This is a genomic window from Paenibacillus rigui (genome assembly GCF_002234615.1).
Lineage (GTDB): Bacteria > Bacillota > Bacilli > Paenibacillales > NBRC-103111 > Paenibacillus_S > Paenibacillus_S rigui.
Genome location: NZ_NMQW01000050.1, coordinates 1 through 80,792, shown reverse-complemented (window position 1 = coordinate 80,792; position 80,792 = coordinate 1). Strand labels below are relative to the sequence as shown.

The following is an 80,792-nucleotide window of genomic DNA, read 5'->3' as shown; positions in this document are numbered from 1 at the left end:
CGGGGAGGACCCGCCCCCAGCGGACCCGCCGTTTGCCCACCACTGCTTCGCCCACCCCACTCGTGCCGCTCGCCCCGCCAGCCCCACGCAGGCCGCTCTCGCTGTTCGTGCCGCTCGCCCCGCCCGTCCCACGCCGGACGTGCTCCTGTCTTTCGCCGCCCGATCCGATCCGCCCCCGCTGGCCGAGCCTGTCGCTCTTGCCCGATCGGAGATCGTCTAGCGGCCTCCCCGCGCTCTGCTGCGGTGTATCCATACCCTTTACCAGCCAGCGGGCAATTCGCTTCCTTATTTTTTTAATCCATGCCGATAACCCCACGATGATTCCCCCATGCTGTATTCTGTTACGAGGGAGCAGGCCTCCTCCTCTGTTAGGAGGTACTGCTCCCGACGGCATCTTTTATGACGCTTATATTACAACTATTCGTACCTCATTCCCGGTTTCGGACAGGCTCGATAGTTCCGCTTCATGCAAAAAGCCCCGCCGGGTGTATCCGAGGCTGCTGAATTGAAAAAGTTACGGGTGCATGTGCGGATCATTCTTGCGACGCTTACGCTTCTACAGAACGATTCCTTCCACTCCGCTAATTTTTCAGCGACCTCGCTGCATCCTGGCAGGGCATGTATGACCTATGAGCTTTTATTGAATCGGATCGGGAACCTGTCCATTTTCAATCAGCTGCGAGTTGGTGGGCATGCGGGCCATTTCCTTCCCAAGCCGCTTCAGTTCTTCCTCCGTCGTCGCCATCCGTCCGTTCATCGTTTTTTGGATCGGCCTGCTGGCTAGCTTGGGCTCATGGCTGGACAAATACTGCTCCACCTCCGCCATGACTTGAGCGGCGGCTTCCATGGCGCCATGAGGAATTTCCTCTTTATTCGTAAAGCAGGCGCTATGAATATGGACGACGGTCAATCCGTTTTTGGCGGTTTGGGTGGGCAGACGGTAGGTGTACTGTTTTAATGTCATCGGATCCCTAAAGCTCAGCTCGTAGCTGCTTCCGTCTTTACGGGGTATTTCGGTAAAGCCTAATGCAGTCAGTGTATAATGGACATGGGCGAACGGCCTTGTAATCAAGTGAATCTGTTTTTTGCGCGTCATACCTATCACACTCCATGACAGATTTAGAGTGGGAACGGCGGGATCAAGCAGGCCGTTCCCGTCGATTTGTGTATCGGGTATATGTATCCATTACCCCGTCTATTTGAAAATGAAACACCCCCTCAACAGCCGCATATAAGGCCATAAGGGGGTGGGGGTAAGGTGGTATATTACTGCTTGACGGAGGCGGAGGTGGATTCCGCGGGTATTGCTCCCTTGCCGCGGTTCGTTTTTTTCAAAGCATGCAGAGTCCAGATGGCCCCGCACAGATCGATCAGGCTCAGCGGAATGAAAATCGGCTTGAGCATCCCCAGCAGGACGAAGGTGCACATGAAGACGATAATGGGTGCTCGGGTATATACGGTTAAATAGAAAAAGCGGGTAATCCCCTCTAACGCGGACACGCAATAATCAAAGGCGAGAAACAACAGAAACATGCCGATCAAGCGGATCCAGATTTCGCTCTCTGCCGTATATCCCAGCAAGGGAGCCAGCAGCTGCGGCGCTATAAGAAGGGTCAAGCTGAGCGCAAACATATACAGGCTGAAATAAAAGACGGTTTTTGCTGCATAAGTCATGGAAACAAAGCACCTCATTTTCACCAATTTTTATCAAAAAATGCCAATTTTCACATAGGTCTATCGTACCTAAATCGGGATTTTGTGTAAATAGGTGAGGCATATCCATGTCCCTTTTTTTGATGCCAAAAATAGATACCGTACCGTAACGGTCTTTGGCTTCGCAGCCATGACAAACGCATCCAGCTTCATCATGTAAGTGGTGCTGCTCGTTATCCTTGTGGGACGATCCGGAAGTGTTATAATGTAAGCAGTTAAATGATAAGTGGAGTGACGAACATGCGAATTAATAAATTTATTAGTGAGACGGGCTTTTGCTCGCGTCGGGAAGCGGATAAATTGGTGGAGGCCGGACGGGTCCGAATAAATGGCAAGGTTGCGGAGTTAGGCAGCCAAGCGGAGGCGGGCGATGACGTTCGGGTGGACGGCAGGCCGATTCAGGCCAAAAAGCCGGGGGTGTATATCGCTCTGAATAAACCTGTCGGCATTACCAGTACGACGGAGAGGCACGTGCAGGGCAACATTATCGATTTTGTCGGACATCCGGAGCGGATCTTTCCGATCGGACGGCTGGATAAGGATTCAGAGGGCTTGATTCTGCTGACGAATGACGGGGATATCGTGAATAAAATATTGCGTGCCGAGAACGACCACGAGAAGGAGTATATCGTGACGGTGGATAAGCCGTTGACCCGGATGTTTCTGCAGGGTATGGCAAGCGGGGTGCGGATTCTCGGTACGATGACCAAGCCGTGTGAAATTCACCAGGTGGAGGATCACGTGTTCCGCATTATTTTGACGCAGGGGCTGAACAGGCAAATTCGAAGAATGTGTGCGGCCTTCGGCTATGAAGTGCGCCGGCTGAAGCGGGTCCGCATTATGAATATTCAACTCGGAAAGCTGGGCAAAGGCCAGTGGCGCGATTTGACGGAGCAGGAAATGGACGAGCTGCTATTCCGCATCGCTCATGACCGCAAATAATTAAAAAAACGGAACACAGGGCGCTCCAACCGTCGGAGGACGGCCTTTGCGGACCTTGGGTGTCCCGCTTGTTCTCACGCCTCAGCGGCGTTAAATTTATAGCCGACGCCACGGACGGTCTGCACGAATACCGGCTCCGTCGGGTTGGCTTCTATTTTTTTGCGCAAATTGCTTATATGTACTAATAACGTTCGGGTATCGCCGTTGCTGTCAACGCCCCAGGCCATTTTGTACAGCTGTTCGATCGGTACGACTTTATTCGGCTTCCGGGCGAGTAGAGCCAACAAATCAAACTCCTTCGACGATAAATTCGCGAGCTCCCCGTTGACCCACACGTTGCGGCTGAGCAGATCGATCTCAAGCCCCGGAAAGCTGATCTGCTGCGCATCTTCCTTTTGCTGATCCAGCAGCTGCTTGCGGCGCAAATGGGCTTTGACGCGGGCAACGAGCTGGCTCGGACTGAACGGCTTCGTCATATAATCGTCCCCGCCGATGCTTAAGCCCAGTATGATATCCATATCCTCGCTGCGGCAGCTGATAAACAGGATCGGCACGTGATAGGAGCGTCGCAGCTGCCTGCAAATTTCGATGCCGTCCATCTCCGGCAGTTGGATGTCGAGAATGACCATATCCGGCGAATGCTGCTCCATATACTGAAAGGCGCTGGCACCATTGTCCGTAGTGAGCACCTCATAACCTTCCTTCATTAAATACAATCGGATGAGTTCGACAATTTCAGGCTCATCATCAACAATTAAGATTTTTTCCCCCGCCATGTGCTCCTCCTTATTTCCTATCCCGATGTGGCTTAAACGCTTTACTTGTAGTTCCCAAAACCCAAAATTTGCGATACGATGAAGGAAACTATCAAATAAGAAAGAAAGTGGTATCGATTTCCAGAAACTATCTCTATTATATATGGATTCCAGCCCTGATTGCCATCCTTTTATTGGGATCACTTGTGGGCTGCGGCATACGGCAGCTTCCTGCATCGGAGCCGTCTATTCAAGCGGAGCAAGGCAAGCTGGACTTGACCGGATGGCACTTCAAGAACGACGGGAATAAGGCCTTGGATGGAGAATGGGATTTTTTCTGGGGTCAGCTGCTGGAGCCCGGTCAGGTGAAGGCGGCTTTGAAGGAAGGGCCAGCCCCTGAACGGATACAGCTTCCACATACTTGGAACGGCTACGAGCAGGAAGGAACGAAGCTGCCGGGCTCGGGCTTTGCCACCTTCCATCTTCAGGTGACCCTACCCGCCTCCTCGGGAGTGATGGCTTTGGAGCTTCCTACGATACGCACGGCTTATACGCTATGGATCAATGGACAGCCTATGGGAGGCAGCGGTGTTGTCGGAACGGATCGTGCGACCTCAGAGCCTTCCTACATGCCCCGTCTGGTTTATTTCAATGCAGTGGACCCGGCTCTGGATATTGTGATCCAGGTATCGAACTTCGATCACCGGACCGGAGGGATATGGAACAAAATATGGCTCGGCGACGCCGATAAACTAACCTCCAATCACAATCGGAGTTTAATCATTGATGCGATGCTTATCGGAAGCCTGCTCCTGATGGGCTTGTATCACCTGGGTTTATTCGTCATGCGCTTCAAGGAGCGCGGCTCGCTCTATTTCGCTATATTCTGCATCCTGGCCGGGGTTCGCGCGATGTTTGTCGGGGAAGGGACGATGTTTTTGCTGTTTCCCGACTTGCCCTGGCTGACAGGACTCCGCCTCGAATATATAAGCTACTATTTGTCGGTACCGCTCATCGTGATGTTTTGCCGCGGGCTGTACCCGCAGGTATTTAGGCTCGGATACATAAGGGCGATCCAAGGGACGGGTCTGGCCGCCTCCATCCTGGTCATTTTACTGCCTTCCAATATTTTCACTTATGTGACGCCGGCTTATCAAATATTTACCATCGCAGTGTGCGTCTACTGCATCGTGTGCTTTACGGAAGGGGTTCGGAACAAAAGAGACGGAGCCTTGTTCGTTCTCACAGGCGTCATCGTCTATACCGTGACCATTCTGATTGATCTGCTGTATATCAATGAATATATAGACAAGGGCAATGTGTCTGCGATCGGCCTGTTTTACTGCATTTTCATGACTTCCTTTATTATCAGTCTAAAATCGTTCCGTGCCTTCGCCGCGGTGGAAACGCTATCGCGCCAGCTGCGCGAGCTCAACATGGGTCTGGAGCATCGGATCAAGGAGAGGACGGCAGAGCTGGAGAAATCCAACCGGACCTTGGAAAAAATGAATGAGGATCTGGGCCGACTTGAGAAATCGCGCCGCCATCTGCTAAGCAATATATCGCATGATCTGGGGACGCCGATGACATTGATTCAAGGCTATGTGGAGGCGCTTATCGATAAGGTGGTCGTCGATCCGGAGCAGCAGGAGAAATATTTGCGGCTCATTCTGACCCGGATTAACGGGCTGAACCGGCTGATTACCGACTTATTTCAGCTGTCGAAGCTGGAGGCGAGGCAGATTGATTTCAATATGCAGGAAATGACGATCGACGATTTCGTCCAATATTACCGCGACCGCTACGAGCTGGAGGTGCGCAATGCGGGGCTGTCGTTCAGCCTGCAAGCCTATCTCCACGCCGTTCCCGAGCTGCGGCAGAGCGGTCATGTCATCTATATCGACATCGACCGGATCGATCAGGTGCTGACCAACATTATCTATAATGCCATCAAGCATACGCCGGCCGGCGGGGCGATCGTGCTGCAAATTTTGACCGACAGCTCCTCGCTCGTCATGAAGGTGCAGGACAACGGAAGCGGGATTGATCCGGACGATTTGCCTTACATTTTCGATCGCTTCTACAAAAAAGACAAGTCCCGCAATTCCGCCGAAGGCGGCAGCGGGCTTGGCCTGGCTATCGCCAAGGAAATTGTCGAGTTTCACGGCGGGCGCATCTGGGCGGAGAGCCGGCTTCATCAAGGCGCCTGCATCTCCTTTGCTCTTCCGCTGAGAGAGTCGCAGCGGCGTCTGCGGGCTTAAGCGCCTTGGAGCGCGGCTCAGCCGGCGCCAACACTCAAGCGGCCTAAAGCCGCTTCATCGCGCTGCGGTAGTCGGTCGGCGACATGCCGTACAGCCGCTTGAACTGCTTGGAGAAATAGAGCGGGTCCTGGAAGCCGACCGAGGAAGCGATTTGCTCCACGGTCAGCTCCGTCCGCTCCCGCAGCAGCAGCCGCGCCTTGTCGATGCGCAAGCGCAGCAGGAACGTGACCGGGGTCAGCCCGGTATGCTTTTTGAACAGCGTAGATAAATACGCGCGGTTGTAGCCGAGCGCCTCGGCCATCAGCTCGATCGTGATCGGCTCCGCGTACTGGGTGGTCAAATAATGCAGCGCCTGCTGCACGATATGCTCGCCGCTGCCGGCCGGATGCGGGGCGTCCGCGTGCTGGGGCTTCAAGGCCTCCGCATACTCTGCCAGCAGCAGATGCAGGTATCCGTTCGCCTTCAGGCTCGCCTGCAAGGGACGGGTCTGGAAAATCGTCTGTACATGATGATACAGCACAGGGATCGTCCGTTTGCGTCCGGTCCGGACAATCGGCTGCTGCGAGGAGAGGCCGATCTGGTTCAGCAGCCGGGCGGCCCGGTCTCCTTCGAACGCAATCCAGCGGTAAAACCAGGGGTCCTGTTCATCTGACTGGTAGTTAATGAGCTTCCCCGGCTCAATCAGGAAGCTATCGCCGGGGCCGAGCTTGTACGTGGTGCCCTGGCATGTAAAGGTACCGCAGCCGGATTGGATGTGGTGCAGTAAATAGTAATCGACGACTTTAGGTCCGGGCTTGTGCCCGGGCTTCGTTTGGCTGCTTCCGGTGAAGAGGACGATCAGATCGTCCTCGGATTCAGGCTGCGGATTCGATACAACATAGTAGCTATCGGCTCGTTTTGTTGGGGTGGACACGGCTGAGCGCCCCTTTATTGGTGTAATGAATGAAGATGACAAGGAAAATCCTGCAGCCTTTTGAATTCAGATAAAAAAAGTATATCATAATAGAAGCAAGATCATGAATGGAATCTAACATTTTTCCATGTCATACTGACATCGTTCCATAGTGAAACCGGAAGCGCGGCAGTATACTGAAATGGATAAAACCTCTACCCAGGACTTTCAGGCTGAGCGGCCGCGCTCTGTGGTTGGTTTTATCGCAAAATATAATTTTCACCTTCGATGACTTCGGAAGCTTATAAATTTATTGTGGTAAGAAAAACAGCTGCGGTCCCTTCAGGCATCGGCAGCTCAATACGAGAACAGGCGGTGTAGTTAATGGCAGACTTACAAGCATTGCAGCAGCAGTTCAAGGAACGGTACGGAAGTGAAGGAGCAGGTCCGATCCGCGTCTTTCACGCTCCCGGACGCGTCAATCTGATCGGTGAGCATACCGACTACAACGGTGGCTACGTGTTTCCTGCGGCACTGACGTTCGGAACGACGATGCTGATCCGCAAGCGCGGCGACGGACAGGTGGGCCTGGCTTCGACAAACTTTTCGCTTCACAAACAAATTTCCATTAACAACTTAGTCTTTGACCCGGCGGATGACTGGATGAACTACCCGAAAGGGATTATTAACGAGCTGCAGCAGCGCGGCTTGTCCGTCGGCGGCTATGATATTTTGTACAGCGGTGCGATTCCGAACGGCTCCGGCCTTTCCTCCTCCGCCTCGATTGAAGTGGTGACTGCTTTCGGCTTGCTGACGATGGAAGGGCACCCGACGGATAAGGTGGATATCGCTCTTTTATCCCAGAAGGTAGAGAACGAGTTCGTAGGCGTGCAATGCGGTATTATGGACCAGTTCGCCGTAGCTATGGGCAAGAAGGATCACGCGATTCTATTGATGTGCGATACGCTGGAGTATGAGCATGTGCCTTTCCAGAGCGGCGCTTACAAGCTGGTCATCGGCAACACGAACAAGAAACGCGGCTTGGTAGACTCGGCCTACAACGAAAGAAGAGCGCAGTGTGAGCAGGCGGTTTTGGATCTGCAGGCGCAATTCCCGCAAGTAACCCTGCTGGGCCAGCTTACGCTGGAGCAGTTCAATGAATACCAGCATTTGATTAAGGACGATATCGTACGCAAGCGCGCGAAGCATGTCGTTGAAGAAATCGACCGTGTGCTGCAATCGATGAAGGTGCTGGACAATAATGATCTGGCGGCTTTCGGCCAGCTGATGATCGCTTCGCATAACTCGCTGCGGGATTTGTACGAGGTTTCCTGCATGGAGCTGGATGTGATGGTGGAGGAAGTGCTGAACATTCCAGGCGTGCTAGGCTCCCGGATGACGGGTGCAGGCTTTGGCGGCTGTACGGTTTCTCTGGTGCATGAGGATTCCGTTGCACAGCTGATCGATCAGGTAGGACAGGCGTACAAGGAGAAAACCGGCTTGACGGCGGACTTCTATGTTTGTGATATCGGGGACGGCGTGAAGGAAATCGAAGCTTAACCGGCCGCAGTCGCGGGTAACGGATGATTGGATGTTTGAGACAAGTATGGAATCAGCAATCCTTGGGAGGGAAAACAGAAATGGCGATATTAGTAACGGGAGGCGCGGGCTACATCGGCTCGCATACAGTAGCGGAGCTGCTGGCGAGAAACGAAGAGGTTGTCGTGGTCGATAATTTGCAGCAGGGACATCGGGAAGCGGTGCTGGGCGGCAAGCTGTACGTAGGGGATCTGCGCGATGCGGATTTTATGGATACGGTTTTCAAAGAAAATGACATTGATGCGGTCATTCATTTTGCGGCGAATTCCTTGGTTGGCGAGAGCATGCAAAACCCGGGGAAATATTATCATAACAACGTATACGGCACTTTGTGCCTGCTGGAGAAAATGAATGAGTATGGCGTGAAAAAAATCGTCTTCTCCTCGACGGCAGCCACGTATGGTGAACCGGAAAATGTACCGATCGTCGAAAGCGACCGTACGCTGCCAACGAACGCCTACGGCGAGACGAAGCTGGCGATGGAAAAAATGATGCGCTGGTTCGATACCGCCCACGGCATCAAATATGTATCGCTGCGCTACTTCAACGCGGCCGGCGCCCATGAGAGCGGGCGTATCGGCGAAGACCATTCACCGGAAACGCACCTCATTCCGATCATTTTGCAGGTGGCGCTTGGCAAGCGTGCGCACATCTCCATCTTCGGCGACGATTACGCAACGCCGGACGGTACGTGCATCCGCGATTACATTCATGTGACGGATTTGTCCGACGCTCACATTCTTGCCGTACAAAAGCTTCGCAGCGGCGGCGAGAGCAGCATTTACAACCTGGGCAACGGCAAAGGCTTCTCGGTTAAAGAAGTGATCGAGATCGCGCGCAAGGTGACAGGTCACGAAATTCCGGTGGTGGTCGAGGCAAGACGCGCCGGCGACCCGGCGGTGCTGATCGCTTCCTCCGATCGTACCCGGGAGGAGCTTGGCTGGAAGCCGAAGCGCGACAGCTTGGAGAAAATTATCGAGACGGCCTGGGCATGGCACCAGGCGCACCCGAACGGCTACGCGGAGTAATGGCTTTGCAAGCCGACTTACCGTTTTTTTCGGGGGCAGCCGTAAAGTAAAGAGAGGGGGACGCCTCGCCTTTACGGCCTGCTTTCGATTCATTTGAACGTGCTCTTCAACGGTTGGTTGAAGATGGGTTATATAAGAGGTATTTATGAAGGAGGAATGGCATGATGAACGAACCTATCGCCCAAGCGGCGGGCGTATCGCCGGAACGGCAGGAAGCGGCGGCCCGTACGGTGGAGGAGCTGGTGCAGTTCGGTGTCCGGCATAAGCTGCTGGAGCCGATCGACAGCTATGCGGCCCGCAACGGCCTGCTGGATATATTGCAGCTCTCCGAGCCGTACGCAGGAGAGGTCGGCGCGGTGAATGCCGACAGTCCGGTGCCCTTGCTGGAATCGCTGCTGGATTATGCCGCCGAGGCAGGCCTATTGCAGGACAACAACACCACACTGCGCGATCTGCTGGACGCGAAGCTGATGGGCTGCCTGATGCCGCGGCAGTCGGAGGTGGCGGAGCGCTTCTGGAGAACGGCCGCGCAGGGAAGTGTCGAGCAGGCGACGAACGATTTTTACCGGCTGTGTATCGATTCGAACTATATCCGGATGGATCGCATCGCCAAGAATCAATATTGGTTGGCCAAGACAGCCTACGGTGATCTGGAAATCACCATCAATCTGTCCAAGCCGGAGAAGGATCCTAAAGAAATCGCGCTGCTCAAGAACGCGCCGCCGAGCAACTATCCGAAATGTTTGCTCTGCATTGAGAATGTAGGCTATGCCGGCCGTCTGAATCATCCGGCCCGCCAAAACCTGAGGGTCATCCCGCTGCAGCTGGATGGCGACCCTTGGTTTTTCCAATACTCGCCGTATGTCTATTACAACGAGCACAGCATCATTTTCGATAAACAGCATCGCCCGATGAAGACGTCGACGGCAACCTTTTACCGGCTGCTGGACTTCATCGATCAATTTCCGCATTATTTCATAGGCTCGAATGCCGATCTTCCGATCGTCGGGGGCTCGATTCTGAATCATGACCATTTCCAAGGCGGAAAGCATCAATTCCCGATGGAAAAAGCGCCGGTGGAGCGCAGCTTCTCGCATCCCGACTACCCGAACGTGCGGGTCGGCATCGTGAAATGGCCGATGTCCGTCATCCGGATTTCGAGCCACAACAAGCAGCTGCTGCTGAAGCTGGCCGACACGGTGCTGAACACATGGAAGGGCTACAGTGACGAAGGACAGGACATCCTCGCCTTTACCGGGGAGGGTGAGAGCCGCATTCCTCATAATACGATCACGCCAATCGCCCGCAATAACGCCGCAGGCGAATATGAGCTGGATCTGGTGCTGCGCAACAATCGGACGAGTGTGGAGCATCCCGACGGGATTTTCCACCCGCACCAAGTACTGCATCACATCAAGAAAGAAAACATCGGCTTGATCGAGGTCATGGGCTTGGCGGTGCTGCCGGGCCGGCTCAAGGACGAGCTGGAAGGGATTGTTCCCATTCTCACCGGGGCGCTGCCTCTGGATACGAGCATCACAGCGCAGCCCGATCATCCATTGCATAAGCACAGCGGCTGGATACAGGAGCTGATCCTGCAGCATGGAACGAAGCTGACGGAAGCCGAGGCGGCTGATGCACTGCAAGCGGCGGTCGGTGGGAAATTTGCTGACGTGCTTCATGATGCCGGAGTGTATAAACGGACGGAGCATGGCGCGGCCGGCTTTGATGCTTTCCTGCAATCGTTCGGATTTAGGACGCTAAACGTCTGATTTTGTCAAGACCTGTCGACTTTCGGCAGGTTTTTTTGTGTTTTTTCACAAAAAAAATCCCGTTTTCTTACGCGAAATAGGAAAATTGTCTCACATCAACTGGAAGTATGTGTTATAATTGTTAACATCGTATACTGTTGGTTATAGGCATGGGGGGAGAGGCAGATGTTTGATTGGTTAGGTTTTAGAAAAGGATTGCCGTTATGGTGGTCTTACCGGTTGAATCGCAATACGAAAGACGATGTGGAGGACATATTCGAGGGGATTGCGAACACCCGCATGGAGCTCCTGAAGAGCTGGACGAACGAATATTGGGCTCATCTGGATCGTTTGCTGGAGCAAATCCTATCGGTGGAAGAGGGGCAAGGCAGCGAAGCCGAGCAGCGCTCCGCTTCATTGGACAAGCTTTTTGCAGGGGCGAGAAACCGGGCTTCCGACTTCTCGGAAATCTTTTTGCTGAATGAGCAGCACGAGGTTGTATTCTCCTCCTACGCGAAGCATATCGGGACGACATATGCAGGCAAAGGCATTCTATCCAAGGGATTGGCGTATACGGCCCAAGGCGGCAAATGCTTGTTCGGTCCGTATGCGGATCCGCTAACCCTGGAGATCGGGCCGAGCACCTCGGCTTTTCATGATAAAATGACGCTGCTGTACATCGTGCCTCTTATGGCACAGGGGGTGTGGAAAGGGGCTTTGTGCGGCAGGGTGCCCAATGATGTGATCGGGGATCTTATCCAGCGCGAGTCCGGCCATGTATATCCCGATTCAGGCGACAACTACATATTTATGGCACGTCCCGAAATTAATACGCATATTGCTCCCGGCACAGCGCTGTCACGAAGCCGGTTCGAGGATCGTACTTTTACGCACGGGGAGAACCTGAAGGACGGGGTAACGACCGATTGGGGCGTCGTTTCGGTGAAGGAGCATACCGAGCTGGAGATTATGTTTACGGATCCGGCTACAGGCCAGCTGCATCCGGGTGTTGCCAATACGATTGCCAATGGAAGCAATCTGTTCGTAGAGTTCCCCGGCTATTCGGATTACCGGCACATTCCGGTGATCGGCAAAGGGGTGACCTTCCAGCTGCCTCATTGTCCGGATGTGTGGGGGATGATGTGTGAAGGGGACTTGGAGGAAGTGTACCGGGTTCGCAGTATCGGCTGGAAGCTGACGAAGCTGCAATTGCCGCTGATTGCCTTATTCGGCGTATTGTCGGCCGTGCTCGTCTATTTCTTGATGGGACAGGTTTCGACGCTGCTGGGAGCCGGGATCGTTCTTTTATTCAACTTGCTGTATGGGCTTCTTATCGCTTGGACAATTCATAAGCAGGGCTCGCAGCCGGTGGTGAAGAGCTTGCATAGGATCAACCAGTTCATCCGGATCAATGCCGAGGGGAACGGCGATTTGACGCAGCGGCTGGAATACGCCCAGTTCGATAAGGACGAGACCCGCGAGCTGGCCAAATGGATCAATAACATGATCGATTCGCTGGAAGGGATTATGCTCCAGGTGAAGCAAGCGGCCGAGGATGTGATGACGAGCCAATATTTATTGAACCGTTCGGCTGTCAGTACGGAAGGGTCTACGGAGCGGATGAGCGGCAAAATCCATGACATGATCCGGAGTATCCGCAGTCAGCTGAAGGATATCGATATCGCGAAGGATGTCGTCGGCGATATGCAGGGGACGCTGCGCGTACTCGAGGATAAAGCATCGGAGCAAATTGCGGTAGCCCAGGCGGAAGTGGGGCGCATCGGCGAGAAGATGAATCAGATTTCGACCAAGGTAGCGGAAACAAATCATACGATCCTCACCTTTATGGAAACGACACAGCAAATCAAAAGCGTCCTGCAGGTCATTGAGGAAATTTCCAACCGGACGAATTTGTTGGCGTTGAATGCTTCGATCGAGGCTGCCCGGGTTGGTGAGCACGGCAAAGGCTTTGCCGTCGTAGCAGGTGAAATTCGTAAGCTTGCCGAGCTGACACGTAAATCGACCGAAGAAATCAGCGACACGGTGCATTTGATCTACAGCAATGCGCAGGAAGCCTTTGCTTCGATGGAAGAAGGGACGCAGGTTGTGACCGAGGGGAACCAGCTGGTCGCTGCGGCTTCGGAGATTTTGAGCGGAGCCAGCACGGATTCGCAAAAAACGCAGGTCGTCGATGAAGTCGTCGGCTTGATGGAGAAAATCGCCGCAGTCAGCATGGAGAACCGCAAAATCTCCACCGAGGTGGAGGGTAAGGTGCAAGAGCTGCTGACGGATATCGTCAACGTGCGCCATACCTCGAACCATGTGGAGGCGATCACGGAGTTTCTCCAGCAGCTGGTGAACCAATTCCGCCTGACGGAAACCAGAAGAAGATAATCGCTGCAAGCTTAACCACACTTATACAGTGCAAAAGAGACAGCCGTCTATCCCGAACTGCTTCGGGTAGGCGGCTGTCGTTGTTGTTGTCATTGTGCAGGCAGTCTTCTGTTCGCAGGCTCGGAGTACGTATAGGAACGTGTGCTTCTTTCCAACCATGACCATGATGATAGAGCGGCGATCGGGGTGATGCTGGGACAACGGAACAGGCAGGCAGCGTCTTTTCTGTTGGGGAGAGGATCGGACGAGTGTTGTTAAATATTTGTCATGATTATTGACATTATATGCCTTAAGACATATGATAAATAGTATAAGTAGCTTGAATATTCGGATTTTTCAATTATTTTATAGGCTTTGTGTCATGTTTTATAACATAAATAGCAAAAAAGTGGGGAGGGACTGGTTCAGAGGGCTTAATTTAGGAAGCAGCCTGGACCGGGACAGCAGATGGCGATGATCCGACGTTCGAACAATGCTCCATATCCGTTAGAGACATTTTACGATGAAATGTTTGCACAGGAAGCCAGCGTTCGCCCGCATTATCAGCAGGTGCATAACGCCTTCTCCCGTATGAAGAAGGAAGAGCTGGAGGCTAAGCAGAAAGCCATGAACCGCCGTATGCTTGAAGAAGGCATTACGTTTACACTCTACCACCCGGAGCAGTCCCAGCCGCTCGAGAGGACGATTCCGTTCGATATGATTCCGCGAATCATTCCGAGCGAGGAGTGGGCGATGGTGGAGCGTGGGCTTGTGCAGCGGGTGCAGGCATTGAATCGGTTTCTTCATGATATGTACCATGAGCAGCGGATGGTGCAGGACGGCCTGATTCCTCGCAAAATGATCGTCGGCAACCGGTATTTTCGTCCTGAAATGATGCATGTGGATGTACCGGGGGGTGTATATATCACGACGTCGGGAATCGACCTGATCCGCAATTCGGACGGCCGTTACTTCGTACTGGAAGACAACCTGCGCTCCCCGTCGGGCTTCTCCTACCTGTTCAAAAGCCGTGCTATTATGAATCAGCTGTTCCCTGAGCTTGCTTTCTCCTGTTCGATTCGGGATGTGGAGCACAGCCTGAATCATTTTCTCTCGGCGCTGCGCAGCTTATCCCCTGAGCGCAAGTCTGAACCGGTTATCGCTTTGCTCACGCCGGGGGAATTCAACTCCGCTTACTTCGAGCATGCGTTCCTGGCCCAGCAGATGGGCATTCATCTGGTTGAAGGACGGGATTTGGTTGCTCAGGATCATAAAATATATATCCGCGGAATGAAGGGGCTCATTCAAGTGGATGTGCTGTACCGCCGGATTGACGATGATTATCTTGATCCGCTGGCCTTCCAGCCGGATTCTATGCTGGGAGTCGCCGGTATTATGAATGCATACCGGGCAGGGAATGTAGCTATCGCCAATGCCCCGGGCACTGGCATAGCCGACGATAAGGCCATTTATGCTTATGTGCCGGCTATGATCCGTTATTATCTGGAGGAAGAGCCGATTCTGGAGAATGTACCCACCTATCTGTTATCGCGCAAGGAGGAACGGGAATATGTATTAGAGAGGCTGGGAGAGATGGTTGTGAAGGAAACGTCCTTGTCCGGAGGATACGGAATGCTGATCGGACCTTCTGCAACCGCAGAGGAGATCGCCGCCTTTGCGGAGCAAATTCGTCTGGATCCCGGACGTTACATTGCTCAGCCGACCATCCAATTGTCCCGTGCTCCGGTGCTGTTAGGCGGCCAGCTGGCGCCGCGGCATATTGATTTGCGGGCTTTTGTATTGATGGGGCAGGGCGGGACTCATGTGATACCGGGGGGCTTGACGCGTGTAGCGTTGAAGGAAGGCTCGCTTGTCGTCAATTCGTCGCAGGGCGGAGGCTGCAAGGACACCTGGGTGCTAGCTTGAGGAAGGACGGCGTTTTTGTATATAGGAATTGGATAGCTGCTAGCTGTTGTCACGGGGCACATGTTCACGCGGGACATGAGCCGTTATTCTAGATCTTAGGAGTGATGTCCATGCTCAATCGAAATGCAGAGGCTTTATTTTGGGTAGGTCGGTACGCGGAGAGGGCCGAGAATCATGCCAGGCTGATTGATGTTCACTATCATATTCAGCAGGATGCCGATTTCAAGCATGAGGAGCATAAGTGGGCCCGCCTGATCGATGCCCTCGGCGCGCGCGATGCCTATGAGCAGCAGTTTGAGGCGTTTACCGAGAAGGATGTGCTTTCGTTTATTACATTGGACCGGGGCTATGCCAATTCCTTGTTCTCCTGCGTCAGTCAGGCCAGAAACAATCTCCGTACCCTGAGAGAGAAGCTGCCGAGCGAGATGTGGGATATGATGAATTCGTTCTACCTATGGCTCGGGGAGAAGCAGGTGGACGATATTTTGCGGGAGTCGCCGCATGGCTTTTACAGACAGATCAAAGAACGGATGTCGATGTTCCAAGGCGTAGAGCATTCGGTCATGGTGAGGCATAACGAATGGCATTTCATTGAAGGCGGGCGCTTTCTGGAGCGGGCGGAGAACACGGTGCGCATCTTGCAATCCGTCTCCCGAACGCTGATCGAGGCTCAAGCGACGCCTTATCCGAATATGCTCGCTGTGCTGAAGTCGGTCAGCGGCTATCAGGCGTTCCGGCGGTTTTATGCGGACGGGATGTCGGTGGAGCATATTATGGAATTTATGATAGGCAGCGAGAGTTTCCCGCGCTCGGTCCATTTCTCTTTCAGGGCACTGGAGGAGCATCTCCGGGGAATTGAGCTGCAGTCGACCGAATATCATCTTCCCCATGAGAAAGCGATCCGTCAGGCGGGCAAGGTGAAGGCGGAGTTGGCCTGCATGGAGAGAGAAGACTTCAGCCCGGCGCAGGTAGGGTCGATGCTTGAGCATTTGAACGCTTCGTGCCAAAGGCTGGGGAGGACGATGGCTGCTGCCTTTTTTCAAATCGAGGAGGTCAGCGCATGAAGATCGAGATCAGCCATGTGACCCGCTATACTTACGAGGAGCCGGCTACGGACAGTGTCAATGAGCTGCGCTTGACGCCGCGAACGAACTACCGCCAATCCTGCTACCATCATGAGGTGTGGATTGAGCCCGTAGCCTCCTTGTTCACTTATGAAGATTACTTCGGCAACCGGGTTCATTCCTTTTCTGTCAGCAAGCCGCACCGGGAGCTGGTGATCAAGACGAAGGCAACGGTCGTGACGCAGGACCAGAGCTCCGCCGCTCAGCGCGGGCTCCCGTTGAAGGAGCAGCTGGAGCTGCTGCAGAGCGAGAAGCTGCAAAACCGCTACATCGAATTTTTGCTCCCCACCCAATATACGGAGCTGACGGAAGGGCTGCTTGCTTACGCGGCCCGCTATCCATTAGCCGAGGAGGGACTGTACGTCTGGGCAAAGCAGCTGTCGGAGGGGATTCATCAGGATTTCACCTATGACCCCGATGCGACGCATGTACATACGACGGTGAGCGACACGTTGAAGCTGCGCAGGGGCGTATGTCAGGATTATGCACATCTGATGATCGCGGTTTGCCGCAGCATCGGCATGCCGGCGCGGTACGTGAGCGGTTATCACTTTGTAGGCGACCTGCAGGGAGGCAGCGCCGACTTCGAGCAGGCTTCGCATGCGTGGGTGGAGGTCCACATTCCGGGGACCGGCTGGCTTGGCTTTGATCCGACGAACCATACGGAGGTCGGCTGGAGATACGTGAAGCTCGGTCACGGACGCGATTACAAAGACATTGTCCCCGTGAAGGGCGTGTACCGCGGTTCAGGCGGACAGAAGCTCACGGTGACGGTGGATGTGCGCAAGCTGGATGCGTAGCCAATCCTCGATCGAAGCCTTGCGAAGATGAACGACCGCGTTTAGGAGGCCGCTGAAACTGGCGAAGTGGACGGAATGAAGCGTAAGAATTCGCCTTTGTCCCCGGATTTTGGCCTCAGGAGCTTATGATTTCTGGCGTAGTCAAAAACCGCTGTACGGCCAACGATTGGAATAATCGAGGCCGGCAGCGGTTATTTTTGCAGGCAGCACAGACGCGGCATATTATTTGGCTTTGGCTTTGGTGTGGCGGTACGATAATCCGTCAAACCGGAGAAACACCCCATTGCTCCTTGTAAATCAACGGCTCCAAGGCACGTCTTTTTTCCCAGTTCGCGGTTTCCAGGATCGGCTGGCTCGGATAATGGTCCGTATAGCCGATCGACAGCAAGGCGACAGGGTCAATGTGAGGCGGGATATGCAAAATATCGCGGATATCGTTCTTTTTATAAAAGCTGACCCAGCCCAGAGCGAGACCTTCGGCATAAGCGGCAAGCCACATGTTTTGAATCGCACAGGCTGTGGACATGATGTCGGTTTCCGGGATCGAATTGCGTCCGAGCACGTGCGAGCCGCCGCGCGTAGGATCACAGGTGACACAGATGGTAATCGGCGCCTGCTTAATCCCTTCGATTTTCAGGCCAAGGAAGTGCTGTTCCTTCTCTCCCTCATAGTGAATGGCGAGAGCCCGGCGCTCCTTATCCGCAGCCCAGGCCAGTCGTTCCTTCGTGGGAGCGGTTTCGACCAGAATGAAGCTCCATGGCTGCATGAAGCCGACGGAAGGGGCGTGATGCGCCGCATCAAGCAATCTGCGTATCACCTCGGGCGAGATGGGGTCCGGCAGAAACGTTCGGATATCTCTCCGGTTATAAATCGCTTTGTATACCGCTTCTTTCTCTTCGTTGTGCAGCATCTCTGCATCGCCTGCCTTTCTTCTACTTCTGCTTAGTTTAGCTTATTCCACTGCGGGAAGAAAAGCCCCGGAATGTACCGGGGCGCATACCCGAAAGAAGGCTGTATTCCGCGTTCTTCGAGCTTACTAATCTTCTTCTTCGCTCTCATTGTGCTGCAGAGGCTTCAACTCCACCTGAATCATATCCTCATCACAGGTCATTTCAGTGACTTCCATCCCGTTCTTCCGCAAAGTGGTCGAAAGAACGTTCTCGTCCTGCGCCGGAAAAATATACGACGGATTGTGCTCGGTATGGTACAGCAGCTGCTCGGCAACCTGCAGGAGCTTTTCCATGGAGAACGGCTTGCGCAGAAATTTCTCAATATCTTTCTCGTGGTAGTTCAGCGGCGGCTCCAATGCGGTAGAGACGATGACCGGGGTGCGGTAAAAGTCTGGATGGCGATACAGCTCGGTCATGAAATCCCAGCCGTTTTGCGAGCCCTCAAGATGAATATCGACGATGCACAGCCGCGGCGGCTGGCTGCGGATGCGGTGCAGCGCAATAATTCCTTCCTCGGCGGACCTTAGATGCACGGATGGCAGGTTCAGCTTGCTCAGGGTGATCTGGACCAGCTTGGCCAAGTTATCGTCATCCTCTAGAACAAGGATGCTGCCTTCGGCATCAGGAACCTGATAGGTGCTGAGCTCGACCGTAAAGGTCGTACCTTGGCCCATGGAAGAATCGAACGTGATGGAGCCTTGATGCGCATCGACAATTTCTTTGACAATGGCCAAGCCTAAACCGGTACCGCCGATCTGTCGACGGTCGGAATTATCGACGCGGTAAAACTTGGTGAACAGCTTATCCTTCGCATCATCCGGAATGCCAAGGCCATAATCGGTTACCTTCAGCAGCACCCGGTCTCCGGAGGCCTCAAGGGCCACCTCGACCAGATTGGCTTGAGGGGAATATTTGATAGCGTTGCTCAATAGATTGTGGACAACCTGCTTCAGCCGATCCGCATCGGACCGAACCCAGATATCCTTATGGGAAGCGGACAGCCGGATCTCATGGCTTTGTTTCCCTTTCCATTGCTCGGCGACCTCTTGGACAATTCCGACAAGCTCGATAGGAGCAAAATGGTAAGCTTGCTTTCCGGATTCCATCCGCTGCAAATCCAGAAAATCGTTAATGAGCGTTGAAAGGCGATTCGCTTCTTTATAAATAGTTTGCAGGTAACGCTGCTGCTTCTCCGCGGTAAGCTCGCGATGAAGCAATATCTCAATAAATCCAAGCACGCTGGCAAGCGGTGTCCGAAGCTCGTGGGAAACGATGCTGATAAATTCATTTTTCATCTCATCGACCTTCTCTTCTTCCGTCCGGTCGCGGAATACGAACAAATACCCTTGCTCCTCGTTGCTGCTGCCCCCGACTTTGGTTGCATACAGCTCAATGAAATGAGGCTGCTGCTCCTCATCGAAGAGAGTAAAGCGCTCGGACAGCTTGTCGAGGGACCCTTCCAGCAGGCCTTTAATGGCTTGGTGCGCTTGCGAGAAGGAGGGGTTCGCTTGTTCAAGCGTTCGGCACAAATCCGGCCAATAGTCGCCGACGTGCTTGCTGAGCGGGAACCTTTCAATCATGCGATGGTTGGTGAACTGGATGATCCCGTTCAAATCACAGAACATCATGCCTTCATTCGTCGCTTCCAGAATATTGCCGACGAGCAGCCTTTCCTTGGTCAGCTGCGCATTCAGCTTCTTCAGATGGAGGGCTTGCCGGCGCCGCTCTTCATTGATGAACTGCGCAAGGAAGGCGAGCCCGAATTGGCGGGCCAAGCCCTTGGCCACTCTCATTTTTTGCTCGCTCGCCGCGGTGATGTAGCCTGTCAGCAAAAGAAAGCCGATCACCTGCTGCTGGTCATCGAATAAAGGAAAATATTGATCCAGTACAGCCGTATCATTGTGATGCAGGCTCTGCTCGGCCGGGGACAAATCACGCTTGCATTCCACGGGCTTGCCTTCAGTGAAGACGCGAAGCGCGGGGCCGTATAAAGTTTTTTCCAGCTGCTTCGGAATTGTCTGGGGGTACCCTGTCGCATACAGCACATCAAATGCTGTCGAGCCCGGCTCTGCAGCCTGCCGTTCTGTGGATCGAACGGCGAGCAGCGCGGCATCCAACTGCAAAGATTCCAGCAGGGCGGGAATAGATGAGCCCAAGAAGGCATCCATATCCAAAGCGCCGGCAAGCTTCGCTTGATAACTGCTGATAGACTCGAGCTCATGCTCGCGGAGAGACAGCTTCTCAAGCGTCTGCTCCTGTTCCTCCTGCTGGGCGATAATTTCCTCGTTCTGGGCTTCCAGACTTTCAGCCATGAAGCGGTAGGTCTCCTCGCTTTTGCGCAGTGCGGATTCCGCCTCGTTGGCACGCCGAAAGATGAAGAAGGAAAGTCCGCCGATGATGACGGCCAGGGCACCGCCGGAAGCAATGATGGTACGTGTTGTCTGCCCTGCACGAACAGCGTTCGTATAGGATTCTGCGGTAATGACCTCGATTTCCGTACGGATTTTGATGTGGAGCTGGCGGAAGTTATCCATCAGCGTTTTGCCCATTGGGCCGCGTCTGCGCGCTTCCTCCAATTGCCCGGAGCGAACCATCGAAATTTGCGTCGTGTAAAATTCCTCCAGCCGCCGAATCTGGGGAAGAATATCGCCTTCCATTAAGCTTTTCAAATTCGGGTACAATTTCTGATAGCCGGCCATTTGCTGGAGATCGCTTCCCAGATGGCTTTTACCTTGCTCATAGGGCTCCAGAAATTTGGGATCACCCGTAAGCTCCATGCCTCGAACGCCGGTCTCCATACTGATAAGATCGGACAATATATTTCCAGAGACCTCAGATAAAGGGAGCGCTTCTTTCGCGACGCTGTTCAGCTCCGCTTCAACATGTGTGGAAGCGATGAAGCTGGAGACGCTGACGGCGGCAAGAAGACTAATGATCAGAACGACATAAATAAGGGAAATGTGGGAACGAGTTAAATTCATAGACAACCACCTTGCTGCAAAATGGGATGCCGTCCTGAAAGACGACGAAGCCGGTTAGCTTTGTATGAACACCATTCGACAAAATCCGGATAAACCCTCTTGTCCGGGTGAAATTTGCAAGCAAGGAATTGCCGGTGCGATCCACGGCCGCCGACTCCTGCAATTTTGTTCGAAAGCATCCCCTGTTTCCTGAATCTGGCTTACAAAAGACGCAACTTATGTTAGAATAGATTACACTAACATTACGTGGTTGTCAGCGGGGGGCGGTAGTATTGAAGACAGAAGCGCGGCAGCAGCTGCAGGGACAGGAATTGGCACCTTATTTTCAACCCATTTTGTCATTGCAAACGCAGCAAATTGTAGGCTATGAGGCATTAGGTCGGAGAATTGACGGGGGGCGGGTTTATAGCTTAGGGCCTTTTTTTCACGATCGAACGGTAAGCGAGGAGGAGCATCTGGATGTGGATCGGCTGCTTCGAGAGAAAGCGATCGTCGCGATGGCGAGGCAGCATACGGATGTCCTTTTGTTTCTCAATTTAAAGCCGTCCTGGATTTACAGGATGTACAAAGCGACGAAGCAGCTGCCTACGCTGCAGTTTATACAAAAGCACGGTTTGGATCCTTCCCGTGTCGTTATCGAAATTACCGAAGAGGAGTTTCAGGGGCGGCTGGATGAGTTGACGGAGATCATTCAGGTGTATCGGGAGCAGGGCTGCAGGATCGCCATTGATGACATCGGGAGCGGATACAGCAACTATGACCGGATCGCTTCGATCATGCCCAATATTTTGAAGATTGATTTGAAGCTGCTCAAAAAAAGCGCGCTCCACGACGGCTACAAGGCGCTGCTGAATTCCTTCTCGATTCTTTCCTCCCAGATGGGCTCGTCGCTCTTGATCGAAGGCGTCGAGACGAAGCAGGATTTGTACTACGCGATGAAGGCGGGAGCCCGGTACGTCCAGGGGTTTCTGTTCTCGGGAGCGGAGGCTGAATTGCAGGCTCCACAGTCATACGAGCTGCTGTTAAAGGAAGAAATCCGCAGCTATACAGAGCAGGAAGTGCTGCGCTACCGGTCACTGTATGCGATTCAAGATAGCCTGAATGCATTAGTGACATCTGATGTCAGGATCTCCTCTGCACAGGAGGCGGATGCCCTGATTGAAAGTCTGCTACTGAGTGTGTCGGGCAATGTGGAGCGGATGTATATTTGCCGGGAGGACGGCTGCCAAATCTCATCGAACTATGTTCGCTCGGAGGGCGGGGGCTGGCAAAAAGATATGAAGTATCAGGGCTCGAACTGGATTTGGCGTCCCTATTTCATCCCGACGGTACTGCGCATGAGCAACCAGCAGCAAGGCATGCTCTCCCAAGAGTATACCGATCTGGATACATCCCGATTGATGCAGACCTATTCTTGTCCTGTAGGGGGCTCGAACTATTTATTCCTCGACCTGAGTGTTTAGCGTTCCTCCTCTTCCTCCAGCTGCGTCCATGCACGTCCCCGATTCCAATAGACCGAGACCGGCTGCTGGAAAAAGTCGCTCAGCTTCTCCGTGCTCAATATTTCCTTCGTCGGCCCTGCTTCAAAGACGAGCCCATTGCGCAGAAGCAGCGTATGGCTGAACATGGGCACGATCTCCTCCGTATGATGCGTGACATAGATTAATGTAGGGCTGTCCTCCCGCCGGGCAAGCTCTTGTATGCTTTGAAGCAGCTTCTCCCGTGAAAATAGATCGAGCCCGTTGCACGGCTCGTCCAGAATCAGTAAGGCCGGCTGGCTCATAAGCGCTCTGGCGATGAGCAGCTTTTGCTTCTCTCCCTGCGAGCAGGTGCGGTATTCGCGGTCCCATAGATGCAGGCAATTCAGCGCCTCCATATGGCGCCGGGCCTGATCAAAGTCTTCCTCCGTCGGCTTGTCGTAAAGACCGATGGTGGCGAATTTACCGCTGATGACGACCGATTGCGCGGAGTCCCCGGCATACAGCTTTTCCTGCAGGGAGGAGCTGACCCAGCCGATGGATTGCCGCAGCTCACGCAGATCGATCTCTCCGAAGGGATGCCCCAGTACCGCAATTTTACCGGAGGTGGGCCATTGGTAGCCTGTAATGATGTTGAGCAGGGTTGTTTTGCCGGAGCCGTTCAGTCCAAGCAGCGCCCAATGCTCCCCTTTTCGGATGGTCCAATTCACTTGATGCAGCAGCTCGAGCGCGCCGCGCCGAAAGGACACTTGTTCAATGGCAATGACAGGATTCATCTGTAACAACCTCGTTTTCCTCACCATAATTTGCAGCCGGCGGCTGCAGGAGAAGCGGGGGAGAGGGGGCGCGCCCCTTAAGCCTCCACCCATTCACTTCGCAATGCGAACAATTCCTTCAAGTCCTCCGTCGACATTTCCGTAATCCACTGTTCCCCGTTGCCGACAATTTGCTGGCTTAAGCCTTGCTTCTTATCGATCATCTCGTCAATCCGTTCTTCCAGCGTGCCAAGCGTAACGAATTTATGCACCTGCACGTGGCGGGTTTGCCCGATCCGAAAAGCCCGGTCTGTAGCCTGATTCTCTACTGCGGGATTCCACCAGCGGTCGAAATGGAACACATGGTTCGCGGCAGTCAAGTTGAGTCCCGTACCTCCGGCCTTCAGCGATAAAATGAAGATACCGTTCTGTTCCTCCGGCGGCAGCGTTTCGTCTTGAAACTGCGTGATCATCTGATCGCGCGTAGCCTTCGGCGTGCCGCCGTGCAGAAACGGGACAGGTGCCCCCAACTCCTGCTCCAATATGCGCTGCAGCAGATGCCCGGTTTCCACGAATTGGGTGAAAATGAGGCATTTGTCGCCTTCCTGACGCAGCTCCTGCACCATTTCGAGCAGACGCTCCACCTTGTTGGAGCGCTGCTGCCAAGGGGCGGTGGCCGGCTCCTTCAGCATCAGCGACGGATGATTGCATATTTGCTTCAGCTTGGTCAGCGCTGCGAGAATCAAGCCGCGGCGCTCCATCACGCTGAGGCGGTCCAGCCGCTCGAACATATCCTTAATATAGTTTTCGTACAAGATACCCTGCTCGGCGGTAAGCGAAACGAACGTTTTGTATTCGTGCTTTTCGGGCAGATCAAGCTGAATAGCCGGATCCTTCTTCACCCGCCGCAGCAGGAACGGCCGGATCAGGCGCTGTACCTTCGCGATCAGCTCCGGATCGTTCGATTTCTCAATGGCACTCACATACCGGTGCGTGAAATCCCGCAGTGTCCCGAGATAGCCCGGGTTGAGGAAATCGAAGATCGACCACAGCTCGGTCAGCCGGTTTTCAATCGGTGTTCCCGTCATGGCGATCCGATGGCGGCTATGAAAGCTGCGGATCGAGGTAGCCTGCTTGGTGTACGCATTTTTAATATTTTGTGCTTCGTCCAGGCAGATGGAGTTCCATTCGACGGAAGTGAGCTCCGACTCATCCAAATGCGACAAGGTATAAGTCGTTAACACCAGGTCGTAGCCGCGGATAGCCTCCTGAAAAGCATTACCCTTGGCGCGGTTCGGGCCGTAGTGCAAATAAATGTTCAGCAGCGGTGCAAAACGGTCCAGCTCCTTTTGCCAGTTCCCAAGCACTGAGGTGGGGCAAATGAGCAGGGAGGGAGCCGCAGATGAGGTGTCGCCTGCGCCGCCAGCCGTTCCTCGCAGGGCAAGGCGAGGTCCCCTCAGACCCGGTGTGGCGCCGGAGCTTGGTTCAAAATCAGCAATATCGTTCGAATTCGACCGCATGTGCTGCGGGCGGGCTGCGCTGCCGCCTGCTCCTTGGGCGTCCTGCTCGCTGCGAATGTGCAGCAGGTAGGTGATCATCTGGATGGTTTTGCCGAGACCCATGTCATCGGCAAGACAACCTCCGAGCCCTACGCTGCGCAGGAAGAGCAACCAGGAGATGCCCTCCACCTGATAAGGCCTCAGAGTCCCCCGGAATGAGGCAGGAGGCTCAAGCAGCGGAGGTCGTTTGGTATGGTTGAGCAGGTCGACCATATCCTGAAGCTGTTCGTTCAGCTCAACCTCCATCTGGAGCGATCGCTCGAAGCCGTATTCCTCCTCGCCTTCCGTGGAGCCAAGCAGATGAAGCTCAAGCACGTCCCGCAGGGAGAGACCCTGCTTCTTCTGAACCTGGGCGATAACCTGCTGCAGCTGAAGCAGCTGGTCCGGATCGAGCTGGACCCACTGCCCTTGAATCTGTACGAGTCTGCGGTTCTCCTCCAGCAGCGCGCGGAATTGCTCCTCCGTCAGCTCAATGTCGCCAAGAGCGACCTTCCAGTCAAACTGCATGAGCTGCTGCAGGCCGAACATAGACTGCGGGGCGGAGCCGACAGACGATTTAATCTTTGCCTTGAGCCGCGGCTTCGTACGGCGGATCCGTTCCCACCAGGCGGGCAGGAATACCGAGTAGCCTGCCTCCATCAAGCGCAGGCTGCCGTTGCTCATCAGCTGCCACGCCTCGTCGGCCGTCAGCTCGCTGCGGAGCTCGCCGGGCGCACCGCTGGTGCGTGTCAGCCATGGCAGGATGCGCTGCCATTTGGCGAGGTCGTGCGCCGCGCGCACGAGCTGCGGCTGCCACGCCGCCGGCAGGTCTGCCAACGGCTCGGGCACGGCGGCGCCAGGCGCGGGCGAGGCGTCGAGCGCGTGTGCAGCGGCGTCAGGCGCGTGCGAAGCGTCGAGCGCGTGTGCAGCAGCGTCGGGTGCAGGCGAAGCGTCGAGCGTGCGTGCGGCAGCGTCGGCGCTGTGCACGGACAGCGCGGCAAGCGCGGCGACCGCGTGCGGGTCGAGCTCGCGCAGCTGCGCCTTGTCGGCGCGATCCTGCAGCACGACGCGCAGCGGCCAGCTGCCGCGGCCCTGCGGCGGCTCGCTCAGCTGCAGGCACGTGCGGAACGGCGTGCCGTCGGTTTGCCAGCCGATCGAGACGAGCCAATCCTCTTCGTCCATCCATAGATCGGCCGGCAGTTTGCCGCGCTGCAGCAGCGGGTATGTCAGCTCCAGCTGGCGAATGCTCTGGCGCAGCGTTCCGTCCTCTTCGGCCCATTCGGGAATGAGCCGGTCCATCCACTGCTGCGCCAATGGCGAGAGCCCTTCAGCCGCCACTTGCTCCGGCAGCTGAAGCTTCCAGCCGAGCTCGCCCGCCTTCCACTTCGTGAAATCGGGCATGCAGCGGCCTTGTACGAGCGCCTCCTTCATGTGAGGCGCCAGGCGCATGAGCTCCTGCAGCTCAGGGGTCCACTCCAGCGAGACATGCTGGACAGCGCCCGGGCTGCAGAAATAGTCCAGCGCCTCCAAGGCCGGCAGCTGAAGGCCCTCCACATTCATCGATTCGGAGACCTCGATGAACGTGCCGTAAAAGGACGGCTGGTGCCAGGCGAACAGCACGTTCTTTAAATCATAGGCATCGCAAATGCCCCCCTTGTAGCGCGTGCCCCACACAAAGAAGCAGCCGGGAGCCGTCCAACGGGCGTGAACGGTTATCGCAGACGATTCGATCATGGTATCCACTTCCCTTTCTTCAGCTCTTCCTGCAGTGCACGCAGTCGGGAATACCTTGCGGAGAGGCGGTAAATATAATCCTCCCAAATAGAGGTTTGGCCGAGCTTTTTATAGTAGGCTTGCAGCTTTTTCAGCAGCCGGACCGCCATCTGATAGGCGCTGCGGTTTTTCTCCGCGATGCTTCGCTCTACGGCCTGATGGTACAGCGGCAGCAGCAGCGACGGATCATGCTCCTCGACTGTTTTCAGGTCGAGCGTATACAGATCAAGCGGTGAGACGCGGTTGGCCAGCTGCAGATCGATCCAAGCCTTGAACCGGTGCGCCTTCAACAAATAGGCGGTGTAGAAATAATAGGTGCGCGGCAGCAGGGCGATCATCACATCAACCCATTCCGTATCCTCCGGTTGACGGTTTACCGCTTCCATCCAATACGTACAGAACGTGCGCAGCTCCTCCTGCTGGGCCCGCTGCATGGAAGGCAGCATCCATCGCAGCCAGGTCAGCATCCGGTCCCACTGCTGGTCTTCATAGCAGCGGTGCAAGTAGAGGAAATAATCCCGGGCTTCCCGCTTGCTGAGATGCTCGAGTCGTACACGCGCCTCGTCATCATTTCCGTCCATCACGTCAAAGTGAGCAAGGGCCACAAGCAGCGCATCCCGTTTGCGGGGCAGCAGCGACGTCTTTTCCAGCAGCAGCTGAAGCCGTTTGCGTTCACGCTGGACCCGCTGCGGCGAATCGCTCAGGCGCCACCAGATGCTGCGGTAAGCAACCAGCCAATCGAGAGGGGAGTCTTTTCCGTTCAGTGCAGCCTCCCCCAGCATGCCGAGCGTATCGTCGAGCGCATTGCTGCAGCTTTTGGCAAGCGCAGGCACATCAAGCTCCGGCAGCAGCACGTTCAACTGCTCCATGCACTGCTTGGCAACCGTTTTGCAGCCGGTTTCGATATAAAAGGAAAGATAGGATGTTTTTGTCTCGCTGTAGAATTGCTCCATTTTGCGCATAACGAACAGCAGCACGTGTAGCCCGTATAGAGAGCGCAGCGGCTCGTTCCACCCGGCGGCCAGTGAGCCGAGCGACTCCTTGGCCGTATTGTAAAACTGCTCGATGGAATGCTGCTGCGATAACGAATACCCATAAAACTGCTGGTCAAAGTAGCGATGCCATACGGAAGGCAGCTGCTCCGGCCGAGGGGGCTCCAGACGCTCGGTCTTTTTCTCGGTCTTTGGTCCTGCCGAGGAACGGGTTTGGGCCTGGCGGCTTTTGACCCGAATCGCTTGACGCAGCTGCTGCAGCAGAAGCTCCGGTCGGGCGAAAGCCGCATACAAGGTGAAAATGACAGCAGCCATGTGCATGCAGTACTCCTCTTCCGGACAGCTGCATTCACTCTTCTCGAACTGATCCATATCCAAATGGACCTCGCATGGTTTCGTATCGCTCACCAGAGCATGAATTTCGACGCCGTGGATCAGCTCCAGACCGGTCACACGGCCTTTATGATGATACTCCCAGCCTTGTTCCACCATCGGGAGTGCGAATTGGTGCTGCATCCGGTCGATCAGGTAATTCATTCGGTTTTTGGGAATGTGCAGCTTCAGCATGGAAAACGCTCCGCCTCCGAACTCTAAGTGTATCCTTATAGTGTAACAGATTTTGGGTTTAAATGCTTGAATCGATCGGCCATAATTGATCGATTCCGTTCGCTTCCTCCGGCTGCTTTCGGATCCGCCGAAGTATGGACTCCAGCCCGGTTTGCGCTATTACGGCCCAGTTTCGCCGGGAATGCCGATGGAGGTTACAGCGGACCCGCCCGGGAAACTTGGAGCGGAATGCTTTGGTATATCCATATGAGACCGGTTGCATGGATAGGTTTTTTCAGGTTACAATGCTTAGTAAGCATTTTCCATTCCATATCCATCCGGAAGGACTGACTGTTGATGGGAATTAAGTTCGGTCGAGAATATAATGACATTATTGACGATTTCACCCAAGCTTTACACAGTATTGATGAATGCTACACCTTTTTGGAGATGACGAACGACGAATGGAATGAGCTGGAACGCGAGGAACAGCAGGAATGCATGAAAACCTTGGCAGATGATTTGTTTTATGGACTCGGTACCTCACCCAAGATGAAGGTAGGCGGATGTACCCTTAGCCACGACAAAGAAAAGCATGTCATTGTTATTCATCATGACGGCAAGCTGATCAGCGTCATTTACTTAGTGTGAGGCGGTCGGATGAGTCGAGTGAAGCTGTCGGAGGATGAACTAGCCTCAAGGCTGGAGCGGGTTCCAGGCTGGGGCCGGGAGGAAGGGAAGTGGCTGGTTAGATCGTACCGGTTTCCATCATTTCCCGAGGCGGTTGCTTTCGTGGACAGGGTGGCCTCCGTGGCGGAGGCGTTCAATCATCATCCGTTCATTGTGATTGACTATACGCTGGTTAAGCTGCGTCTCACCACCTGGCGCGCTGAAGGGCTGACGGAGCTGGATTTTGAGACGGCGCGACGCTTTGATGAAGTCGCAGAAGGCTAAGGATTCCATACCATACAATGGAATTCAGCCATGCCGCGAGGCGTCATCCGTTCATAGGTGTCGGTCAGGCCGAAGCCGGCCTTTTCATACACGCGATAGGCGCGTTCATTCCAGGTCAGCACCTCCAAGTCGATCTCGTTGGCAGGTGCTTTTTGTTTGGCTGCCTCGACAATGGCACGAACAAAAGAAACGCCATAGCCCTGTCCGCACAGATCTGGCCTCATGCCGAGCCCAAGGCGTGTTACGCCTACGATGGGGAATAGCTGCGCAAAGCCCCATAACGTGCCCTCTTGATCCAGCACCGCACGGTATTGGGCGTCGCGTATGGCGGGGTCGGTAAACTCCTGCCGGGCTTCAGCCATGGCTTCCCAAGCCGGCCAGTTATAAATATCGTACGGAGCCGGGTAGACCCAGCTGCATAAGGCTTTGCCGTCGTGTTCGGTTAAAGGTACCAGCTGAAATATCGGTACAAGGTCCATGAGGCTTCGCTCCTTTTTTCCTTATTGTACCGGGCAGGGGTTCGGTTGTCGAATACAGGCGAACCACAAAACATTTTCGCAAATGACGCTTTTCGCATTTTGCTCCGCCTGGCATCCGTTGTATACTAATAGAAATACCACTACTCACAGCAAAGGAAGTGAACCTAGGTGCTAAAGCATGTTGTAAGCCAAAACTGGCTGTTTGAGCACGGAAACGCTGAAAATATTGTTATAGCCGACTGCAGGTTTGCCTTGGGGAATCCGGCTTCAGGCCGTGATGCATATGCCGCTGATCATATTCCAGGTGCGGTCTATTTTGATCTCGAAGAAGATTTGTCCGCACCTAAAAGCGAGCACGGCGGACGCCACCCGCTGCCGGATTGGAATGCATTGGCCCGCAAGTTGGGCAGTGCAGGAATCGGCAGCGATACGACGGTCATTGCCTATGACGATCAGGGGGGAGCGATGGCTTCGCGTTTTTGGTGGCTGCTTCAGTTCCTGGGACACAAGCAGGTTTATGTGCTTGATGGAACTTATGCCCATTGGAAGGAAGCGGGATATCCCGTAACGGACGAACCTCCTATCGTACATGAAGCGGTGTTCGTTCCGGAGCCTCAGGAGTCTATGCTGGTGAGTATGGAGGACGTGAAAAACCGTTTGGGACAACCGGGAACAGTGATTCTCGATTCGCGGGAATCGCGCCGGTACTTGGGGCTGGAGGAAGCCATTGATCCCGTGGCCGGGCACATTCCGGGAGCACGCAACGACTTCTGGAAAAACAGCCTGAACGAGTGGGGGAACTGGCGCAGCGGGGACGACCAAAAGCGCCGTTTCGCTGATTTGCAGACAGCCGACGAGATTATCGTTTACTGCGGATCCGGTGTTACCGCCTGCCCGAACGTCATGGCGCTGCAGGAAGCGGGCTTCTCGAACGTGAAGCTTTATGCAGGCAGCTGGAGCGACTGGGTCAGCTACAAGGACAATCCGGTGGCGACAGGGGAAGAATAAGAACGGAAAGACCGCGTCCGACGGGCGTTTGGCGTACAGACCACTAGAGTCTGTACGCTTTTTTGTTGCTTTCAAGTGACTCCAAGTCAACACAAAGTTAACAAGGACGTACCGAGGACAAATAGGTCCAATAAACTGCGCGACAATATAGTCCTCATGATCATACTATCTCTTGTATTAACAAATTTGTCCGAATCGGTTGTTCGACCGGATTCGACAGCTCCGGAAATTTGGCCCTCGGGTACATCCGCCACCGTGTAGAATTAAAAATGCGTATCTGTCAATGATTGATCTATTATATATAAATGGTATACAATATACCGTGTGCCATATAGTGCCAAAAATTACACCAAGGAGGTATGTAAACGACAAAAAACGACACACATGTGTGGATTTTATTCTTTCAGCCCGGTACGGGCAACCTGCTCTTTCTCTTTATTTAGCCACACAGCAAAGTGCACCTCATACAACAGGAATCGGCACACAGCGTTTCAAACCTATCAAATTGAATGACATATTCAGTAGGGGAGTTATTATGACATCAATAAAATGGAAGATCATGCTGTTTGTAGCTGCTGTGATTATTGTCATTCTTGGCAGCAATGTGTATTTTGTTAAAAATATGCTCGACAAAACGACGGATTACTCCAGTGAGCTGCTGCAAAAGCAGTTGGAGGACAAAGTAGCGATGGTTGAGAAGGGGGTCAATGGTTATGTGGCAGACGTTACTCAAACTGCTGCCTTTTTAGCGGATCAGATGGCCCAGGACAAGCAGGTGGTGAGGGCTGTCAAAGAAAATAATAAGGAGCTGCTGCACAGCGCTCTCGACAGCAGTTCTAGAATAGCTAAAGAAAAGATCGGCATTGACCTTATTTGGGTCACGAGTCTAAAGGAACGAACGTCCGATGGAAAAACCCCAATCCTTGCCTGCCCCACCAATCCCTCATTCGACGGCTTCGGCCAGCTTCAATATGCTTCTACCAATGCGTCGCTGGATAGCGGGCAGACCGTCATTTCCTGGGAAGTAAATGAAGAAGACGGCAAGCTGCAAATTAGCGCCCCTATTAAAGATACCGACGGCAAAGTCATCGGCGCGATCGTTGTAGGCCAGCAGGCATACCAGGCGATGTTTAGCAAAATTGCAGAGTCTACTCAAGCCGGCTCTACTCTCTTTCTCGTCAGCGACCAAACGGACTATTACGTTATGACAGACGTTCAAAAAGATGCAATCGGTCAACAAATGTTCGCCGATTCCCATGAGAAGCTGAAGGATCAAGCCCGGAACGTATCCAAGCTTGCGGCTCACAATGCGGATTACGCCGCTCTTGTCCCTCTCCTCAACCAAGTCAAATCGTCAAAAAAGCCACTGATCCAGGTCGTACAGCTTGGGGGACAATCCTACGCTTCGTACCTGCTGCCTTTGCTCAGTCATGATGGTGCGATCCAGGGGGTACTCATGAATCGGATTCCTGGATTTGTCGCCTCACAGCAGGAAATGCTGAAGCAATCGGCTTCATTGCAAGGGACAGCCATCCTGGTATTTCTCCTTCTGTTTCTACTTAGCTTGATGGCCGCTTACTGGATCTCCCACAGAATTGCCTCGCCCATCCGGGACATGGTAGGCTTTGTCAGCGATATTGCAGCGGGGGACTTGACCAGACAACTGCAGCTGCAGTCCAAGGATGAGATAGGCGAATTATCCCGACATATCATTCTGATGAAGGAGAACCTGCACGGAATTATTACGGAGATCAGCCATTCTTCCAATCAGGTCGCCGCTTTATCTGAGGAGCTGACGGCAAGCGCCGAGGAATCCGGTAAAGCCTCCAGCTTTATCAGCGCTTCGATTAGTGAGGTTGCCGAAGGCGCAGAGAGCCAGTTTACCAGCGTGCAGGATTCCCAGGACGCATTACATAAGATTGCAACTGACTCCGATCGCATAACCGGATTCGTTCAGGAAGTAAATCGTACGACTCAAGCGGCATCCTATCTGTCCCAGACGGGAAAGGAGGTCATTTCCAGCACGGTCAACCAAATGCATCTTATTCGGGGGAAAACGGATATTTTGGAGCAAGTGCTGCTTGCTCTTGAAGCAAAGTCGAAGGAAATCGGACATATCGTCGCATTGATTACGAATATATCGAATCAAACGAATATTCTTTCATTGAATGCCTCCATCGAGGCAGCCAGAGCGGGCGAATATGGAAAAGGCTTCTCGGTCATTGCCAATGAAATCCGTATGCTGGCTGAGCAAACCAGAAATTCGGCCGATCAGATCCAGCAGCTGATCTCGGACATACAAAATGAATCGTTCCAATCCATCCACTCCCTTAATGAATCGCAAGCCGCAATTAAAGAGGGAGCGGCTTTAGTTGCAGAAGCGGGGAACACTTTTACTGGCATTTACGGCTCTGTCGATCAGGTGGCGGGTCAAATGAAGGATATTTCAAGCTCTATTGAACAAATCAACACCAAGATCGGTCATTTGCTTTCCAGTACACTGTCTATCTCTGAGATATCTCATACATCCGTATCGCATACGCAGAACGTAGCTGCTTCCGCAGAGGAGCAAACGGCATCAATGATGGAAATTTCCTCCTCCGCTGCTTCCCTTTCAGAGATGGCAGCTGATCTGCAAAGCTTAGCCCATCGATTTAAAATCTGATCTGCTGACTTGCTGCTCCTGCACGCCTAGAAAATGAAGGACCGCAACTAGTTTGCCAAGAGGCGGGCTGTTGCAGTCCTTTTTTTAATTTAGGCGATTAGCCGGCTTGGTTATCAGCCGCAGGTGTTTAGCTTAAATAACGCAGGGATACATGTATTCCGGCAGCGAATGATCTCCGAAGGGTTCTCAGAGATGATGGCTGTCAACTATTGGGCCCTTTGGCTGCGTATCGGAGATCCGCATCAAGGAGCGGAGATTATAAACCGGCTGGCGGTTGGACCGCAATATCAGGGGGTGACTGGCGGGTATTTTGACGTAGGTACGGGTCAACCGATCACTCCGGTATTTCCCGCGAATGATGCCGTTGCACAGAAGGAGCTGTGGAACGCGACAGGGGGAGCTGCTGCTGCAGAAAGGCTGCATCTAGTCACAACAAAAGCCTAACCGGCCTGCCCCAAGGTAAAGGAGGCAGACTGGTTTACTTTCTCACATATCTGCATGTAGCATCCGATTCTGTACGATTCCTTATTTAAAATGCTGGATCATGCGCTGCAATTCCCCAGACATGGTCCCCAGTCGGTGGGCCATCTCGGAGAAGGTTTCCGTCTGGGCCAGCTGTTCCTCCGTGGCGGCTGCGACGCCTTGAGCCTGATCCGCCGCGTGGGAGGAAATACGTGCGAGCTCCTCAGTAAAGGCCAAAATTTCCTCCGTTCCTGCGGACATTTGCTCCGACACGGTCGCGGCTTCTTCTACTTGTCCGGAAACATCCTTCGTTCCCTCAAGAATCGCCTCGAACAATTCAACCGTCTGTCGTACGGACTCAACACCGCGTGCCACTTCGACCATTCCTTTGCTCGTGACGTCGTTGGCGGTTGCTGAATGGCTTTGAATCGCATGAACGAGCTCCGCAATTTGTTGAACGGATTGCTGCGTTTGCTCAGCCAGCTTGCGCACCTCCCCGGCAACAACCGCGAAGCCTTTGCCTTGTTCGCCTGCCCGGGCTGCTTCAATGGAAGCGTTAAGCGCCAGCAGATTGGTTTGTGAAGAGATGCTGGCAATAAGGTCGACGACGCTGCTAATCTGCTCGGAATGCCCGATCAGGACGTGAATGGCCTCATCCGTCTCACGGGAAGCGTTAGAGGCGCTGTTGATTTGGTCGATCGTTTGCTTCACCAAGGCAAGCCCGCGCTGGGCCAGATGGCTGGTGTCCTGCGACGTCTCGGCTACCAGTGACGACGTTTCCGCAATCCGCTGCACACCGGCAGCCATTTCTGCCATCGCTTTGCGGCTTTCGTCTATGCTGGCCATCTGTTCCTCGGCTCCGGCGGCAACCTCCTGTATGAGGGCGGCGGTTTGCTGGGAAGCGTCGGCCTGCTGGTTCGCTCCGGCAGCCAGCTCGCCGGATAGCTGCGCCACTTCCTCCGAGCTCGTGCGTATATGCGAGATCACGTTTTGCAGGTTCGCTGCCATCGCATCAAAAGCTACGGATACCTCGTGCATTTCATCTCGCGTGCGAAGGTCGGCACGGACGTTCAGGTTTCCGTCGGCAACAGCCTGCGCAGCTGTCTTCAGACGGTTCACCGCATCGGACACGGCGAAATAAAACGCTACGAAGCCGTAGAGCGCAGCCAGCAGCAGAATGGCGATGATGGCCAGAAATATAGTCCTGGTGTCCTTCATTTCCCGAATATGAGCCTGCAGCTTACTCGAAAGCAGCTCCAGCTCTTTTTTATGTAACTGGTATGTGCGGTCAATCGCATCGGTCGCTGTATTAAAATAAGCCTGGGATTCTATCGTAATGACGGGTGCACCCAGAACATCCTTATCCAGCATGCTAAAGAAGGTATCGGTGCTTCCCAGGGCCTGATCGAAGAAAGGCTTCGCAGCTGCGGAAGCCGCGGGGTCCTTGGTGAGAGCGTTGCTCAGTTCAAGATTCATTCGTTCGAAATATACCTCGATCTGCGCCTTTAGAGATGTGAGCGACCTCTGCTGCTCCGGGGTGATTTTCTTGGCCGCTACGGCGCCGGAGCCCATGCCGCGGGACTGGCCCATTTTTTCAATGAGATAGGGAGCCGTAGAGTACACGTTGTTGCTCATATAGTCTACCATCAAATCATCGCTTAAATAGGATCCCGATTGGCTGCCAATTTCATTGAGCATCGTGAGCAGGCTTTCGATGAGCTTCGAATGAGAGTCAAAGGACTCTGAGCTCGTTCCGTTTGCATATTTGGATAGCAGGCCGCTCCAATCCTTCTTCCACTGGCTCCATCGTTCGCTCATGATGTAGGTGCTGCCCGACTTCTTATCGATCTCGTCCACCTCGAGGATCACTTGGCCGATTTGATTTTCTAATTGCTTCAGCTTGTCCTGTACGGACTTGTCTCCATTTAGGTAAATCGTGCCCGTACCGCGGTGCTGCTGTACCAGATTAATCAATCCGGTCACGCTCTGATTGGCGGCAATGGCTTCCACTCTTTTCTGATCGTCCTCGATTTGCTGATTCAGCTGGCTAACAATCCAGAAGGTCGCGGCAGTTAAGATGAGTCCCAGCAGGCCGCCGATCAGCACAAATTTAACCGCATAATTAAAACGATTCAGCACAGCAATTCCCGGAACAAATAAACGTTTCATCATGGTGTCTTCCTCCAACTAGTAATCTTGCTTTTGAATGATACATAAAAAGAACCTCGCCTTGATCTGGAGAAGCCTTCACGGGGCAGGCATAGATTGCGCTACATACAATTTGCATCATGAAGTAGTTCAAACTGCCTGGTTAAGTGATGTCATTTCATTGTATGAATCCGGAATTTCTGGTGATGTGATTTATATCACATATGAAGCTGCAGGATGGAACGTTCTGTGACGATAACCGGTTCCGCTGTGTTTGGACCAGGTTTACCTTGCTGCTGATGTACGATTTGGAACAGGGGGATGCGGGTGAAAGCACGTGTTTTTTTGAAGGAATGGGGGTCTTTAGACCCATAGAATATATCGACAAAGATACACTAATTATGGTATTTGGTAAAGCCTCTTTCTCGTGAATGCGGGCAAGGGATTGATTTGTGAAAGCTTCATGGAGGCGCTAGCTTGGTTTTGTGCTGTTTTCGGGACTTTATGCAGCGGATTGTTTTACGTTTTCGTAAAAAATCGGTATTATAGTCAGTAGACCTGCAATCCTAGCAGAGGATGCGATGGATTACATATAACGAGCTTAGAAGGGAATTAACGCACATGATTATCAAACCAAGAACACGCGGCTTTATTTGCACAACGGCACATCCGCAAGGCTGTGCGCAGCAGGTTCAGCAGCAAATCAATTATGTCAAAGAACATGCGCCCATTGCCAAAGGACCGCGCAAAACGCTGGTTATCGGAGCTTCGGCTGGATATGGCCTGGCTTCGCGGATCGTTGCCGCTTTTGGCGCGGGCTCCAGCACCGTCGGCGTGTACCGCCAGGGAGAGCGTGCCGGAGGGCGGCCGGCCTCGGCCGGATGGTACAATTCCGCTGCATTTGAGAAAGCTGCGCAGGCTGCGGGGCTTCAATCTTACAGTGTAACCGGCGATGCGTTCTCCGATGAGACGAAGCAGAAAACGATTGAACTGATCCGCAAGGAGCTGGGTCAGGTCGATCTGGTCATTTATAGCGTAGCCTCTGCCCGCCGGACGAATCCGCGCACAGGGGAAACGGCGAATTCCGTGCTGAAGCCGATCGGTAAGCCCTACACGAACAAGACGGTCAATTTTCATGACGGTGTCGTTAGTCCGATCACAATCGAACCGGCAACGGAGGATGAAATCCGCGAGACCGTAGAAGTCATGGGCGGAGACGACTGGCAGCTGTGGATCGATGCGTTGAGAGCGGGTGGAGTGCTTGCCGACGATGCGACTACGATATCTTATTCGTATATCGGCTCGCAAATTACGCAGGCTATTTACCGCGAGGGCTCGATCGGTCGGGCCAAGGATCATCTGGAAGCTACGGCAAGACAGCTCAATGAACAGCTTGGCGCAACCGGCGGACGGGCATATGTTACAGTCAGCAAGGCTTTGGTAACGCAATCCAGCTCGGCGATCCCGGTCGTGCCGTTGTACATTTCTGCCTTGTATAAGGTGATGAAAGAGAAGGGCATTCACGAAGGATGCATCGAGCAAACGTACCGTTTATTTGCAGAGCGTCTCTATGCGGAGCAGGGGACCCCTGTGGACGCTGAAGGCCGCATTCGCATCGACGATTGGGAGCTTCGGGACGATGTACAGACGGAAGTAGCTCACATTTGGAACGAGCTGACAACCGATAACATTTATCAGCTGACGGATCTTGAAGGCTATCGCCGGGAATTTTTCCAGCTGTTCGGTTTTGAGACGGATGGCGTAGATTATGAAGCGGATGTCGATCCTAACGTAGACATTCCGAATGTATTGTAGTTCATATAACTGAAACCCGAGGAGCTTCTGGAAACCATTCCAGGGCTCTTTTTTGCGTAGAGTAGGAAGATTAGGTCCTCAATATAGGTCTTCCGAAATGTTACAATTCGACAAATTCCTAAATATTTACTCGTTATTTGTCGATGAATGAATAAGAGAGGGTAAAAATGTAAATGTAAGGAAGCCATTTGCATTTGATTACCCAAAAAACATAAAAAGCTGAGTATTCGGAGGCATGGAAGATGGAGTTGAAATCAAGGATCAATTTGAAGTTGAATTTCAAGCTTACCCTGTTCAAAAAGCTGTTAGCGAGCTTTGTTGTCGTCTTGCTGCTGTTATCTATTATCAGTGTAACGGCGATTACAAGGATGAGCACGATGGGGGAAAAGTCGAAGCAAACGACGGATAGCGGTCTGCCTAACGTCATTATGCTGGGGAATTTGAATTATGATTTGAAGGAACTGGACGATTTGATGCTGCGCATTCAATTGAATTTGCAGGAAAAGCCGGTGCAGGAGGATATGGGCTCGATAGCAGGTTCCAACGGGGAAGTCGTTTCCCAGCCGGACAAGGCCCAGGCTTTGTTCACCAGTATTCAAGGCCGGTCGCAAAACCTTGCGAAAATAGCCGTTACGGATGCGGACAGGAATCTGGTCAAGCTGTTTAATGAGAAGTGGGAGGCTTACGCCAAGCAATTCCCTCTTATATTGACCACTGCTCAAAAGCATAGCCCGGAAGGGATGCAGATGATCCAAAGGGCGGACGAATCGTTGAGCGGCTGCAGTTATGTTATTGACGTACTTACCCGCAACATCCAGACGAATGCGAACGGATGGGGTGAGGAATTGATACAATCTTACAGCTCAGGCATGGTATGGGTGATAACGTTAAGTATTATTGCTGTGTTGGCGGGCTTGACTATTTCTTTCGTCATTGCCCAGCATGTTTCCAAGCCGTTGAAGGAGATGGGGGCCGTCGCCAACCGGATCTCCGCAGGAGATTTGTCCGTGCGCAGTAAGGTGCTCTCGCGTCACGATGAAATTGGAGAGCTAAGCATTGCCTTCACTAAAATGAGCGATCATATGCGTCAAATGATTGAAAATATCAATGGACATGCCCAACTGGTCACGGTGTCGGCCGACCAGCTCAAATCAAGCTCCGGCGAGATGCAGCAGGCTTCCGCGCAAATCGCTTCTACAGTGAAGGAAGTGGCGACGGGGGCAGATCAGCAAACGTTGACGATGGAAGAAACGTCCCGTTCCATGGAAGAAGTCGGTGCAGGGATCAGCCGCATGGCGGAGAGTGCCTCCACCATTGCAGAATCGGTTGAATGGACGAAGCAGCAGGCGGAAACCGGTGAGGCATCTGTTCAGAACACGGTTCACCAAATGCAATCCATCCATTCCTCGGTTCATGAAACCGATGAGGTAATTGGGCTTCTGGAAAGTAAATCCAAGCAGATCGGAAGCATCCTTCAAGCGATTCAAGACGTTGCCCAGCAGACGAATTTGCTGGCGCTCAACGCTGCAATCGAAGCGGCTCGCGCTGGGGAGCAGGGGAGAGGCTTTGCCGTAGTCGCTGCGGAGGTACGTAAGCTGGCCGAGCAATCGGGCAGCTCTTCAGAAGAGATCGGTCAGCTGCTGCATGAAATTCAGGCCAGCATCCGCAGCTCCGGTGAAGCGATGAGCAGAGTGAAGACCGAAGTTAGCACAGGGATTGAGTTGGTTAAGGAAACGGAGCAAAACTTCGACCGGATTCTGAAATCGACCTCGCATATTGCTTCACAAATTCAGGAAATGGCGGCAACCTCGGAGGAAATCTCAGCCGGTGCCCAGCAAATCACCGCTGCGGTGCAGCAGGTTGCTTACATTGCCAAGGAAACGGCGGCATCCTCGCAGCACGTATCCACTTCTGCAGAAGGACAGCTGCAAACAACCGGAGAGGTACAGGCCTCGGCGGAATCGCTCTCTGAAATGGCCGACGAAATGCAGCGGCTGCTCTCGCAATTCAAGATTGCTTGATTCCGTGTACTCGGAAACATTTATTCTAGGATATTTGTACTAAAATATAGATTATTTTGTAAATATTTGATATATTGGCAAAGCTGCTTTTTGTCGAATCCAGTAACCGGCTTGATATGGTCCGGGTTCAGGCAAGTAAGCAAGTAATCGACTTAATAGAACGTATTCATTTGGAGGTAGATTTCTCACATGTTTAATGGGTTGATCAGAAAAGGGACGACTCTGCTCCTTACCCTGTGTTTGATCGTGTCATCCTTTGGCATGGTCTATGGTGCGGAAGAGTTATCTGATGTGAAAGGTCACTGGGCAGAGAAACCATTGACCGATTGGATAGTTAAGAACAGAATTCAAGGCTATGAGGATGGTTCCTTTAAACCGGACCATGCAATTACGCGTGCCGAATTTATGGCGCTTGTGAATCGTTCCTTCGGCCTGAGTGTAACATCGGATGTGTACTTTACCGATTTGAAATCATCGGATTGGAACTACACAGATGTGCGAGTAGCACTAGGAGCGGGCTATATTGAAGGCTATGAGGACCATACGATCCGGTCAATGAAAGCCATCAACCGGGAGGAAGCTGTAGTCATGATCTCCCGTTTGTTGAAGCTGGATACCTCTTCCTACACGGGAGCCGGGAATGCTTTTACTGATGGAGACCAGGTGGCAGCTTGGAGTAAGGCCGCTGTAGAAGCCACTGCAGCTCAAAAAATCGTAGAAGGCTATACTGATACATCGTTTAAGCCTAAGAAAGAAATTACACGGGCTGAAGCGGTGGTAATGCTGGATCGTGCATTGGCGGGGCGAACCGCCGAGGTGGTGTACAACCGGGAAGGAACCTACGGACCTGAATCGGGACAGCAGACGATTTCCGGCAATGTCGTCATTGAAGTGTCCGGCGTCAAATTGCAAAATACCGTGATTGAAGGGAACTTGCTGTTGGCAAGTGGAATTCAGGAAGGAGACGTTTTTTTAACGAACGTAACCGTTAAAGGAACGACAACGATCAACGGGGGCGGAGCGAATTCCGTTCATTTTAAGGATTCCATGCTGGGGAAAGTAATTGTAAACAAAAAGCTTAGCCTGGTTCGTATCGTATTGGAAGGGACGACAAGAGTACAGGAATTTATCGCACAAACTCAAGCTCAAGTAGAGTTGAGTATTTATGCCGTTATCAACAATGCCATCATAAATAATGTCATTACATTTAAAGGCCAAGGAACGATCGAGATCGTTACTTTGAACGATACGGGCAAAGGAACGACTTTTGAAAAACAGCCGGGCAATGTAAACGGGGAAGGTGCTGTAGGTGGAGGTACGGGCGGAGGCTCCGGCTCTTCAGGCAGCAATAATCATCATAGTTCTTCATCGGGCACAGGAACGGTCACGGGATATGTATACGATGCAAAGCTCAGCAGGAACGGTGCAGTAAATAAAGGCGCATCTGGGGTGACGGTATCCGTGTACAGCAAGCCTTCGGCTCCCGAGACGCTTATTACCACTGTGACAACAGATGCGAACGGACAATACAGCCTCAATCTGGTACCCGGATCTTATTATTTCACTTATCAGGGTAATGGATATTTACCGCGAGGCACTTTTTCAGCGACTGCTGTAATTACAGGTCAAACCATCTCAATGGAAGCAATGGAACTGTACCATACAGCACTGCTTCTTGGAGCGAGAGACAATTCCATTGGAAGTATCCAGCGGGTGTTCGGTGCTATTGTGACGGTCACGATCAATAATGAGACGTTTACGGAAGAAAGCAATGTAGATGGAGCCTACTTCATCGATTTGCCTGTAGGAACGGGAACGGCCACAGTGACTGCAAAAGGCTACAATGATGCAGTGTCCACTCCATTCGAAATCATAGAAGGAAAAGAAACGAGAGTTACGGTATATATGAAGCCGTTGCCCGCCACAGTGAGCGGTACAGTGTACGAATACGGTACAGGCTTGAAGCAAGGTAGCGTAGCAATAAATGTTTATCAAATGACCAGCACGAAGGAGACGCTTGTCCAACAGCTGATGACCGATGACAATGGGCAATACAGCGTGAACCTGCAGCCATGGATGCACTACAGATTCCAATTTACAAAGAATGGGTATGCAGTGGGGGATACACCGATTTACGTGAATATCCGTCCCGGCACCTATGCGCTGGACAGAGCGATGGCAGCCACACTTGTTTACGGCAACGTAGCAGCCGCTGGCTCTTCGGGATTGGGCGGTGTACACATCACAACGGTAGGTCAAGCAACCTATACAATGGATACCGATGCTTACGGGAACTACCTATTGTTTAATTTGCCGGAAGGCATATATACCATCACAGCTTCCAAGGATGGCTACGACAGCGTGACAACCGGTTCCTTTGAAGTAACAGCTCAGGGTACAGTTAAAATGCCTCAGATTCGATTGAACGCAAAGAAGAACTGAAGCGGACGCAACCATGGTGCTGGAAATATAAGCCTGGTCTAAGTAGTACGTAAGTTACTAGATGTAAAAAAAGCAATGAACCTGGCCCCGTGCGCTTTGAGCTGACGGGGCCAGGTTCTTTTTGACATGGTTAAGCGTCAGTCCAGCTGTGCAGAAGCCCTCGGTATACGTCAATCGCTTGGGTCCTCGACGTTTTAAGGTCTACAATGGCGTGCAACTGCGGCCGGTGGATGGTTTTATCCGGCAAATGAGCCAGCTCCGGAAGCCAGCGGCGAATGTAGGTCCCCTCCGGGTCATGTGTCTCCGATTGTGTGACGGGGTTCATGATCCGGAAGTAAGGCGCCGCATCGAAGCCGAGCGAGGCGCACCAGAGCCAGCCTCCGCGGTTCAGCGTATTATCGTAATCGCTCAGCTTGTAACGAAAGTATTGTTCTCCGTAGGGGAAAGGGCACAGCAGGTTTTTGGTCAGAAACATCGCGGTGACCATCCGCAACCGGTTCGGCATCCATCCGGTCGTGTTGAGCTCGGTCATCGCTGCGTCGATGATAGGAATGCCGGTGCGCGCCTCACACCAGGCCTGAAAATGGCGGTTGTCGAGCGTGGACAAATCGTAGCGCTTCTCGTACGTGAAAAAGTGGGCGTCGAGCCGCGCCTGGTAGATGTAAAAGTCGCGCCAGGCGAGCTGGCGCAGCCATGCCTCCCGCTGCGGGTGGGCCAGCAGCGCCTCGTACACGGCGCGCACGGAGATTGCGCCGACGTTGACGTGCCGGCTCAGCCGGCTCGTCGCCTCGTGCGCGAACCGGTCGCGCCCGTCGGCGTAGCTGCGCAGCCGCTCCGCGAGGAAGCCGCCCAGCACGCGGTGCGGATCCGGCGCCAGCGCCGTGGATCCGCCGGCGTGCCCGGCTTCCGCGCCGCGGCTTGCGGCCAGGCTCGCCGCCAGCTCCGGCGGCAGCGCAAAGGCCTCGGCGGCGGAGGGGTGAAGCTCCGCCGTAGCGAGCTCGCGTACGTGCACGGCCGACGCGGGGCGGTAGAAGTGGAGCAGATAGTCGCTCCACTTCCGGTAAAAGGGCGTGAACACCTTGTACGGCTCGCTGCGCCCCGACCCGCGCTGGAACTCGCGCAGGTCGACCAAGCTCTGCTCGTCGTACGCGGTGACGGCCACCCCGGCAGCCTCCGCTGTTGCGCGCAGCTGCCGGTCACGATGCGTAGCATAGGGGGTGAAGTCCTCGTGGAACACGAGCTCCTCCACCGGATGCGACGCGAGAAGCCCGCTCACCACCGCTGCCGGCTCGCCGTAGAGCACGTGCAGCCGCTGGCCGGCTGCCTGGTACAGCTTCTGCAGCCGGGCGGCATGCTGCAGGAAGTTGATCCCGCTGTGCTCCAGATGGCGTTCCCGTTTCAGCAGGAACGGGTCCAGAATGAGCACATGCAGGCTTTGCTTGCCGCGGGCGCGGATGGCATCCCACGCCGGCAGATCGTCGACCCGCAGATCCTTGCGGTGCACGAATAAAATCATGGTCAGGCCGCTCCTTCCGGGGAATGAATGTTACCAGTAATTCGGGCATCCATTGATTCGCATTATGGCATATAAGGGTAATGAGTCCAAATAGAAATAGAAGCTGGAGAGAAAGAAAGCCCTCAGGCTTGTCCGAACGCCAGGGGCGTGACGGTGCAATCACTGAGGGCCATTGATAAGGATCATTCCATTGAAGCGTTCTAATACGTTGGTTGGAACCGAGCTATAGAAACTGGTCCTACTTCTCGTTTAGGAATTGTCAGTCATCAGCTGTTCGAACTGGTCGTCTGACAAAATCCGTTTGGCGGTGACGTAACGCTTTGCGTAGTAGGACTCGCTAAGGCTAGTTACGATGACACCTTGATTGGTTGCGGAGTGATACATTTTTCCGTTACCAACGTAAATGCCCACATGCGAAATTCCTTTGCCGCCCGTGTTGAAGAACACGAGATCGCCTGGGCGGAGCTGATCCTGGCTGATTGTTGTGCCAAGTGTAGCTTGTCCTGCCGATGTGTGCGGCAGATCGATGCCAAACTTGTCGAACACGAAGGAAGTGTAGCCGGAGCAGTCGAAGCCTTTCGCTGTAGTGCCAGCCCATTTGTAAGGGGCACCCAACTCTTCGTTCACAGCTTGGCTCAACGGTGTTTCAGCAAAAGCGCTTCCTACTTGAACACTGCAAAACAATGCCACGGATACGGCAAAACCAAAAAACCTTTTCAATGAAATTGTCCCCTTCCGGTGCCTACGAGGTTAGCTTAAGGGTTCGGTTGAAGGTTCCCTATGATCACTCTGTTGCGAGATCAATTCACCCGGGTGTGGATCCCCCGTTTTCCAATCTGTGGAAATTCGGCAATATGTACGTTTATTTTGTTTCGACTACTACAATTCGATCTTTACCGCTATTTTCCTGCCGTTGTCACAAATTGTTCACAAATTTAAAGCGATAATGTGAAACCTTTTGAAGAAGGCATGCGAATCCCGTAAGAATAAGGCTTTTTCCTTCGTCACCGTTTTATTTATCGACCGGAAGAAGACATTCCTTTAATCGAGTTCGACAAAATTTGGCTAGGAATGACATCCTTTTAAAGAAATGAATGAGGATTTTGCATACCGAATGTCGGGGGAAGTGTTCGAGGGGATTGGCACTTTATAAGCGATCCTGTATGTTTGTCAGAGAACCTATTTTTTTTGCTCGTCAAAAAAAGACCGCCCGAACCCGGACGGCCTTACCTTGTTATTATAGCCTTATTGCTACTGCCAGCTGCAGGCTTGAGCTTCACGAAAGCTTCCGCCTCGCTAAAGCTTCAAGTCGAGTGCCCACCATCAAATTAAATTTCCTCTGCATTTACTCCCTTACTCGCTTTTCGCATTCCAGATCGCATATTGCGCCGTAATGGACCACATTTTACAAAACATATGAAGGAAACGGTACAGCTGGAAGCCGAGCAGCGTAGCGAAGCCGGCCCAAATCATCGCGGACGTCATGACGGCGGCGGATAAGATCAGTGTAATGAGTACGATGACTGCGGCCAGCAGTACAGCGGTTACTGCGTTGCGGAGCAGCAAAACCATAGAGAACGAAAGCGGCTTTTCGCTGACCATGCCGATCTGCAGGTGCATGAATAAGGTCTGCAGCAGGAAATTGTAGAGCAGGAAGCCTCCCAGGAGGGGAAGTATATCCCAGGCGAAGCCCTCCAGTGAAGTATGATGCTGAAAGCTTCCGGCCCCCCGGGTATACAGGAAGTAGAGGGGAGCTAGGGTTAAGGCCATCTGCACGACATACAACCCGAGGAAAGGAAGCGTCAGCTTGCGAACGCCGCGGACAAACCGATAACCGGCATTCAGCTCCTGATGATGGAGGGAGTAGTAAACCCCGGCATTGAGCATCGGACTGAGCAGCATCCGCGCGACGAGCAAGCCCAGCCCCCACCATAAATAAGAATGGATCAGGTCGGTTTTGGTGATTTGGAACTGTCCCTCGACCCAGAACAACTGCACGGCTTCACGAGATAGCTCTTGTCCGGGGTAACGGTGGAGCAAAGGGACGGCGACGGAGCGGACCAGCTTATATAGCAGCAGGCCCCACAGCAGATTGTAGACGAACAGCGTACATACTGCAAAAGGCTGGTACCAAGCTATGGCCAGGCCGGTTTTCAATAGCTTCCACATGATACGCTCCCTCCTTTACCAGGCGACCCATCCAAACAAGGTCTCCATAAATTTCACGACACCCAAATTCCAGCGTACGGATAGCTTCGGATCGACATTCGTTTTCATAAAGCTGTTAATGCGTTTATTCTCCAATACAATCGTGTGCTGCGGATCAATCGCGACCCATTGAATCGGGGCTTGATGCATCAGCTTGAATTGGACGTCCGAATCAATGCCGTCCCACATTTTATCGATCTGCGAGCCGTCTGCAAAATGGAACCGGATCGGCACCGCATGATACGTGCCCCCATGCTTTTGAATACGTATCGTATTCTCATACAGAGACTGGCCGTCGCTCGTCACCTTTTTGGACTGAATGCTGGTGATGCCGTAGTCGACCATGAAGCCGCTGTACACATATTGCTCGAAAAACTCGGCCCAGCTCGTCTTGGTCGTATCCTCCAGCACCTTCTGGAAATCGGCTGTTGTCGGATGCTTGAATTTCCAGCGCTGGAAGTAGGTTTTAAGCACACGGTCCATCACATCTGTTCCTATTTGACGCTCAATCGACTTCAGAACCAGCTTGGCGCGGGTATATACGTTTTCTGCGTACTCGTCATGCTTCCCGTAGTTCCAGGAGTCCTGCTTCAGCGCTTCGGGGGATGTTATGTAGCTGGACTCTACCGTCAAATTCGACTTTACGCCGTACTCCAGCTCCATCAGCCGGTCTTCCGCATAAGAAGTGAACCCCTCGTCCAGCCAGGCTTCCTCGAATTCGTTGCTCGCGACCATGCCATACCAGTATTGATGGCCGATCTCATGGACAATGACCCGTTCAAGCTCCAGATCGGGGTTGTCCTCAGCTGCTCCCCAGCCGGTGATCAGGGTCGGATATTCCATTCCCCCAGCCCCGTTGCCATTTTCCGGAGGGATGACGATGGATAGGGTGGAGTACGGATAGCTGCCGTACCACTGCGAGTAGCGGGCGAGCGCTTTTTTGGCGGCAGTCATGTAACGGGCCTTCAGGTTCTCGTGCTTCGGATCAAGGTACAGCTTGATGCGTACTCCCGGTATTTGCTGCGTGGCGTACGGCTCCTCGTAATACACGAAGTTAGGGGAAGCGGCCCAGGCAAAATCATGCACGTCATCCGAATAGAAGGCATACGTTTTGACCTTGCCGTCATCGGCAGGCGGCTTCAACGGGAACCCGGTTGCCGCTACCGTGTAGTTGGTCGGGACTTTAATCCGCACGTCATAAATGCCGAAATCCGCATAAAATTCAGAGTTGCCGTGATATTGATGCAAATTCCAGCCTTCCACGGTCCGGCCTCTGACGCCTGTCGGCTCGTACACCGCAATTTTCGGGAACCATTGGCCGGCCATCACGAAGTCGTCGGCATACCCCATCCGGGCAAAGACGGCGGGCAGCTTCACCTGAAATGCCGTATTCAGGGTGATCTTCTCTCCTGGGTTGACGGCTTTCGGAAGTGTGACCTTCATTAAGGTGCGATCATTTTTATTCGCGTCATCCGGCTGAACATATTCCATTTTGGAGGCGAGCTCTTCACCATCCAGCGTTTTCATGCTGCTGACCGTCATCCCGCCCAGGCTGCCGTCATGGCTCTTGTCGTTGCGCAGCTTGCCTCCGGACTCTTCCATGAAGGTCGTTTTTTTCGATTCAAATGCGTTCGGATACAGGTGAAAATACAGCTCCTGCACCGGCACGCTTCCAGGGTTTTTCCAGGTGAGGGAGGAGGTGCCGTTCAGCAGCTTGCCCTGAGCATCCAGCTCCACGTTTAAGTGATATTCTACGATGCGGTTGCTGAGCGGAGTGGGAGCGGGCTTCTCCACCGGCTTGGCCGGCAGGCTGGGCGGTGCAGGGGACTGGGCGGCTCCCGCAGGGGCGAGCACCCGAGATGAGACGGGCAGGGCTTGCTGCAGACCGAGGGAGGATCCGTCGGCAAACGATAAATCCTTGGCATACGTCAGAAAATCCGGCTCCCCTTTCAAGGAGGGGGAGGTCATGGTGACAGGGCGCAGCGGAATGGAGCCGAGGGCGCCGGAGCCTTTGGCAGCCACCCATGAGCCGGATACCAACGAAGCGGTCTCGGGTGCGGTGCCGGTGCTTGTGCCGAGCAGGGCTTGGCTTACAAACGCGGTGCCGCCGGCTAGTACAAGTAAGAAACACCATTGTGCAAGTCGGTTGCCGATAACATTTTTCATCACTTTTTCACCCCGTTGACAAGCATCTACAGCATGTATATGTCGTCATTCCGAGGAATATTTCTGTCTCGTCCAAAAAGAGTTTTCACCCGCAGCGACGGGGCCGGAAGAAATTTTTTTAATTATGACTGGAAATGACCCGTCGTTATTCGCTAAAATGGGATGGAAACCAAAAATATTTCAGCAAATGGGACGGTGCCTCCATGGATATAAATAACAATCAGCCGGCAGACAAGCCGAAGAAGCTGAATGCTCTAAATATTGTCAGCGGCAAGGTGGAGCATAAAGGGTTTGGCGCGGGGTCAATCGATCTAAGCCAGCTGTCCAGCGTCATTATAGACGGGGACGAGGCGTACCTGGATATGGGAGCGCTGCATGCGAAGAGCAAGGTGGAGAAGGGAATCAAGTTTTCCGTGAACAAAGAGGATGCGCCGAACGGCCGGACCTGCTTCATCGTCTGGGTTGCTGCGGACCGCAAGGAAACGGGGATGTATTACGCGGGCGTGACGTCCTGCGAGATGACGGTGGACCCGGAAGCCAAGCGCGGCTGGAAGATTCTTGCCGATCATGTAAACCGGATGGATTACGCGCTGAAACGCCGCATTATGCTTGAAAATTTGGGCGAACGCGAGAAAGCCGCATTGAAGAAACTGCTGATGGAGTACAATCCCGCGATGTGGGACAACTCCAACGACGATTTAAAAGAGGCTCTTGGCTGAAAATATGTACATTATGTGACGTCCATTGTACAATTCCGTGGCTACGATGTATACTAATGCCTAGTATATGCAACATATACTAGGACAGCAAAAAGGCAGACCCCCGGGTCTGCCTTTTTGTGTATTATTTTTGCCGCATCAACCATCGGTTACCCCTTATCCTTAAGTCCCCGGTAACGGCCGGTCCGCAGCTCTTGAATGTAGGGGGCGAGCGCCGGCATCTGCTCCTCCTCCGCCTGGCGAACCGCAAGCTCGATGTCATAAGGCACACGAACCAGCTGAATGGAGAAGGAGGCCGGACTGGAGCTGCCTGCCTGTCCTTCCAATATCGCATAGGAGGCCTGAGGAAGCTCCAGCGGATTGCCTACGCTTCCGGTATTGAACAGGGTGCGTCCCTGAAAATGCTGCACATAAGCATTATGGATATCGCCGTACCCGACGACATCGGGCAGCCGTCCGTCGGCCGGCGTTCCGGTCTGCTCCGTATGCTCGAACATCGCAAGCCGGTCTTCCATTGGCGCCCACGGCTGTACGCGGGTATAGACGCTAACGGGAGAGGCGTGGAAGAGGCGGATGGTTTTGCCGCTCATCAAGAGCTCATGTGAGAAGGGAAGGCTGCCGAGCCAGCGGAGCCGTTCTTCACCCAGACGCCTCTGGTGCCACCGCAGGTCCTCATGCTCGGTTGGCTGGGCGACCAGATGGTCCCAGTTGCCCATGACGACCGTATCGCATACCTCGCGAATCCGGTCCACCGCCACCTCCGGGTGAGGCCCTTTGCCGACCAGATCCCCGAGGCAAATAACGCGTGCGAGGCCGCGGCCGCGAATATCATCGAGTACGGCATCGAGTGCGGGAATATTCCCGTGTATGTCCGACAGGACAGCTATTTTTTCCATCGCGGTAGCCTCCCTATTTTCCATCTCTACATATTATATTCCGCTGCATCTCCGCTATATAAGGAAGAAGCCCAAGCTGCTGGTCAGCAGTGTATAGAAGAAGGAGCATACGGCTCCCAGTACAACGCCGCGTCTCCAGATCCTTTTCATCGAACGATCGGGAAATACATATGAAACGACGGCTGCGATCAAGGAAATGATGGCATACGTCAGCAGGTTGATCAAATCGTGAATGGGCCACAGCGCATTCCCAATATGGAAAAGCTCTACCGGCGCCTTGCTGAAAAACGTAACGAACCATAGTGTCGTTGAAAAAAACACAAGCGAGCTTGCAGCATAGCCTGCCCCGAGCTGGGGCTTTTTAAGAATAACTCGCAGTAAGACAAAAGAAAGAAGTGCATATACTCCTAATTCAATCAACATGATGGCGTTCTCCTTGCTAAGGAATCATTCCCACTCTCTGTCTTGCCTCAGTATCCCATTCTTCGCTGGTCATGGCATAGATCCCGTGATCCTCCCACACCTCATGAATATGGAGATAGCTGCGCGCCAAGCCTTCGTAACGAAAGCCCGCCTTCTCCAGCACCCGGATACTCCGGGTATTGCGCGGCATCACAGCGCCTTGCAGGCGATGCAGACCGATTTCGGTAAAAGCATACTGGATCGCCAAGCGAACGGCCTCCGTCATGTAGCCGCAGCCCGTGTATCGCTGATCCATATAATAGCCGATGTTCGCATTCTGCCACGGTCCCCGGAACACGGCGGTCAGGGAGACGCGTCCGATCAGCTTGGCATTTTCATTCAGGAAAATACCGAATATGTAGCCTGCATCCTTCTGGGCATCCCGCCAGCTGGTGCGAATCAGGTCCTTCTGATAATCCAAAGTGAAATGACTGTCCGGTCGCGCCGGCTCGTACGGACGGAAATAGTCCCGGTTATGCACCCGCAGCTCCCTAAGCGGCTCTGCGTCGGCCAAGGTGAAGGGGCGGATATGAACACGGTCTAATATGAGCTTCATAGATGCGACCTTTCCTGCTAACGGTTATTGTTCTATTGTATGCCTAATCCACGCCTCTCTTCAAGCGGCGTTATTGGACATTTTGTTAAAAGAAGGAATATGTCAACGATCTGCGGTCAAGCGCCCGTCGCCTGTAATCGGAATCGGGTCGCCAAGATAAGTAGGCTTCGGCTTCAGCAGATGAAGCCATACGAAATCTTTGCTGCGGGCAAGCACCTCGCGAAGCTCATAGCGGGGCATCCCCGGGTACGACTGCTTGTCGGACGCGATGCCGTACGCCTCCAATCCCATTTGACGAGCTGTATATACCGCCCGCATCAAGTGGTACTGCTGGGTGACGATCAATACCTTCTTTACCTGGAAAATATCCCGGGCCCGGTACATGCTTTCATAGGTGCTGAACCCGGCGTGGTCCATAAAAATATGCTCTCGCGGGATTTGGCGCGCCTCGAGGAAGCTGCGCATCGTGTTCACTTCATCGTATTCGACTTGGCCATGGTCGCCGCTGACAATAAAGCGGTCGGATTTGCCGGCCTGCGCAAGCTCCAGGGCGGTCTCGAGCCGGTCATTCAATATGCTGGATACGGAGCCGTTCGAATAAACTCTTGCTCCCAGCACGAGAATCGCATCGGCTTGAGGAGCGTTCTCCGGGCTGACGATGTAGCGGGAGGCTTCCGTTTTTACCGCCTCATTCATACCGTACAGGCCTAACAAAGGAGCGATGCAGATCAGACCGACGGTCATCCAGGTCTTCCATGATTTTTTTAGTTTCATTTTCAAAGTAGGATCCCTGCCCTGCTGTATTGGAATTTCCAAGAGTGGAAGCACTTGGGTCTTTCCTTATTAAACGCTGCGGAGGGGAAGGAAGTTTCTGTATGAGCGGAAAAAGGACAATAGCGATCGGAAGAACGATCCGTCCATGCAGCCGCAACTTTTTCTGCAACCCTATGAAATGGCGGCTGGGCTTTGGGCCTTGTTCCATACCTTATTCCGTACCCTCGGCTGCCGGAATTTCCATCAGCCTGGATCGGATTCCCGGAGGAAGCGGTTCGGCAGCCATCCGGGACACCGCTCTCTTATTGGCGCCGTGCTGCCGGAGATACGACCATAGCGCCTCCGCTTTGTCTTGCCTGCCCATAAGGGAATAGGCTGCGGCCCATACTTCCGGGGAGGCCATGCGCAACCCCTCCCATTCGAACGCCGCAAGACTCGGGAGCCGGCATAGGCCGGATTCGCTATGGATGGCGAAGCTTCCGATCAAATCGATCGGCATCGTCTCTCCAGAGGCATCCGCAGCCTCCTTGATCGTTATCCGATAGCTGCTTGCAAAAGGATAATCCCCAGCCGCTGCGCGATGCCAAACCAACCCCAGCTCGTCTAAAATTACGGCCACTTCCCCATAAGCGGCATCCGTGGTTAGATCCCAATCACGTACCTGTCTGGCAAGGCCGAGACTGTAGAGCAAGCCGCTGCCGCCTGAGGCGTACGGGATGCCTGCTGCTTCGAACTGCCGGGTCAACGTATGGATCGACTGTAATGCAAGGTTCATGGGAACGCCTCCTAAGGTTTCCGTTTCTTTCTCTTTAGCATAAGGGGGAGCAAATGCAATTTCAATAAGACGGGCTAACTGACGCCGAGTTTGAGTAGAAAAAAACAGTCACTTGCCCATTGGATATGGAAGCGCTTATTATTTTACCAGCATGAAGCAGCTGTAAAGGCGGTAAATATATCATTAATGAATAGGGGGAATTCAGGATGGCGGAAGAAGAGGAACAACTGTTTTACGATCGGATCGGCCTTGCCAACGGATGGGATTTCAGCTCGGTTAGAAGCCGGATCGAGGGCGAAGAACGGGATGTGTACGAAGAATCGGCCAAGCGCTGCGGGCGCTCCGCACTGTGGCTCGATATCGGTACGGGAGGGGGAGAGCGGATACTGCCGCATGCGGAGGAGGCTTTGCTGCTGGTAGGCATTGACCGCTCCGAGTCCATGGTCCGAACGGCCGTGGACAACGGACGCAAGCTGGCGAAGCCGAACGTCCGTTTTTTGAGGATGGATGCGCGTCGGCTGGACTTCCCTGATGGCTTTTTTGACCTGGTGACCTGCCGCCATTCCGCATTCGATGCGAATGAGGCGGCGCGAGTGCTCCGGCCGGGCGGGTATTTCCTGACACAGCAGGTTGGAGAACGGGACAAATGGCTTTTGAAGCAGGCGTTCGGCCGAGGCCAGCACCTGGATACCCAAGCGGGGGCTTTGCTTCAGAAGTACAAAGAGGAACTATCTGCTGCCGCGTTCCGCGAGCTCGAAATCCTGGAATGGGATACAGTTGAGTATTATGAATCCGTGGACGATCTGTCATTCCTTCTTGCCCATACGCCGATCATTCCTGACTACGGTCAAATGGAGGGGGACGCTGCATGCCTGGCCCGGTTTGTTGCTGAGCATTCGACGCCCCAAGGCATTCGCACGAATGCGCAGCGGTTCATGCTTATCGCTCGAAAATAGATCGCGGCTCGTACGTACCGCTGCCCAAACCGAAAAACGCGCCCCAACCCGCCGGAGAAGCGGGATGGGGCGCATTTTTGTCTACAACCTCATGTCAGGATGGTTGTTCACCCTGGAGGGGCGCTGCTTATTCATTCCACCAGCGCTTCAAATCCTGCCACCACGTGCCGTTGCCTTTCGGCTTGGACGGTGCTGCGTTGTCCTTCGCAGGCTGCTCGGTGCAGTACTCCGTCGGCTCGGTGCCTTGAACGAACGCCTCCAGCCGGGAGTTCGGGCAGCTGTCGTTCGCCAGCTTGCCGGTGGCCTGATCAATGTAGACGCTCACAACGTTGTCCGGGGCCTCAAATAGCTTCGGCGGTACCGATTCCAGCGCGCGCTCGGTAAAGTCCGCGAAGATCGGTGCGGCCAGGTGCGATTCCACCGCATTAATATTGCGGTCTTTATCGTAGCCGACCCAGACGGCGGTGGAAAGCTCCGGCGTGTAGCCGACAAGCCAGGCATCGGTGTTCGTCGTGCCGGTTTTTCCGGCCACGGGGCGCTTCAGCACGGCGGATACCCGGTTGCCTGTGCCTCCGGTCTCGAACACGCTCTCCATCAGCTGCGTCATGACGTAAGTATAGGAAGGCTCGATGACCTTTTCTTGGGCGGGTGCCGATGCATAGACGGTTTTCCCCCGGTTATCCTCAATGCGTACAATCGCCGTCGGCTCGACCCGCACCCCTTGGTTCGCGAAGATGCCGAATGCGGAAGCCATCTCAAATGGGCTAACGGGGTACGTCCCGAGCGCCAAGGAAGGCAGCGGCTTCATCGGGCTGTTGATGCCCATTTTACGCGCCATGGCGATGACATTTTCCGGACCGACGTCCAGAATGGTATGCACGGCGAAAATGTTGTCCGACTTGGCAATCGCTTGCCTGAGATCGATCCAGCCATTATATGTGTTGCCGAAGTTGCCGGGCGTATACGTCTGGCGTCCGTTATCGTAGGTGAACGTCATCGGCTCGCTTTTGAACCTCGTCACCGCGGTATACTGCTTCTGCTGCAGTGCTGTCACATAGACGACAGGCTTGAACGAGGACCCCGGCTGACGGGTATTGGAGAGGGCCCGGTTGTATTGGTTCTGATTATAGTCGCGGCCGCCAACCATAGCCTTGACATATCCGCTGCGCGGGTCGATCGCCACCAAAGCGGCCTGCATTTCGCCGTACTTGGCCAGCTGGGTAGAGACGACCTCCTCGGCAATTTTTTGCGCCGATGCATCCAGCGTCGTATACACCTTGTAGCCGCCGTCCTCGAACTGATCCTCGGTAATGCCCAGCTTCTCGGTAGCGAGGCTGCGGACATAATCGCGGAAATAACCGGCTATCGCTTGCTTCTTGGGCTCCAGCGGAAGAATCGTCAGCTTTTCCCGCTTGGCCTGATCCGCGATCTGCTGCGTAATAATGCCAGAGGTCACCATCGTTTGCAGGACGGTTTCCTGCCGCTCCTTGGCGCTTTTCATATCGTAATAGGGGGAGTAGTATCGCGGCCCCTTTGGAATGCCTGCCAGCATAGCGCTTTCCGCGAGCGTCAGCTCCTTCGCATCCTTGCCGAAGAACAGCTTGGAGGCCGCCTGAATGCCATAGGTGGAATGTCCGTAATAAATTTGGTTCAAATATTCATCCAGAATCTCATCCTTGCCCATCTGCAGCTCCATTTGCACCGCGTAGTACGTCTCCTTCAGCTTTCTTGTCCAAGTGCGCTCATGGGAAAGGTACAAATTTCGTGCGAGCTGCTGGGTGATCGTCCCGGCGCCCTGCACCTTGGCCATATGCTGCAGATTGACGACCGCGGCCCTTGCGATTCCGCGAATATCGAAGCCATAATGATTGTAGAAATTACGGTCCTCGATCGCGAGCGTCGCCTGGATCAAGATCGGCGAGATTTGATCGAGAGGCACCTCCTGCCGATTTTTGCCCCCGTTCATCGTCTCCAGCACCTCGCCATGCACATCATAAATTTCCGTGGAAGGCCCCATTTGAGAAACGGGCAAAGCTTGGGAACGCATATATAAGAGCAGAACGAATAAAACCGCAGCGCCAATGATGAGCATGGAGAAGCTGAAGGAGCCAATCGATTTCAAGCGCCGGAACCAACCCGTGGGCTGGAGCTCTTCGGTTTTGGGCTTGGGAGACGGGGAAGCAGCATTGTTGCGCGGATTCGACACGGCCATTCCTCCTTTCCGCAGGAATATACATTCTACCCAGCTGGTTTGCTGAATGCTTACAGGTACCCGATGCGGGCGCCCTCTTACTTTCCAGTATGGAAAAATGTAGAAGGGCCTATTCAATCGTTTTGGCGAATCACGTTAATTTTTTTTGAACAATGCCATTTCGCGTCTCATTATATTTGCATTTTCAGGTAGATACACTATAATACAACTTGACGCGTAACTGCCCGTTCATTCGTGCAAACACCGAGTCCCTTAATTGGTAAAGGATATTTGAAGAAAGAAGGGTGATCTGTAATGGAATTATGGTATACAGAGAAACAAACGGACAACTATGGAATCACAGCTAAAATTCGCGAGACTCTTGTAACGGAGAAAACCGATTTTCAAGATCTCGCCATTGTAGATACAGTAGAATTTGGCCGCCTGCTGGTGCTGGACGGTATGGTTATGACCACGGAGAAGGATGAGTTCGTTTATCATGAAATGGTAGCGCACCCTGCCCTGTACACGCATCCGAATCCGAAGCACGTGCTGGTAGTCGGCGGCGGCGACGGCGGTGTTATTCGTGAAATTATGAAGCACCCTGACGTGGAAAAAGCGGTGCTCGTCGACATCGACGGCAAAGTTATCGAATATTCGAAGAAGTTTTTGCCTTCCATCGCTTGCGAGCTGGACAACCCTCGGGTGGAGGTTATAGTAAACGACGGCTACATGCACATTCATGACCACAAAAATACATACGACGTGATCATGGTAGACTCCACGGAGCCGGTCGGTCCTGCGGTCGAGCTGTTCAGCCGCGGCTTTTACCAAGGCATCTACGAATCGTTGAAGGAAGACGGCATCTTTGTCGCCCAAACCGATAACCCTTGGTTCAAAGCGGAGCTGATCCAGAACGTCAACCGTGACGTCAAAGAAATTTTCCCGATCGTTCGCGTGTACTGTGCGAATATTCCTACGTACCCAAGCGGCTTGTGGACGTTCACGATGGGAAGTAAAAAATATGATCCGCTTCAAGTGGACGAAACGAAAATTCCTGACATCGACACGAAGTACTATACCCCTCGTTTGCATAAAGCGGCTTTCGCGCTGCCGAAATTCGTTGAGGATCTTTGCAAGTAATCTATTGAAGGAAGTGTACGCATGCGTTTGGATCAAGCCTACTCCGGTAACGTGTTTATTTTAAGCTCTGATGATTATGAAGCGTCCCGCGCGGTTATTTACGGTATGCCAATGGACTTTACCGTCAGCTTCCGTCCCGGCTCACGATTCGGTCCTACCCGGATCCGCGAGGTTTCTATCGGTCTGGAAGAGTACAGTCCGTATCTGGACAAAAGCCTCGAAGAAATCAAATACTTTGATGCCGGCGATTTGCTGCTGCCCTTCGGCAATGCCGCACGCAGCCTCGACATTATCGGCGACTATGTGCGCGGCCTGCTGAACGACGGCAAGTTCCCGCTCGGTTTGGGCGGCGAGCACCTGGTGTCCTGGCCGATCTTCCGCGAAGTGTACGCGAAGTATCCGGATTTGGCGATCGTTCATTTCGACGCTCATGCGGATTTGCGTGAGCAGTATGAGGGCGAGCCGTTGTCCCACTCCACACCGCTTCGCAAAGCAGCGGAATTGATCGGCGGCAAGAACGTGTACCAGTTCGGGATCCGCTCCGGCTCCCGCGAGGAGTTCCGTTATGCTCGCGAGAATATTAATTTTTATCCGTTCGAGGTCCTTGAGCCTTTGCGCAAAGTACTGCCTGAGCTGGCAGGCCGTCCGATCTATTTGACAATCGACATTGACGTGCTGGATCCTTCCTGCGCACCGGGTACCGGTACGGCGGAAGCGGGCGGGATCACTTCGAAGGAATTGCTGGGTGCCATTCACGCGATGGCGGCGGCGAACCTGAACCTCGTCGGCGCCGATCTGGTGGAAGTAGCGCCTGCCTACGACCCTACGGAGCAAACGCAAATCGTTGCGGCAAAGGTTATCCGCGAAATTTTGCTTGGATTGGTTAAATAGAAGGTCATATGGCGTAGAAGGTCACGCATATAGAAATATGGAAAGCAGTTCCTCACTCTAACGGGCGACAGGAGCTGCTTTTTTTCTGCAAAGAGGAGAGGAGAAAAGATCAACTATGCATACGATATCTACATTGACGCTAACCGGAATGGTTCTCCAGATCGGCATCGTATTGATCTGGCTCGTTGTCGCTTTTGTTTATGCAAGGAAACGGGAGCACATTGGCATCAAGCCGGTGCTTATTGGCGCGGTGGTGTTCCTGGTGTTTTCCCAGGTGCTGGAGAAGCTGCTGCATGTGTTTATGCTGCAGCTGAACCCGAGTACGGCCGCTTGGCTGCAAAACCCGTGGCTGTACGCCATGTACGGGGCCTTGGCCGCGGGGATTTTCGAGGAGCTGGGCCGCTATGTCGGCCTTCGCTGGTGGCTGAAGCAGCGCTGGAGCTTCCGTGACGGCGTCGCCTTCGGCCTCGGGCACGGCGGCTTGGAAGCGCTGCTGATCGGGGTAGTCGGCGGCATCCAGATGCTGGTGCTCGCGCTGATGTACAGCGCGGGCACGCTGCAGCAGGCGATCGGCGGCAAGCTGCCTGCCGAAGCCGCCGATGCGCTTGTCGGGCAGCTGACAGGCGCAACGCTGGCCAGCTTCCTGCTGGCCGGCTTCGAGCGTATTCCCGCTATGCTGCTGCACGTCGCCTTGTCCCTTCTTGTGCTTCAAGGCGTGCGGGAGTCGCGCTTCAGGTACGTAGGCTACGCGATTGCGGCGCATGCTCTCATTGACTTCTTCCCTGCGTTGTACCAGAAGCAGATGCTGTCGCTGGCTACAGTTGAAATCCTCCTGCTGCTCGTGGGGATCGGCAGCGTTCTTTTTATAAGGAATGCGAAGCGGCAGGCGTTAAAGCGACCGGTTTGACCGAGACGCAGGACGCGTCCATCCATCCACAAGCCTTTACTGCTCTACGCGAGCTGTAGAGGCTTTTTTTTGACCACACTCGAATTTATATAAGCTTCCGAGCGCATGGCTTCTTGAAGGACGGCGAAATCCTGCCTCTGGCCCCTGCAAATCTCGTAAACTACTTGCCATTTCATATATTTCCCATTTATAGTAGGTAGGATTACAAAATAGAAGGGGATGGAAGAAAATGTCGTTTTGGAACAAGAAAGGACTGATGGTCCTATGTCTTGTATTTCTAGTATTGGCCGGCTGTCAGCCGGTGAACGGGTTTGACCCGTTAAAGCTGTTTGAGAAGGAGGCGGGGGTTACTTCTTATGAGGGTTCGGTATCCCTTGCATTTGATTTTGATGTAGAAGAAGCAGTGGTAACCGAAGATTCAGACGGTCTTGATTCCTATACGGATTACCAACGCAACAGGTTAGAGGAGTACCGGATGCTGAATGGACTTCAGCTGAAGCTGAGTGAACTGAAAGTGAATACCCTTGTGGGCCAAGTATCGGGGAAAGGCACATTGGCGAAAGCGCAGTGGAGCATTCCGTTCGCTTTTTCCATAGACGGTGAGCGGACGCTCGTTCAAGTGGAGGGAGCGAAGCATCCGATTCAGGTGAAGAACTCGGCCTTCACGAATAAACTGCCGTACTTATTTCAAAATGTATATTGGATGGCCGGGACGATGTCCGCGTCAACGGAGAACGGCGAGAAGGAGCGCGAGCTTGCCAAGAAGAGCCTTGGCTTGCTGGTGAGAAACCTTCCGAACGCGGATAGTCTGAAGGTGGAAGCGAATAAAGAGGTAACGGTTCATGGGGCACAGGTTACAGGGACGCAGGCTGCTATTGATGTGACGGGAGACCAATTGCCTGGGCTCATGCGAAAGTATGCCCGTTCGATGACCTTCGACGATAAAGGGCTGAGGGAATTAGCGGATGGCATTTACGGCTACCTGAAGGATTTGGAGCTTGGTGATGGTGCTTATCAGGAGTGGCTCGGGGATAAGGAGCTGTCCGTCGAAGGCATTTACGGTTTGGAGAAATTCGCGCTCTCGTATTTGTCGGTTTGGGGCTTGGATGATGAGCTGGATACCGAAGCAATGAAAGATACGCGTGTGCATCTGGACCTGTTAGCGGATGAACAGCAGATTGTCAGACAAGCCAATCTGGCCATTCAATTGAAAGGTGAGCACAGCTTGCGCAAAGGGGTTACCAGCGGCAGCGTGCGGTTCGCTATGGAGCGCTGGAATGTCAATGGAGGCGTACAGCCGAACGTAGTAGCCGGGCAGGATGCCGTAGATCTGAGCTCCCTGAAAACCTCAGAGGCGCTGATGGATCAGGTAGAGCCTTCTTCGGCGCTTGATCATTTTCTTCGCGACGAATTGAAGCTGACGCGGAAGCAGTTCAGTATTTGGTTAATGGACCCCTCCACCCTGCAAAAAATGGGTTCCCGGGTTCAAGAAGGCGGATATTTGTCTAACACCGGATATATTTCCGAGGGTGTAGCTTACGGACAAGTACGCAAAATTACCGAGCAGCTCGGTTATAAGGTCGAATGGGACAATGATACTCATACCGTAGTTGTCAAAACAGGCAAGAAGGAAATTCGCTTTACTAATGAAAGCTCGATTGCTGTCGTAGACGGCCAAGAGGTCGAAATGGGCAGTCCCGTACAATTCCTGGGAGGAGCTTATTTTGTGCCGGCACGCTTCCTGGTGGAGCAATTAGGCGGCGAAGTTCATTGGAGCAGCAAACGGGCCTCCGAGCTTTATATTACAAAAGACTAAAGAAAAGCGGCCGGACCCTTTTGCGGGGTGCCGGCTCTTTTTTCTGCAAAATATTGATTTCGCAGCAGCAATTTTCTGATAAAAATGTCTGTGGCTACGCTCTGCGCAGCGTAAATACGGTCAGCTCCGGCCGGCACCAGAAACGGATCGGGTAGACGGATACGCCGATTCCGCGGTTCGTATACACCTGAAGCTTGCCGCCGCCTAGCGTATACAGGCCATCGACATATTTTTTGCCATACTCCGGGGTGATGATATGGCCGTAGAAGGGCAGGCGGACCTGGCCGCCATGGCTATGGCCCGAGAGCTGGAGATCGACGGGATGCTGCACGGTGATGTCTGCAAAATCAGGGCAGTGGGACAGCAGGACGACACATTCGTCCTTTGCCGCAGTTCGGCTCAAGGCGGAAGGCAGATCCGGCTTTCCGTCCCACATATCATCCACACCGCACAGCCAGATGCGGTCTGCCCCGCGCTTCAAGGGAATCGCTTGGTTCATGAGCACATTGAAGCCGCCGTCGGTTAAGATGCGAATAATTTTTTTCGGCTCCTTGCTGTAGTAGTCATGGTTTCCCAGCACGGCCGCTTTACCCAGAGGAGCGCTTAATCTAGATAGCACCTGCGATGTCAGCGGACCGTCCTGCCCGGTTGTCGAATCAAAAAGATCCCCCGTAAAGCAGATCAAATCCGGGTTCAACGATTGAATATGATCGGCCAGCTTACCCAGCTGTTCTACCGTATAGTGAAAGCCCAGATGCACGTCACTGAACTGTACGATCCGCATGCCGTCGAAAGCCGCAGGCAGCCGCTGCAGCTGCAATGTCACTTTCTTTGTCGCGAGCCAGCCGGGCTCGGCATAACGGGCATAGGTATAGCCTGCGATGGGGGACAGGAGAAATCCGGCGAGCGTGCAGACTCCTTTTTTCAAGAAGGACCGTCGGCTGATCCTTGGCTCCATAAGCATTCACCTGCTTTCGTTCTATTCTCTTGCTACAACAGCCGATGGGCTTTGCGGAAGCTGCTGGGGGTCAGCCCCTCTTGTTTTTTGAACAGCTTGATGAAGTAGCTGCTGTCCTCATAGCCGACCAAGCGCGCGACATCCCGCACCTCCATATCCATATGCAGCAGCAGCAGCTCTTTGGCCTTGCGCAGCCGGAATTTGGTCAAATAAGCGAACGGACGCAGTCCCAGCGTTTGCTGAAACAGCAGGCAGGTGTGCTGCGGCGACACTTGCAGCTGGTCGGCCAGCTGCTTCAGGCTGATCGGCTCGCCATAATGCTCCTCGATGTAGGTGAATATAGGGGCGAGCTGCTCCACATGCTGCCGCTTGGATCGTACCTCGGAGCGGGATGCGTAGAGGAACAGCTCAAGCAGCAGCTGGTAGCCGAGTGCGGAGCATTCCACGCCGCGCAGTGGATCTTCCGTTTGAAGAGCGGACAGAATGGACTGCATTTTCGTTAAAATCATATCGGGATTGGTGACGTACAGTACCGTTGAAGTATCGAAGTGAAGGGAAGACAGCATGTCGCCCATATGCTCGCCGTTGAATGTGACCCATTGGACAGTCCACGGCTCGCGAACCGGAGCATATTCATGCCTCTCGTCCGGGAACAGCAGCATGCCTTGCCCCTCCTGAACGATAACCGTTTTGCCGCCTACGGTGAGCTGTCCGGCCCCGCTTAGCGTTTGAATCCATTGATAGTCGGGAAACCCGGCTTCGCGGACCATAGGCTCCTGATTGTGCCAACAGCCCGCGCTGGTTATATATAAAGGGAACTTCAGGTCCATCTCGGTGATCACACCAAAAATATTCGAATCCATGACGGTATCCTTCCTTTGACGGGCAGCTATTAAATATGAATATAAACCTATTATAAAGAAAATACTCTGATTGATAAACGTCAAATGAAAGTCGTATCATACTCATATGATCTGATTTTATGGAGGAGGATGCAAGCAATGTCGATTTCCAAAAATGTGAAGCTTCCGCACATGTTTTATGGCGGTGACTATAATCCGGAGCAATGGCCGGAAGAGGTATGGCTTGAAGATATGCGCTTGATGAAGAAAGCAGGCGTGAATATTGTAAGTATTGGGATTTTCAGCTGGGCGGTGCTTCAGCCGGGTCCGGATACGTATGATTTCGCATGGATGGACCGCTTGATGGATTTAATGGCCGAGAACGGCATTATGGCTGACCTGGCTACGGCAACCGCTTCCCCGCCTGCCTGGCTAGCCCGATTGCACCCGGAGTCGCTGCCGGTTGACGAGAACGGGGCGCGCTACTCGCAAGGCTCGAGGCAGCATTACTGCCCTAACAGCAAAGCTTTCCGCCTGTACGGGCAGCGGTTGGTGCGCAAGCTGGCTGAGCGGTATAAGGATCATCCGGCTTTAGCGATGTGGCATATTAATAATGAATATGCCTGCCACATCTCCGAATGCTATTGCGACGTATGTGCAAGCGAGTTCCGTCTGTGGCTGCAGCGCCGCTACAGCACGCTGGACGAGCTGAATGCGCGTTGGGGCACGAACTTCTGGAGCCAAAAATATTACGATTGGGAGGAAATCGTTCTCCCGCGGAAAACGCCAACTTATCCGAATCCGGGGCAGCAGCTGGACTATAAGCGGTTTATGTCCGACAGCCTGCTTGACGCTTACTTGGGCGAGCAGCGGATTTTGAAGGAAATCACACCGCATCTTCCTATTATGACGAATTTGATGGGAGCGCACAAACCGTTAGACCAATTCGAATGGGCGAAGCATATGGATGTCATCACATGGGACAGCTATCCGGAGCCTACAGCAGGCATCCCGGTCTTTGCGGCGATGCAGCATGACCTGATGCGCAGTCTGAAGGGCGGCGAGCCGTTCATCCTGATGGAGCAGGTCACAAGCCAGGTGAACTGGCGTCAGCAAAATCCGCTGAAGCGTCCGGGCGTGATGCGCTTGTGGAGCTACCAGACCGTCGCACACGGCGGAGACGGCGTCATGTTCTTCCAATGGCGCCAATCGTGGGCCGGTGCGGAGAAGTACCACGGCGCCATGGTGAACCAGACCGGCGACGAGAATACGCGTGTCTACCGTGAGGTGGTGCAGCTGGGCAACGAGCTGAAGCAGCTCGATGGGATCGTAGACGCGCGGGTAGAGGCACCTGTGGCCATCGTCTTCGATTGGCCTACCTGGTGGGCTTTGGAGCTGGACTCCAAGCCAAGCCGCGACGTGCTCTATTTGGACCAAATCAAACAGTACTACAGCGTCCTCTTCGAGCGTAACATCGGGGTCGATTTCGTGCAGCCGGACGCCGATCTGGGCAAGTACAAGCTCGTGCTGGCTCCAACGATGTATATGGTGGCTCCGGGCGTAGCCGACAATCTCGAAAGCTATGTACAAGGCGGAGGCACGCTGCTGACGACGTTCTTCAGCGGCATTGTCGATGAGAATGACCGCATTCATACCGGAGGCTATCCCGCACCGCTGCGCAAAGTGCTGGGTCTTTGCGTCGAGGAGTTTGATCCGATGCTGCCTGGACAGACCAATGCCATCCAAGTCGAAGGCTTGGGCGCGGGGACGGACGGAGAGTACAGCTGCAGCCTGTGGTCCGACATTATTCGACTTGAAGGCGCTCAGCCGCTGGCCCGGTTCACGCAGGATTTCTTTGCAGGCTCCCCTGCGGTTACCGTACATGCGTTCGGTTCAGGTAAAGCGTACTATGTAGGCACACAAGGCGAGGCTGCCTTTACGTCCAAGCTGGTCGGCGGCATTCTCGACGAGCTGAATCTTGCGGCACCGCTCGCGGCTCCGGCAGGGGTGGAAATGACCGTGCGCGTGGGCAATGACGGGCAGCGCTATATCTTTGTGCTGAATCATCTGGCTGTACCAGCCGATGTGCAGCTCCCGCAAGGGGCCTACAGCGATCTGCTGAGCGGCGGAAGCTTTACAGGCGCTCTGCAGCTGGCGCCTAACGGCGTAGCGATTCTTCACGCGAATTGATCATCGTCCCGCCTCCTGCTACACTGGAAAGGAACAGGAGGGGAACGGATGAAGAAATCGGTTCAAGTGAGCATAGAAAGCTATTCTGATGGCCAAGAGATCTCGCAGAAGGCTCAGGGCGACTTGTATCGGAAAGGCGATCACTACTATTTGCGCTACGAGGAAACGGAAGCCGAAATGCGCGGAACGGTGACAACGGTGAAGCTGGAACAGGCACGTATTCGTATCGTCCGCAGCGGGGCGATCCGCTCCGAGCAGGAGTTTATCGTCGGTAAGTCATGCCAGGGCATCTACGAGACGCCACAGGGGCGGATGGGACTGGAGACGGTGACGCATGCGATGTATTATGATTGGAGCGACGGCTTAGGCACTGTTGAATGGAGCTACGATCTCTTCGTCATGGGGGATCCGGCCGGCCGATACCGGCTCCGTTTCCATATTGCCGAAAGGCAGCTTTCCTAGCTCGTGCATAACAAAAGCAGGTCCCCGGTGGTTTCGTGCCACCCGGGACCTGCTTTTGTCGCACATAGAGGGCCTATAGCCCTCATGCCTCTAGGGAGACCCTTTCGCTACAGAACTGAGAGCGCGGAGGGCATGAATTTCTTTGATGCCCAAGCCGCCCTTGCCGCTCTTTAAAATTAATTTGGCATTTTTTTTGATAAGGGATTTGATTTGAAGCGGCTTCAAGCCGGGCCTGCGGGACAGCATCAGCGCGATGACCCCGGTCACGTGGGAGGTGGCCATGGACGTGCCGCTAAGCTCGTGATATTTTCCTCGGAGCCAGGTCGAATAAATTTTTTCGCCGGGAGCGTAAATATCAATGTTTTTGCTGTTGTTGCTGAAGGAGGCGATTTGTCCCTTGCGCGTCGTTGCGCCTACCGCAATGACTTGTCGCAGCCGGGCGGGATAATCGATCGTTGCCTGCTTACCCTCGTTGCCGGAGGAGGCGACGACGATCACGCCGGCCTGATATGCATTGCGTACGGCCGATTCCAGCGCACGACTGTATGTTTTCATGCCGAAGCTCATGTTGATGATGTGAATCTGATTTTTGACGCACCAGTCGATCCCGTTAATAATATCGGAAACGAATGCGCTCCCCTGATGGTCGAACGCCTTGACCGGATGAATCATAGCCTGTGGCGCCACGCCGATAATCCCCCGCTGCCGGCTGGACGCGGCAATCGTTCCTGCGATATGCGTTCCATGCCCGTTGTCGTCGTTAGGCATCATATGCCGGTTCAGTAAATTGATGCCGTAGGACAAGCAGTGACGTAAATCCGGATGTGTAAAATCGGCGCCAGTATCGATGACGCCGATCCGAATCCGCTCTCCCTTGGACTTGGCCCATGCTTGAGGCGCACGGATATGCTTAATACCCCAAGGAATATTAGGGGTTTCGTTTGTCGTTTTACCGCTGGACGGCTGGATGGCCGTGACCGCCTTAGGCGCATGGACTTGAATTTGGGTATCTGCTTCAATCGACTCGATGAAGGGGAAGGGGATGGGCTGGCTTGTCGTTTGAAGCGTGCAGGAAAGGGCACGAATGATTTTCAATGGCTGAACATTGTTCAAGCGGGGCCATTCTTTGCTCCGCCGTTTCATGTGGTGGATGCAAGCTGTGAAATCCTTACGGGTTTTGAAACGGATAATATGCTTGCAAGAGGCGTTATCATCGCCTTCCAAGGCATCATGTAGCCATTCGACAAACGTGGATGGTTTCAATTCGGTCGTCCCTCCCGTGCATCGGAAAAACATCGTTTGTGTATCGTATGTGGGAGGAAGTCCTGCGGCATGTGCACATGGCCTTATAAAAATAAATGGGTCATTACCCGTGTCATATCGCCCGCAAGTACATACGATAAATAGAGAGAATCATCCATTCTCTTCCTTTTTATGAGGGCAGGGGAACGGTCCTTAGGGCGCCGTTTCCCGAGGATACAGTCAAGGCAGAGGAAAATTTTCCTCTGCTTCTTCCTTTTTGTGGGTGGAGAGCAGTTGCTTTTTTACATAGAATAAGGTTTACTATTAGGTGTATATGGATATTGTAGTTAGGGACTCTTGTGAAAATGGTTGAAGGGATGTGCTTGGATGAGTGCACAGTACACTCTCAAGGTCGGAGCCGAGCAAGCAAAAGAAATGCCGATGGTGGACCTTGCTTTTGAACTGCTGAAAGCGGCGAATACGCCTTTTTATTACCGGGATTTAATGGCCGAGATCGCTAAGATCAAAGGTCTCTCAGAAGATCAAGTCATGCAGGTTATCGCTCAACTATATACGGAGATCAACATTGATGGCCGATTTGCTTGTGTAGGAACGAATCTATGGGGGCTCAAACGCTGGTATCCGGTTGAGAAATCCGAAGATGCGGTCGGCAGCGGCAAACGTCCGCGTATCATTAATGATGATGATGACGATCTGGACGAAGAGGATCTGTTCGCGGAAGAGGAAGATACCTTCGTTGAAGAGGAAGACTACGATTCCTTCGATAAAGTACGTGACGAGGACGATCTGGAAGAAGAAGTAGAGGAAGAAACCGAATTCTTCGAGGAAGAAGAGATTGAAGAAGAGGAAATCGAAGATGCCGGCCTGGCGGACGAAGACGCCGACCTCGAAGAGGATGCGGATGACGAAGATTTCGATGACGAAGAGGACGAAGAAGATAAATAAAACCAATCGCCAGCGTTTACTTGACAAGGGTATGCGGTCAGAGTAAACTATTTTTTGGGCTTTTGAAAAAGAATGAATCATGACCTAGGTCTTGAACGATAAAGTGCCCCGCTGTTGCCGGGGGACTTTTTCTTTTTTTTAGGACGGATTTGGAAGTACTACGTACCCGTCCTGAGCCACTGCTTTCGAGGCGGCTTCGGCTGCTTTCGCAAGTATTGGGACGGCTGCGCCGTTTATTCTGCAAGGACTGTACAATGATGTTGCATCGGCTCTGTAAGCTTCGTCACACCATGGATAAACACGCCGGTAACAGACGGCGCACCTTTGTTTCTAACGTAGCGGGTTACACTGCGGGAGTCCGGAAACGTTCTTCATTCCGGCTCCCCCTTCGTTTGTTTATGGAATCGATTTTCGCGCAATACTACTAAAATATTGGAGGGTTACATACATGACCAAGTATATTTTTGTCACGGGGGGCGTCGTGTCCTCATTGGGCAAGGGGATCACGGCAGCATCACTCGGAAGGCTGTTGAAGAACCGGGGGCTAAAAGTCACGATTCAAAAGTTTGACCCTTACATTAACGTAGACCCGGGAACGATGAGTCCTTACCAGCACGGTGAAGTTTTCGTAACCGACGACGGCGCGGAAACCGACTTGGATTTAGGGCATTACGAACGTTTTATCGATATTAACCTGTCCAAGAACAGCAATGTAACGACAGGTAAAATTTATTCCTCCGTCATTACCAAGGAACGCCGCGGCGAATATTTGGGCGGTACCGTGCAGGTTATCCCTCACATTACCAATGAAATCAAGGACCGTGTATTCCGTGCGGGACGTGAAGCGCAGTCGGATGTTGTTATTACGGAGATTGGCGGAACGGTAGGCGATATCGAGAGCTTGCCTTTCATTGAGGCAATCCGTCAAATCAAGAGCGATATCGGCCGCGAGAACGTGATGTACATTCACGTGACCCTCATTCCTTATTTGAAGGCTGCAGGCGAAGTGAAGACGAAGCCGACCCAGCACAGTGTAAAAGAGCTCCGTGGACTGGGCATCCAGCCGAATGTTGTCGTTTGCCGTTCCGAGCATCCGTTGTCCGAGGACATGAAGCGCAAGCTAGCGCTGTTCTGCGACATTGACGCGAATGCCGTCATTGAGAATTTGGACTGCGACACACTGTACGAGGTACCGATGCTGCTTCGCGAGCAAGGTCTGGATGACATCGTTGTGAACCACTTGAAGCTGCCGGCGACGAACGCCCCGGATATGAGAGAGTGGGAAAGCATGGTAGACCGTGTGAAATCCTTGAAGCACACAACCGAGATCGCGATTGTCGGTAAATATGTTGCTTTGCACGATGCTTATTTAAGCATTGTAGAAGCTTTGGGACACGCCGGCATCGATTGCAACACCGAAATCAAAATCCGTTGGGTCAACGCGGAAGAAGTATATGATCACAATGTGGGTGAACTGCTGGATGGCGTGCAAGGGGTGCTCGTGCCGGGCGGTTTCGGAGATCGCGGTATCGAGGGCAAGGTTTCCGCTATCCGCTATGCTCGTGAGAACAAAATTCCTTTCTTCGGTATCTGCTTAGGCATGCAGGTAGCTGTAGTAGAATATGCGCGTACCGTGCTGAAGCTCGAAGGCGCGAACAGCTCCGAGATCAATCCGACAACGCCTTACCCGGTAATCGACCTGCTGCCTGAACAAAAGGATATCGAGGATTTGGGCGGGACGATGCGTCTGGGTCTGTATCCTTGTAAGCTGGTGGAAGGTTCGCTTGCGAGCCGCTGCTACGATGACGAGCTGGTTTACGAGAGACACCGTCACCGGTATGAGTTCAACAACGAGTACCGTGAGATGATCGAGCGCGCCGGTTTGAAAATTACTGGAACTTCGCCGGATGGACGCCTGGTCGAAATCATCGAGTGCCCGGATCACCCTTGGTTCCTGGCCGTGCAATTCCATCCGGAATTCACTTCGCGTCCGAACCGTCCGCAAGCACTGTTCAAGCACTTTGTACAAGCGGCTTTTCAAATGGATAAATAGGCATAGTTCGTCTTGCGACAGCATATTACAATAGCAGCGGCATGTGAGCTTTTTCCTCAGAAACTCCTTTTTTTGTAAAACTTTTCAACTTTTCGCGAAAAGGAAGAAGGAATCTCGACGTGAGTATCGAATTTGATAACTCGGGGAGATGGACAGTTCGGAAATTCCTGCAAGGAAGAAAAGGGATCGAGGAGGTTGCCATTTTGAAGAAAAAGTTGCTCATTGTAGATGATCAGAACGGGATTCGAATCTTGTTGATGGAAGTGTTCAGCAGCGAGGGCTATGAGACTTACCAGGCTTCCAATGGAAAGCTGGCGCTTGAGATTGTAAGGAATGCTTCTCCAGATCTTGTGCTTTTGGATATGAAAATCCCTGGTATGGACGGCTTGGACATTTTGAAGCATATCAAAAGCATTGACAGCTCCATCAAGGTGATCATGATGACCGCCTACGGTGAGCTGGATATGATCAAAGAGGCGACAGATCTCGGAGCGATCATGCATTTTACCAAACCATTCGATATCGATGAATTGCGCAATGCGGTGAACAGTCATCTGCGTACGCCAAATAACAATTCTTATGCAGTGGGATCCTGATTTCAGGATCTCTTTTTTTTGTTTTGCATGAAAGCGCATCCCCCTTTGCGGAGAGAGAAATATAGGCTGCACCGCGTCCTGAACTTTCCAAAGCACTATGAAAATGCCATGAAAAAACCTCGGGGCTTGGTTATCATTTCTTCCTTTATATGATATAATAACGCAGTATGACAAAAAGAGCGGTCTTTGCACTGAACTCGGTCAATAAACACTAGGAGGAAGAGTCACATGCCATTGGTTTCGATGAATGAATTTTTGCCTAAGGCAAAAGCAAATAAGTTTGCGGTAGGTCAGTTCAACATGAACAACCTGGAGTTCGCACAAGCTATCGTGGAAGCAGCAGAGGAATTGAAATCTCCTTTCATTTACGGCGTAAGTGAAGGAGCTTTGAAGTATATGGGTATCGATTTTACGGTTGCCATTGCTGAAGCGGCTGCGAAGAAATCCGGCTTGCCGATCGCTTTGCACCTTGACCATGGAAGCAGCTTTGAAGTAGCTATGAAATGTATCCGTGCGGGCTTCAGCTCCGTTATGTTCGACGGCTCCCACTATTCTTTCGAAGAAAACATCCGTTTGACGAAAGAAGTTGTAAAAGCAGCTCATGCTATGGGCGTATCCGTTGAGGGTGAGCTTGGAACCATCGGCGGCGTTGAAGATGATATCAGCGTTGACGAAGCAAATGCAAGCTTGGCGAAACCGGAAGAAGCGATTCGCTTCTACGAAGAAACAGGCGTTGACTGCCTGGCTATCGCTGTAGGTACAGCACACGGTATGTATGCCGGCGAGCCTAACATTCATTTTGACATCATCGAAGCTGTTTCCAAGGCAATTCCAGTTCCTGTCGTACTTCATGGCGGTTCCGGCGTACCTGACGAAATGATTATCAAATCCATCGCTGCAGGCGTTGGCAAAATCAACGTGAACACCGAGAATCAAGTGGCTTGTACAGAAGCAATCCGCGAAGTATTGAACAAAGATGGAAAAGTGTACGATCCCCGTAAATACCTCACTCCTGCCCGCAAAGCCATGGTTGAAGTGGTTAAATCCAAAATTCAGTTGTTCGGAAGTTCCAACCAAGCTTAATTGGTTTATGGGAAATGCATCGATAAGATGTGTTTCCCTTCTATTCTTTTATTCCTTTAGTTAGTCCTCGAGGGGTAACGTAAGTTTGCTTTGTTTTCAATTGTTTATCGCTTTAAAGTGGTGATGTGGGAGGAAGAGTGACGAATGGAGAAATTGATGGTCGCCGGCGGTCGTCCGCTTCGGGGGACAGTTCAGATTAGCGGTGCCAAGAACAGTGCAATTGCCTTGATTCCAGCGGCGATATTGTCGGAAACGACCGTTACGCTGGACAATTTGCCGATATTAAGCGATGTTGCCATTTATACTGAATTGCTTGAGGAATTGGGTGCAACCGTAGCGTGGAAAGAAGATCAAATGATTATCGATCCGAGCCAGCTGCGTTCGAAGCCGATGCCGAATGGCAATGTGAAGAAATTGCGAGCTTCCTATTATTTGATGGGAGCCTTGTTGGGACGTTTTGGGGAAGCGGTTATCGGATTGCCGGGCGGCTGTAATTTTGAGCCTCGTCCGATCGATCAGCATATTAAAGGCTTTGAGGCACTAGGTGCCCGTGTGAGTACAGAGAACGGTTCGCTGCATATCCAAGCCAAGGAGCTGCGCGGAGCGAAGATTTATTTGGATGTCGTTAGCGTCGGGGCGACGATCAACATTATGCTGGCAGCCTCGCGCGCCAAGGGTGTTACTTTGATTGAAAATGCGGCTAAAGAGCCTGAAATAATAGATGTTGCAACCTTACTTAACGCAATGGGAGCCAAAATAAAAGGCGCAGGAACGGAAACGATCCGAATCGAAGGCGTGGATGCAATGCACGGCTGCCGGCATTCCATTATTCCGGATCGGATTCAAGCCGGTACGTATATGATTGCCGCTGCGGCAACACGGGGTGACGTTGTCGTGGACAATGTGATTCCGAAGCACTTGGAGGCGGTTACGGCCAAGCTGCAGGAGATGGGAGTTCATATTTACGAAATGGATGAATCGATCCGTGTCGTAGGGCAGCCTTTTTACGAAAGTGTGGATGTGAAAGCGCTGGTATACCCCGGCTTCGCAACCGATTTGCAGTCGCCTATGGCCAGCCTGCTGACGCAGAGCAAGGGCGTAAGCATCCTGACGGATTACGTGTACAGCAACCGCTTCAAGCATGTGCCTGAGCTGCTTCGGATGGGTGCGAAGATCAAGGTGGAAGGCCGTTCCGCTGTCATTGAGGGCAGTCATTTGAGCGCTGCCAAAGTGAAAGCTACAGACCTGCGGGCTGGAGCTGCGCTAGTGATTGCGGGATTAACGGTCATTGGAGGCGTGACGGAAATTACCGGTGTCGAATATATCGACCGAGGCTATGATCATCTGGTGATGAATCTATCAAATCTGGGCGCCGAGGTTTGGCGGGAAGATACGTAAACAGCGGTATAGATGCACCTGTTTTGGGTAATGCTAGAGTATATTTCACAGGCTTGAAAATTTAATAGTTTGGTGGTCGAAATTATGGATATGCAACTAGCTCAGCTAGAGGCGCTAAAATTAACGGAGCTGTACACCTTAGCCAAGAAACACCAAATTCCTTATTACGGTCAGCTCAAAAAGAAAGAACTTATCTTTGCGATTTTACGGGCGCAAGCGGAAAAAAGCGGCTTGATGTTTATGGAGGGCGTGCTGGAAATACTTCAGGACGGCTTCGGATTTCTCCGGCCGATCAACTACTTGCCGAGCTCAGAGGATATTTATATATCTGCATCCCAGATCCGTAAATTCGATTTGCGTTCCGGTGACCTGGTTTCAGGCAAATGTCGCCCTCCTAAAGAAAATGAGCGTTACTTCGGATTGCTTCATGTGGAAGCTGTCAACGGGCTGGACCCTGTAACGGCAGCAGAAAGGCTTCATTTCCCGGCCTTGACTCCTCTATATCCGCAAAAGAAACTCGTCTTGGAAACTTCCCCAAAGCATTATTCCACACGTCTAATGGATTTGTTGGCTCCTGTAGGTTTAGGTCAGCGCGGTTTGATCGTAGCACCTCCCAAAGCAGGTAAAACTTTGCTGTTAAAAGAAATTGCCAATAGTATTTCAACCAACCACCCTGAGATCGAATTGTTTGTTCTGCTCATTGACGAGCGTCCGGAGGAAGTAACGGACATGCAGCGTTCGGTGAAAGGGGAAGTCGTAGCTTCGACGTTCGACGAGCTGCCTGAGAACCATATCAAGGTAGCGGAGCTGGTTCTGGAGCGTGCACAGCGGTTGGTTGAGCATAAAAAGGACGTTGTCATTTTGCTGGACAGCATTACACGCTTGGCGAGAGCCTACAACCTGGTCGTTCCGCCGTCCGGTCGGACGCTTTCCGGTGGTATTGATCCAGGGGCGTTTCACCGTCCGAAGCGGTTCTTCGGGGCAGCCCGTAACATTGAAGAGGGCGGCAGCTTGACGATCTTGGCGACAGCGCTTATTGAGACAGGATCCAGAATGGACGATGTCATCTATGAAGAGTTCAAAGGAACGGGTAATCTGGAGCTTCACTTGGACCGCAAATTGGCGGAGCGCCGCATTTTTCCGGCGATCGACATTCGTCGCTCCGGCACGCGCCGCGAAGAAATGCTCTTGACCAAAGAAGAGCTGGATAAAGTATGGGCAATCCGTAAGAGTATGAACGATTCCCATGAATATGTGGAGGCCTTTATCAAGAAGCTGGCGGATTCCAAAACGAACCAGGAATTTTTAGATATGCTGGAAAAAACGAGCGGCTCCAAGAGCAGCGGCGGTGCTTCATCAACATCAACAACCTCGTCGCCCTCTTCCGCTTCGACCCCTTCCTCGCCGCCAGCCTCCAAAAGAGTCAAGAATTCCGCATCGTAATTAGAACAAGTGAGGAGTCTTGAAAATGAATTTGGTATATGCAGACCGCGACGGCAACCTGTTTGATCATCCCGATTTTATCGCTCTCGGTCGCAATGGAGATATGGTAACGGATATTATGGAGGATGAGCTCATTCCGCTCCCGGAAGGAGCAACGCTGGTGAGTCTGCCGGATACGCGTCCTATCGGTATTCATGCCGAAACAGGGGAGATGAGGGTTGTTCCCGGTGAGGTTTGTGCAGTGGGCGCTCTTTTGCCTCAAGGCTTTACGCGGTTGTTAATCCCGAGCTATGCGAAGACGGATAAAAGCAAGCTGCTGCCGCTGTTCGGCTATACCGCCGTTGTCTGGAAGGACGGCGCGTTTTATGTAGCGGCGGAGCAGTGCGACGATCCCGAATTGTGGAATCCTCGCAACTGCGACCCGAATGAGCTGGAATTGCAAGTAAAGCATCTGTTGAAGGAGTACAGCGATAACCGGTTGTACCAGCATTTATCCAACTGCGCATTGGAATATGAATGCTTGACGGCCTCGAACACGTTCCTGAACCGTTGGGAAGGAGCGGTTCCTGTCTCGTTTTCCTGTAATGCGGGCTGCTTCGGATGCATTTCGGAACAGCCGGATGACAGCGGCTTTCCTGCGCCTCAGACTCGGATGAATTTCAAACCGACGGTAGATGAAGTCGTGCAAGTCATGATGGAGCATTTGAAACATCCCGATAGCATAATCAGCTTCGGTCAGGGCTGTGAGGGTGAGCCTTCGACACAGGCCCCGACCATTATCCAAGCGATTCGTCGAGTTCGTGAGCAAACGAGCACCGGTTTTATTAATATCAATACCAACGCGGGCTTAACCGACCACATTCGCGGGATTGTCGATGCAGGGCTCGATTTGATGCGGGTCAGTACGATCAGTGCATTGGATGACCATTACAACGCTTATTACAAGCCGAGGGGCTACACGCTCCGGAATGTCGAGAAATCGCTTCGCTATGCGGCGGATAAAGGGGTCATCACATCGATCAATTATTTGATCTTCCCCGGAGTTACCGATCGCGAGGAAGAGATTGAGGCGATGATTGAATTGGCGCGACGCACCGATTTGAAGCTGATTCAGCTGCGCAATTTGAATATTGATCCGGAAAGCTACCTGCAGCTGATTCCCAAACCGCAAGGGGAATTGCTTGGCATGAAGCAGATGCTTGAAATCTTCCGTCAGGAATTGCCCGGCGTCGTGCTGGGATCGTATACTCACACCCCCGACTCTTTGCTGCGTAGAAGAGAAAAAGACTTGCAACTGCATCGATTGACATGATATAATCTCGCTATGTGTTTGAATAACTCTGATTCACATGGTGTTTCAGGGCAAAAGAGGTGAAAGTAATGAAACAAGGAATTCATCCTACTTACCACAACACAACAGTAACATGCGCGTGCGGTAATACCTTTGAAACAGGTTCCCTGAAGCAAAATCTTCGTGTAGAGATTTGCTCCGCATGTCACCCGTTCTTCACTGGTAAACAGAAGTTTATCGATGCTGGTGGTCGTGTTGATAAGTTTAAGAAGAAATACGGCATCTAATTTGTCGATTTCCAGCCGTCTTATCGCATAATGTAGCCTCCTGTGGCTATCCTAAGAACAAAATGACAACGCCCGATGCTTCGGCATCAACGTTGCCCATGAGCTTCTTAGTATAGCTGCAGGAGGTGTTTTTGTTTATGAACCCCAATACCCAAAGATTCAAGGCTCGGAAGTGGATGTCGCTGCTTGTCGTCTGTTCCTTGGCCGTAAGCTTAGCTACAGCTTGTCAGCGTCAACAGGATAAAGTAAAATCTTATTCCAAAGATGGCATGCTGGGTGTTTCCGAGGTCAACCCGAATATGCCGCTAAGTCCTACGTATCACCATTATGAGGATGATACGAATGTAATCAAAGAGGCGATACGCCAAGTGCCTCAGGTCTCGTCGTCCAATATTTCACTGAATGGTCCTGTGGCAGCAGTTACGCTCACCGTCCCGTCAGGCTTGACCGATCAGCAAGCGGAAGCGATTCGCCAGGATGCCTATGACAAAATATCAAAAGCTGTGCCGCGATATAAGGTGAAAGTTGCCGTAAAACGCAAATAATTCCCCGGGTTGCTATTTCATTACGAATCGTCTATACTTATGCTTACCGTGCTAGACGGGGAGGTAGCGGTGCCCTGTAACCCGCAATCCGCTGTAGCGGGGTTGATCACCTATTCGCGGTATTGCGATGTAAGGCTTGGGTTTTAGATCCGGTGTTGAGAGTCGGGTCCTCCGCAATGGATGCTTGTGAACCCGGTCAGGTCCGGAAGGAAGCAGCCGTAAGCAGGATGTTCCATGTGCCGGAGGGTTGCCTAACTTGAGTCGGAGCTAAAAATTCCACTTGGATCGTAATATCAAGGTAGGGGCACGGTTTTACTTTTTTTTATTTGATAATGAACACGTGAACATCGTTTTCTCGGCTGAACATGCGGAGAGAGCGGTGTTTTTTTGCGTAAACAGAAGGAAAATGAAAAATTTAGGAGAATTGTATACTAAAGTTAATGAGGTGAAAAGGTCATGCAAGGTTAAGGAGGTGGCGCGGTGCAACGAGGACTCAATTTGCTACAACAATTCGCCGGTACATTTTTAAAGGATGTGAACTTAGGTGTTCTGTTGATTGATACCGAGTTCAAGTTAATGGACATTAGCGACATGGCTTGTCGCGTGCTCGGTTTAGTCAAGGAAGAGGCAGTCAATCAATCGATGGACCATATCTTTACGAAGCTTCCGGCCCAGCATCAATTGGTGCAGCGCAACATTTTGGACGGAATGGTTGTGCGCAACCAGGCACTTTCATGGATGAACAACGAAGAAAGATATGAGCTGCTTGTGGATACCAACGTTCTAAGAGACGAGGATTTCAACATCGTAGGGGCGTATATTATTTTTAAAGATGTTACCAATCTCCGTTCTTTAGAGGAACAGGTTCAACGCAGTGATCGATTGGCCATGATTGGACAAATTGCCGCAGGTACCGCCCACGAAATACGCAACCCGCTAACCTCGATCAAAGGCTTCCTGCAGGTGCTCCGTAAGACGCTTCAAGAGCAGGGCATGGAACGCGAGTGCGGATACACAGACGTTATGCTGACAGAGATGAACCGGATTAACGAGCTGGTCAACGAGTTTCTGCTGCTTGGCAAGCCTAAGAATGTTTCCTACGATGCGGTCGATATTACTCAGGTCGTGAGGGAGATTTTACCCATTATTAATAATGAAGCCATTCTGCATGGTGTTATCGTCCAGTATGAGGCGGCCTACGAGATGCCGCAGGTCATTGCGGATAGAGAGCTTTTGAAGCAGGTATTTTTGAATATATGTAAAAATGGTATTGAAGCCATGGGAGACGGCGGGCATTTGACGCTGGTGGAACGGATCGATATGGGGGATCGTAAGGTCAATATTGATATTCATGATACGGGCCCGGGCATTCCTACTTTTGTGATAGATAAAATATTTGATCCTTTTTTTACGACCAAGGAACAAGGGACGGGCCTTGGGTTATCGGTATGCCAACGGATTATTCATGATATCGGAGGCCATATCCGGGTATCCTCCAAAGGGTTCGGAACGACGTTTACCCTCAGTATTCCATTCCCGTAAGCCCACTTCATTCAGGCCGGAATGTATAGTATAATAGATGGGATAAACAATTATTGGAGAGGATGCTTTTGTCACATATCGCCTTATACCGCACGTGGAGACCGCAGGCCTTCCAAGAAATTGTAGGTCAGAAACATATCGTTCAAACCTTGCAAAACTCGCTCCGCGAGGGGCGGTTTACGCATGCTTATTTGTTCAACGGTCCCCGGGGAACCGGGAAGACGAGCGCAGCCAAAATTTTGGCCAAAGCTGTCAACTGCCTGAATGGTCCCGCAGAAGAGCCGTGTAATGAATGCGCTAATTGTAAACGCATTACAGAGGGTGCGGTGATGGACGTCGTCGAGATTGATGCCGCGTCCAATCGGGGTGTCGAAGAAATTCGCGATATTCGCGATAAAGTTAAATATGCTCCGACCGAAGTCCGGCACAAGGTTTATATTATTGATGAAGTTCATATGCTGACGACGGAAGCTTTTAATGCGCTGCTCAAGACGCTAGAAGAGCCGCCGGCTCACGTCATGTTTATTCTAGCGACAACAGAACCGCACAAGCTTCCGGCTACAATCATTTCCCGTTGTCAGCGTTTTGATTTCCGGCGCGTTTCTTTGGAGGAGCAAGTGGAGAGACTGCACCAGGTGTGCCGGGAAGAGCAGATTGAAGCAGATGACGATGCCGTTCGGTATATTGCCCGACTGTCTGACGGCGGGATGCGGGATGCTCTGAGCCTGCTCGATCAGATCATGGCCTTCTCCGGCAAGCATGTCACTTATGCGGATGTTGTTTCGATCACAGGTGGCATGGCCTCGGAGCAGTTCGAGAAGCTGGTTCGTGCCGTGAAGGAGCGCGATGTGAGTGCTGTTCTTCAACTGGTTGACGGATTCATGCAGGAAGGCAAGAGTGCGGACAAATGCATGGAGAACCTGCTTTATTATTTCCGGGACTTGTTAATGGTCAAAATGGTCCCTGGCTCCTTAGCCGTCACCGAGCGGATTATCGATATCAAGCCCTTTGCGGAAGTAGCGGAAGCCTTCACGACACAAGAGCTCATTTCGATGATGGATACGCTCAACTATTATCAGACGGAAATGAAATATTCGATGCAGCCCCAAACCTTGCTGGAAGTAGCGCTCATGAAGCTTTGCAGCTCTTCCGGCGTGATCGGGAGGAATTCAGCGGAAGTGAACGCGGCGGGTACGGAAAGAGCCTCTGATGGCTTGGTGGCCCAACTGACCGGCCGGATACAAAAGCTGGAAGAGCAGCTTGCACAGCTGATGAAAAATGGTGTCGCTCCAGCTGGAGGGAATGCGGGCGGAGGAGGAGCCGGCTCAGGCTCTGCTGCAAGAGGGAGCTCTTCCGCGCCTGTCGCCATCAAGAAGATCGAGAAGCTGGATGCCTATTTGCTCGGCAGGGACGATCCGGATTTCAAGGCCGCGCTTCAACGCTGGAGTCAGGTGCTTGGACGGGTTAAGGAGCAAAAGATAACCATTCACGCCTGGCTGGTGGATGGTGAGCCCGTTTCCTTGCACGATGGTGCGCTGCTTGTTGCTTTCAAAAGCTCTATGCACAGGGAAACGACGGAGAAGCCGGCCAACAAACAGCTGATCGAACAAGTGATGTCCGATGTTCTGGGTAAACCGCTTCGGCTCATAACCGTTATGCTGAGGGATTGGAAGGCGGCGACCGAGCAGGCCAAACCGGCGGAATCGCAGGTGGAGGAACTGAAGCTCGTTCAGGAGGATGAGCCCGGAGCCCCGAAGGAAGAGTGGATCCATGAAGCGATCCAGATGTTTGGAGAAGATTTGGTAAAAATAAAAGAAGACTGACAATTGAGGAGTGGTCCTAATGAACAATATGAATCAAATGATGAAGCAAGTGAAGAAAATGCAGGAGCAAATGCTGAAAACTCAAGAGGAATTGGCACAGAAGTCGGTTGAAGGCTCTGCCGGCGGCGGTGTAGTTACGGTAAGCGTCAACGGACAAAAGAAAGTAACGGCAATTACAATCAAACCGGAAGCGGTGGATCCGGAAGATGTGGAAATGCTGCAGGATTTGATTCTGACTGCGATCAATGATGCAATGACTAAGGCTGAAGAGCTTGCGAATAAAGAGATGTCCCGTTTGACGGGCGGAATGAATATCCCAGGCTTGTTTTAACTTGAACGATTGAGGAGCTGCCCCTTTGTTTTATCCCGAACCGTTAGCTAAACTGATAGATGCGTTTTCCCGTCTCCCCGGAATCGGGCCGAAGACGGCGGCACGGCTTGCTTTTCATGTGCTGCGCATGAAGGAAGACGATTGCATCGATTTTGCCAAAGCCCTGGTCAATGTCAAACGAAATTTGCATTACTGCTCTGTCTGCTGCAACATTACGGACACGGATCCGTGCCGTATTTGCCAAGATAAGACGCGGGACCGCTCTGTCATCTGCGTAGTACAGGAACCCAAGGACTTGGTGGCCATGGAGCGGACAAGAGAATTCAATGGGTACTACCATGTGCTGCATGGAGCTATTTCGCCTATGGAGGGAATCGGTCCGGACGAAATCCGGATTGCGGATTTGCTTAAGCGTCTTGGGGATGAACAGGTTCAAGAGCTTATTTTGGCGACGAATCCGAATATTGAAGGAGAGGCAACGGCTATGTATTTGTCGCGGCTGGTGCGTTCCTTCGGTTTGAAAGTCACCCGGATTGCTCACGGGCTTCCTGTGGGCGGAGATTTGGAGTATGCAGATGAGGTTACGCTGACCAAAGCACTTGAAGGACGGCGGGAGCTGTAGCAAGATGATTCCCCGTTCTGTCCGTTTGGAGTAAGGAGGAGTCGTACATGTTCACATGTACGGCTTTTTTTGTTGCTGTAAAACACGGACCGTCCTTCGATAAAGGGTGAAGTCGGTTAAGCGGCATAATCGGGTCAAAAAGATACCAACCAAACGGCTGTTGCCGGAGGCTCCTAGTACAGGGCTGCCTTTCTTATACAAGTGTTTCCCGATGTTCGGTTCTATTATGAACGGTTTATCCATATGTATGTACCAAAGGACAAACTCTACATGAACACATATCGGGAGGGGAACCGAATGAAGTTTTGGCATAGGATCACGCATTCTAAAAAGAAAAAGCAGCTGGAGCTGCTAAAGAATGATCGACTGCAGCTGCTCCAGGAAATTGATAAGGCTCATTCCGAGTGGGTTACGGCACAGTATAGACTCGATTATGTGTTGGAGAAGGAGCAAATAGATTATGCCGTCTATGCCTTGGAAGCAGCTGAGAAACGATTCGAGATGCTGATCAAGCAAGCTAAGCAGATGGAGCTTTCAGCAATCGACGTTTATAAGAGGAGGGCTCTGGAGGGATAATGGTGAAGTCATATATACTGTGGGGCGTATTAGGCATTTCAACCTTGCTGCTGGTCTTTACGTTGTTCAGGCATCGGTTTGCTTTTCATTGGTTAGGCTACTTGTGCCTGAATGTGGCTTTGGCTTCCTTTCTGTTGTATGCGTTGAATTTGTTTTTGCCTTATACGAATGTGGAAGTGCCGATAAATGCGACAACCGTAGGTACAGTCAGTGTTTTAGGCTTACCTGGTTTATTGATGCTAGTAGCCTTGAAGCTTTGGGTGGTATAGGAGTTGAAATCTTTTTGCAAAAAAAGCTTGCATTGTATATACGGGCTGTGATATATTAATCAAGTCGCCGCTGAGACCTAGTAGTTTTAAGCGAGATGACACAACAAGATTGCCCTTTGAAAACTG

The 80,792-nt window shown here is 52.7% G+C and carries 65 protein-coding genes, 1 other RNA gene, 2 pseudogenes and 1 riboswitch; of the genes and pseudogenes, 43 read left to right on the top strand and 25 right to left on the bottom strand.

Annotated features, from left to right (window positions below; all coding sequences use genetic code 11):
- The 3 genes and pseudogenes from CF651_RS27225 to CF651_RS27215 all read right to left on the bottom strand — a co-directional run.
- A pseudogene (locus tag CF651_RS27225) lies at positions 1 to 394 on the bottom strand (hypothetical protein); the annotation flags it as partial.
- 243 nt (positions 395 to 637) lie between these two features.
- On the bottom strand, positions 638 to 1,096 hold the full coding sequence (locus tag CF651_RS27220; RefSeq protein WP_094018008.1) for a hypothetical protein: 459 nt from the start codon (positions 1,094 to 1,096) through the stop codon (positions 638 to 640).
- Positions 1,097 to 1,266: 170 nt separating this feature from the next.
- On the bottom strand, positions 1,267 to 1,674 hold the full coding sequence (locus CF651_RS27215; protein ID WP_094018007.1) for a hypothetical protein: 408 nt from the start codon (positions 1,672 to 1,674) through the stop codon (positions 1,267 to 1,269).
- 279 nt (positions 1,675 to 1,953) lie between these two features.
- On the opposite strand from CF651_RS27215, the gene rluF reads away from it, so the two are divergent.
- The gene (gene rluF, locus CF651_RS27210; RefSeq protein WP_094018006.1) at positions 1,954 to 2,655 is read left to right on the top strand and encodes a 23S rRNA pseudouridine(2604) synthase RluF; all 702 of its coding nucleotides are present in this window, start codon (positions 1,954 to 1,956) and stop codon (positions 2,653 to 2,655) included.
- 74 nt (positions 2,656 to 2,729) lie between these two features.
- Here rluF and CF651_RS27205 read toward each other — a convergent pair whose 3' ends face one another.
- The gene (locus tag CF651_RS27205) at positions 2,730 to 3,431 is read right to left on the bottom strand and encodes a response regulator transcription factor (RefSeq protein ID WP_094018005.1); all 702 of its coding nucleotides are present in this window, start codon (positions 3,429 to 3,431) and stop codon (positions 2,730 to 2,732) included.
- 494 nt (positions 3,432 to 3,925) lie between these two features.
- Here CF651_RS27205 and CF651_RS33455 point away from each other — a divergent pair.
- Together CF651_RS33455 and CF651_RS33450 are read left to right on the top strand one after the other, a co-directional pair.
- A pseudogene (locus CF651_RS33455) lies at positions 3,926 to 5,134 on the top strand (7TM diverse intracellular signaling domain-containing protein); the annotation flags it as partial.
- 30 nt (positions 5,135 to 5,164) lie between these two features.
- Positions 5,165 to 5,671 (top strand): sensor histidine kinase, encoded by a 507-nt coding sequence (locus CF651_RS33450; RefSeq protein ID WP_425436338.1) that lies wholly within the window; start codon positions 5,165 to 5,167, stop codon positions 5,669 to 5,671.
- 43 nt (positions 5,672 to 5,714) lie between these two features.
- Here the strand turns inward: CF651_RS33450 and CF651_RS27195 are convergent, their stop codons facing one another.
- Positions 5,715 to 6,584 carry an AraC family transcriptional regulator gene (locus CF651_RS27195; protein WP_094018004.1) on the bottom strand — a complete coding sequence of 290 codons (870 nt, stop codon included), beginning with the start codon at positions 6,582 to 6,584 and terminating at the stop codon, positions 5,715 to 5,717.
- A gap of 363 nt (positions 6,585 to 6,947) precedes the next feature.
- Here CF651_RS27195 and CF651_RS27190 point away from each other — a divergent pair, with 363 nt between their 5' ends.
- From CF651_RS27190 to CF651_RS27160, 7 genes are all read left to right on the top strand, one after another.
- Positions 6,948 to 8,123, top strand: a complete 1,176-nt coding sequence (locus CF651_RS27190) for a galactokinase (RefSeq protein WP_094018003.1) — start codon at positions 6,948 to 6,950, stop codon at positions 8,121 to 8,123.
- Positions 8,124 to 8,203: 80 nt separating this feature from the next.
- Positions 8,204 to 9,190, top strand: a complete 987-nt coding sequence (gene galE / locus CF651_RS27185; RefSeq protein WP_094018002.1) for a UDP-glucose 4-epimerase GalE — start codon at positions 8,204 to 8,206, stop codon at positions 9,188 to 9,190.
- Between the two features lie 164 nt (positions 9,191 to 9,354).
- Positions 9,355 to 10,962 (top strand): UDP-glucose--hexose-1-phosphate uridylyltransferase, encoded by a 1,608-nt coding sequence (locus tag CF651_RS27180; RefSeq protein ID WP_094018013.1) that lies wholly within the window; start codon positions 9,355 to 9,357, stop codon positions 10,960 to 10,962.
- A gap of 165 nt (positions 10,963 to 11,127) precedes the next feature.
- Complete coding sequence (locus tag CF651_RS27175) at positions 11,128 to 13,335, top strand: methyl-accepting chemotaxis protein (RefSeq protein ID WP_094018001.1); 2,208 nt, start codon at positions 11,128 to 11,130, stop codon at positions 13,333 to 13,335.
- 447 nt (positions 13,336 to 13,782) lie between these two features.
- Entirely contained in the window at positions 13,783 to 15,240 is a 1,458-nt protein-coding gene (locus CF651_RS27170) for a circularly permuted type 2 ATP-grasp protein (RefSeq protein ID WP_094018000.1), read from the top strand.
- A gap of 110 nt (positions 15,241 to 15,350) precedes the next feature.
- Positions 15,351 to 16,304, top strand: coding sequence for an alpha-E domain-containing protein (locus CF651_RS27165; protein ID WP_094017999.1), 954 nt, complete (start codon positions 15,351 to 15,353; stop codon positions 16,302 to 16,304).
- Positions 16,301 to 17,164, top strand: a complete 864-nt coding sequence (locus CF651_RS27160) for a transglutaminase family protein (protein ID WP_094017998.1) — start codon at positions 16,301 to 16,303, stop codon at positions 17,162 to 17,164. Before CF651_RS27165 ends, CF651_RS27160 begins: the two co-directional genes overlap by 4 nt.
- Positions 17,165 to 17,426: 262 nt before the next feature.
- Here CF651_RS27160 and bluB read toward each other — a convergent pair whose 3' ends face one another.
- Together bluB and CF651_RS27150 are read right to left on the bottom strand one after the other, a co-directional pair.
- Positions 17,427 to 18,074 carry a 5,6-dimethylbenzimidazole synthase gene (bluB, locus tag CF651_RS27155; RefSeq protein WP_094017997.1) on the bottom strand — a complete coding sequence of 216 codons (648 nt, stop codon included), beginning with the start codon at positions 18,072 to 18,074 and terminating at the stop codon, positions 17,427 to 17,429.
- Positions 18,075 to 18,200: 126 nt separating this feature from the next.
- Positions 18,201 to 21,095 (bottom strand): ATP-binding protein, encoded by a 2,895-nt coding sequence (locus tag CF651_RS27150; protein WP_094017996.1) that lies wholly within the window; start codon positions 21,093 to 21,095, stop codon positions 18,201 to 18,203.
- A 272-nt stretch (positions 21,096 to 21,367) separates the two neighbouring features.
- On the opposite strand from CF651_RS27150, the gene CF651_RS27145 reads away from it, so the two are divergent.
- Complete coding sequence (locus CF651_RS27145; RefSeq protein ID WP_094017995.1) at positions 21,368 to 22,558, top strand: EAL domain-containing protein; 1,191 nt, start codon at positions 21,368 to 21,370, stop codon at positions 22,556 to 22,558.
- Here CF651_RS27145 and CF651_RS27140 read toward each other — a convergent pair.
- From CF651_RS27140 to CF651_RS27130, 3 genes are all read right to left on the bottom strand, one after another.
- Complete coding sequence (locus CF651_RS27140; RefSeq protein ID WP_094017994.1) at positions 22,555 to 23,349, bottom strand: ABC transporter ATP-binding protein; 795 nt, start codon at positions 23,347 to 23,349, stop codon at positions 22,555 to 22,557. The two genes, CF651_RS27145 and CF651_RS27140, sit on opposite strands and share 4 nt — an antisense overlap.
- A gap of 77 nt (positions 23,350 to 23,426) precedes the next feature.
- Positions 23,427 to 26,609: a DEAD/DEAH box helicase gene (locus CF651_RS27135; protein WP_425436337.1), complete on the bottom strand. Its 3,183-nt coding sequence runs from the start codon at positions 26,607 to 26,609 to the stop codon at positions 23,427 to 23,429.
- Positions 26,597 to 28,198, bottom strand: a complete 1,602-nt coding sequence (locus CF651_RS27130) for an SWIM zinc finger family protein (protein ID WP_094017992.1) — start codon at positions 28,196 to 28,198, stop codon at positions 26,597 to 26,599. The genes CF651_RS27135 and CF651_RS27130 overlap by 13 nt, the downstream gene beginning before the upstream one ends.
- 336 nt (positions 28,199 to 28,534) lie before the next feature.
- Between CF651_RS27130 and CF651_RS27125 the strand changes: the two genes are divergently transcribed.
- A complete protein-coding gene (locus tag CF651_RS27125) occupies positions 28,535 to 28,828 on the top strand; it encodes a hypothetical protein (RefSeq protein ID WP_094017991.1) in 294 nt (97 codons plus the stop codon).
- A 9-nt stretch (positions 28,829 to 28,837) separates the two neighbouring features.
- Complete coding sequence (locus CF651_RS27120; RefSeq protein ID WP_094017990.1) at positions 28,838 to 29,131, top strand: 4a-hydroxytetrahydrobiopterin dehydratase; 294 nt, start codon at positions 28,838 to 28,840, stop codon at positions 29,129 to 29,131.
- Here the strand turns inward: CF651_RS27120 and CF651_RS27115 are convergent.
- A complete protein-coding gene (locus CF651_RS27115) occupies positions 29,128 to 29,610 on the bottom strand; it encodes a GNAT family N-acetyltransferase (RefSeq protein ID WP_094017989.1) in 483 nt (160 codons plus the stop codon). The genes CF651_RS27120 and CF651_RS27115 overlap by 4 nt on opposite strands.
- A 168-nt stretch (positions 29,611 to 29,778) precedes the next feature.
- Between CF651_RS27115 and CF651_RS27110 the strand changes: the two genes are divergently transcribed.
- The 3 genes from CF651_RS27110 (at position 29,779) to CF651_RS27100 (ending at position 33,727) form a co-directional block, all read left to right on the top strand.
- Positions 29,779 to 30,618, top strand: a complete 840-nt coding sequence (locus CF651_RS27110) for a sulfurtransferase (protein ID WP_094017988.1) — start codon at positions 29,779 to 29,781, stop codon at positions 30,616 to 30,618.
- A gap of 535 nt (positions 30,619 to 31,153) precedes the next feature.
- Positions 31,154 to 33,283: a methyl-accepting chemotaxis protein gene (locus CF651_RS27105; RefSeq protein WP_179233017.1), complete on the top strand. Its 2,130-nt coding sequence runs from the start codon at positions 31,154 to 31,156 to the stop codon at positions 33,281 to 33,283.
- Between the two features lie 192 nt (positions 33,284 to 33,475).
- Positions 33,476 to 33,727 (top strand): Rossmann-fold NAD(P)-binding domain-containing protein, encoded by a 252-nt coding sequence (locus tag CF651_RS27100; protein ID WP_094017986.1) that lies wholly within the window; start codon positions 33,476 to 33,478, stop codon positions 33,725 to 33,727.
- Positions 33,728 to 33,808: 81 nt separating this feature from the next.
- Here CF651_RS27100 and CF651_RS27095 read toward each other — a convergent pair whose 3' ends face one another.
- Complete coding sequence (locus tag CF651_RS27095) at positions 33,809 to 35,917, bottom strand: methyl-accepting chemotaxis protein (protein ID WP_094017985.1); 2,109 nt, start codon at positions 35,915 to 35,917, stop codon at positions 33,809 to 33,811.
- A 597-nt stretch (positions 35,918 to 36,514) separates the two neighbouring features.
- On the opposite strand from CF651_RS27095, the gene fabV reads away from it, so the two are divergent.
- The 3 genes from fabV to CF651_RS27075 all read left to right on the top strand — a co-directional run bounded on the left by fabV (position 36,515) and on the right by CF651_RS27075 (position 42,171).
- Positions 36,515 to 37,708 (top strand): enoyl-ACP reductase FabV, encoded by a 1,194-nt coding sequence (fabV, locus tag CF651_RS27085; RefSeq protein ID WP_094017983.1) that lies wholly within the window; start codon positions 36,515 to 36,517, stop codon positions 37,706 to 37,708.
- Between the two features lie 242 nt (positions 37,709 to 37,950).
- Positions 37,951 to 39,729: a methyl-accepting chemotaxis protein gene (locus CF651_RS27080; RefSeq protein ID WP_094017982.1), complete on the top strand. Its 1,779-nt coding sequence runs from the start codon at positions 37,951 to 37,953 to the stop codon at positions 39,727 to 39,729.
- A gap of 189 nt (positions 39,730 to 39,918) precedes the next feature.
- Positions 39,919 to 42,171, top strand: coding sequence for an S-layer homology domain-containing protein (locus CF651_RS27075; protein ID WP_094017981.1), 2,253 nt, complete (start codon positions 39,919 to 39,921; stop codon positions 42,169 to 42,171).
- Between the two features lie 130 nt (positions 42,172 to 42,301).
- Here CF651_RS27075 and CF651_RS27070 read toward each other — a convergent pair whose 3' ends face one another.
- The 4 genes from CF651_RS27070 to CF651_RS27055 form a co-directional block, all read right to left on the bottom strand.
- Positions 42,302 to 43,687: a cryptochrome/photolyase family protein gene (locus CF651_RS27070; protein WP_094017980.1), complete on the bottom strand. Its 1,386-nt coding sequence runs from the start codon at positions 43,685 to 43,687 to the stop codon at positions 42,302 to 42,304.
- 249 nt (positions 43,688 to 43,936) lie between these two features.
- Positions 43,937 to 44,407, bottom strand: a complete 471-nt coding sequence (locus tag CF651_RS27065) for a C40 family peptidase (protein ID WP_094017979.1) — start codon at positions 44,405 to 44,407, stop codon at positions 43,937 to 43,939.
- 4 nt (positions 44,408 to 44,411) lie between these two features.
- Positions 44,412 to 44,549, bottom strand: a riboswitch (cyclic di-AMP (ydaO/yuaA leader).
- 491 nt (positions 44,550 to 45,040) lie between these two features.
- Positions 45,041 to 45,856: a hypothetical protein gene (locus CF651_RS27060; RefSeq protein WP_094017978.1), complete on the bottom strand. Its 816-nt coding sequence runs from the start codon at positions 45,854 to 45,856 to the stop codon at positions 45,041 to 45,043.
- Between the two features lie 15 nt (positions 45,857 to 45,871).
- Positions 45,872 to 48,061: a M1 family metallopeptidase gene (locus CF651_RS27055; RefSeq protein WP_094017977.1), complete on the bottom strand. Its 2,190-nt coding sequence runs from the start codon at positions 48,059 to 48,061 to the stop codon at positions 45,872 to 45,874.
- 203 nt (positions 48,062 to 48,264) lie between these two features.
- Here CF651_RS27055 and CF651_RS27050 point away from each other — a divergent pair, with 203 nt between their 5' ends.
- Entirely contained in the window at positions 48,265 to 48,780 is a 516-nt protein-coding gene (locus CF651_RS27050; protein ID WP_094018012.1) for a YwhD family protein, read from the top strand.
- Between the two features lie 149 nt (positions 48,781 to 48,929).
- Here CF651_RS27050 and CF651_RS27045 read toward each other — a convergent pair whose 3' ends face one another.
- The 5 genes from CF651_RS27045 to CF651_RS27025 form a co-directional block, all read right to left on the bottom strand.
- Complete coding sequence (locus tag CF651_RS27045; protein WP_094017976.1) at positions 48,930 to 49,676, bottom strand: metallophosphoesterase family protein; 747 nt, start codon at positions 49,674 to 49,676, stop codon at positions 48,930 to 48,932.
- A gap of 54 nt (positions 49,677 to 49,730) precedes the next feature.
- Complete coding sequence (locus tag CF651_RS27040) at positions 49,731 to 50,099, bottom strand: hypothetical protein (RefSeq protein ID WP_094017975.1); 369 nt, start codon at positions 50,097 to 50,099, stop codon at positions 49,731 to 49,733.
- Between the two features lie 16 nt (positions 50,100 to 50,115).
- Entirely contained in the window at positions 50,116 to 50,694 is a 579-nt protein-coding gene (locus CF651_RS27035) for a GNAT family N-acetyltransferase (protein WP_094017974.1), read from the bottom strand.
- Between the two features lie 102 nt (positions 50,695 to 50,796).
- On the bottom strand, positions 50,797 to 51,468 hold the full coding sequence (locus tag CF651_RS27030; protein ID WP_094018011.1) for a SanA/YdcF family protein: 672 nt from the start codon (positions 51,466 to 51,468) through the stop codon (positions 50,797 to 50,799).
- A gap of 211 nt (positions 51,469 to 51,679) precedes the next feature.
- The gene (locus CF651_RS27025) at positions 51,680 to 52,243 is read right to left on the bottom strand and encodes a hypothetical protein (RefSeq protein ID WP_094017973.1); all 564 of its coding nucleotides are present in this window, start codon (positions 52,241 to 52,243) and stop codon (positions 51,680 to 51,682) included.
- Positions 52,244 to 52,449: 206 nt separating this feature from the next.
- Between CF651_RS27025 and CF651_RS27020 the strand changes: the two genes are divergently transcribed.
- Positions 52,450 to 53,199, top strand: coding sequence for a class I SAM-dependent methyltransferase (locus CF651_RS27020; protein ID WP_094017972.1), 750 nt, complete (start codon positions 52,450 to 52,452; stop codon positions 53,197 to 53,199).
- A 127-nt stretch (positions 53,200 to 53,326) separates the two neighbouring features.
- Here CF651_RS27020 and CF651_RS27015 read toward each other — a convergent pair whose 3' ends face one another.
- Positions 53,327 to 55,405 carry a transglycosylase domain-containing protein gene (locus CF651_RS27015; protein ID WP_425436335.1) on the bottom strand — a complete coding sequence of 693 codons (2,079 nt, stop codon included), beginning with the start codon at positions 55,403 to 55,405 and terminating at the stop codon, positions 53,327 to 53,329.
- A 300-nt stretch (positions 55,406 to 55,705) separates the two neighbouring features.
- Here CF651_RS27015 and speE point away from each other — a divergent pair, with 300 nt between their 5' ends.
- The 4 genes from speE (at position 55,706) to CF651_RS26995 (ending at position 60,147) form a co-directional block, all read left to right on the top strand.
- Positions 55,706 to 56,533 carry a polyamine aminopropyltransferase gene (gene speE, locus CF651_RS27010; RefSeq protein ID WP_094017970.1) on the top strand — a complete coding sequence of 276 codons (828 nt, stop codon included), beginning with the start codon at positions 55,706 to 55,708 and terminating at the stop codon, positions 56,531 to 56,533.
- Between the two features lie 21 nt (positions 56,534 to 56,554).
- Positions 56,555 to 57,424 (top strand): agmatinase, encoded by an 870-nt coding sequence (gene speB / locus CF651_RS27005; protein WP_094017969.1) that lies wholly within the window; start codon positions 56,555 to 56,557, stop codon positions 57,422 to 57,424.
- 115 nt (positions 57,425 to 57,539) lie between these two features.
- Positions 57,540 to 58,331 carry a YhfC family intramembrane metalloprotease gene (locus tag CF651_RS27000; RefSeq protein WP_094017968.1) on the top strand — a complete coding sequence of 264 codons (792 nt, stop codon included), beginning with the start codon at positions 57,540 to 57,542 and terminating at the stop codon, positions 58,329 to 58,331.
- Between the two features lie 229 nt (positions 58,332 to 58,560).
- Positions 58,561 to 60,147 carry a copper amine oxidase N-terminal domain-containing protein gene (locus tag CF651_RS26995; RefSeq protein WP_094017967.1) on the top strand — a complete coding sequence of 529 codons (1,587 nt, stop codon included), beginning with the start codon at positions 58,561 to 58,563 and terminating at the stop codon, positions 60,145 to 60,147.
- 94 nt (positions 60,148 to 60,241) lie between these two features.
- On the opposite strand, the gene CF651_RS26990 is transcribed toward CF651_RS26995, so the two are convergent.
- Both CF651_RS26990 and CF651_RS26985 read right to left on the bottom strand, forming a co-directional pair.
- Complete coding sequence (locus CF651_RS26990; protein WP_342746620.1) at positions 60,242 to 61,105, bottom strand: metallophosphoesterase; 864 nt, start codon at positions 61,103 to 61,105, stop codon at positions 60,242 to 60,244.
- A gap of 32 nt (positions 61,106 to 61,137) precedes the next feature.
- A complete protein-coding gene (locus tag CF651_RS26985) occupies positions 61,138 to 61,968 on the bottom strand; it encodes an AraC family transcriptional regulator (protein ID WP_094017965.1) in 831 nt (276 codons plus the stop codon).
- Between the two features lie 138 nt (positions 61,969 to 62,106).
- On the opposite strand from CF651_RS26985, the gene CF651_RS26980 reads away from it, so the two are divergent.
- Complete coding sequence (locus tag CF651_RS26980; RefSeq protein WP_094017964.1) at positions 62,107 to 64,137, top strand: beta-galactosidase; 2,031 nt, start codon at positions 62,107 to 62,109, stop codon at positions 64,135 to 64,137.
- Positions 64,138 to 64,185: 48 nt separating this feature from the next.
- The gene (locus CF651_RS26975; RefSeq protein WP_094017963.1) at positions 64,186 to 64,599 is read left to right on the top strand and encodes a YwiB family protein; all 414 of its coding nucleotides are present in this window, start codon (positions 64,186 to 64,188) and stop codon (positions 64,597 to 64,599) included.
- A gap of 90 nt (positions 64,600 to 64,689) precedes the next feature.
- Here the strand turns inward: CF651_RS26975 and CF651_RS26970 are convergent, their stop codons facing one another.
- Positions 64,690 to 65,862 carry a S8 family peptidase gene (locus tag CF651_RS26970; RefSeq protein ID WP_245856178.1) on the bottom strand — a complete coding sequence of 391 codons (1,173 nt, stop codon included), beginning with the start codon at positions 65,860 to 65,862 and terminating at the stop codon, positions 64,690 to 64,692.
- 366 nt (positions 65,863 to 66,228) lie between these two features.
- On the opposite strand from CF651_RS26970, the gene rpoE reads away from it, so the two are divergent.
- The 16 genes from rpoE to CF651_RS26890 all read left to right on the top strand — a co-directional run bounded on the left by rpoE (position 66,229) and on the right by CF651_RS26890 (position 80,666).
- The gene (gene rpoE, locus CF651_RS26965) at positions 66,229 to 66,807 is read left to right on the top strand and encodes a DNA-directed RNA polymerase subunit delta (RefSeq protein ID WP_094017961.1); all 579 of its coding nucleotides are present in this window, start codon (positions 66,229 to 66,231) and stop codon (positions 66,805 to 66,807) included.
- 448 nt (positions 66,808 to 67,255) lie between these two features.
- Positions 67,256 to 68,860: a CTP synthase gene (locus CF651_RS26960; protein WP_094017960.1), complete on the top strand. Its 1,605-nt coding sequence runs from the start codon at positions 67,256 to 67,258 to the stop codon at positions 68,858 to 68,860.
- Positions 68,861 to 69,063: 203 nt separating this feature from the next.
- Positions 69,064 to 69,456 (top strand): response regulator, encoded by a 393-nt coding sequence (locus CF651_RS26955; RefSeq protein WP_094018010.1) that lies wholly within the window; start codon positions 69,064 to 69,066, stop codon positions 69,454 to 69,456.
- Positions 69,457 to 69,684: 228 nt separating this feature from the next.
- Positions 69,685 to 70,539: a class II fructose-1,6-bisphosphate aldolase gene (fba, locus tag CF651_RS26950; protein WP_094017959.1), complete on the top strand. Its 855-nt coding sequence runs from the start codon at positions 69,685 to 69,687 to the stop codon at positions 70,537 to 70,539.
- A gap of 144 nt (positions 70,540 to 70,683) precedes the next feature.
- Positions 70,684 to 71,937: a UDP-N-acetylglucosamine 1-carboxyvinyltransferase gene (locus CF651_RS26945; RefSeq protein WP_094017958.1), complete on the top strand. Its 1,254-nt coding sequence runs from the start codon at positions 70,684 to 70,686 to the stop codon at positions 71,935 to 71,937.
- An 84-nt stretch (positions 71,938 to 72,021) separates the two neighbouring features.
- On the top strand, positions 72,022 to 73,380 hold the full coding sequence (gene rho, locus CF651_RS26940; protein WP_094017957.1) for a transcription termination factor Rho: 1,359 nt from the start codon (positions 72,022 to 72,024) through the stop codon (positions 73,378 to 73,380).
- A gap of 25 nt (positions 73,381 to 73,405) precedes the next feature.
- Complete coding sequence (locus CF651_RS26935) at positions 73,406 to 74,692, top strand: radical SAM family protein (RefSeq protein ID WP_094017956.1); 1,287 nt, start codon at positions 73,406 to 73,408, stop codon at positions 74,690 to 74,692.
- 68 nt (positions 74,693 to 74,760) lie between these two features.
- Positions 74,761 to 74,958 carry a 50S ribosomal protein L31 gene (rpmE, locus tag CF651_RS26930; RefSeq protein WP_094017955.1) on the top strand — a complete coding sequence of 66 codons (198 nt, stop codon included), beginning with the start codon at positions 74,761 to 74,763 and terminating at the stop codon, positions 74,956 to 74,958.
- Positions 74,959 to 75,095: 137 nt separating this feature from the next.
- On the top strand, positions 75,096 to 75,503 hold the full coding sequence (locus CF651_RS26925) for a hypothetical protein (protein ID WP_094017954.1): 408 nt from the start codon (positions 75,096 to 75,098) through the stop codon (positions 75,501 to 75,503).
- 46 nt (positions 75,504 to 75,549) lie between these two features.
- An RNA gene (ffs, locus tag CF651_RS26920) (signal recognition particle sRNA large type) lies at positions 75,550 to 75,813 on the top strand.
- Positions 75,814 to 75,983: 170 nt separating this feature from the next.
- Positions 75,984 to 77,045, top strand: coding sequence for an ATP-binding protein (locus tag CF651_RS26915; RefSeq protein ID WP_094017953.1), 1,062 nt, complete (start codon positions 75,984 to 75,986; stop codon positions 77,043 to 77,045).
- A gap of 68 nt (positions 77,046 to 77,113) precedes the next feature.
- Complete coding sequence (gene dnaX, locus CF651_RS26910; protein WP_094017952.1) at positions 77,114 to 78,868, top strand: DNA polymerase III subunit gamma/tau; 1,755 nt, start codon at positions 77,114 to 77,116, stop codon at positions 78,866 to 78,868.
- A 19-nt stretch (positions 78,869 to 78,887) separates the two neighbouring features.
- Positions 78,888 to 79,199: a YbaB/EbfC family nucleoid-associated protein gene (locus tag CF651_RS26905; protein WP_094017951.1), complete on the top strand. Its 312-nt coding sequence runs from the start codon at positions 78,888 to 78,890 to the stop codon at positions 79,197 to 79,199.
- Between the two features lie 25 nt (positions 79,200 to 79,224).
- On the top strand, positions 79,225 to 79,821 hold the full coding sequence (gene recR, locus CF651_RS26900; protein ID WP_094017950.1) for a recombination mediator RecR: 597 nt from the start codon (positions 79,225 to 79,227) through the stop codon (positions 79,819 to 79,821).
- A 297-nt stretch (positions 79,822 to 80,118) separates the two neighbouring features.
- A complete protein-coding gene (locus CF651_RS26895) occupies positions 80,119 to 80,397 on the top strand; it encodes a DUF2508 family protein (protein WP_094017949.1) in 279 nt (92 codons plus the stop codon).
- On the top strand, positions 80,397 to 80,666 hold the full coding sequence (locus CF651_RS26890) for a pro-sigmaK processing inhibitor BofA family protein (protein WP_245856177.1): 270 nt from the start codon (positions 80,397 to 80,399) through the stop codon (positions 80,664 to 80,666). The genes CF651_RS26895 and CF651_RS26890 overlap by 1 nt, the downstream gene beginning before the upstream one ends.
- Positions 80,667 to 80,792: the final 126 nt, after the last annotated feature.

Coding starts and splice junctions, on each gene's coding strand:
- rpoE (WP_094017961.1), top strand. CDS start 66,229: ATGAGTGCACAGTACACTCTCAAGGTCGGAGCCGAGCAAGCAAAAGAA.
- CF651_RS27080 (WP_094017982.1), top strand. CDS start 37,951: ATGGAGTTGAAATCAAGGATCAATTTGAAGTTGAATTTCAAGCTTACC.
- CF651_RS27160 (WP_094017998.1), top strand. CDS start 16,301: ATGAAGATCGAGATCAGCCATGTGACCCGCTATACTTACGAGGAGCCG.
- CF651_RS26960 (WP_094017960.1), top strand. CDS start 67,256: ATGACCAAGTATATTTTTGTCACGGGGGGCGTCGTGTCCTCATTGGGC.
- CF651_RS27095 (WP_094017985.1), bottom strand. CDS start 35,917: ATGATGAAACGTTTATTTGTTCCGGGAATTGCTGTGCTGAATCGTTTT.
- CF651_RS26905 (WP_094017951.1), top strand. CDS start 78,888: ATGAACAATATGAATCAAATGATGAAGCAAGTGAAGAAAATGCAGGAG.
- CF651_RS27050 (WP_094018012.1), top strand. CDS start 48,265: ATGGATATAAATAACAATCAGCCGGCAGACAAGCCGAAGAAGCTGAAT.
- speE (WP_094017970.1), top strand. CDS start 55,706: ATGGAATTATGGTATACAGAGAAACAAACGGACAACTATGGAATCACA.
- CF651_RS33450 (WP_425436338.1), top strand. CDS start 5,165: ATGCAGGAAATGACGATCGACGATTTCGTCCAATATTACCGCGACCGC.
- CF651_RS27070 (WP_094017980.1), bottom strand. CDS start 43,687: ATGATTTTATTCGTGCACCGCAAGGATCTGCGGGTCGACGATCTGCCG.
- CF651_RS27115 (WP_094017989.1), bottom strand. CDS start 29,610: ATGGACCTTGTACCGATATTTCAGCTGGTACCTTTAACCGAACACGAC.
- galE (WP_094018002.1), top strand. CDS start 8,204: ATGGCGATATTAGTAACGGGAGGCGCGGGCTACATCGGCTCGCATACA.
- CF651_RS27125 (WP_094017991.1), top strand. CDS start 28,535: ATGGGAATTAAGTTCGGTCGAGAATATAATGACATTATTGACGATTTC.
- CF651_RS27000 (WP_094017968.1), top strand. CDS start 57,540: ATGCATACGATATCTACATTGACGCTAACCGGAATGGTTCTCCAGATC.
- CF651_RS27105 (WP_179233017.1), top strand. CDS start 31,154: ATGACATCAATAAAATGGAAGATCATGCTGTTTGTAGCTGCTGTGATT.
- CF651_RS27035 (WP_094017974.1), bottom strand. CDS start 50,694: ATGAAGCTCATATTAGACCGTGTTCATATCCGCCCCTTCACCTTGGCC.
- speB (WP_094017969.1), top strand. CDS start 56,555: ATGCGTTTGGATCAAGCCTACTCCGGTAACGTGTTTATTTTAAGCTCT.
- fabV (WP_094017983.1), top strand. CDS start 36,515: ATGATTATCAAACCAAGAACACGCGGCTTTATTTGCACAACGGCACAT.
- CF651_RS27140 (WP_094017994.1), bottom strand. CDS start 23,349: ATGAATCCTGTCATTGCCATTGAACAAGTGTCCTTTCGGCGCGGCGCG.
- CF651_RS27075 (WP_094017981.1), top strand. CDS start 39,919: ATGTTTAATGGGTTGATCAGAAAAGGGACGACTCTGCTCCTTACCCTG.
- CF651_RS27170 (WP_094018000.1), top strand. CDS start 13,783: ATGGCGATGATCCGACGTTCGAACAATGCTCCATATCCGTTAGAGACA.
- CF651_RS27150 (WP_094017996.1), bottom strand. CDS start 21,095: ATGAATTTAACTCGTTCCCACATTTCCCTTATTTATGTCGTTCTGATC.
- CF651_RS26890 (WP_245856177.1), top strand. CDS start 80,397: ATGGTGAAGTCATATATACTGTGGGGCGTATTAGGCATTTCAACCTTG.
- CF651_RS26995 (WP_094017967.1), top strand. CDS start 58,561: ATGTCGTTTTGGAACAAGAAAGGACTGATGGTCCTATGTCTTGTATTT.
- CF651_RS26990 (WP_342746620.1), bottom strand. CDS start 61,105: ATGGAGCCAAGGATCAGCCGACGGTCCTTCTTGAAAAAAGGAGTCTGC.
- CF651_RS26945 (WP_094017958.1), top strand. CDS start 70,684: ATGGAGAAATTGATGGTCGCCGGCGGTCGTCCGCTTCGGGGGACAGTT.
- CF651_RS27025 (WP_094017973.1), bottom strand. CDS start 52,243: ATGAACCTTGCATTACAGTCGATCCATACGTTGACCCGGCAGTTCGAA.
- CF651_RS26980 (WP_094017964.1), top strand. CDS start 62,107: ATGTCGATTTCCAAAAATGTGAAGCTTCCGCACATGTTTTATGGCGGT.
- CF651_RS27220 (WP_094018008.1), bottom strand. CDS start 1,096: ATGACGCGCAAAAAACAGATTCACTTGATTACAAGGCCGTTCGCCCAT.
- CF651_RS27190 (WP_094018003.1), top strand. CDS start 6,948: ATGGCAGACTTACAAGCATTGCAGCAGCAGTTCAAGGAACGGTACGGA.
- CF651_RS27055 (WP_094017977.1), bottom strand. CDS start 48,061: ATGAAAAATGTTATCGGCAACCGACTTGCACAATGGTGTTTCTTACTT.
- CF651_RS27175 (WP_094018001.1), top strand. CDS start 11,128: ATGTTTGATTGGTTAGGTTTTAGAAAAGGATTGCCGTTATGGTGGTCT.
- bluB (WP_094017997.1), bottom strand. CDS start 18,074: ATGCTGCACAACGAAGAGAAAGAAGCGGTATACAAAGCGATTTATAAC.
- rluF (WP_094018006.1), top strand. CDS start 1,954: ATGCGAATTAATAAATTTATTAGTGAGACGGGCTTTTGCTCGCGTCGG.
- CF651_RS27130 (WP_094017992.1), bottom strand. CDS start 28,198: ATGCTGAAGCTGCACATTCCCAAAAACCGAATGAATTACCTGATCGAC.
- CF651_RS26895 (WP_094017949.1), top strand. CDS start 80,119: ATGAAGTTTTGGCATAGGATCACGCATTCTAAAAAGAAAAAGCAGCTG.
- CF651_RS27100 (WP_094017986.1), top strand. CDS start 33,476: ATGATGGCTGTCAACTATTGGGCCCTTTGGCTGCGTATCGGAGATCCG.
- CF651_RS26935 (WP_094017956.1), top strand. CDS start 73,406: ATGAATTTGGTATATGCAGACCGCGACGGCAACCTGTTTGATCATCCC.
- CF651_RS26985 (WP_094017965.1), bottom strand. CDS start 61,968: ATGGATTCGAATATTTTTGGTGTGATCACCGAGATGGACCTGAAGTTC.
- CF651_RS27060 (WP_094017978.1), bottom strand. CDS start 45,856: ATGTGGAAGCTATTGAAAACCGGCCTGGCCATAGCTTGGTACCAGCCT.
- CF651_RS26975 (WP_094017963.1), top strand. CDS start 64,186: ATGAAGAAATCGGTTCAAGTGAGCATAGAAAGCTATTCTGATGGCCAA.
- rho (WP_094017957.1), top strand. CDS start 72,022: ATGGATATGCAACTAGCTCAGCTAGAGGCGCTAAAATTAACGGAGCTG.
- CF651_RS27205 (WP_094018005.1), bottom strand. CDS start 3,431: ATGGCGGGGGAAAAAATCTTAATTGTTGATGATGAGCCTGAAATTGTC.
- CF651_RS27020 (WP_094017972.1), top strand. CDS start 52,450: ATGGCGGAAGAAGAGGAACAACTGTTTTACGATCGGATCGGCCTTGCC.
- CF651_RS27120 (WP_094017990.1), top strand. CDS start 28,838: ATGAGTCGAGTGAAGCTGTCGGAGGATGAACTAGCCTCAAGGCTGGAG.
- CF651_RS27040 (WP_094017975.1), bottom strand. CDS start 50,099: ATGTTGATTGAATTAGGAGTATATGCACTTCTTTCTTTTGTCTTACTG.
- rpmE (WP_094017955.1), top strand. CDS start 74,761: ATGAAACAAGGAATTCATCCTACTTACCACAACACAACAGTAACATGC.
- fba (WP_094017959.1), top strand. CDS start 69,685: ATGCCATTGGTTTCGATGAATGAATTTTTGCCTAAGGCAAAAGCAAAT.
- CF651_RS27215 (WP_094018007.1), bottom strand. CDS start 1,674: ATGACTTATGCAGCAAAAACCGTCTTTTATTTCAGCCTGTATATGTTT.
- CF651_RS26925 (WP_094017954.1), top strand. CDS start 75,096: ATGAACCCCAATACCCAAAGATTCAAGGCTCGGAAGTGGATGTCGCTG.
- CF651_RS27045 (WP_094017976.1), bottom strand. CDS start 49,676: ATGGAAAAAATAGCTGTCCTGTCGGACATACACGGGAATATTCCCGCA.
- CF651_RS27030 (WP_094018011.1), bottom strand. CDS start 51,468: ATGAAACTAAAAAAATCATGGAAGACCTGGATGACCGTCGGTCTGATC.
- CF651_RS27165 (WP_094017999.1), top strand. CDS start 15,351: ATGCTCAATCGAAATGCAGAGGCTTTATTTTGGGTAGGTCGGTACGCG.
- CF651_RS27180 (WP_094018013.1), top strand. CDS start 9,355: ATGAACGAACCTATCGCCCAAGCGGCGGGCGTATCGCCGGAACGGCAG.